We start from the raw sequence: 112,463 nt of genomic DNA, 5'->3' as shown, positions 1-112,463 counted from the left end.
CGCCCGCGGTGTCACCGTGGTGACCGGCCCCAGCGGCTGCGGAAAGTCGACCCTCCTCGACGCGCTGGCCGGGCTGCTCCCGCTCAGCGCCGGGACCGTGACCGCCGACGGAGCTCCGGTCGGCGGCCCCGAGTGGCAGCGGCAGGTGGCCTGGCTGCCGCAGCGGCCGCAGTTCGTGGCGGGCACGATCGCCGACAACCTGCGGCTCGGCCGCCCCGAGGCGACCACCGCTGCCGTGTGGCGGGCCCTGCGCCTCGTTGCCCTCGAGGAGCGGGTCCGGGCGCTGTCCCACGGTCTCGACACCACCCTCGGCGAGGACGGCACCACCCTCTCGGCGGGTGAGCGGGCCCGGCTCGCCCTGGCGCGGGTGGTGGTCGCCGACCGCCCCTGGGTGCTCCTCGACGAGCCCACGGCGCACCTCGACGACCTCACCGAGCAGGTCATCACCGACGCCCTGGTCGAGCTCGGCCGCCGGGGTGCGGTGGTCGTGGTCGCGCACCGGCCGGCGCTCGTCGACGTCGCCGACCACCGGTTGGAGCTGCCTGCGCCTCCGGCTCCGGACCCGGAGCTGCCGATCCCGCTCGCCCGTGCGACGGCTGAGGTGGAACCCGTCCCGGCCGCCGACGTCGTGCTGCCCCGGGCACGGTTCGCGGTCGGCACGCTGCTCTCCGCGCTGGCATCGGCCTGCGGCGTCGCGCTGACCGCCACGGCGGGCTGGCTGATCGTCCAGGCGTCGACCCACCCGGCCGTGCTCACGATGCTCGTCGCCATCGTCGGCGTGCGTACCTTCGGGCTCGGGCGCCCGGTCCTGCGCTACGCCGAACGCGTCCGATCCCACGACGCCGCGCTCCGGCTGCTCGCGCGCCGGCGGGTCGAGGTCTACGACGCCATCGTCCCGCTGACGCCCGGCCGGCTCGGCCGGCGTCGCGGCGACCTGCTCACCGCCGTCGTCGACGACGTCGACGGGGTGGTCGACCGCGAGCTCCGGGTCCGCATGCCGTGGCGCAGCGCTGCGATCGTCGGCGCGCTCGTCGCCGCCGTCGCCGCGCTGGTGCATCCGCAGGTCGCGCCGGTGATCGCGGCGGGCGCGCTCGCCGGCGGCGCCGGCGCATGGTGGCTCGCACGGCTCGGGGCGAGGTCTGCGGAGCAGAGAACGGTCTCGGCCCGGGCCGCGCTGTCCGCGCGCGTCGTCGAGGTGGCCCAGCTGGCTCGCGAGCTCCGCATGTGGCAGGCGGCCGACCGGGTCGTCGGGGAGGTGGCTCGGTGCAGCGACCGGCTCGGCGCGGCGGCGACCCGTGCCGCCGCCGGTGCGAGCGCGGCGCGCGCGTGGGTCCTGGCCGTTGCCGGAGCGACCATGGCCCTCGTGGCGGCGGTCGCCGCACCCGCGGTCGCGGACGGCACGTTGTCGGGGCCGATGATGGCGCTGCTCGTGCTCACTCCGCTGGCCCTGGCCGAGGTGGCGGCTCCGCTGGCCGAGTCCGGCGCCCTCTCGGTCCGGACCGACGCGGCCGCGGCACGACTGGCAACGCTCGAGCACACCGCGCCGGCCGTCCGCGACACGGTCGCCGCACCGGCGCCGACCACCCACGACGTGCTCGTCGACCGGGTCCGCGGCCAGTGGGGGCAGGACGCGCCTGTCACCACGGAGTGCTCACTGACGCTCGCCCCCGGCGAGCGGGTCGGGATGGTCGGCCCGTCGGGCTCGGGCAAGAGCACGGTCGCCGCCTTGCTCGTGCGGTTCCTCGACCCGGTGTCCGGGGTCGTGCGCCACGGGGAGGTCGACCTGCGCGACCTCGCCCTCGACGACGTCCGTCGCCTCACCGGCTACGTCGACGACGACCCGCACGTCTTCGCGACCACGCTGGCGGAGAACGTCCGGCTCGCCCGGCCGGGCGCCGGCGACCAGGAGGTCGCCACCGCCCTTGCACGGGCCGGGCTGGGGGGCTGGGTCGCCGCGCTTCCCGACGGCCTCGACACGTGGCTGGGCGACGGCCACGCCGGCCTGTCCGGCGGTGAGCGAGCCCGCCTGGCGATCGCGCGGTCGATCCTCGCCGACCAGCCGGTGCTCGTGCTGGACGAGCCGACCGCCCACCTCGACCACGCGACGGCGACCCAGCTGGCGCACCAGCTGCTGGAGGATCGGGGCACCCGGGCCGTCCTGTGGATCACGCACAGCGACGTCGGCCTGGACCTGGTCGACCGGGTCATCGACCTGGCGCCCGCACCCCTCGAGCTCGACGGCCGCGGCGGCCCCCGTCAGGGGACCCGACGCAGCTGACGGGGGGCGGTGCCGTCGGGCCCGACCGGCGTCGCGAGCCGGACCTTCGCGTCCACGGCGATGCAGCCGTCCGGGCGGACCATGACCGGGTTGAGGTCCAGCTCGGCCAGCTCGGGCACGTCGACCGCCAGTCGTCCGAGCGCGGTGACCAGCTCCGTCAGCCCCTCGAGGTCGCCGGCAGGAGCCCCGCGGAACCCCTTGAGGATCCGCGCGATCCGCAGCGACTCGATGGCACGCCGGGCCTCCGGCGCGGTCACCGGGGGAACGAGGAAGGCGCGGTCGTTCCAGACGTCGGTGGCCACGCCACCGGAGGCCACCATGACCAGCGGACCCATGGACGGGTCGCGGACGACGCCCAGCGCCACCTCGGTGCCGGAGACCATCGACTGGACCTGCACCTCCGGGGCGTGCCCGACCGCGGTCCGGAAGTCCCGGTAGGCGTCGCGCACCTGGCCGCGGGTCCGCAGACCGGTGCGCACCAGCCCGAGCTCGGTCTTGTGCACCACACCCGGGTCGGTGACCTTGACCGCCACGGGGAAGCCGGCCGCGACGGCACAGTCAACGGCCTGCGCGGCGGAGTGGGCGGAGCAGCCGAGCAGCGGGATGCCGTACGGCGAGAGCAGGTCGCTCGCCTCGGCGGCGCTGAGCCACCTGGTCCCGGCGGGGCCGAGCAGCTCCTGGGCGAGCCCGCGGAGCCGGACGACCTGCTCCGGCGGCGTGGGCTCGAGGACCGGTCGCTCCATGGCGAGCCAGTCGGCGTACCGGACCGCCCGGCCGAGCGCGCGAAGCGCCGAGGCGGTGGTGCGGTAGGTCGTGATGGGCGAGCCGGCGTGGTCGGGCGCCGGGATGCCCCCGAGCGGGACGGCGACCACCGGGACGTCCGGGTTCGCCGGGCGCACCCGCAGGAGCTCGGGCATGGTCGCGCTGCTGTCGGTCACCCCGGTCGCGACCGGGACGACGAGGACGGCGTCGACCTCGCCGGAGGTGAGGACGGTGCGCACGAGCTCCGCGAACTGCTCGGGTGGCACGCCGGCGCCGGCGTCGACGGGGTTCCCGGTCCCGGTGGTGCCCTGCACGAGCTCGCCCAGGCGCTGCCGCAGCTCGGGCGAGAACTCCGGGACGTCGAGCCCCTCGTCGGCCGCCGCGTCCGCGGCCAGGACGCCCATCCCGCCGGCGTTGGAGATGATCGCCAGCCGTCGTCCGCGCGGCAGTGGCTGCTGGGTGAGCAGCACCGCGGTGCGGGCGAGGTCCTCCGCGTCGCGGCACCCGATCACGCCGGCCTGCGAGAACAGTGCGTCCACGCCCACCGCGGGCGTGGCGGCCGCGGCGGTGTGCGACGCACCTGCCCGGCTGCCACCGGCCGACCGTCCGCCGACCACGGCCAGCAGCGGCTTGCGCAGCGCGAACCGGCGGGCGAAGCGGGCGAACTTGGCGGAGTTGCCGAACGACTCGAGGTAGAGCGCCGCCGCCTTGACGTCCGTGTCGTCGTACCACGCCGCGAGGAGGTCGTTGCTGGAGACGTCTGCCTTGTTGCCCAGCGAGACGAACGTGTGCACGCCCAGGCCCAGCTCCCGGGCCAGGTCGAGGAGCACGATCCCGACTCCACCGGACTGGCTGGCGACCGCGAGTCCCCCCGGCGGCGGTACGGCGTCGCTGAACGTCGCGTTGAGGCGGACGTCCGGCTGGTTGCACAGCAGGCCGAGACAGTTCGGCCCGACGAGCCGCACGTCGTGGGCGCGCGCCAGCGTGGCGAGCTCGTGCTGCATGCGCGCACCTTCCTCGCCGAGCTCGCCGAAGCCCGACGAGACCACCACGGCCGCGCGCGCACCAACCGCGACCGCGTCGCGGAAGACGTCGAGCGCGTGGGTGGCGGGCACGCAGATCACGACCAGGTCGAGACCTCCCGGGACCTCGGCCAGGGAACAGTACGTCGGGACGCCGGCCAGCTCCCCGGCACGCGGGTGGATGGCCGACACGGTGCCGGAGAAGCCGGATGCCACGATCGAGCGCAGCACGGTCGCCCCGATGCCCGTGCCGTCGGAGCGCACGCCCACGACCGCGACGGACGCGGGGTGGAGCAGCGGCGCCAGGGACCTCGCCTCGGCGTGGAACTCGCGGTCGTCGGCACGCCGCGCCGACTCCGCGGTCACACCCGTGCCGAGGGTGAGCACGACGGTGCCGAGGTCGAACGCGCGCTTGCGGGTGTAGCCGGCGTCGGAGAAGACGGTGAGCATCGCGTGGTTCTCGGTGAGGACGTCGGCCTCCAGGGCCGTGAAGCCGCGGGCGAGGGCCAGGGCCGCGACGTGCTCGAGCAGCAGCGTGCCGACGCCGAAGCCGCGCGCGTCGTCGGCGACCAGGAAGGCCACCTCGGCCCGGTCCGACGACATCGGCTCGGCGGTCACCAGCCCGATGAGCCGGCCGCGCCGCTCGGCCACCAGCGCCAGGGTCTCCGGGTCCGCCAGGACGTGGTCGACGTAGGCGTGCGCCGTCCGCCGGGCGGCCGAGAAGAAGCGCAGCCGGATCGCCTCGTCCGACACGTTCTCGTGCAACAGGTGCAGGGCCCGGCCGTCTGCGGGCCTCAGGGGACGGATCACCGCGATGGAACCGTCGGCGAGCAGGACGTCGGCGGGCGCTGGGAGGCTGGTCGTCGTGGTCACCGCGCCTGCCTCCGCGAGAACATCGTGGCCTCGAGGTCCCAACCGTCGCCAACGCACCGACCGGTCAGCTCTGTCCATGCGAGCCGGAGCTCGGTGCTGCGGTCACCCGCAGCCCAGGGCCGGGGGGCCGGGCGGCCGGGGACCTCGGGCACGGCGTGGACGACCTCGCCCAACCCTCGGGCCACCACGCTCCACCCCTGCCAGTAGGTCTCGTCCACCAGGTCCACCTGGAACGCGATGCGCTGACCATCGGCGTACCGGGCCACCAGCCCCTCGGGCCCGGTCCGCACCACGACGGTGTCGTCGCGGACGATGTAGTTGACCGGCACGGCCTCGGGCCCGTCCGGGGTCATCAGCACGACTCGGCCGAAGACCGCACGGCGCAGCAGCCGTTCGCACTGGGCGGTGTCGAGCTCTCGGAGCAGTGGCATGCACCCAGCGTCGAGCCGGCGCCCGGTCATCGGGAGGGCCATAGGTCCCGGCGGCCCGGGCCTGACGGCCGTGGGCGCCCCGAGCGCTGGTCGCGAGGCTGGGGGCATGACGAGGTTCGGCGTGCCTCCCGGCGCGATCGTGGTCGGTGTCGACGGCTCGGGTGACTCTGATCGTGGGGTGACGTGGGCGGCCGAACAGGCGTTGCGCGAGCGTCGGACGCTCGCACTCGTGCACAGCACGGACCGGAGCGTACTCGGTGAGATCCGGTGGCTGGACCGGCACAGCATGAACCCTCAGCAGCTCCGGACCGCGTTGCAGGAGCTCAGCCGCGCGACCCTCACCCATGCCGCCGAGCGGGCCGCCGCCCAGGTGCCCGGCGTCGAGGTCACCACGGCGCTGGTCGACCTGGACCCACGGGTCGCGCTGGAGCAGCTCTCGACCGAGGCCCATCTCGTCGTCGTCGGGTCGCGGGGCCGGGGACCGGTCGAGTCCGCCCTGCTCGGGTCGGTCAGCGCGTCGATGGCCCGCCACGCCCACTGCCCCGTGATCGTGTGCCGGCCGTCCGCCGGCCCGCTCCAGGGTGAGGCGAGGGTGGTCGTCGGTGCCGACGGAAGCCCCGCCTCGCGCCCCGTCCTCGAGTTCGCCTTCGCGCAGGCTTCGCTCCACGGCCTGCCCCTGACCGTGATGCACTGCTTCTGGGACGCCGTCATGGCGGCGGCCGGCCCAGGGGCCGTGCTGCCCGTCGACCGGTCCGACCTCTCCGACCTGAGGCTGCTGCTGGCGGAGTCGGTGGCCGGCCTGGCGGCGAAGTACCCCGATGTCCGGGTCAGCCAGGAGCTGGCTCGGGGCCTGGTGGACGACTGCCTGGCCGACCGGACACCCGACGCGGCGCTCCTGGTCGTCGGCCGTTCAGAGGTCCACGGCTGGACCCGGTTCGTCCACACCTCATGCGCGCTGGCGGTCCTCGAGCGCGCACACACGACGGTTGCCGTGGTGCCCGAGTCCACCTGAGAAAGGAACAGCCATGAACAACACGCCCACCAACGCCATCGTGGTCGCCGTCGGCCCCGACGGCCACGACGCCGCCGTCGCCTTCGCGGTCGCCGAAGCCCGCCGGACCGAGCGCCCGCTGCACGTCGTCCATGTGCTGGAGCGGCTGACGGCGTACTCCTTCGTGAGCCACGACGGGATCGTGGAAGCCGCGCGGGCCACCCTGGACGAGGCGACGGCGCAGGCCGAACGGCTGGCCGGGCAGGACGTCGAGGTGACCTCGGAGCTGGTGACCGACGGCTGGATCGTCGACGAGCTGGTCAAGCACACCGAGGGAGCCTCGCTCCTGGTCCTCGAGCATCGGGCGCTGACCCGGGCGAACGGCGCCTTCGGCGGATCGACCGTCCACAGCGTCGCGGGTCGCGCCCGGGTGCCGGTCATCTCGGTGCCGAAGGGATGGCTCGCCGACGGGCCCGTCAAGGGAGTGGTCACCGCCGCCGTCCAGGACGCGACCGAAGCCGCGGTGCTCCTCCGCGCCGGGTTCGTCGAGGCCGAGGCACGCCAAGCCCGGCTCGTCGTGCTGCACGCCTGGTGGCTGTCCTCGGGCTACGACGTCGTCGTGGTCGACGACGCCATGCGCGAGGAGTACGAGAAGGAGTTCCGCCAGGAGCTCGAGCCGGTCCTCGCTCCCCTGCGCGCGGAGCACCCGGGCGTGGATGTCGAGGTCATCGTCCGGCACGGGCCCCGGGTGGAGGCGGTGCTCGACGCAGGCGAGGTCTCCGACCTCCTGGTCCTCGCCCGGCGCCACCACCTGCTGCCGCTCGGCAGCCACCTCGGCCCGGTCGCGCGAGCCGCCCTGGGCCACTCCACCTCCCCGGTCCTGGTCACCCCCGAGGCCGGTGCCCCTGCCGCACAGCAGTACTCCGAGATCCTGGCGACGATCGGCCGGCGTCCTGAAGCCGCGAGCTGAGCCACCAGGAACATCACCCACCTCCTCGCGCCTCCCCACCGGCGTCGAGGACGAGCAGGCCCCGGACGCCCCCACGTCCGGGGCCTTCCTCTTGGGCGGCCGCGCGCGCAGAACGCCGCATCCCGGCTTTGCCGAGGTTCTCCGGCATCAGGTGCCGATTCCCCTCCGCAGACCCACTGACCGGCGCTGGTGGTGCCCACGCGGGCACGTGCGGATCCATCAGGCGAGCCCCTCCTGCACGCCCCGGATGAACGTCCCGACGACGGGGGACCTAGGTCTGGCCAGGTCGGGCTCCTCGGCCCTGCCGGCCGAGCACCCCCCGTCCATAGCGTGAATGTCATCCCGGAGAACTGGATCTCCGCCGCTAGAGAAGGAAGTGGAACATCATGCGCTCGGCATTCGACAAACTCATCTCCTGGACCGGCCTGGCCCTCTCCCTCACCCTGCTTGCCGCAGGCGGCCTGCTCCTGTGGGCGAACGTCTTCATCGGCAACCAGGTGCACGACCAGCTGTCCATGCAGGACATCACGATGCCCTCCGGCGAGGCGCTCTCCAGCCTGCCCGAGGCTGACCAGAAGGCTCTCGAGCCCTACGCCGGAAGCACCATGGACACCGGTGCCGAGGCCAAGGCCTACGCCGACCACTACATCCTCGTGCACATGAACGAGGCCAGCGACAACCAGACCTACTCCGAGGTCAGCGGCCAGTACCTCGCGCTGTCCGACGAGGAGAAGGCCAGCGCCGAAGGCCAGGCCCTCGGCCAGCTGCGTCAGACGCTGTTCATGGGCAACACCCTCCGTGGCCTGCTTCTCTACGGCTACGCGTTCGCCACGATCGGCACCATCGCCGGCATCGCCTCGATCGTCGCCTTCGGCGCCGGTGCGATCCTGCTGGTGCTCGTCGCGCTCGGGTTCTGGCACGCTCGCCGGGTCGAGCACACTGCCGAGCGCACCGCCCCGGTGGGGGTGCCCCAGCACGCCTGACCGCGACGTCAAGAACCTCCCGGGAGCCCAGGGGCTCCCGGGAGGTTCCACGTCTGTCTCCAGGCACCCAGATCCGATCCGACGCATCTGCGTCCCGATCCTGCGTTTGTGCTGGTGGACGCATCCCAGTCGCCGGCGACGCCGTCGAGGTGGACGGGGCAGTTCTCGAGGTCACCGACATGGTGGGGCCGAGGATCACCCCACTCGCCCTCCACCCCGTGGCGAAGCCCGGATGAGCCGGACTTCGAACCTGCGTGGGCCACCCTCCGGCTCGTCAGGATCGGATCAGAGACCCGCACCTACGGTCCCCGCATGGCCAGCCGCACCGCGCCGCCTCAGCGTCGGGCAGCCGGCCGTGCGCCCGGTCCACGCTACGAGCGCGTCTGGACCACGACAGCGGTCGTCACCGCAGCGGCGTGGATCGCGATCGCGGTCCTGCAGACGCCCTGGGCGCCACTGTTCGCCCTGGCCACCGCACTCGGCGCCTACGGCGGGGTGCTGTTCGTCCGCGCTCCCCTCGCCACCGGGCGCGGCCGGCGCCAGTACGCCGCCGCGGCGCTCGCTGTCGCGGGGGTGGTCCTGGTGATGGCGGGGGTCCGGCAGCACTTCCTTCTCGGGCTGACGGTGTTCTCGTGGCTCGCCGGCTCGTCTCCGCAGGTGATCCGCTGGGTCGCCGGCGACTAGCCTCCGAACGCGCGGCGAGGCCTCGTCAACCGGCCTCGCAGTGGGTCCGGAAGGTGGCGAAGACGTCGTGGAGGGGCGTCGTCCCCGGGACGCGTCCGGTCTCCCGGAACCACTCCACGCCCAGGACTCGCCGCTGGACCGGGCGAGGCAGGTGCAGCAGCAGCGCCAGCGTCCGCACCTCGTCGTCGCTCGCGGCCTGGCTGACGTGGGCCCGGAGGGCTCGCAGCTTCTCGTCGAGGTGCGGCCGCACGTCGACCCGGTGAGTCAGCTCGTGCCGGGGTGTGAAGGCGCTGCGCAGGTCGGGCAGCCGCGGCACCGGCAGGACCACGGCCGCACGACGCAGAAGCCGGGTGGCACGGAGCAGCAGCTCGCGATCCACGGTTGCCTCGAGCACGACCGGCGTCTCGGCCATCCGGGCGGCGATCGTCCCGACCTGGTGGACCTGGACGTGGTCGGGGTGGCCGTAGCCCCCTGCGGCGTCGTAGGTCGTGAGGACGTCGGCGCGCTCCTCGACCAGGATCGCGGCCAGCTCGAGGGCCACGACCTGGGGATCGAGGCTGGCGAACGTGCCCGGCTGCACGGGCGGCTCGCCGGCGACGGACCCCGAGTCCGCGTGACCGAGCAGCACGACCCGGGCCGCTCCGATGGCCGCGGCGGATGCCGCGAGCTCGTGCTCCCGGCGCCGGCCCAGCTCGGCCGCGGTGGGCCTGCCGGCGGCCAGACCGGCCTCCCCGGAGGTGGCCACCACGATGACGACCCGGTGTCCGTCGGCGGCGGCGCCGGCGAGCGTGCCCGCGGTGAGCAGCGCCTCGTCGTCGGGGTGCGCGTGGAAGGACACCACCGTGAACGCCCTCTCGTCGCTCATCCGACCAGCACCCTGCGCGTCGCGAGCCTCGCGCCGACCGGGGACGGTGCAGCGGCCGCAAGGACGTACAGCTCAGCGGTGCGCTCCAGCGCCTGGTCCCACCCGAACCTCGGCAGCACGGCTCGGTTGTGCAGGGCGATCTCCGTGCGGAGCGCCGGGTCGCCGAGGAGGGTGAGCAGCTGGTCCGCCATGCCCCGGTCGTCGTCGCCGAGCAGCCCGTCGGTTCCGTGCTCGATGAACGTCGCCACGCCGGAGCGCGCGCTCGCGACGACCGGAACGCCGCTGGCGCGGGCCTCCAGGGCAGCGATGCCGAAGGACTCTCGATGAGCCGGCGCCAGGAAGACCGAGGCGTGCGCGAGCTCCCGCCGGATCTCGGTGCGCTCGAGCGCGCCGGTGAGCCGCACCCGGTCGGTGAGCCCGTGGCGACGCAGGTAGCGCTGCACGCGACCTCGTTCGGGTCCGTCCCCGACGATGGTGGCGGTCAGCTCGGTCCGGGCGGCCACTCCCTCCAAGGTGCGGACCAGCGGCAGCGCCCGCTTCACCCCGGTCAGCCGCATGACGCTGAGCACGTGGGGCGGCTCCGGGTCCGTGCGCTCGCCGAACGGGGTCCAGCGGTCGAGGTCGACCGCGTTCGGCACGATCTGGACGGGAACGCCCAGGACGGCTCGGACCGGTTCGGCGGCTCGCTCGCTGACCGCCGACCAGGTCACGTCCCACCGGCGCATCCCGCACACGTCACGAGCCAGCTCGGGCAGCCGGCCCACGTGCGTCCACAGCGAGTGGACCGTCACTGCCGTGGGGATGCCGACCCGCGCGGCACGGCTGGCCGTGGCCAGGGCGAACGGCGACACGATCGAGACGTGGGCGTGCACCACGTCCGGAGCCTCATGGAGCAGCCACCCATGCCGGTGGTGGTCGATCCGGCGTACGACGTCGCCGGCCGCATCGGCGGACGCAGTGCGAGCGGCCACGGCGACGTCGTGGCCGGTGGCCTGCTGCCTCGCCGCGAGGTCATGGACGTGCAGCTCGATCCCGCCGATGGTCGGGAGGTAGCTGTCGGTGACGTGCAGGATCTTCACGCCGCCACTCGCTGCCGCCAGGTCCAGCCGGCCAGGAGCAGCCCGCCGACGGGGATCTCGAGCCCGAACGTGAGGGCTCTGTAGAGGAGCGTCCCGGCCGCCACGCCGGCCGGGTCCGCCCCCGGAGCCAGCAGGAGCGCTCCCGCGAGGCCGACCTCGACCAGGCCCAGCCCGCCCGGCGTGAGCCCGGCCAGGGTCGTCAGCCGCTCCACGCAGAAGCCGATCAGCACGAACGGCAGTGCTACTCCGGCACCGGTGACGCTCAGACAGGTTGCGAGGAGGGCGAAGAGCAGCAGCAGGTACGCCGCCATGCCGATGCTCAGCCGCTGCCACGCGGAGCGGACCACACCGGCGACGTGTGCCCGCAGCCGTTCGGCACGGTCCCCGAGCCGCCCCAGGACGCTGGGGCGGGCGATCACCGCCGACGCGAGCGCGCCGACCAGCGGCAGCGCGATGACCGCTCCGACCAGGAGGTGGCGGAGCCCGGCCGAGACCGGTAGGCCGAGCACCAGCAGCGGCACCACGAGCACCGGCAGCAGCAGCTTGGAGACCACGTCCCAGAGGTTGGTGACGACCGTGTACGACGCGAAGGCTCCCGGTGTGAAGCCCCACCGCCGGGTCATCCGGTAGTTCAGCGCGACCCCGGCGACCCCACCCAGCGGCAGGACGTTCGCCACGGCGCTCCCCGTGAGGCTGAGCAGCAGCGCCCGGCCGTGGCTCAGCCCGGGGAGGGCGGCGGTGAGCGTGACCGTGTGTGCGACCAGGCCGGCGAGCCACAGGACGAGCAGACCGGTCAGCGCGACCGACGGTACCGAGACGACGATGGCCGACACCGACCGCCACGGAGCGCCGGAGACGATCGGGAGGATCACGAGCAGCAGCCCGGCACCAGCCACGACACCGCACACGTAGGTCGCCCAGCGGACCGGACGGGCGCGCTGCCATCGGACCGGAGCGTCGCCGACCGGTCCCGCGGTCGGCGGAAGGGCGAGGTCGAGCGTCACGCTGTGCAGCGTCGTGTCCGGTTCCTGATCGCAACCTGACGAACCCGCGGCGCCGACCGCCGGCTGTCAGGTACTGATCAGGTTGCGGCCCGGACGCTGGGGTGTGGTCGCCCGCCGCCTCTGGATCATCACCGGCTGCTTCGCCGCCGTGGCGCTGCTGCGGTCGTGGCGGGTCGGGATCCCCGTGAAGGACCCTGGCGGAGCCTTCTTCCTGACGAGGGTCGCGCTGACCGCCGGCCTGTTCGCGGTCTTCGCACTGATCGAGGCGTTCGTGCGCACGCCGCGCGGCGAACGGACCCTGCGGACCCTGTGGGCGACCCATCGGCGCCGCTGGCCGGCCGGCCGGCTGGCCGCGGCGTGGTCCTGCCTGCTGGCCTACCACGTCGTCTACCTCACCTACCACAACCTCAAGTCCTGGGACGTGCTGAACGCACCCAGGGACCATGACCTGACCGCGGTCGACCGCTGGCTGTTCCTGGGTCACTCCCCCGCGGTGCTGCTCCACGACCTGCTGGGGCAGGGCGCCGCGGCCTACGTCCTGCTGGCGATCTACGAGGCGTTCCCGACCCTGGTGGTGCTGGTGGTCGCCGGCAGCGTCTTCACCCCTCGCCTGCGGGACGGAGCCACCGTCCTGGCCTCGCTCATCTGGGTCTGGATCCTCGGCACCGTGTCCTACTACGCCGTCCCCTCGCTCGGGCCCTTCCACGACCGGCCGCAGGACTTCGCCGGACTCCCGCACACGAAGGCGACCACCACCCAGGCCGTCTACCTGGCCCAACGGGACCACCTGCTGGCCCATCCCCACGCAGCCGACGCGTTCGCCCAGGTCTCGGCGTTCGCGAGCCTGCACATCGCCGTGACCACGGTGATCATGCTCATGGCGGCACACCTCGGTCACCGGCGGACCGCCCGCGTCCTGGGTGTCTACCTCGCCCTGGTCTGCGTGGCCACGGTCTACCTGGGCTGGCACTTCGTCGTGGACGATGTCGCCGGGCTGGTCATCGGCTGGGCCGCCGTCCGGCTCGGGATCTTGACCACGAGGTCGAGGCCCGGTCGCGACCGGGCGGCTCACCGGCGCGGCATGGTCACCACGAAGGCAGCGCCGTCGGCGCCCGGGGCGAGCTCGATCTCGCCCCCGAACGAGCGTGCGACCCGCCTCGCGATCCCGAGACCGAGACCGGCTCCTCCGGTGCCGTAGGTGGCGCCCGGTTCGAACAGGCTCCCCCGCAACGGCTCGGCCACACCGGCACCGTCGTCGGCCACCACGAGCTCGACGTGGTCGGGGGCGTCGCGTGCCGTGAAGGTGATCCGGTGGTCGGCGTGGCGCACCGCGTTGTCGATCAGGGGCGCCACCGCCCGGACGACGAGGTCGCGCGGAGCGGCGATGCGTGCCGTGGACGTCGCGGTCCGGTCGTCGACCGACAGCCGGCCGTCGAGCGGTCCGGAAAGGCTCGTCATCACCTCCGCGACCGTGCAGGTCTGCTCCTGCCCGGCGACCGCCCCTTCCCGCGCGATGTCCAGGAGGGTGCGGATGACCGCGCTCATCTCTCGAGCCGCCACGGCGATCTCCTCGAAGTCCTCGCGGTCCTCGGGGTCCTTCACCCCGCGCATGAGCGCCAGCCCCGCCGAGCCCTGGATGCCCGTCAACGGCGTGCGCAGCTCGTGCGCGAGCTCGGCGGTGAGGCGCTGCTCTGTGCGGATCGCGGAGGCGACCCGGTCGAGCAGCTGGTCGAGGGTGTTGCCGAGGGAGGAGAGCTCGTCGCTGGGCGGGCCGAGCGCGAAGCGGTGCGTCAGGTCGTGCTCGCTCCACTCGGTGGCGCGTTGTGCCATCTGGGCGACGGGCTCGAGCGCCTTGCGCGTCACCCGGAGTGCGACGAGCGCGGTGATGGCGACCACCAGGACGCCGATGGCGATGGTCGCGAGCAGTGCGTAGAACTCCGAGCGTTCGTAAGGGCCCGTCTCCTGGCTGACCACGATGACGCCGCTGTCGCCGCTGGGCGTCGTGAAGGGGACACCGATGAGGCGCTCGTCGTCGCGAGGCCCGCTGACGGTGCGCCGTACGTCCGTGGTCGACAGGTCCTCCGCCCGCGCACGCACCTCGTGCTCGACCGACCCGGCGATCAGGTCGCCGCTGCCGTCGAAGATCTCGATCCCGGGCTCGAGCGCGTCCCGCGGGACGCTCAGCCGGTCGGCGGACGCCTGCTCGATGACCGCGATCATCGCGTCCGCGCGGTCGTTGAGCACCGTGCCGATGTCGCGCTGCGCCGTGCGGGCGAGCAGCACCTGGATGCCGACCCCGACGAGCAGCATCGCGATGCTCATCACCGCCACCGTGGAGAGCACGATCTTGCCGCGGAACGACCGCGGCCCGAGCCGGAAGGTCCTCACCTCAGGGTGTAGCCCACGCCGCGCACGGTGACGAGCTCCTGGGGAGCGTCGACGTCCCTCAGCTTCCTGCGGATCCGCCGGATGTAGGAGTCGATCGAGTTCTCGCTGACCTGACCGCCACTGGGCCAGGCCGCGGAGGCGATGGCCCGGCGGCGGACGACCTGCCCCGGACGCGAGGTGATCGCGGCGAGCATCCGGAACTCGGTCGGGGTGAGCATCACCTCACGGTTGTCGAAAGACATGGAGTGCCGGGCCGGGTCGAGCGACAGCTCGGTCCGGTCACTCGACGTGCTCGGGGGTCCCCGGCGCGCGAGCACCTCGACCCGCGCGACCAGCTCCAGGGGGTCGAACGGCTTGGGCAGGTAGTCCTCGGCGCCGGCGCTGAAGCCCGCGAGCTTGTCGTGGACGGCGCCGAGCGCGGTCAGGAACATCACCGGAGCCAGCTGGCCGTTGGACTGGAGCGCCTGGCAGACATCGCGCCCGTCGGCATCGGGCAGACCGATGTCCAGCACGATCGCGTCGAGCGTGTCGTCGGTGCCGAACAGACGGACGGCTTCGCCCCCGTTGTGGGCGACCACGACCTCGTGCCCGGCGAGCTGCATCGACTTGATCGCCACGCGCCGGATGGCTGGATCGTCCTCGCACAGACCGATGCGGGCCATGGTGACCACCTCGTCGTTGCTCGGTTGCGGCCGATGTGGGACCACGGTGCTCGCGCGAACCTGACCCGGACCTGACGAACCTGACGAGCCGCCGTCGATCAGCGGTCGGACCGGCGTGCGGGCGCCCTCAGGACGGGCAGGGGGTGCCGCGCGGCAGGGCGTACGGCGCCGCGATGCTGTAGGTCCCGGGCTGCGTCACGTGGAGGCGCACCCACGGGATGCGTCGCGACTTCGTCGCGGGGACCTGGCCCAGGCAGGAGCCCGCCAGCTCGGTGTCGGGGACGCGGCGTCCCTTGTCATCGACGATGCTCAGCCAGGGCGACCAGGCGATGCGCAGCACGGTCGACCCGGCGGTCGGCATGTGGACGGTGAGCCCGGCGGCGTTCCAGCCGACGAGGGTGGCCGGTGCTGCGGTCATCGGCGCCGGGTCGGTGACCGCGTAGAGGGTCCAGATGCGGTCGGACCAGATGCGGGTCAGGAACGGGAGCCCGGCGCGGACGAGCTGCGACTCGCGCAGCCCGGCGTAGTCGGCCGTCGAGGCCGGGAGGACGACGAACCGCACCGCCCATGACCGCAGCCAGCGCTCGTACTGGTGGGCCGTGAAGGGCTTCTCGGTGCGGTAGAAGATCGGGTTGCGCGCCACGTCGGCCTGGCGGTTCCACCCGCGCGCGAGGTTGACGTACGGCGCGAGCGCGCTCGCCTCCAGGTGGCTCGTGCTCGGCACGACCTCGACCCGTCCGAGGTCTGCGTTGCGGGCGTCCAGCTGCGCCACCAGGGCCTGGACGTGCCCGTCGAGGGTGGCCGCGGACGCCGAGCCCCGGATGTCCTGACCGGCGATGAACACCTGCCAGCCCGTTGCGATCACGATCGCGAGACCGAGCAACACCCGCCCTGCGGGACGCCCGAGCCGCTGGGCGGCGGTCGACGTCCACCACCTCCCCGACGCCGCCGCGACGAGGACGACTCCGCCGAAGAGCAGGGACATCCGTGAGACGTTGGTCCCGATGGGCGTGGGCACGATCCAGACCACCAGGACCGCGGCGGCGTAGACGGCGCAGCAGATCCGGGCGAGCCGCCACGCCCGAGGGAGCAGCGCCCACCCGGCGCCGGCGAGGACCAGCGGCAGCAGCGCCGTGCTCCAGGAGAACGGCTGCACGCCGAAGAACGGGAAGACCACCGCGGTGACGGCGATGACGACGACCGGGGCCACGCCGAGGGCGAGCGATGCCGGGCGCCGCCCGCGCAGCCACAGCGCAGCCGCCACCAGCCCGAGGAAGAGCCCGGCCACCGGGCTCGACGCCGTCGCGAGCGCCGCCAGCAGGAGGGCCAACGCCCCCCGGACCCGCCGCACCCGAGGACCGGAGCCGAGCCGGTCGGGCCATGCGAGCACCACGGCGACGGCCGCGAGCCCGAAGACGATGCCCAGGCCGAAGGTCACCCGGCCGGAGATCGCGTTGCCGGTCAGCGCGATGGCGGCGTAGACCCCCGCCCAGCCGGGCTGGGTGACGGCAGGGACCCGGCCGAGCATCAGCGTCACCAGCGCCGCGGAGAGCGTGCCGACGACGAGCATCGTGAGCCGGACGCCCAGCAGCCCCATCACGTACGGCGAGATCAGGCTGTACGACGCTGGGTGCATCCCGCCGTACCACGCGAAGTCGTAGGCGCTGGTCGGGTGGGCGGCGACGAAGTCGGTCCAGGCGTCCTGGGCCGCCAGGTCACCACCGGTCCCGGCCAGGAACCTGATCCACAGCAGGTGCAGCACGAGCGCGCAGCCCGTGGCCAGGAGCACGGTCCGCGCACTCGCCCCCGAGGCGAGCGGTGGAGTCCGGCGGTCCACGGCGTGCACGGAGCGGCCCTCCTGCTCGAGAACGGACTCCACCTGTTGTCGCACCCTGCACCTGATCACGACATGACGGGCAGCAGACCCAGCACGGTCATGCCACACGACTGGGTCGTCCTCGACTCTAGATGACTAATTCCAAGGGATCGTGCAAGCGAGCGGCGCTCAGCGCCGCGCTGGCAAGGCGCGGCCGCGATGTCGTACTTGGTCGTCCAACGAGCGTCCGCAACGCCGCCAGCGTGGATGCTGAGCGTCGCGTAGCGTGCGAGCCCTTGGAATTAGTCATCTAGGCCACGCCCTGGCCTCGGCCGGACCGGTCAGCCCGAGGACTCGCATCGGGACTCCTCACCTCGATCCTCCTCCGCACCGACCGGTACCCGGGGGCACCAGGAACGGCCCCGCGAAGCGATGCGTCCGGACGTCGCTTCGCGGGGCCGCCTGGGTTTGGCCGCTCCTCGTACCCGTTCATGGGCCCAGCGGCCGAGGTCTCGCACCGGTGAGTGCCGGTGGGAGTTGGAGGCGGAGACCATGCCGCCAGATACATGGCCGGGACTCAGTCGAAGCGAACCCTGCGGGCTGGCACCACGGCCTGGCGGTACTGCCGCTGCAGCCGCGCCAGCGTCTCGTCGTGCAGGCGCCACTCGACCGAGGCAGTGGCGTCGTCGACGAGCACGACGCGCAGGTCACGGGCGTAGGCGTCGGTGGCCGTCGCGGCGATGCACGACTCGGTCGAGACACCGGCGAGGACGAGCCGGTCCACTCCCCTCTCGCGCAGCCGGCTCTCCAGCGGAGTGTCGTAGAAGGCGCTGTCCCGGGTCTTGACGATGCAGAGGTCGGGCTCCAGCAGCCCGTCCAGCCGGCGGGCGCCCTCGGTGCCCTCGATCGCCATGCCCTGGTCGTCGTCGAGCATGTTCAGCGCCCACGTGCTCCTGTCGCGGGCGTGCACGGTCTGGGCCTCCACCACGAGTGCACCGGCAGCGCGGGCGGCGCGGACCAGCAGGTTGCTGGCGGCGAGGACGTCGGCCTTGCAGCGCGCGAGCTCCGCGTCGGCGAAGTAGTCGTTCTGGAGGTCGATGACCAGCAGAGCCGTGGTCATACGCCCGCCGCCTTCAGCTCCTGCAGCCTCACCGGGTCGACGCGGATGACACCTGCCTCCCAGTCGAGCTCGTCGAGGTCTGCCAGATCTACGTACACCGAGTGCCGGTGCAGCCACCGGACCACCGTGCGCACCAGCCAGGGCCCCATGTCGGGACGGCGGTCGTAGCCGAAGTAGGAGCCCGGGCGCCCCTTCCCGACGACCAACCCGACCACCTTGATCCGCTCGCCGGGGTCGGACGTCTCGCGCTCCAGGCGGACGTCGAGCGGCCGTCCGAGCCTGACGCCGTCGAGGTCCTGCACCGTCATCTGAAGCAGCTGGTTCAGGCGGCGGCTGCGCTCCCCCCGCCGGACCAGCAGTCCCTCACGGCCAACCGTGAGCTTGACCGCGCTGTCCAGGTGGTCCACGAGCTCGAGGTCGATGCGGTAAGGGTCGTCACGATCGGCCATGGTGGTGCCGAGTCGGCGCCAGTAGTCGTGCAGGACCCGGCCGACCCGGCCGTCGCCGTAGCGCGGCGCCAGTGCCGCTGCCCCGACCAGGAGGCCGCTGACTCCGAGCACGCCGTCCGCGAACACGGTGAGCTCGAGGTCGTCGACCTTGCACACCATCAGGTCCTCGGCGTCCACCACCTGCCGGTCGAGCAGGTGCAGCACGGCGTCCAGGGTGCCGGTCAACCGGTCGGGCTCGCTCGTCGTCCCAGCCACGTCACGCTCCCATCCGGGTGATGATCATGAGCGGGATGGCGGCCAGCGCCGCCACGCCGATGAGGACGAGGTAGACCGAGCCGAGTGTGTTGGCCAGCCGGCCGTTCGCGTAGGCGCCCATGTAGTCGGGGTCGTTGGCGACCACCAGGATCGGGAAGTAGGTGAGCGGCAGCGCGACCGCCGAGAAGACGACGGAGAACTCCGTGACGAGGATCGGATCGACCTTGGTGAGCAGGATCGCGGTCCCGGCCAGCGTCGCGAGGAGCAGCACGACGTGGAACCGGGCCGCGACATCGGTTCGCACGTACTTGCCCCACTGCCACCCTTGGTATTGGGCGATGCTGTAGCCGACCGACAGCCCGCACTCGCACGCCGCCCCGAGCGTGGCGGCCACGAAGCCGATGAGGGCGACGGCCAGCCCGATCTTGCCCAGAGCCACCGCGACAGGAAGGCCGACCTGGCCCAAGGTGTCGACGCTGGCGTCCATCGGCCCGAAGACCAGGGCCGCGCAGGCGGCGATGGAGAGCGACAGCATCCCCCCGAGCGGGAAGCCCACCAGTACGTTGAGCCGCATGGTGCGCAGGTCCTTGGTCGTCCAGCGTTCCTCCACCCCTCCGGACGAGAAGAAGAAGACCTCGTACGGCGTCAGGGCGGCCCCGAACAGGGCGACTGCGTAGTAGGCCCACGTGCGCCACTGCTCGTCGCCGGGCTTGTCGACCACCGCCATGCGATGGAACAGGTCCCCCCAGTCCGGGCCGAGCTGCCACAGAGCAACACCGAAGACGACGAGCCCGAGTCCGAACAGGCCGAGGACGTTCTCCATCACCGAGAACCGCGCCCGCCACAGGATCAGCCAGATGACGAAACCGACGAACGGGACCAGCAACAGGTAGTTGACCGACGAGACGAGCTGGAGGGACAGCGCCACACCGCCGATCTCGGCGGCGAAGGTGAGCAGCGTGACCGCCATCGAGGCCACCAGGTTCGCCATGCCCATCCGCGGTCCCAGCCGCTCGCGCACGATGTCGAAGGTGGCCCGGTGGCTCACCGCGGCGACCCGTCCGGACATCTCGGCGAAGACGCAGATGCCGATGACCCCGACGACGGTGATCCATCCGAGCGCCAAGCCGAATCTGGCCCCCACCTGGGCGTTGGTGACCAGGTCGCCGATGTCGACGAAGCCGCCGATGGCGGTGAGGATGCCGAGCGCCACCGCGAAGAGCTGCTTCACCGACTCACCCCGCGGCCGCCGGCGGGTGCTCGAGGTCGTCCTCGAGCTTCTTCAGCGCCTGGGCCGCGGCCTCCAGCCGGTCCGCCAGCGCTTCGTAGCGGTCGCTCTCCCGGTCCACCACGGCGATGCGAGCGGTCGACACCAGGCTGCCCGCCTCGTCGATCTGGCTGGTGACCGCCTGATAGCGCTTCTGCTCGGCGCGCGGAGGCTGCCGCGTGCCGATGGCGTCGCCGGCCTTGCCGACGCCCCTCTCGGCATCGACCAGCACGGTCTGCAGGTAGCGGTCGAAGACGCGGCCGCGCCGGTTCTCCCGCAGCGCCAGCTCGGCGGTCTGCACCGACGAGGAGGCGTCCGACACCGCCCGCTGCGCGTCGATCCGCCACGAGTCCCCGTCCGGCGTACCGGGTGCGCACCCCGCAGCCGCCGAGGCGATTGCCACGAGCCCGGCGGCGGCCGCGACGTGCCGCCACCGGCGCGGACCCGTCACCTCGCTACTTCTTGGCGGCGGCCTTGCCGCCCTTGCTCCCGGCCTTCTTCTTCTGCGCCGTCGTGCCGCCCTGGCTGCTGTCGCCACCCTTCCCGCTCTGCTTGCCGCCCTTCTTCGAGGCGTCCGGGGAGTTGGCGATCCTTGCGGCGCGCTGCTTGGACATGCCCTTGTCCTTCAGCGCTTCGTACTGCTTCTCGTTCTTGACGTTCGCCGACTTGCTGGGCATGGCAAAACCTCCTCAGGGGTGGCGGTACGCGCGTGCTCCTACGAGATCACCGCGTCGATGGTCTTCTTGAGAGCGCTCGGCTGGGACGGCTTGCGCGGTGCGCGCTCCTTGGCGAGGAGCAGGTTCGCGCCCAGCTCCTTGAGCCGGTTGCGCCCGAGGCCCTCGCGGACCTTCGGGAACCACTCCTGCTCCTCCTCCTCGATGTGGTGACGCACGTTCTCGATCAGGACCATGGTCTTGGCACGGAACCGCTCGTCCTCGGGACTCATGGCGGCCAGCTCCATCACCAGGACGTCGGCGACGTGGTGCTCCTCGTAGGACTCGAGCACGTCGTCCTCGAGGTCCGGCAGCAGCTCACGCACCCTCGGGTACATCACCTCGTTCTCGATGTAGGTGTGCACGGTGAGCAGCTCGATGATCCGGTCGACGAGCCGTCCTTGCTCCTTGTGCGCGTCCTCGCCCGACCTCTCGAACTCACGGAACAGGCGCAGGACCTCTTTGTGGTCCTGCTTGAGCAGGACGATGGCGTCGGTGGACCCGTTCGTGTTCTTCGTGGTGGTGGCCACGGCAATCCCTCCCGATGTCGCGCATGGTTGCTCAGGAGGGGTACCCACTACGGGCGGTCTGCAGGCGGACCCAAAGGATGAGGTCGACGAGTCGGCTCCCGAGACCTACCGGGTCGCGGCGTCAGGACTATCCGTCGCGAACCCGTGCCGGATAGCCCAGCCGACGGCGTTCGCCCGGTTCTCGACGCCGATCTTGCGGTAGGCGGTGCGGATGTAGGTCTTCACCGAGTTGATGCTGAGGAAGCACGTCTCGGCGATCTCCTGGTTGGACATGCCCCGGGCGATCAGGGAGACGACCTCGAGCTCGCGAGGGCTGAGTCCGAGATCGGCCCCGAGCCGGCTCGCCCTGACCGCCGAGTCGGCGGAGCCGACGATCGGGTTGGGGCCGGTGTCGCCCTCCTGCCAGTCGGTCCCGGCGGAGGCGACGGCGGCCAGCAGCTCCTCCCCGTCGGCCCCGATCGAGAAGAACCCGTCCGCGCCCGCATCCAAGGCCTTCCCCAGGAGATCGGGCCGGAGGTCGCGGCCGACGGCCAGCACCTTCGCGGTGGTCATCTCGACGAGGTAGCCCAGGGCCCTGGTGTCACCCTCCAGCAGGGCCATGACGTCGTAGAGGACCACGTCGGGATCCGGGTGCTCCGGGCGGGTGGGCAGCGGCACCACCCGCACGACATCGGGACGCCTGGCCAGGATCGAGACCAGTCCCTGACGAACGATCTCCTGTGGGCTGTAGACAGCAACGCGGAGGAGCGGGCCGGCCATCTACAGACTCCTTCCTCGCGGGCCGACGGGAGTGCGTTCCCACATGCATATCCACCAGCTCAGATCTGATCAAGACCTGACACGGACCCGGCTTTGCCGAGGATCTCCGGCACCAGGTGCCGATTTCCCTCCGCAAACCCACCGATGCGGCCCCAGTCGGCTGACCCGGGGTCACGCACAGATCGGCGGCCGCCTGCCGGCCCATGGCCGCGCCGCCTCGAGCTGGCCGGCGAGCCGGAACAGCCCGGCCTCGTCGCCGTAGCCGCCGAGGAAGTGCACGCCGATCGGGAGACCGTCGGCGTTCCACCACAGCGGCACCGACATCGCAGGGTGCCCGGTGAGGTTGGCGACCACGCCGGCGTACGCCACGGTGGCGCCGCCGGCCTCGAGGGCGCGCAGCGGTTCGTCGTCGGTCGAGGTGATCTCCCCGATCCGCGCGGGCGGAGCGGACATGGTCGGTGTCAGCCAGGCGTCGTAGCCGCCCAGCCAGGCGGCCACGCCACGGCTGAACCGCTGGCACTCCTCGACGGCCAGGAGGTAGTCGGCGGCACTCACCTGCCGGCCGAGCTCCCAGTACGCGCGGGTGAGCGGCTCGAGCTCGCCGTCGGCTGGTGGGCGGCCGAGCCGACGGGTCCAGTAGGCGACGATCCAGGCGGTCGCGGTGTTGAAGACGGTGCCGATGGCCGACCCGACGTCGGGACCGAGACCCGGCAGCTCGGCCTCGACGACGTCGTGGCCGAGACCGGTCAGCAGCTGTACGGCGTCGTCGAGCGCCGCGACGCAGTCCGGGTGCGCGGGATCATCGTCGAACCGGCGGGTGCTGAAGCCGATCCGGAGCCGGCCGGGATCGGCGCCGACCTCGCTGAGGAACGGCCGGCTCGGGGCCGGGACGGAGTAGGGGTCGCCCAGCGCCGGACCCGAGACGGCGTCGAGCAGGGCTGCGCTGTCGCGGACGCTCATGGTGAGGGCGTGCTCGATCGCCCAGCCGCTGACGGCGTCGCCGTACTCTGGGGCAAGCGGCACCCGAGCGCGGGTCGGCTTGAGGCCGAAGACCCCACAGGCGGACGCCGGGTAGCGCAGCGATCCGCCGAGGTCGTTGCCGTGGGCCGCCGGGACCATCCGCGAGGCGACCGCGGCGGCCGACCCACCACTCGAGCCGCTCGTCGAGCGGTCGGGGTCCCACGGGTTCCTCGTGGGGCCGTGGAGCAGCGGCTCGCACGTCGGCACCATGCCGAACTCCGGCGAGTTGGTCTTCCCGAGCACCACGACACCAGCGCGGCGCAGGCGACGGACCAGCTCGGAGTCGTAGTGCGACACCACCCCGCGCAGGTAGCGCGACCCCTCGCTGAACGGCACTCCCTCCATCTCGGTGATGAGGTCCTTGAGCAGGTAGGGGACGCCGGCCAGCGGTGCGTCGGTCCGGACCTCCCGCGCCGCGGCACGGGCCTGGTCGTAGACCGGCGCCACCACCGCGTTCAGCCTCGGGTTGAGCTCCTCGATCCGCTCGATCGCCCACTCGGTGAGCTCCACGGCCGAGACTTCGCCGACACGCACCAGTGCCGCCTGCGCCACCGCATCCAGGGCGGTGACGTCCCGGTCGGCCATGCCGCTCAGCGCCTGAGGTCGCGGAAGGCGTCGAGCAGGGTCGACCGGGCCTCCGGCGAGAGGGTCTCGACCGGGACGGTGCCGAGCAGCTCGAGGGTCTCGCGCATCTGCGCGATGTAGCGGGTGCAGGGGTCACACACGGAGAGGTGCTTGCGCACGCGACGCCGGTCGCGCCAGCCGAGCCTGCCCTCGAGGTAGTCGGTGACGAGCTCGACCATCTCCTGACACGTCAGCGCGGCCATCTCAGCTCCCCTCCAGGTACGCCGCCAGTCCGGCGCGGACGGCGGTGCGGGCACGGTGGAGCAGTACCCGCTGGTTGCCCTGCGAGATCTCCAGCATCTCGCAGACCTCCTCAGCGGTGTGGCCGAGCACGTCGCGCAGTGTCAGCACGATGCGCTGCCGGTCGGGCAGCGTGTCGATCGCCGACTGCAGCTCGCCACGGACCTCGCCGGCCAGGACCGATCCTTCAACGGCCAGCTCGTCCGGCCACGCTGCGGGGGCGGCTCGCCAGCCGCCGGGGTGTGGCTCGCCCTCGGCCTGGAAGAGCGCCGGGTCCAGGCTCGGTCCCGAGTCCTCGCCGGCCACGGTGCTCCACGGCAGGGTCTTGTGCTCCTTCACCCCGCGGGTCTTCGCGGTGTTGACCAGGATCCGGAACACCCACGTCCGGAGCAAGGACCGCCCCTCGAACCGGTCCAGCCCCTTGATCACCGCGAGCCAGGTCTCCTGCACGACCTCCTCCGCGGAGGCTTCGGTCGAGACGAACCCGCGGGCGACTGTCAGCATGGGTCGCGACCAGTCGCTGACCAGCCGCGTGAACGCGGCCTCGTCACCCGCACGCAGCGACGCGAGCAGCTCGCTCTCGTCTCCCGCCACGCGGGAAGAGTAGCGATCATGAGCGGTACTCCGGGTTCTCGAAGTCGAACCGGGTGCCCGCGTTCCACTCCGAGCGCTGGTTGCCGTAGCCCGGCACTCCCCCGGCGTCCTTCAGCATCGTGCCCAGGTGCATCAGGTTCCAGGTCATGAACGTCGTGTTCCGGTTGGTGAAGTCGTTCTCGGGGCCGCCGCTGCCGGGGTCGAGGTACGACGGGCCGGGGCCGGCCTCGCCGATCCACCCGGCATCGGCGTTCGGCGGGATGGTGTAGCCGATGTGCTGGAGGGAGTACAGGACGTTCTGTGCGCAGTGCTTGACGCCGTCCTCGTTGCCGGTGATCAGGCAGCCGGCCACCCGGCCGTAGAAGAGGTACTGCCCCTTCTCGTTGAGCTCACCGGAAAGGGAGTACATCCTCTCGATCAGCTGCTTGGTGATGCTCGAGTTGTCGCCCAACCAGATGGGCCCGGCCACGACCAGGATGTCGCTGGCCAGGATCCCGGGGTAGAGGTCCGGCCACTCGTCGGTCTCCCAGCCGTGCTCGCGCATGTCGGGGTAGACGCCGATGGCCACGTCGTGGTCGACCAGCCGGATCTCGCTCACCTCCACGCCGTGCTTGCGCATGATGGCGGCGCTGGCGTCGACGAGCCCCTGGGTGTGGCTGCGCTCCGGGCTGCGCTTGAGCGTGCAGTTGACGAAGGTGGCCTTCAGGCCGGTGAAGTCGTGGTCCATCGGGATGCTCCTGTCGGGCGGTTCGGTCAGATGAGCTCGGCGTCCTGCTCCACGCAGAGCAGGGCCGGTCCGTCGGCGGCGAACAGCTCGGCCATCGCGGCGTCGAGCTGGTCGCGATGGGTGATGCGGATCCCGCGGGCGCCGCACAGCTCGGCGTAGGCCGCCCAGTCGGGGTTGGTCAGCGAGGTGTGCCAGACCGGGTAGTCGGCGGCCAGCTGCTCCTTGCTGATCTTCCCGAGCGCGCTGTTGTTGAGCAGCACGTGCTTGACGGGGATGCCGTGGTGGACGGCGGTGGTCAGCTCCATGGCGTACTGGCCGAATCCGCCGTCGCCGGTCACGGCCACCACCGGCCGGCTCGGGGCGGCGGCCCACGCACCCATCGCGGCCGGGTAGCCGAAGCCGATCGAGCCGAGGTAGCCCGACATCAGCACCGGCTGGCCCTTGGACTCGAGGTAGCGCCCCAGCGAGTAGGCGTGGTTGCCGACGTCGACGGCCACCACGGCCTCCACCGGCAGGTGCTCGGACAGGGCGGCGAAGACGGCGGCCGCGGAGACCCCTCGCCCCCTGTCGTCGGCAGCACGGCGAGCCTTCTCGGTGCGCCAGATCTCCCAGCGCCGAGCCACGTCGTCACGCTGGTCCTCCGCCTTGGTGCCCGCCGCCCGGATCGCCTCGGCCAGAGCCGGGACGACGACGGCGGCGTCCCCGAGCAGGTCGGCGGTCACGGCGTCGAAGCGACCGATCGCGGTCGGAGTGTCGTCGATCTGCACGATGCGCTGCCAGGGCGCGATGCCGGTGTGGCTGGAGAACGACGCGCCGACCACCAGGAGCAGGTCTGCCTCATTCATCAGCCAGCTCGCCACCGGAGTGCCGCTGCGTCCGAGCACGCCGGCGCCGAGCGGGTGCGTGTCGGGCACCAGCCCCTTGGCCTTGAACGTGGTCAGCACGGGCGCGCCGAGCTGCTCGGCCAGCGCCACCACCTCCTCCCGCGCTCCGCGGGCGCCGTGGCCGGCGACGATGACCGGGCGACGGGCGCCCGCGACCAGCTCGGTCGCGCGGGCCAGCGCGTCTGGGTCCGGCCCGACCGGGCGCCGCGAGTAGCGGCCGTCGGGCGACCCGGCCACGGCGTCGGATGGAAGGGCCTGCACCTCGTCGGGCAGGACGAGGTGGGCGACCCCCCGCCCGTCCCGCGCGTGCTTGACCGCGAGTGCGGCCAGCTCGGCGTGGTCGCTGCCCGCGTGCACGGTGGTCGTCGAGATCGCGACGTCGCGGAAGACGGCGCCGAGGTCGAGGTCCTGGAACGCACCGCGCCCGAGCACCTTGGACGGCACCTGGCCGGAGATCGCCACCACCGGGGCGCCGTCCAGCTTGGCGTCGTACAGGCCGGTCAGGAGGTTGGTGGAGCCGGGGCCTGCGATCGCGAAGCAGGCGGCGGGGCGGCCGGTCAGCTTCCCGTAGGCGCTGGCGGCGAAGGCCGCCGCCCCCTCGTGGCGGATGCCGACGAAGCGGAGCTCGCCACGCTCCTCGGCCCGGCGCAGCGCGTCCGCGAAGCCGAGGTTGGAGTGACCGACCATCCCGAACACGGTGTCGACGCCGTGCGCGACCAGGGTCTCGACGATCACGTCGGCGACCGTCCGGCCGACCTCGAGCCGCTCCGGGAGGCGGACCCGGACGCCGTCGCGGCCCTCCTCAACCTCGTACGCCGGCACCCGGTCGTCGAGGTGCTCGGCCAGCGCACCGGGCGGGGCGCCGGTCACCGGGTCGTAGTCGTAGCCGTGCCACGGGCAGCGCAGCAGTCCCTGCTCGATCGACCCCTCCCCCAGCGGTCCGCCCTGGTGGGGGCAGTGGTTCTCCAGCGCGCCCAGCCGCCCTCCGCACCGGGTCAGTGCGATGGACCGCCCGTCGACCGTCACGCTCCGGACGCGCCCCTCCTCGGGGACGTCGTGCGGGTCCACGTCGTGCCAGGACTCGGTTGCGGTGGTCATGGAACGCTCCTTGCGACGATCGAGACCGATGCCGCATCAGTGCCGTGCACGTCCCGGGGCGTTACAGGCGGCCGGACGGGACACCTGCGCCGGCCTCAGCCTGGAGCCGCCGTAACGCCGACGCCGGAGCGGAGACGGAGGTGCGTGGACCTCACCCGCACCCGCACCCGCACCACCCTGCACGCCGTGGCCGAGCTGTTGCTCGCCGGCCCGCAGTACGCCGCCAGTGGCACCATCCGGCTCCGCGTGCTGCCCGCCGGCATCGGCACCGTGGCCGCGCCCGACCTGCGGCTGGAGGGCACCGAGCTCACCGGACCGGGCGGTCGGCACCCGCTGACGGGGACCTATGCCGAGGCCGCCGCGGCGATCGGCGTCGAGCCGCGCAGCCTCGGCGACGTCTACCGCGACAGCGTGGCCGTGCGCGCCGGCGACGCGATCGACGTCGACACCGACCGGCTCGCCGCGCTCCTGGACGCGCTGGCGCGAGGAGCCGCGGCCCTGCGCGCGTTCGCACCGCCGCAGGAGCCGGTGCTGTGGCCCGAGCACCTCGACGTCGGCATCAGCCTGGACGAGGTCAACTACGGCGTCTCTCCGGGCGACGCGTCGCTGCCGGAGCCGTACGCGTACGTCGGCCCGTGGACCGCTCGCCAGGGACGGTTCTGGAACCAGCCGTTCGGCGCGGCCCGGCCGCTCGCGGCCCTCGGGGACGTCGACGCGATCGCCGACTTCTTCGGCGAGGGAGCCGGGCGCGCGGCGGTCGACCCGCCTCGCGACGTCGCGTCGTCGTAACGCCGGCGGGCGCGGGCAGACCGAACACCATGAGGACAGTCCTGCCCACGACCGCCGACTTCCCCGCCATTGCCGACCTGCGCGACGAGGTGCAGCCGGTGCCCCGACGGCTCCGAGGAGTCGTCGCCGGAGTCACCGTCTTCGACACCGTCGAGGCTGTCTATGCGTGGGACACACCCAAGTACCCGCACTACCTGGTGCCCCTGGCGGACGTGGCCCGCGGACACCTCGTCGACGAGGGTCGCGACCAGAGGCTGCGCCGCGGCGACGTCCGGGTCCACGGACTCCGGGTCGGCGACACCACGATCCCGTCCGCCGCGCGGCTCTACGACGCGGGCTCGGGACCGGTCACCGACCTCGTCCGCTTCGACTGGGACGCCCTCGAGTGGTTCGAGGAGGACGAGCAGGTCTTCGGGCACCCGCGCAACCCCTACACCCGCGTCGACGCGCTGCGCTCCAGCCGTCACGTCCGGGTCGAGCTCGGCGACGTCCTGCTGGCCGAGTCACGCTCGCCGGTCCTGGTCTTCGAGACCGGCCTGCCCACGCGCTACTACCTCGACCGCAGCGACCTCGACCTCCGGTTCCTGCGGCGCACGGACACCAGGACGGTGTGTCCGTACAAGGGCGAGACGAGCGACTACTGGACCGCCGAGGTCCCCGGCCGGGTCGAGGTCGACGTGGCGTGGTCCTACCGCCAGCCGTTCGCGGCCCTGGCCCCGATCGCCGGGCTGGTCGCCTTCTACGACGACCGGGTCGACCTCACCGTCGACGGCGTCCCCGCTCGAGCCCGGGGTGGACGCCTCGGGGAGCTGACCGCTCACGGCGTACGCCGCCTGCGCTCGCCGGCCACGACGACGCAGGCAACCGTCAGGGCTGCCAGCACCAGCCACCCGATGACGTAGTGCCGGTCCAGGAGCGAGGGGTTGTGCGTCTGGGCCCCGAACGACCCGAGCACCGGGATCGCCAGCAGGGTCACCGACCCCAGGACGACGAGCCCGACTGCCGCGGGCGCACGGTGGGACACCGGCAGCAGGCGCGCGAGCCCGGCGACGACCACCAGCGTGAGCGGTGCGAGCACGAAGTCGTGCAGCACGACGCCGGCGACCAGCCACTTCGCAGCACCGACCAGCTGGGCGCGGTCCTGCCGCGACACCAGGAGCCAGGCGCCGTAGAGACCGAGCAGGACGCCGAGCGTGCCGATGAGCGTCCGACCCCTCATGTCAGCACCTCCAGCCGGGTGACCCACTTGGTCTGCAGCACGCCGGGCCGGTTCGGCGCGATGATCCGGGCCGGGTAGCCGTGGTCGATCGCCAGCGGCTCGCCGTTGAGAGCCAGGGCGAGCGTGGTGCGGTGGTCGGCGGCGAAGTTGCCGGGCAGCGTGGAGTGGCGGAACGCCCCGCGCTCCTGCAACGAGGTGACGACGACGTCCGACCCGGCCGGGGCGTCCACCAGGTCGAGCAGGGTCCGCAGCCGCACACCGGTCCACGTGCCGCTCGCCGACCATCCCTCCACGCACGCGATGGGCAGCTTCTCGGTCTGCTGGTCCATGCCGAGCAGCTGCTCCCGCGACAGCGAGACCGACCGGTCGCCGTGCACCACCTCGAGCCGGTACGCCGCGCTGGTGGCGGACGACGTGACGCCGGCGGCGAAGGCCGACTTGGTCACCGGCAGGTCCTGTGGGCCGCCGCCGGAGTGCGGCGCGAGGACCGAGGCCCTGCGCAGGAAGGGCACGGTGTTGCCGGCGACCGCCAGCACCGCGACGCCGGTGGCCACCCAGGTGGCACGGAGGAGGCCACGCCGGGACAGGGCGGCGGGCCGGGTCGCCGACGGCCGGTCGTAGGTCGTGGCATCGACGTCCGACCCCAGAGCGCCGCGGATGATCGGCAGCTTCACCGCCACGTGGACGAGGAGCGAGCCGATGGCCACCCAGGCCAGCGCGTAGTGGGTCGGCCGGAACGAGAAGTCCCACGGGTACCACTCGGTCACGTTGGCCAGGCCGGAGGCGAGCTGGAAGATCGCCGAGGCCACCAGGACCCCGATCGACGCGCGCTCCAACACCTCGAGGGTGAGCCGGCGCACGTCGCCGGGCGGTCGCTGGAACAGCTTGGGGTAGACCGTCCAGAGCTTCACGAGGAGCAGCGGCACGCACGCCGTGCCGGTGACGACGTGCAGCCCCTGGGTCACCCGGTAGCCCCACGACGGGCTGGTCGGGAACGGGACCGGCTGGTCGACGTTCTGCGCGTAGTGGCTGATCAGCCCGGTCACGAACGCGATGCCGAAGCAGATGCCCAGCACCAGCCCGACCCGCGCCGCCACCGCGGCGCTGCGCAGCCGCGTCGTGAAGGAGGCGTCGCTGGGCGGGGAGGGAGCGCGCACCACGTTCAGTCCTCGCAGGCCGCTCATCGTTACGGGTGCAGCACCGCGCACCAGCGGCCGTGCGACCGGTGCAGGTCGACGCGGGCGAAGCCCGCGGCGGCAGCCACCTCGTCGATGTCGTCGATCCCGAGGAGCGCCCAACGGAACGGCCGGCTGCGGGTCTCGCCGCACTCGAGCACGGCCCACTCCGTGGCGCTCGGCACTCCCGGCGGCTGGAGCTCGACCACGGCCCGACCCTCCGGGTCGAGCAGCTCGCGGGTGCGGGCGAGGAGCACCTCGGGGTCGCCCCCGATGCCGACGTTGCCGTCCGCGAGCAGTGCGGTCTGCCACCGACCCTCTCCCGGCAGCCGCTGGAAGACGTCCCGGCACAACGCGTCCACCCCTCGGTCGCGCGTCTGCCCGACCGCCTCGTGGACGACGTCGATGCCGAGCACGAGGTGACCCGCGGCCGCCAGGGCTTCGGTCAGCCGGCCGGGGCCGCAGCCGATGTCGAGGGTGCGGCCGACGCAGTGCGCGATGAGCGCGAGGTCGGTGACGTCGGCGTCGCGACGCCACTCGTGGACCGGCAGCCCCACCGGGTCGGGAGCGATCCCGACGACGGAGCAGGGCAGCCCCCGCAGGGCTCGGGTGAAGAGCTCGGTGAACGGGCGGTCCCCGTCCCGGTCCGGCAGGCTCTCGCGGAGGCTCACGACGCCTCGCGCAGGATCGTCCAGGCGGCCGCGAACCGGCTCCGCGGCGAGAGCCGGGCCACGACCTCCGCGTCGTCGACGGTGTCGACGTCACGGAGCCGAGGTGCCTCGCCCACGCTCAGGCCGATCGCCTCCAGGGCGCGGACCGTCTCGTCGCCGGTGGTGGGCGTCGACATGGGCACGCCGACCAGCGCCGTCGCGCACCGCGGCTCGCGCAGGGCCAGCACCCACCAGCCGCCGTCCTCCGCCGGTCCCAGCACCGCGTCGTACGACGAGAGCCCCGCGGCCACCTCGTGCAGCAGTGACGGGCGGATCTGAGGCGTGTCCATGCCGACCTGCACGACGGGTCCGGGGACGCGGGCGTGTGCGCGAGCCAGCCGCTCCGCGAGGCCGGTGCCCTGCTGCGGGTGCACGGTCCAGCCGGACAGCGCCCGGCGCAGGGACGGGCCGCCCTCCGCCCGGGCGAGGTCTCCGTCCAGCGCGACGTGCCGGGGCCACCCGGTGCCCACGCCGGTCGCCAGCGTGTCGTGCAGCGACGCCGCGGCGAGCACCGCCGCCTGCTCCATCCCGACCACCGCCCCGAGCCGGGTCTTGACCAGGCCGGGCTCGGGCGCCTTGGCCATCACCAGGAGCGACGGGCTCACGAGAGGACCCGGGCGAAGTCGAGCGCGGTCCGGACCGTGCCGAGGAGCGACCCGGACACCTTCGAGCGCGTTCCCGCGGTCCGAGGCCGGTAGCTGACGTCGTGCTCGCTGAACCGCCACCCCGCAGCGACGGCTCGCTGCAGCAGCTCGACCGGGTAGCCGAACCGGCGGTCCCGCACGTCCAGGGCCAGCAGGTCGGCGCGACGGCACACCCGCATGGCGGCGATGTCGTGGGTCGGCAGGCCGATTCGACGACGCAGCCAGGTCACGATCAGCGCGTTGCCGAGCCGCGCGTGCCACGGCCACGAGCCCCGACCGGACGGACGCCGGCGGCCGACCGCGAGGTCCGTCCGGCCGGCACGCACGTCGTCCACCAGCGGCAGGAGCTCGGCCGGGTCGAAGGACCCGTCACCGTCCATGAACGCCACCAGGTCGGCGGTCGCGGCGTCGAGACCGGCCTGCACGGCGGCGCCGTACCCCGGCTGCGCCTCCCGCACCACGGTGGCCCCCAACCGCGCCGCGAGCGCGCCACTGCCGTCGCGGGAGCCGTTGTCGACGACGATGACGCGGAAGCCGGCCGGCACCGCCGGCAGGAGCGCGGCCAGGGCGGGTGCCTCGTCGCGGCAGGGCAGCACGAGGTCGCAGGCGATATCCCCGCTGGTGTCCATGGGTCCTCCGGTGTCCGTGGATGCCCTGCGGAAGCGCTGCGCCGCAGGGTGATCGGCTCGTCTCTACGCTCGGTCCCGTGACCGAGGCGGCGAGCTCACCCGCGCGGGCGCGGGTGTCCGCCGCGGCGTGGCTCGGCCTGTTCGCGGTGCTGGTCCTCCTTCTCCTGGGGTTCGGTCTGCCGCACTGGATGGACTGGTGGGTCGCTCCCCGCGCCCCACGCAACTCGTCTCCACACGAGGCCCCTCCGTTACACGGCCTTTGGCGGCCGAACCTGTTCGGGCCCGGGACGGTGCCGTCGATCGCGCTCGCCCTGCTGGGCTGGCGGTACGCCGCCGGCCTCGCCGAGCGACTGCCGTGGCGACACCTGCTGAGCGCGTCGTACGCCACCTCGCTGGCCTGGCTGCTCTCGCTCGCGCTCGTCGACGGGACCACGGGGATCTCGCGGGTGCTGGGCAACCCGACCGAGTACCTCCGCTCGGCCCGCGCCGTCGGCAGCGTCCACCACCTCATCGAGACCTACGCCGACCGGATCCCCTACGGCGCACCCGACAGCTGGCCCACCTCGCCCGCCGGCCATCCGCCGGGGATGCTGCTGTTCTTCGTCGTCCTGGACCGGCTCGGGCTGGGGGGCGACCTCGCGGCCGGGCTGGTCGTCACCTGCGTCGGCGCCACGACCGCGGTCGCCGTCCTGGTCACGCTCCGTGCGCTCGACGCCGAGGACTGGGCGCGGCGAGCGGCTCCGTTCGTCGTGCTGACCCCGGCCGCGGTCTTCATGGCGGTCTCGGCAGACGCGGTGATCGGCGCGGTGGTCGCGTGGGGGCTCGCCTGCCTCGCCGTGGCCGCGCATCGCTCGCTCTGGTGGTCGGTGCCGGCCGGGCTGCTGCTCGGCTACGCGGTGCTGATGTCCTACGGCATGCCGCTGACGGGCCTGGTGGCGCTGGGCGTCCTCGTGGCCGCCCGCAGCTGGCGGCCGCTCCCCGTCGCGGCGGGGTCGGCGCTGGCCGTCGTGCTCGCGTTCGCGGTGTCGGGTTTCGCGTGGTGGGAGGCCTACCCGGTCCTGAGGGAGCGCTACTGGGACGGCATCGCCCAGGACCGTCCCCAGTCCTACTGGTGGTGGGGCGACCTGGCAGCGTTCAGCCTCGCCGCCGGCCCACTCGTGCTGCCCGGCCTCCTCGCGGGCTGCGCGACCGCGGCATCGGCCGCGTCGCGCACCAGCGCCCGGGTGGTGCTGCTGCTCTCCGGCACGACCGCGCTGGCCGTGGCCCTCGCAGACGCCTCGGGGATGAGCAAGGCCGAGGTGGAGCGGATCTGGCTGCCGTTCGTCCCCTGGCTGACGCTCTCGGTCGTGCTGCTGCCGCCCGGCTGGCGCCGGTGGGGCCTCGGCCTCCAGCTCCTCACCGCGCTCGTCGTCCAGCACGCCTTCTACACGAGCTGGTGACGCGCGGCCCGTACGCCGGACCGTCAGGTGCGCAGTGGCGCGTGCGCGAACGCCGGGAGCCCCTCCTCGGGCAGGACCTCGGCCCGGAACCCCAGCTCCCGGGCCGCGAGCTCCGCAGACGCGACGACGTGCCGGACGTCGCCCGGGCGGAACTCGCCGGTGACCTCCGGGTCCACCCCGGCGCCGGCGCCGCGGGCGACGAGACCGGCCACCTCGAGGATCGTCACCGGGCGCCCCGAGGCGACGTTGTACGCCGCGAAGCGGCCGGCCGGCTCCTCGACCACCGCCCGGAGGGCGGCGAGGTTGGCGCGGGCCACGTCGTCGACGTGCACGAAGTCGCGTGCCTGCCCGCCGTCCTCGAACACCCGTGGCGGCTCGCCGCGCTCCAGGGACGAGCGGAACATCGCCGCCACGCCGGAGTACGGCGTGTCCCTGGGCATCCCGGGTCCGTAGACGTTGTGGTAGCGCAGCGCCACCGCCGCGGCGCCGGCCTGCCGGACCCAGGCGGAGGTGTAGTGCTCCTGCGCGACCTTGCTGGCGGCGTAGGACGAGCGCGGGTCGAGCCGCGCCGCCTCCTCGACCGGCGCCCAGTCGAGCGGGTCCCCACAGACGGGACAGTGGTTCTCGAAGTCACCCGCCTCGAGCGCGGCCACCGACCGCGGCGACGTCGGCTGGTCACCATGCCGGTCGCAGCGGTAGCGGCCCTCGCCGTACACGACCATCGACGAGGCCAGGACCAGCCGGTGGACGCCGGCCTCGTGCATGGCGGCGAGGAGCGCGGCGGTGCCGAGGTCGTTGTGCCCGGCGTAGTCGGGCAGGTCCCCGACCCGGACGCCCGCGCCGACGACGGCCGCCTGGTGGCAGACCGCGTCCGCCCCGGACAGCAGCCCGGTCCACGAACCGGCGTCGCGCACGTCGAGCCGATGCGTGCCCTTCGGCGGGCTCGTGGCGCCGTGGGCCATCGGCAGCATCAGGTCCACCCGCACCACCTCGTGCCCGCCGGCCTCGAGCAGGTCGCCGATCGCGGTGCCGATGAAGCCGGCCGAGCCGGTGAGCAGGACCTTCACCCGGCCAGCGTGCCCGACCACCGGTGACACTGGGCAGGTGCCCGTCCTCGGATCGCTCGCGCCGGCCCGCCGGCGGTTCGTGGCCGGGCTGCTCGTGCTGGCCCTCGCGGCGGCGGCCGCGGTGGTGGCCGCCGTCGTCGTGAGCCGGAAGGGCGACGAGGTCACCCCGGTGGCCCAGGACCGGCCGGGCCCGGTCCTGCTCGTGCCCGGCTACGGCGGCTCGACCACCGCGCTGCAGGTGCTGGCCGACGCGCTGTCCGAGGAGGGTCGCGAGGCGCACGTCGTCGCGCCGTCGGGCTCGGGCACCCAGGACCTCCGCGAGCAGGCGGCCGGCCTCGGCCGGGCTGTCGACGCCGCTCTCGACGGCTCGGGCGCGGCGTCGGTGGACCTGGTGGGCTACTCGGCGGGCGGGGTGGTGGTCCGCTACTACGTGGCGGAGCTGGGTGGCGGCTCGAAGGTGAGGCGGGTGGTCACCCTGGCCGCCCCGCACCACGGCACGGCGCTGGCCGCACTCGCCGGGTCCCTCGGATCGACGGCCTGCCCGGAGGCCTGCGCGCAGCTCGCCCCGGACTCCGACCTGCTGCGCGGGCTCAACGCCGGCGACGAGACCCCGGCCGGCCCGGTCTGGGTGGCCATCTGGACCGAGGACGACAAGACGGTGGTGCCACCCGACTCGGGGTCCCTCGAGGGCGCGCTGGACCTCTCGGTCCAGTCGATCTGCCCCGAGTCGTCCGTCGGTCACGCGGACGTGCCGCGGGACCCCACGGTGATCGCGATGGTCGAGGCGGTGCTCGACACCCACCGAGTGGTCGCGCCCGGTGCCGAGGTCTGTGCCGGTCCGGAGGTCAGTCGGTGACGTCCTTGGTCATGAAGTTCGCCCAGCCGGCGCCGAGGAAGACCACGACGTAGACCAGCTGGAGCAGCACCCCACGCACCACGTCGCGCCACAGGATCGGGTCCCGGAACAGGTCGACGAACGCCAGCCAGTAGCGGGTGGGCAGGTACGGCTGGAGCACGTCGGCCGCGTCCAGGGTCAACAGCAGGGTCGAGGCGACGAGCACCGCGAGCGTGCCGAGGGCGGCGCCGAGCGGCGACTGCGTCACCGTCGAGAGGAAGAGCGCGATCGCGGCCACGCCGAGCATGCACAGCATCCCGTAGGCGAGCGCCAGCAGCGTGCGGAGGACGAGCTCCTGCGTGGACAGCGACGATCCCGAGACGCTGGTGGCCGGCCCGGTGGCGGTCACGCGCTCGCTGCCGAGCAGGAGCACCCCGAGCACGTACGCCGTCGCGGCCACCACGACGACGGTGAGGACCACGAAGGTCATGACCGAGACCAGCTTCGCCACCAGCAGCCGGGTCCGGCCGACCGGCCGGACCAGCATGTAGCGCAGGGTTCCCTGCTGCGCCTCCCCGGCGATCGCCTCCCCGGCGGTGACCGCGACCGCGATCGGGAGGAACAGCGGGAGCACGATGCCCATCGCCGCCAGCGGGAAGAGCGTGCCGTCGGTCAGCACCGCGGACAGGAACGCCGGCCCGGTGCCCGGCCGTGGGCCGATGTCGGTCACGGCCAGCAGCACGGCGACCAGGCTGGGCAGCGCGTCGATGAGGGCGATCGTCACCCAGGTCCGGTGGCTGCGGACCAGCTTGACCAGCTCGACGCCGATCACTTCTCCAGCGCCTCCGCCTGCTGGGCGGCTGCGGCCGGCTCGGTGCCGAACCGGTCCGCGCTCGCCGTGGCCGCGGCCAGCACGACGTCCTCGAGGTGCCGCCGCTCGGCGGCGAGCATCACCACCCGGACACCCGCAGCGACCAGCCGCGCGTTGAGCGCGGCCGGGTCGTCGTACCGCACGAAGAGGGTGTCGCCGTCCTGGTGCTCGACCACGCCGTCGAGGAGCTGTCGCACCACGGCGACGTCCGGGGTGCGGACCTCGACCCGGCCGGTCGGGCGGCGCAGCGCGACCAGCTCGTCCTGGAGCACGAGCCGGCCACGGTCGAGCACGCCGACCCTGGTGCACAGCTGCTCCACCTCGGCCAGCAGGTGGCTGGAGAGGAAGACGGTCGTGCCCCCGGCGTTGAGGTCGAGGAGGAGCTGCCGGATCTCGTGGATGCCCTGCGGATCCAGCCCGTTGGTCGGTTCGTCCAGCACCAGCAGCGGTGGCCGGCGGAGCAGGGCCGCGGCCAGCCCGAGCCGCTGTCGCATGCCGAGCGAGTAGGCCTGCACCGGCCGCTCGTCGACCCCGCCGAGCCCCACGTGCTCGAGCGCCTCGGCGATCCGCACCTTCCGCGTGGACCGGTCGGTGCGCCGCCCCATGGCGTCGAACAGTGCGAGGTTGCGCCGGCCGGACAGGTGCGGGTACGCCGCGGGGCCCTCGACGAGCGCCCCGACCTGCGGCAGCACGCTCCGGGCGGCGCGCGGCATCTCCTCACCGAGCACCTCGGCGCGTCCCGACGTCGCGAGCACCAGCCCCAGCAGGATCCGGACCGTCGTCGTCTTGCCGGAGCCGTTGGCACCGAGGAACCCGTAGACGTCACCCTCGCGCACGTCGAGGTCGAGCCCGTCCACGGCGAGGATTCGGCCGAACCGCTTGGTCAGCCCTTCGGTCCGGATGACGCTGGTCATCGGCGGTCCCCGGTGTAGGTGAACCCCGCCAGGACGTCGTCCGCCGCCCGGACCAGGGCGGCGCGGTCGAGCGTGCCGGCCAGGAGGAACCCGCCGTCCCCGGGGTCACCGGTGAGGATGACGCCGAGCGGCCCCAGCGTGACCAGGGTGCGGTGGGCGAGGTGCTCGACCCCCCGCGTGACCTCGAGCTGGTCGCGAAGCGCGTCCGCCTCGCGGTCGCGCAGCGGGATCGCGATCACCTCGGTCAGCCCCTGGCCGTAGACCCCCACGGCGCCCTCGGAGGACGCGGCCTTCGCCAGTCCGGCGACCGAGTCGGGCGGCCGGATCGGCGCGTACTGGTTGGCCGCGTCGGCGATGTGCAGCACGTCGTCGAACCGCACGTCGGTCGTGGCGGTCGGGGTGAACCCGACGTCGGCCGCGTCGGGCCGGTGGCCGGAGAAGTCGACGAACGCACTCCTGAAAGCCGGAGCGTCGCCGGCGGCGTACACCTCGACCCGGAGGGGCACGCCGGTCCCCGGATCGGCCCAGATGTCGACATGGTCGATGCTCGACTGGTCCGAGGACGGCACCACCCGGAGCCCGGGCGCACTCCTGCCGGCCACCCGGCGGGAGGGGATCCGGCTCACGTCGTCGTCCGTCACGCCGCGCAGCAGCCTCCTCGCGAGCACCGGCGGCACCAGGTCGGCGGTCCGGGGGAGCCGGATGCCCGGGTCGCGGCTGACCGTCGCCCGTGCGTGCTCGTAGTCCCACTCGGTCGTGAGCCCTTCGTCGTGGACGAGGTCGGTCTCGCCCGACACGAGCAGCTGGTCCACGCGCCAGTGGTCACTGTCGCGCCACCACGCCCGCATCCGCGTCCTTCCGCCCAACAGGGATCCGAGGTCACTGAACCGGTCGGCGTCCGGCAGCTCCAGCGACCCCTCGGTCTCGACGTACCCGGACCAGCCCCGGTCGTCGGAGCCGCGGACCTGGGCCAGCAGGGTCGCGGCGCGTACGTCGCTGGGCGCTGCCGGCCACGCGCGCACGACGACGGGGGCCGCGACCAGCAGCAGGATGCCAGCCACGACCAGACCCCAGCGGCGGAACCGCGTCATCTCCTGACGGTACGTCGCAGCCGGGGTCACGGTTCACCGGTCGCGGACCAGCACCGCTCGTGCGTACAGCAGCTCGAACCCCGCGCGCTGGACGTTCTCCTGCGACTTCGATCCCGGTTGGGTCGTGACCACCGCGACCTCGTGCCCCGCGGCCGCCGCGTCGCGCAGCCGGTGGTCCAGTAGCGCCGACTGGACGCCACGGCGCCGGTGCGCGGGCAGCGTCGCCGCGCCGCCCAGCTGCGCGACTCGGCCCGCCGGTCGCCAGGTGCCACCGCCGGCCGGCACGCCGTTCAGCCGGGCGAGGAAGGGGCGCTCGCCCGCCGCGAGCAGCTGCCGCTCGGCGTGCTCGACGACCTGTCGCGGGAACTCCTCGTGGGCCGCGAGCCCCTGCTCGTCGGCGTGCGCCGAGCCCTCGACCACGACGGCCAGCCACTTCTCCCGGTCCGTGGCCGGCTCGACGCTCACACCGTCCGGCAGCGGTCGGTAGGTGTCGCCCGGCCGGAGGCCCCGTCCGAGCACGTTCTCGAACGACACGAGCCGGTAGCCACGATCGACGAGCATCGTCCCCAGCTCGTGCCCGGCGAGGGTGGACAGCTCGACCGACACAGGAACACCCACCGTGGCACAGGCGCCTTCGACCTCCTCGAGCTCGCCCGGGCTCACCGGCGCGAAGCCCAGACCGGCCACCTTGGTGAACGGCGAGTCCACCCCGGCGTACGTCGCGAAGCCGCCACCCAGCCGCAGCGCGAAGGCACCCGGCTCCGTGGCCCGTGCCGCGCCCGCGCAGGCGGCCATCAGCTCGGCCTCGGCGTGCTCGATCTCGGCCGCGAGGTCGACGCCGCAGAACAGCCCGCCCATCAGAGGTCCATCGCGAACCAGACGGCGTCGCGCAGCGGGATGCCGTCGATCTCGACGGGCTCGGGGTAGCCGGTCTCGGGCGTGAACGCGTCCGGGACCACCCGCTCCATCCGGAACCCACAGCGCTGGTAGAACCGCAGGTTCCCGATGTCCGCGGTGGCGGTGGCGAGGACGACCCTCCTCGCGCCGTCCGCTCGCGCCTCGCTGACGGCCCGGTCCAGCAGGCGACGGCCGATCCCCTCACCGCGCCGGTGCTCGGCCACCGCCGTGTTCAGGACCTCCCATCGCGAGCCGTCGGTGTCGGCCTGCAGGTGGCCGACGACCGCCGAGTCCTCGCCCCGCGCGACCCAGACCCGCCCGCGGGCGAGGTAGCCGACCAGGTTGGTCTCGGAGTCCTCGGCCAGCCGGAACGACCACAACAGGTCGCCCCGGTCGCCGTCGTAGGCCTCGATCGTGACGTCAGCGCTCACCGCGAGCAGTCATCGCGAGGCACGGGATCGTTACAGCTCAGTCGGCCTCCCAGTAGCGGCCCGGCCGGTAGGGGTCACGCTCCACCGTCGTCACCGGGCGGCGGACCGTCACGTAGACCTTGTGCAGGGCTCCGTCGGCGTCGCGCTCCATCCGCGGGACGCGGAAGTCGGTGTACGTCGTGGTGTAGGCGTTGCGCGAGTTGCGGCTGCTGTCCCACTCGAAGTCGAAGTTCTTCAGGTACCTCTGCACGACCGTGCGGCCGTGGACCGTGAACCAGATCTCGTCGTTGGCGGTGCTGAGGCTGGCCCAGTTCGACGAGCCGGTCAGCACCATGTCGGTGTTCGGGTGGCCGTTGTAGGTGCCCTGGATGACGAAGTACTTCTGGTGGCTGTAGAAGTCGAGGATCAGGTCGTCCTCGCCGTCGTGGTTGAGGTCGAAGTTGTCGTCGGGGTGGTAGTCCAGCCCGGTCGACCGCAGCGGGATCCGGCCGCGCGCCGTGGAGGCGCCGAGGATCTGCTTGGTGTGGTATCCGATCAGTCCGTAGTCGACGCGGAAGTCGCACCCCTCGGCGTACTTCTGCCGGATCGCGGAGGCGAGGTAGTCGCCCCGCTTGCCACGCATCGTGTGCATCGCCAGCGCGAGGTGGGTGCGGGTGGAGCCGCCGCTCCCGTCGGGCGTCAGGCACTGGATCTTGTGGAGCATGTCCAGCACCAGGTCGTTGCTCGGGCCGGACACCTTCGGGAACGCCCACGTCGTGTACTTGTCGACCGAGTCGTCGCAGCCGGTGCCGGGCGGCTCGCCGCAGAAGAACCTCGCCGGCTGGCGCCGGCTGTAGTCGTGCTTCATGTCCTTGAACAGGTTCACGAACTGCTTGAAGAGGATCTCCTTGCCGGACACGAAGTAGAGGTCGTTCCACTGGTGCAGGTCGGCGTTCATCGTCAGGTTGTCCGAGCCCACCGCGAGGATGTCCTTGGACCGGCCGGCCTGCGTGAACGTGTAGAACTTCGAGTGCAGGTTGTTGTACTGGTTGGCCTTGCCGCGGCAGCTCTCCTTGCACTTGTAGATGAAGCTCTTCGCGTATCGGTCGGTCCCGATCGCCGCGCGGACGACCTTCATCGCGTGCGTGTCCTGGTGGTCGTTGAGCAGCATCTGGACGTGTACGCCACGGTGGTAGGCCGCCACGATCGCGTGCGCGACCGGGAGCCGGTCGAAGGAGTAGACCGCGATCCGGATGAACGACCCCTTCCGGGCGTGCTGGATCGTGTCGATGATCCGGCCCTCGATCCTGAAGTGGTCGGCCTTGACGTGAGGGTCGTTGAAGAACGGCCCCTTGTACGCCTTCCACCGGTGCGCCGACCTGGTGTCTGCGACGGCCGCAGTGGTGGCCGGAGCGGGCATTCCGACGTACGCCACCACTGCGACGCAGACGGCGGAGGCCAGCATCGCCAACCGCCTGAAGGACACGGATGAACCTAGGTCGGCCAGGCTGCAGCGCACCTGACCGTACGGATGTCGGGGCCGGGTCAGCCCGCGGCCACCAGCTGCCCTGCCGACCTGATGGTGGCGGTCATCGTCATGCCCGGCCGGGGCTCGTAGCTCACCGTCTCGCCGACCCGGGCGCCGACGATGGCGCGGCCGAGCGGGCTCGAGGGAGTGACGGTGTCGACACCGGCCAAGGCCTGCTCCACCGGCCCGACGAGGTAGGTCTCGTCACCGTCGCCAAGATCGAGGGTGACGACGTCGCCGACCGACACGACACCCTCGGTGTGCGGGCGGTGTCGCCGCTCGTCGACCTCGAGCTCGAGCGCGGCGATCCGCTCGTCGAGGAGCTGGAGCCGGATGCTGGCCTCGACGTTGGTGGCGCGGTCGGCCAGGTCGCCGGTGGGCGGGATCAGCGCGTCGGCCAGCACGACGGCTCGCTCGGCGCGCAGCTCGTCGAGCCGGCTGGAGAGAAGGGTGAGGCTGTCGGTGTTGACGGGGACGGTCACGGCATGGCCTCCTGCGCGACGGTGGTGCGGCAAATGATGGTGACCTGTAGTTGCCAGCGGAACCCTGGTCCAAACCCCTTCGGCCCGGTGCGGCTCGGTCAGGGCCGGAACACGATCTTGACGGCCCCGTCCTGCTTCTTCTGGAAGGTCTCGTAGGCCTGCGGAGCGTCGTCGAGCGGAAGGTGGTGGGTCGCGAACCCCTCGACACCGAGGACGTCCTCGTCCTGGTCCAGCAGCGTGAGGATGTCGTCGGTCCACGCCCGGACGTTGGCCTGGCCCATCCGCAGCTGCAGCTGCTTGTCGAACAGCTGCATCATCGGCAGCGGGTCGGCGGCGCCGCCGTACACGCCCACGATCGAGACCGTGCCGCCGCGGCGGACGGCCTCGAACGCCGTGATCAGCGCCTCGAGCCGGTCGGTGCCGGCCTTCATCATCAGCGGCTCGGCGAGCCGGTCCGGGAGCAGGCCGACCACCTTCTGCACCGCCTTGATCCCACCGGAGCCGTGCGCCTCCATGCCGACCGCCTCGATGACGGCGTCGGCGCCGCGGCCGTCGGTCCTGTCGCGGACGACCTCGGCGACGCCCGCGGCATCGAGACCGGTCACGTCGAAGGCCTCCGCGCCACGGCCGGCCACCCGCTGCAGCCGCTCCTGGACGAGGTCGGCGACCAGGGTGCGGTGGCCGCGGTGCATGGCGATCCGGGCCGCCATGTCGCCGATCGGCCCGGCACCGAGTACCAGCACGGTGCCGCCGTCCGGGATGTCGGCGTACTCAACCGCCTGCCAGGCGGTCGGGAGCACGTCGCTGAGGAAGAGGTAGCGGTCGTCGACCGGACCGTTGGGCACCTTGACCGCGCCGTAGTCGGCGTGCGGCACCCGGAGGTACTCCGCCTGGCCACCCGGCACCTGGCCGTAGAGCTTGCTGTAGCCGAGCAGGCTCGCGCCGGTGCCGAACTCGCGGTTCTGCGTGGTCTCACACTGGCTCTGCAGCCGGTGCTCGCACATCCAGCAGTGGCCGCAGGAGACGTTGAACGGGACGACCACGCGGTCCCCGACGTCGAGGTGGTGGATGCCCTGCCCGACCTCCTCGACCACGCCCATCGGCTCGTGGCCGACGATGTCGCCCGGCTCCATGAACGGCGCCAGGACCTCGTAGAGGTGCAGGTCGGAGCCGCACAGCCCGGTCGACGTCACCCGGATGACGATGTCGGTGTCCTCCTCGACCTTCGGGTCCGGCACGTGCTCGACCCGGATGTCCTTGGTGCCCTGCCAGGTGACTGCTCGCATGACTGGCCGGTGACCGCCGGGTCGCGCGCCGAAGCCCACCCCGACAGGTGAAAACCGGCCTGGTGACGGACCGTGGATGCCCGCGCGCCTCCCGGATCGCGTCACAACGGATTTGCCCACATCCTTGGCTCCTGGTGACGAATTTGCGGCTCTTGTGCCGCATCCGTGGGTGGGCGGGTGGGCGGCCGCGCGCGTAGCACGCCGCACATCCGGTGGACCCGGGCTTTGCCGAGGTTCTCCGGCACCAGGTGCCGATCTGCCTCCGCAAACCCACCGACGGGGGCTGGTGGCGATCCGGTAGGCGCGCGGGCACCCACGGATCCGTCAGAAGAGTCAAAGACCGCCCCACACGCTCAGCGGACCCGGTGGCGCGCCGCGTCCCGGGCTCGGACGGTGAGCCCGTGCCCGGGCGCGCTCGGTGCCAGCAGCCGGCCGCCGTGCGGCTCCGCCCACCCGTCGAACAGGCTGCGCTCGACGCGCACGTGGTCGTGGAAGTACTCCACGTGCCGCAGCCGCGGGGTGACGGCAGCGACGGGCAGGGAGAGGTACGGCGCACAGTGGCCGGACAGGTCGGTGCCGGCCAGCGCCGGGTCGGCGGCGATCCGCCGCCACTCGGTGTAGCCGCCGCACCGGGTCACGTCGAGCTGCAAGCAGTCGACGTGCGGGGCCAGGTGGACGGCGTAGGCGAGGTCGGAGCCGTACTCCCCTGCGGCGACGTCGGCGCGGACCGAGCTCCGGACGGCGTCGAGCCCGTCGTGGTCGTCGGAGCTCACCGGCTCTTCGAACCAGCTCACGCCGAGGTCGTCGAGGCGGGTCCCCACCTCGCACGCCTGGTCCCGGCCGTAGCCGCCGTTGGCGTCGACGAAGACCTCGACAGGCTCTGACGTAGATTCGTCGGCGAGCCGGCGGACCTGTGCGGTCCGGGCCAGGTCGCGCTCGACCCGGCTCCCCCACGACTCACCGATCTTGATCTTCACCTTGTCGAAGCCGGCCTCCAGCCAGCCCGCGACCTGCGCGTCCAGCCGGTCGTGGTCGTAGGACGTGAAGCCGCCGCTGCCGTAGAGCTCGACCGACGCCGGCGTGGCCCCCCACAGCTCCGGGAGCGACTGCTCCAGCAGCCTGCCCGCGAGGTCCCACAGCGCGATGTCGACCGCGGACAGCGCCATGCCCACCAGCCCTGGCCGTCCGGCGTTGCGAACCGCCCGCACCATCGCCGACCAGGCGGCCTCCACGTCCAGTGCGCAGCGGCCCGTCACGGCCGGGCCGAGCAGGTCCTCCACCACCACGGCCGCGGCGGAGGGCGCGTAGGTCCAGCCGATACCGGTGCGCCCGGCACCGTCGACCTCAACCAGGACCAGCGTGGTGCTGTCCCACTCCAGGGTGCCGTCCGCCTCCGGCACGTCTGTCGGGATCTCGTACGCCGATGGGCGCACCCCGGAGACGACCGGGCCGTCGCTCACGAGTCGTCGCTGGAGAACAGCTCCTGCGCCTTGGTCTTGATCCCCTCCCGGATGACACCCCACCGGCTGGTGTCGCCCTTGATGAGCGCCTGCGCCGTCGCCTTCATCTGCGCGAGGTCCGCGTGCGGGGGGATCGGCGGCACGTCGGGGTCGCAGTGGATGTCCAGGACGTAGGGGCGGTCGGCGGTGAGCGCCGTCTTCCACGCTCCGGCCAGCTCGTCCGGGTCGGTGATGGTGAGCGCGCCGAGCCCCACCGAGGCGGCGAACCCGGCGTACGACACGTCGGGCAGCGCCTGCGACTCCACGAACTTCGGCGTCCCGCCCATCGCCCGCAGCTCCCAGGTCACCTGGTTGAGGTCGTTGTTGTGCAGCACGGCCACCACGAGCCGCGGGTCGCTCCACTCCGACCAGTAGCGGGCGACGGTGATCAGCTCGGCCAACCCGTTCATCTGCATGGCCCCGTCGCCCTCGAAGGCGATCGCCGGGCGGTCGGGGTGGGCGAACTTGGCGCCGATGGCGTAGGGCACCGCGGGTCCCATCGTGGCGAGCGTGCCCGACAGGGTGCCGCGCATCGCACCCCGCATCCGGACCTGGCGGGCGTACCAGTTCGCCGCCGACCCGCTGTCCGCGGCGATCATCGCGTCGTGCGGCGCCTCGACCGAGAACTCGCTGAAGATCCGCATCGGGTTGACCGGGGCGGCCGACACGCGCGCCTCGCGCTCCATCGTGTCCCACCAGCGCTCGACGTCCGCGATGATCTTCTCCTGCCAGGAGCGGTCCTCCTTGCGCTCGAGGAGAGGGATCAGCTCGCGCAGGGTGGCCGCGGCGTCGCCCACGAGGTTGACCTCGTAGGGGTAGCGCATCCCGATCATGGTGCCGTCGATGTCGATCTGGACCGCGCGCGCCTGGTCGAGCTCCGGCATGAACTGCGTGTACGGGAAGTTGGACCCGACGGTCAGCAGGGTGTCGCAGCCCCGCATCATCTCGTAGCTCGGCCGGGTGCCGAGCAGCCCGATCGAGCCGGTCACCCAGGGCAGCTCGTCGCTCAGCACGTCCTTGCCGAGCAGCGCCTTGGCCACGCCGGCGCCGAGCAGGTCGGCCACCTGTCGCAGCTCGGCCTCGGCGCCACGGGCGCCCTGGCCGACGAGGACGGCGACCCTGGAGCCGGCGTTCAGGAGCTCGGCCGCCCGGGCCACGGCGTCAGCAGCGCCCGCGCTACGCGGCCAGGTCATGCCCAGGCTCGAGGGCACCATCTTGAACGCGTGCGTGGGCGCGGAGTAGTCCAGCTCCTGGACGTCGTTGGGGATGATCAGCGCGGTCGGAGCGTGCCGGGTCATCGCGATCCGCATCGCCCTGTCCACAACGTTGGGCAGCTGCTCGGGCACGGTCACCATCTGCACGTAGTCGCTGGCGACGTCCTTGAACAGGCTGAGCAGGTCCACCTCCTGCTGGTAGTTGCCGCCCATCGCGGTCCGGTTGGTCTGGCCCACGATGGCCACGACCGGGACATGGTCGAGCTTGGCGTCGTAGAGACCGTTGAGGAGGTGGATCGCCCCCGGTCCGGAGGTGGCCATGCAGACGCCGGGGCGATCGCCGAACTTCGCGAACCCGACCGCCTCGAAGGCGCTCATCTCCTCGTGCCGACTCTGGATGAACCGCGGCTGGTCTCCGGCCCGGGAGAACGCGCCGAGGATCCCGTTGATCCCGTCGCCGGGGTAGCCGAAGACCTGCTCGACCCCCCATTCCCTCAACCTGGACAGCAGCTGGTCGGCAACGGTGGTCATCGGGTGCTCCTTTCGGGTGGACGTCCTGCGGATGGCGGGAGGTGCGCGGCGAGCAGCTCCGCGAGGTGGCGGCCCTCGTGCCCCCCGCTGTCGAGCTGGTGGATCTGGGTGCGGCACGAGAAACCGTCCGCCAGCACGACGGTGCCCTCCTCGGCGGCACGCAGGCGGGGCAGGAGCACCTGCTCGGCACAGGCCTCGCTCACCTCGCCGTGGCCGGCGGTGAAGCCGAAGTTGCCGGCCAGCCCGCAGCAGCCGGAGTCGAGTCGCTCGACCCCGGCCCCGGCGCTCGCCAGCAGCTCGCGGTCGGCGTCCCAGCCGAGGACGGCGTGCTGGTGGCAGTGCACCTGGGCCAGCCCGCGGGTGCCGTCGAGGCGGGGTGGGTCCCAGCCGTCGGTGTGCCGGGTGAGCAGCTCGGCCAGCGTCACGGTGTGGTCCTTGAGCCGGTCGACGTCGAGGTCGCCGGAGAACAGCTCCTTGGCGTCGGCCCGCAGCACCGACGTGCAGCTGGGCTCGAGACCGACGACCAGCCCACCGTGGCGGACGTGGGGTGCGAGGGCGTCGACGGTGCGCCGCAGCCTCCGCTTCGCCACGTCGAGCTGGCCGGTGGAGATCCAGGTGAGCCCGCAGCAGAGCGGCTCTGTCGGCAGCTCGACCTCCCAGCCGGCTGCCTCCAGGACCTCGACCGCCGCGCGGCCGACGTGCGGGTGGAAGTAGTTGGTGAACGTGTCGGGGAAGAGCAGCACCCGCCCCTGCGTCGCCGGCCACCCCTTGACCGGCGTGCGGCGCCTCCACCACGACCGGAGCGTGGGGCTGGCGAGCTCGGGCGGGTCCCGGTCCTCGAGGCCCGCCAGCCGGGAGCCCAGCCTCCGCACCGGCGTGACGCGCGCCAGGCCGTTGACCACGCGGGCGGCGCCCAGCAGGTCGACGGCCCGGGCGGCCGCCGGCAGCCAGCCGGTCACGTAGTCGGCGCGCGGGCGCAGCCGGTGCCGGTAGTGCTGGGCGAGGAACTCGGCCTTGTAGGTCGCCATGTCGACGTTGGCCGGGCAGTCGGACTTGCAGCCCTTGCAGGCCAGGCACAGGTCGAGTGCCTCGAGCACGTCCTGCGAGCGCCACCCGTCCTTGATCGGCCCGTCGCCGTGCCCGTCGAGCATCTCGAACAGCAGCCGGGCCCGGCCGCGGGTGGAGTGCCGCTCGTCGCCGGTCGCCTGGTACGACGGACACATCACCTGGCCGGCGTCGTGCCCGTGCTGCCGGCACTTCCCGACCCCGACGCACCGGTTGGCCGCCTCGGCGAAGGAGTGGCCGTCCTCGGGGAAGTCGAAGTGCAGCGGGAGCGGCTGCCGAGGTGCCCAGTCGCCGCCGAGGCGGAGGTGCTCGTCCAGCGCGGCCGGTGCGACGACCTTGCCGGGGTTCATCAGGTGGTCGGGGTCGAAGGCGGCCTTGACCTCCTCGAAGAGCCGGACCACCTCGTCGCCGAACATCCGCCGCAGCAGCTCGCCGCGGCTCTGCCCGTCGCCGTGCTCACCGGACAGGGACCCGCCGTAGGAGGCCACGAGGTCGGCCGCGCGCTCCATGAACCGCCGGTAGGTCCCGACACCCTCCGTGGAGTAGAGGTCGAACGGGATCCGGGTGTGCACGCAGCCCTGGCCGAAGTGGCCGTAGAGGGCAGGCCCGGTGTCGGTGACGTAGCCGAACTCGGCGTACAGCCCGCGCAGGTCGCGCAGGTAGTCGCCGAGCCGCTCGACCGGGACGGCGGAGTCCTCCCAGCCCTCGAACGTGTCGGGTTTGTGGGGCACGTGGGCGGTGGCACCGAGCCCGGCCTCGCGGACCGCCCAGAGCTCGTCCTCGTGCCTGGGGTCGTCGAGGAAGGCCACGGTGGGGTCGTGCTCGCTGTCGCCGATCGCGGTGAGCATCCGGTGGGCCCGGTCGTCGGCCTCGTCGGCGTCCTCGCCGCCGAACTGGACCATGAGGAAGCCGGTGCCGTCGGGGAGCTCGTCGAGGGCGTCGTGGTTCATGCCCTTGAGCTGCTCGTCGCGGATGAGGTACCTGTCCAGCCCCTCGAGCGCGATCGGCTCGTGCTCGACGATGGCGGGCACGGCGTCCGCGGCGGTGCAGACGTCGGGGAACCCCAGCACCACCAGCGTCCGGGCCCTGACCACGGGGACCAGCTCGAGCTCGGCCCGCAGGACGGTGACGAGCGTCGCCTCGCTGCCGACCAGGAAGCCGGCCACGTCGAAGCCGTGCTCGGGCAGCAGCGAGTCGAGGTTGTAGCCGGAGACGCGGCGCGGGATGTCCGGGTAGCGCTGCCGGATCAGGTCGGCGTGGTCGTCGCGGAGCCGGCGCAGGATCCGGTGCAGCTCGGCCACCCGGTCGCCACGCGCCGCCACCTCGGCGTACTCGTCGTCGTCCAGCTGGCGCGCGGTGAACCGGGTGCCGTCGTGCAGCAGGACCTCGAGCGAGACGACGTTGTCGACGACCTTCCCGGTGCGCTGGGCGGTGGCCCCGCAGGAGTTGTTGCCGATCATCCCGCCGAGCGTGCAGTTGGGATGGGTGGCCGGCTCCGGCCCGAACCGCAGGCCGGCGGGTTCGAGCTGCGCGTTGAGCGAGTCGAGCACGATGCCCGGCTCCACCACGCAGCGGCGCCGCTCGACGTCGACCGACACCAGGCGGTGGCAGTGCCGGGAGAGGTCGATGACCACGGCCTCGTTGGTGCACTGCCCGGCCAGGCTGGTGCCGCCCCCACGGGACACGACCGGGAGGCCGTGCCCGTGGCAGACCGCAACCGCCTCGACAACCGCCTCTACGGTGCGCGGCTGGACCACGGCGATCGGCACCTGCCGGAAGTTCGACGCGTCGGTGGAGTACGCCGCGCGGGTGCCGGCGTCGAAGCAGACCTCGCCGTCCACGCGGGAGCGGAGCTCGCGCTCGGCGCGTGCGAGGGACTGGTCGAGGAGGAGCGTCGTCACCGCAGCGGCTCGCGGAGGTCGGCCGCGGCGAAACCGAGCGCGACGGCACCGCTGGTCAGCGCGAGCCGACGGTGGCCGGGGAACGTCAAGGCGACGCCCAGCATCGAGGCGGCGTGCGCGACATCGACCGCGCCGTCCAGCCACGGCAGCCGGCGCCGCCGTAGGAGCAGGCCGGCAGCGGACTGGGCGACGTACCGGGCGCCGAGGACCCGCGTCGCGAGCCGCGGCCCGGTGCCGTCGTCGTTGCCGACGAGGTGCAGGACGTCCAGCGGGCGGGCGAGGGCCCAGGCGCCGACACCCAGCCGGGCCAGGTCGACGGGGCGGGGCGTCATCCGATGAACCCCCGCTCGTGGGCCCGGTCGTCGAAGGCGCCGTGCGCACCGAAGTCGCGACCCTCGCGGCCGTCGGCAGGCGTCCACAGGTTCTCGGGCTGGTCGGGGTCACGCGGCTGCGAGGTCTGCTGCGAGGAGAAGCCGGTCCGGGCGAGGTAGCGGTCGAGCAGCCCGCCGGCGAACCGGTTGGCCACGATCGTGCCGGCGGTGCTGAGCCCGACCCAGCGGGCCCGCCGCCCGGGGTGGTCGATCGCGCGGAGCACGCCGCGGGCGGCGACCTCGGGCTGGTAGATCGGCGGGACCGGCTGGGCCTGGTGCGGGAGCCGGTTCAGCACCCAGGAGAACTGCGGCGTGTTCACCGCCGGCATCTCGACGATGGTGACCTTGATCCGGCTGCCGTCGTGCATCAGCTCGGTGCGCAGTGACTCGTGGAACCCCTCCAGCGCGTGCTTGGCACCGCAGTAGGCCGACTGCAGCGGGATGCCGCGATGGCCGAGAGCCGAGCCGACCTGGACGATCACCCCGCGGTCGCGGCGCCGCATCCGGCGCAGCGCGGCTCGGGTGCCGTTGACGTAGCCGTGGTAGGTCACATCGGTGACCCGGCGGAACTCGTCGGGCTCGATGTCCTCGAAGCGGGCGAAGACCGACGTGAACGCCACGTTGACCCAGACGCCGATCGGACCGAGCTCCTCCTCGATCCGGTCGGCAGCGGCCTCGACCGCCTCGTGGTCGGCCACGTCGACTGGCACGACGAGCGGCCGGCCGCCCGCCTGCTCGACCTCGCGGGCGGCCGCGACGAGACCGGTCTCACCACGGGCCAGCAGCGCGACCCGCTCACCGCGTCGACCCAGCTCGCGGGCCGTGGCACGGCCGATGCCGCCCGAGGCGCCGGTCACCACGACCGAGTGGGGAGTTCGATTCATGCACGTCCGGTGACCGGACAGGGGGATGACAAAACCTGTGCCTGTGCGCAAACATTGCCACAACGCAAGCATCTGCGAAGGGAGGACCGGTGCCGCAGCACGGACGGCGTGGTCTCCTCCGGGCGCGGCCAGTCGTCGGGGGGCGGCTGGCCGTCGCGGGGCTGGCAGTCGGGGGACTGGCCGGCGCCGGATCTCGCGCGCTTGCCACCGCCGGACGTTCTGTTGCCCGATACTGACCGTCATGCCGACAACCAACAAGGACATCGAGGAGCTGGCCGCGGCGTTCGTGACCGCGAGCCGTGCCCTGGTCGGCATCGCCATCCGCTCGGTGGAGGCGGCGCCCGTCCCGGTCACCATTCCGCAGCATCGCGTGCTGGTCCTGCTGGCCGCCAACGGTCCGCAGGCCATCGGCACCCTCGCCCAGCAGCTGGGGGTCAACCCCTCCAACGCCACCCGCGTGTGTGACCGGCTGCAACGGCTCGACCTGGTCCGGCGGTCCAGGTCGGACTCCGACGGGCGCGCGGTGCACGTCACGATCACTGCCGCGGGGCGGCGGCTGGTCGACGCGGTCACCGAGCACCGCCGCCGCGAGGTCGCTGCGGTCCTCCGCGAGCTCTCCCCCGACCAGGTCGAGGCGGTGGTCGAGGCGCTGACCGCGTTCTCCCGCGCGGCCCACGAGCGCGCCGAGGCGGAGTGGCCCGACGCCAGCTGGTGACGGGGCGCGGCGCCCGGTGGGTACCCGTCTCGCATGCGCTTCGGATACTTCCTGTCCTGTGAGGAGTACTCCCCCGCCGAGCTGATCGAGCAGGCGGTCGCCGCGGAGAAGGCCGGCTTCGACGGGATCTGGATCAGCGACCACTTCCACCCCTGGAACGACGAGCAGGGTGAGAGCCCGTTCGTCTGGGGCATGATCGGCGCGCTGTCCCAGGCCTGCTCGCTGCCCGTGACCACGGCGGTGACGTGCCCGACCACCCGGGTCCACCCCGCGATCGTCGCCCAGGCGGCCGCGACCGCCGCGGTCCAGCTGCAGGGGAAGTTCGTGCTCGGGGTCGGCACCGGCGAGGCCCTCAACGAGCACGTCCTCGGCGACGCGTGGCCCTCGGAGGACATCCGCCTCGAGATGCTCGAGGAGGCGGTGGAGCTCATGCGCCGGCTCTGGTCCGGTGAGGTGGTGACGGTCCGGGGCGAACACTACGACCTCGACACCGCCCGGATCTACACCCTGCCCGACGAGCCGGTCCCGGTGTACGTCTCGGCGTTCGGCCCCAAGGCCCTCGAGGTGGCCGCCCGGATCGGCGACGGGTTCATCAACACCTCCGACGACGCCGACACGGTCCGGGAGTTCAAGGAGAAGTCGGGCGGCAAGCCCTGCCAGGGCGGGGTCAAGGTCGCCTGGGCCGACTCGAAGGACGAGGGCATCGACCACGCCCACCGGCTCTGGGCCAACTCCGGGCTGCCCGGCGAGCTGTCCCAGGTCCTACCCAGCCCGAAGCACTTCGAGCAGGCCGCGCAGCTGGTCACCCGCGAGTCGACCGCCGAGAGCATCGTGGCCGGCAACGACCTCGACGCGCACGTCGAGCAGATGCGGAGCTATGTCGACGCGGGCTATGACGAGGTCTACGTCGCCAACATGGGCCCCCACTACCTCGCGATGATCGAGGCGTACGGACGCGACGTCCTGCCCCAGCTGCGTGGGTGAGGGTTGGCCGGGTCTTCGTTCGTCGCTCCGTCAGCGGGCCGGCGGACGGCGGGCCGACCGGGGTGCGACAAACGCAGACCCAGCCCCAACCCCCCAAACTCGCCCCAGCCGAATACCCGGCGGCCGCCGGGTTACCCCCTCCTCATGAGCACCACGACGCGAGTGATGCGGGCGACGCCCGAGCAGATCTGGGACGTGCTGGCCGACGGCTGGCTCTACCCCCTCTGGGTGGTGGGGGCGACACGGATGCGGGAGGTCGACGACGGGTGGCCGGCGCCGGGCACCCGGCTGCACCACTCGGTCGGTACCTGGCCGCTGACCCTGGACGACCGCACCGAGGTCGAGGAGAGCGTGCCCGGTGCGCGGCTGAAGCTGAACGCACACGCCTGGCCCGCCGGCCGGGCCGACGTCGCGATCACGCTTCGCCCCAAGGGCGCCGATACTGAGGTCGTGATGGAGGAGCAGGCCGTCTCAGGGCCGGGGGCACTGGTGCCGCGCGTGGCCCAGGACCCGTTGCTGACCTGGCGCAACGTGGAGAGCCTGCGCCGGCTCGCCTTCCTCGTCGAACGGCGCGCCACCCGGGCCGCGTGAGCCCGTGAACCGCAGGTGAGGTCCGACTACGACGCCGTCGTCATCGGGGCCGGCCCCAACGGACTGGTGGCGGCGAACCTGTTGGCCGACCATGGCTGGTCGGTGCTCGTGCTCGAGGCGCAGCCCGCGATCGGCGGTGCGGTGGCCAGCGCCGAGGACGTGCAGCCCGGCTTCGTGCACGACACGTTCAGCGCCTTCTACCCGCTCGCGGCCGCCTCGCCCACCGTCCGGTCGCTGGGGCTGGAGGAGCACGGGCTCACGTGGCGGCACGCCCCGGCGGTTCTGGGCCACCCCTTCACCGACGGGAGTTGGGCCCTCCTGCACCGCGACCGCGAGGTGACCGCGCGGCTCGCCGACGCCCAGCACCCCGGCGACGGCGCGGCCTGGCTCGAGCTCTGCGCCCAGTGGGACACGATCGGCGACCAGCTCCTGGGTGCGTTGCTGCGACCGTTCCCTCCGGTCCGGCCGGCGCTGTCCCTGCTGGCCCGGCTGCGCCGGGTCGGGGGGCTGGCGTTCGTCCGCGACCTGCTCACTCCGGCCGCCGAGCTCGGCCGCAACCGCTTCGCGGGCGTCGGCCCGGGGATCCTGCTCGCCGGCAACGCCGGGCACGCCGACATCCCCCTCGACGCCCCCGGCTCGGGGCTGCTCGGGCTGCTGATGACCATGCTCGGCCAGACCGTGGGCTACCCGGTGCCGCAGGGCGGTGCGGGCCGGCTCGCCGACGCCCTCGGCAGGCGGTTCACCGATCGCGGAGGCGAGCTCCGCTGCGACGCGGAGGTGATCGGGATCGACGTGGCCGGGGGCCGCGCCACCGGCGTCCGGACGTCGACCCGACGGGTCCGGGCCCGGCGTGCCGTGGTCGCCGACGTCGTGGCGCCCCACCTGTTCGGCCGGCTGCTGCACCCGGACGACGTACCCCCTCGGGTGGCCCGCGGCATGGAGCGGTTCGAGATGGACCCGGGCACCGTGAAGGTCGACTGGGCGCTCAACGCGCCGATCCCCTGGCTGACCGAGCCGGCCCACGCTCCGGGCACGGTCCACGTCGCCGACTCGATCGGCCAGATGCAGGAGGCGCTGGGCCAGGTGCAGGCGGGTGCCGTCCCGGCGGCGCCGTTCATGCTCGCCGGGCAGATGACCACGACCGATCCGACGCGCTCGCCCGCGGGAACCGAGTCGTTCTGGGCATACACCCATGTCCCCCAGGAGACGCGGACCGACGCCGGCGGGGGTGACGTGCGAGGGATCTGGGACCACGACGACTGCGAGCGGTTCGCCGATCGGATGCAGGCCCGGATCGAGCGGCTGGCTCCGGGCTTCGGCAGCACCGTCCTGGCCCGCCGGGTGCTGGGCCCGCGCGAGCTCGAGGCTCGCAACGCGAACCTGGTCGGCGGTGCCGTCGGCGGTGGCACCTCGCAGCTGCACCAGGAGCTGGTCTTCCGCCCGGTCCCAGGGCTCGGCCGTGCCGAGACGGGCATCGGCGGCCTCTACCTCGGCTCGGCCTCCGCGCACCCGGGCGGCGGTGTCCACGGAGCCGCCGGGAGCAATGCCGCGCGGGCCGCGGTGCTGCACGATCGGCTCCGGCTGCGCCGCCCCTGACCCCGTCGCGCGGTCAGGCCGGCAGCCGGACGAGGGCCCCGGCGTGCGGCGGCACCCGCAGCACCCGGTGGTGGCTGTCCACCCCGGACGCGGTCTCGAAGAGCACCTCGACGTCGCCCAGCTCGGCGGCCATCGGCTGGTCCCCGAAGTTGACGAGCACCAGCAGCCGTCCTCGCTGCATCGTGAAGAACCGCGCGGCCTCGTCGGCCCGGCAGGCCACGCCCGCGAAGGACGGGTCGGTGAGCTGCGGGAACTCGCGCCGGAGCCGGGCCAGGTCCCGGTAGAACGCGAGCATCCGCTGGCCGCGGCGCGACTCGAGCTCCGACCAGTCCAGCTTCGACCGCTCGAAGGTCGCCGGGTCCTGGGGGTCGGGCACGGCGTCGCGGTCCCAGCCGTGCCGGGCGAACTCCTCGATCCGGCCCTCGGCGGTGGCGCGGCCCAGCTCCTCCTCCGGGTGGGAGGTGAAGAACTGGAACGGCGTGGACGCCGCCCACTCCTCCCCCTGGAACAGCATCGGCGTGAACGGCGCGCACAGGGTGACCATGGCGGCGCAGGCCAGCTGGTCCTCGTCGAGCGACTCGGTGATCCGGTCGCCCGTGGCCCGGTTGCCGACCTGGTCGTGGTTCTGGCTGGCCACGACCAGCCGCCAGGCCGGCATCGCCCGGGTATCGACGGGGACACCGTGGTCGCGGCCACGGAACGACGAGTAGGTCCCGTCGTGGAAGAAGCCGCGCTCGCACACCTTGGCCAGCGCCCCGAGCGGCTCGAAGTCCGCGTAGTAGCCGTGTGTCTCGCCGGTGAGGGCGACGTGCAGGGCGTGGTGGAAGTCGTCGCTCCACTGCGCATCGAGCCCGAAGCCGCCCGCCTCCCGCGGCGTCACCAGGACCGGGTCGTTGAGGTCGGACTCGGCGACGAGGACGAGCGGGCGACGCAGGTGTGCCGACAGCGCGGCCACCTCCACCGCGAGCTCCTCCAGCAGGTGCGGCTTCGAGCCGTCCTCGAGGGCGTGCACCGCGTCCAGCCGCAGACCGTCCACGTGGTAGTCCGCCAGCCACATCAGCGCGTTGTCGAGGATGTAGCGACGGACCTCGGCCGCGCCGTCGCCGTCGAGGTTGACCAGGTCGCCCCAGGTGTTCGCGCCCTCCTTGAGGTAGGGCCCGAACTCGGGCAGGTAGTTCCCCGACGGGCCGAGGTGGTTGTAGACCACGTCCTGGATCACGCCCAGGCCCGCCGCGTGGCAGCCGTCGACGAACCGCTGGTAGCCCTCCGGTCCGCCGTACGGCTCGTGCACGGCGTACCAGAGCACCCCGTCGTAGCCCCAGTTATGGGTGCCGTTGACGGCGTTGACCGGCATCAGCTCCACGAAGTCCACCCCGATGCTGCGCAGGTGGTCGAGGCGGGTCAGCGCGGCGTCGAAGGTGCCCTCCGGGGTGAACGTGCCGACGTGTAGCTCATAGATCATCGAGCCGGCGAGCTGGCGGCCGGTCCACGCGTCGTCGGTCCACGTGAAGCGGGACGCGTCGTAGGTTCGCGAGCGCTGGTGGACGCCCGCCGGCTGACGCCGCGACCGCGGGTCGGGTCGCGATGTGTCCGAGTCGTCGATCAGGTAGCCGTAGTCGGTCTCCTCCCGAGAGAGCGCCAGGTCGTGGTCCGCCGGCGTCCACCAGTCGTCATCGCCACGGACCATGTCGAGGATCGCATCGCCCACGGACAGTCGCATCCGGGAGGCACGCGGCGCCCAGACGTCGAACGGGCCGCGCTGTGGAGAGCTCACGAGAGGTCCTCCGGGACGAGCACGACGGCAGGCTGGTCACCGAGCAGGTCAGCCACCCGGCGGCTGCTCCCGTCGGTCAGGGCCAGCGTCGTGTCGCCCCAGCCGCCCTTCCGGGCCAGCCCCAGCGGCAGCCTGGTCACCACCGTGACCGCGCCGCCGCGGTCGAAGGCGAGCACGTGCTCGGCCGCCTCGCCGTCGGCACTCAACGGTGCGTAGGACGTGAACAGCTCGGGCCGGTCCCGCCGCAGCCGCAGCGCCCGCGCGGTCAGCGCCTGCTTGGGGTTGTCACCCCTGGCCAGGCTCGCCTCGGCCTCGTCGAAGTCCACCGGACGCCGGTTGTCGGGGTCGACCAGGCTCAGGTCGCCGAGCTCGCTGCCCTGGTAGACGTCCGGCACCCCGGGCAGCGTCAGCGACAGCAGCTTGGCGGAGAGCGAGTTGCTGCGGCCCGGCCCCTCGACGAGCCCCACGACCTCGGCGATGGTCCTGCCGACCGCCTCGTCGTCGTACGCCGCGTCGACCGCGGCGTGCACCGCGCGCTCGTAGTCCTCGTCCGGGTCGGTCCATGTCGTGTGGTCGCCCGCCTCACGCATCGCCTTCTCGGCGTAGGCGTGCAGCCGCTCGCGGGAGATGGGCCAGGCCCCGACGGCGGCCTGCCACAGGAGGTTCCCGAAGACCGGGTCGGGCAGTGGTGCCTGCCGGAGGAAGAGCTCCAGCGCCGCCGCCCACGGCGACGGCACCTCGGCCAGCACCGCGAGCCGGGCCCGCACGTCCTCGCTGCGCTTGGTGTCGTGGGTCGACAGTGCGGTCATCGCGTCCGGCCACCCGGCCTGCCGGCGCACCATCGCCTCGTGGAACTCCTCGACCGAGAGGGAGAAGACGCCGGGGTCGCCGCCGACCTCGTTGAGCGAGGTGAGCCGGGAGTGCCGGTAGAAGGCGCAGTCCTCCACGCCCTTGGCCATGACCATCCCGCTGGTCTGCTGGAACCGCAGAGCCGCGGGCTGGGCCGGGTCCGACAGGACCGGCTCCAGTGCGTCCAGCCCCACCAGCAGGTCGGGCCGGCGGGCCCGCGCCGTCGCGAAGGCGAGCACCAGGTGCTCGACCCCCAACGGCAGGTAGGAGCGATAGACCGGGAAGCAGGCCAGCAGCTCCGCCACCGCGTCGCGCACGAGGTCGTCGGGGAGGCCGTCCGGCGGCAGCTCCCGGACGATCCGGCGCACCTCCGCCTGGAGCGACCCGTCGGCCACGGACCGCTTGGTGTCGTGGCTCAGCGCGGCGAAGTCGACCGAACCCGACACGTCGTCGAGCTCGGCCTCGCCGCCGGGGTCGGTGAGCACCCGGTCGACCAGGGCGAGGACGTCGTAGCCGGTGGTGCCGGCGGTGGCCCAGGTCGAGGGCAGCGACTCGCCCGGCTCCAGGATCTTCTCGACCACGACGTAGGACCCGTCGGTCAGCTTGGCCAGCCGGTCGAGGTAGTCGCCCGGGTCGCGCAGCCCGTCCGGGTGGTCGACCCGCAGCCCGTCGACCAGGCCGACCTCGAACCAGCGCCGGATCTCCCCATGCGAGTCCTCGAAGACCTCCGGGTCCTCCACCCGCAGCCCGGCAAGCGTCGTGACGGTGAAGAACCGCCGGTAGTTCAGCTCGCTGTCGCCGCGCCGCCACGACACGAGCTCGTAGTGCTGTGCCGCGAGGTCGGTCGAGCCGGGCGCCATCGGCAGCCGCAGGTCGTGGTAGACGACCGCGCGCTCCTCGGGAAGGACCTCGACCGAGCCCTCGTCGCCGTCGCCGACCACGGGCAGCAGCAGGCGACCGCCGCCGGCCTCCCAGTCGATGTCGAAGTACGACGCGAACCGCGAGCCGGGCCCGTGCTCGAGGACGTCCCACCACCACGTGGCCGGTCGCGGGTTCGCCACCCCGACGTGGTTGGGGACGATGTCGACCAGGACTCCCATGTCCAGGCCGTGGGCCACCGACGCGAGCGCCTCGAGGCCGGAGGACCCGCCCCGCTCCGGGTCCTCCCGGGTATGCACCGCCACGTCGTAGCCGTGGTCGCTGCCGGCCTCCGCCGCCAGCAGCGGCGAGAGGTAGACCCAGTCGACGCCGAGCTCGTGCAGGTACGGCAGCCGCCGTGCGGCCTCGAACAGGTCGAAGTCCGAGGTCAGCTGGAGCCGGTAGGTGCTCCGGGGGACGCGGCGAGGGTTCACGTCGAGCCTGTACCCGCCTTCACCGCACTCGGATCGTGACGCCGGCCTCCGCGGGGACGAGCTCGCCGATCACGGGGTGGCCGGGCAGCTCGCCGGCGACCAGCAGGCCACCGGAGGTCTGCGCATCGGCCAGCAGCACCAGCTCGTCCTCGTCGACCCCGGAGTCGACGTGCGGGCGCACCCAGTCGAGGTTGCGGCGGCTGCCGCCGGGCACGTACCCCTCGGCGTACGACTCCCTGGCGGCGGGCAGGTAGGGCACCGCCGAGGAGTCGACCACGGCGGTCACGCCGCTGGCCCGGCACAGCTTGTGCAGGTGACCGAGGAGGCCGAAGCCGGTCACGTCGGTCGCGCAGGTGACGCCGGCGGCCAGCGCGGCCCGCGAGGCGTCGCGGTTCAGCGCGGTCATCGACTCGATCGCCTCGGGGAACACCTCGCCGGTGGCCTTGTGCCGGTTGTTGAGCACGCCCACGCCGAGCGGCTTGGTGAGCGTGAGCGGCACGCCCGGCCGGCCAGTGTCGTTGCGCAGCAGGCGGCCGGGGTCAGCCACCCCGGTGACCGCCAGGCCGTACTTCGGCTCGGGGTCGTCGATGCTGTGCCCTCCGGCCAGGTGGCAGCCTGCCGCCGCGGCCACCGTGGCTCCGCCCCGGAGCACCTCGGCCGCCACGTCGAAGGGGATCCGGTCGCGCGGCCACCCCAGCAGGTTGACGGCGACGAGTGGCTCGCCGCCCATCGCGTAGACGTCGCTGAGCGCGTTGGCCGCCGCGATCCGGCCCCAGTCGAAGGGGTCGTCCACCACCGGCGTGAAGAAGTCGGTCGTCAGCACGACGGCGCGGTCACCGTCGACGCGCACCACGGCGGCGTCGTCGCCGGTCTCGACGCCGACCAGCAGGTCCGGCCCGGAGGCCGGCAAGAGGTCGCCGAGCACCCGCTCCAGCTCTCCGGGAGGGACCTTGCAGGCACAACCACCTCCCGCGGCGTACTGGGTGAGGCGAAGCTGCGCGACGTCGGGCGAGGAGGTCACGTGGTCATCTTGGCCGACGCATCCTGACGCTGCCTGAGCCGTTCACGCTGCGGCACGACGGTGTACTTCGGGTCGCGCGCGGAGGCGAGCCCCGCCTCGAAGATCCCGAACCGGGTCGTGACCGACGCGGCGACGTAGGTCGCCCCGGCCAGCGCGGACAGCACGCGCGAACGGCGGCCGCCCAGGACGGTCGCGACGCTGGCCAGGGTGGTGGCAGACCTGGCGACCCGCATCAGCCGGCCGGGTCGGCCGGTCTCATACGGCTCGGCCGCGAGGCCGCGCTGCCGCAGGATCGACTCCGCGGCGACGATCTCGACCGCGGCCCCCATCAGGGCCAGCCGGCGCGCCGGCCCGGCCTGGTCGATCGGCACCAGCAGCATCGCCACGCCACCGGCCGCCTGCGCGCCGGACCCGCCGAAGACGAACGGCAGCTCGCGGTGCGCCTCGTGCCAGGCCGGCACCACCGTGTTGCCGAGCAGGGCCGCTGTGTACGTCGCGAGCGCCGGCCCGAACGCGGCGGCGCCGACGCCGGCCAGCCGGCCCAGCCGCGGGAACCATCCGGTGAGCTTCGAGCCGAAGGCGATGATCGCGAGCGGCGAGAACGGCGCCAGGATGAACGACCCGACCGAGAGCGGCGAGGTCGGCTTGAACACGCGCAGCATGTTGAGGAACCTCTCGGGCCGGCCCAGGTCGTGGACGAGGAAGACGGTGCCGAGCCCGGCGCCGCTCGCGGCGGCGCCCCGCGCCACCGTCTCCAGCCTCGGCAGGTCGCGCAGGGACGCCCCTTCGGCCAGCACCGCAGAGGCACCGGCCAGACCGCCGAGGAACAGGTAGAGCGGGACGTCCGGGGTCTTCCACGTCGGGGTCTTGATGATCTGGCGCCCGTAGTAGGACTCGAAATCCACCTGGGGGACCATCGCGGCCTCGCCGCGCCCGCTCGCTGCCCCGCTCACGGACGCCGCCTCCCGAGGAACGACGCGACACCGATCCCGGCCACCGTCGCCGCGGCGTACCCGACGTGCTTCCAGACCGAGGCGAGCGACCGGGTCGGGACGACGGGGTCGGGCGGCAGGCCGTAGACCTCGGGTTCGTCGAGGAGCAGGAAGAAGGCGCCGTCGCCGCCGACGCCGTCGTCGGGGTCCGCGCCGTAGAGCCGGGCCACGTCGACGCCCTGGTCCTCGAGCTCCTGCAGCCGGTTCGCGGCGCGCAGGCGCAGCTCGCTGACCTCGCCGAACTGGATCGACTCGGTCGGGCACGCCTGCGCGCACGCAGGGGTCTGCCCCTCCTTGAGCCGGTCGTAGCAGAGCGTGCACTTGAACGCGCGGCCGTCGCCCTCGCGCAGGTCGATCACGCCGTAGGGGCACGCCGCGACGCAGTAGCCGCAGCCGTTGCAGACGTCGGGCTGGACCACGACGGTGCCGAACTCGGTGCGGAACAGTGCACCGGTCGGGCAGACGTCGAGGCAGCCGGCGTGGGTGCAGTGCTTGCACACGTCGGACGACATCAGCCAGCGCATCGCGCCGTCCCCGGACTCGGCCGCGGTGTCCTCGCGGGCGGGCGGACCGACCCCGGGCATCCCCAGGTCCGTGACCGGTGGTCCCTGAGGAGGTCGGTCTGCGACCGTCTCGAAGGGTTTCTCGACGAACGCGACGTGCCGCCAGGTGCTGGCCCCGAGCGCACCGGTGTTGTCGTAGGACATCCCGGTCAACAGGTAGCCGTCGTCCGGGACCTCGTTCCACTCCTTGCACGCGACCTCGCAGGCCTTGCAGCCGATGCAGACCGAGGTGTCGGTGAAGAAGCCCATCCGCGGCGGGTGCTCGTCGTAGCCGGCGTCGCCGGTCACGTCGTCGAGCCGACCCCACAGCCGGCCCTCGGAGAAGATGTCGGAGAAGAGGCTCATCGGTCCGCGCCTCCGTCCTCGGGGTGCGCGAGGTCGATGCCCGAGCGGCGGCGGTAGCCCTCGACGTACGCCATCAGCGCGGCGCCGCGCGGCCGGCGCCCGGGCCGGATGTCGCAGGTGCCGACCTTGTCCTGGATGTAGACGTTGGGGTCCATGGTGATGTTGACCAGGTCGTTGGGCGAGTCGCCCTGGGTGATGCCGTTGCGGCCCCAGTGGTAGGGCAGTCCCACCTGCTCCACCCAGCGGTCCCCGAGCCGCAACGAGCGGAGCCGGTCGGTGACGAGCACCCGGGCCTCGATCGCGGTCCGGTTGGTGACGATGGTGGCCCAGCCGAGGTGCTCGAGGCCTCTCTCCGCTGCCAGCCGGGGCGACACCTCGCAGAACGGCTCCGGCTGCAGCTCGGTGAGGTAGGGCAGGGTCCGGCTCATCGCGCCGGCGGTGTGGTGCTCGGTGAGCCGGTAGCTGGTGAACACATAGGGGAAGACCTCGCTCCAGCTCGGGTTGATCGCGTTCACGGGATGGTCGAGCTTGCGCCGACTCGGGTTGTTCTGCTGCCCGTAGAGCGGGTTGCGCACCGGCGACTCGGGCGGCTCGTAGTGCGTCGGCATCGGCCCGTCGGCCAACCCCACCGGCGCGAAGAGCCACGCCTTGCCGTCGGTCTGCATGATGAACGGGTCCTGGCCACCGATCGCGTCGGGTCCGTTGGCGCCGGGCTCGGGGACGAAGTCCGGCGCGCGGTCGGGGATGAAGTCCGGGACGTCGCGGCCGACCCAGCGGCCCTTGCCGTCGTCGGCGTCGGCGTCCCACCACACGTACTTCTTCCGCTCGCTCCACGGCGTCCCGTCGGGCGCCGCCGAGGCGCGGTTGTAGAGGATCCGCCGGTTCGCCGGCCACACCCAGCCCCATTCCGAGGCGACCACGTCCTGCTCCCAGTGCGGCGTCCGGTCCCGGGCGTGGTTGTGCTCGCCGGCGTAGACGCCGCAGTAGATCCAGCACCCGCAGGCCGTCGTACCGTCGGCCTTCAGATCGGTGTACGCCGACAACGCCGCGCCGTCCGGCCCGGTCCCGTTGATCTCGCGGAGCACCTGCTCACCGCTCGGCTCGCCCTGCTCGTCGTAGGGGTAGTCCCAGGCGAGGTCGAGCAGCGGGCGGTCCATCTCGTCGCTCGATCCGGCCAGCCTGGCCCGGATCCGGTTGCCCAGCTCGACGTAGAACCACAGCTCGCTGCGCGCGTCGCCCGGTGGCTCGACCGCCTTGTCGCGCCACTGCAGCATCCGCTGGGTCTGGGTGAAGGAGCCGGCCTTCTCGACGTGCGAGGCGGCGGGCAGGAAGAAGACCTCGGTGCCGATCTCCTCCGTGACCAGCTCGCCAGTCTCGATCTCGGGCCCGTCCTGCCAGAACGTCGCGGACTCGATCATCTGCAGGTCGCGGACGACCAGCCAGTCGAGGTTGGCGAGCCCCAGCCGCTGCATCTTGCCGTTGGCGGACCCGACGGCGGGGTTCTCGCCGACCAGGAAGTAGCCCTTGCAGCCACCCTCGATCTGGGACTTCACGGTGCTGTAGGTCGAGTGGTCGCCGGTGACGCGGGGCAGGTAGTCGAAGCAGAAGTCGTTGCCGGCGGTGGCCGCGTCGCCCCAGTAGGACTTCAGCAGGCTCACGGCGTAGGGGCGCACGTTGCCCCAGAAGCCGGCCGCGCCCTCGTCGGCCTCGACCCACTCGTCGAGGCTCTGGTGCGACGTCTGGGGCATCGGCAGGTAGCCGGGGAGGATGTTGAACAGGGTCGGGATGTCGGTCGACCCCTGGATGCTGGCGTGGCCGCGCAGGGCGAGGATGCCGCCACCGGGCCGGCCGATGTTGCCGAGCAGTGTCTGCAGGATCGCGGCAGCGCGGATCATCTGTGCCCCGGTGGTGTGGTGGGTCCAGCCGACGGCGTAGCAGAAGGCCGTGGTCCGCTCGCGGCCGCTGTTGCCGGTGAGCGCGTCGGCCACCCGGCGGAGCTGTTCCGGCTCGATGCCGCAGACCTCCTGCACGAGCTCCGGGGTGTAGCGGGCGAAGTGCCGCTTGAGGAGCTGGAAGACGCAGCGCGGGTGCTGGAGGGTCTCGTCGCGGCGCCCCTTCCAGAGCACCGGGGCGCCTCCGGAGCCGTGGCTCTCCGACCGGGCCGCCTGGTGCGACTTCTTGTGGCCCTCACCCGACGACTCGGAGGCCCGGTCCTCCTCGACCTCGCGCAGGTGCCGGCGGTCGTCCTCGGACAGCTCCTCGGGAGGCTCGTAGTGCCAGCTGAGCGGGTCGTAGTGGCCGGTCTCGGGGTCGAAGCCGGAGAAGAGTCCGTCGAGGTCCTCGGTGTCCTTGAACTCGCCGTCGATGATGTTGGCAGCATTGGTGTAGGCGACGACGTACTCGCGGAAGTCGAGGTCGTGCTGGAGCACGTGGTTGACCAGCCCGCCGAGCCAGGCGATGTCGGACCCGGCCCGGATCGGGACATGCACGTCGGCCAGCGCGGAGGTCCGGGTGAAGCGCGGGTCGACGTGGATCACCGTGGCACCGCGTCGCTTGGCCTCCACCACCCACTGGAAACCCACCGGGTGGGCCTCGGCCATGTTGGAGCCCTCGATCAGGATGCAGTCAGCGTTCTGCAGGTCCATCAGGTTGGTCGTTGCGCCACCACGGCCGAACGAGGTCCCCAGACCGGGGACCGTGGAGGAGTGTCATATCCGCGCCTGGTTCTCGATCTGGATCGCACCCATCGCCGTGTAGAGCTTCTTCATGAGGTAGTTCTCCTCGTTGTCGAGGGTCGCTCCTCCGAGGCTGGCGATGCCCATGGTCCGGCGGGTGCGGTGCCCCTCGGACTCCCACTGCCAGTAGTCCCTGCGGGTCTTGATGACCCGGTCCGCGATCATGTCCATCGCGGTGTCGAGGTCGAGGTCCTCCCAGTCGGTGCCGTATGGCCGCCGGTAGCGGACCTTGGTCACGCGGGTCTGCGAGGTGACCAGCTGCTTGCTGGCGCTTCCCTTCGGACACAGCCGCCCGCGCGAGATCGGGCTGGCCGGATTGCCCTCGATCTGGATGACCTTCTCGTCCTTGACGAAGACCTTCTGCGCGCACCCGACCGCGCAGAAGGGGCAGACCGAGTCGACGACCCGGTCGGCGGTGACGGTGCGCGGCTCGAGGGTCCTGCTGCGCTGCGACTGCACCGCACTGCCGCGGCCAAGGCGGTCCCGCCCGGTGACCTGCCGCACCAGCGGCCACCCCAGGAACTCCACCACGGGCCGTCGGTATCCACGCCATGGAAGACAAAACGGCTGCTCCGGCGCGACTTGCTGCACCGAACCTGCCACGATGGCTGAGGTTTGCGCGGGTGCCATCGCTGCGGAGGTCTCGACAGGCTCGACCAGCGGAGGTCGAGCGGGTGCCTACCCTGCGGAGGTCTCGACAGGCTCGACCAGCGGCGGCCCACCACGGTGGCTGAGGTGCGAGGCGCCCCAGCGCCGAGCCTCGAAGCCCGGTGACCCGGGGCCGGGACCTACGCGGGTGCTGCCCTGCGGAGGTCTCGACAAGCTCGACCAGCACGGTGGCTGAGGTGCGAGGCGCCCCAGCGCCGAGCCTCGAAGCCCGGTGACCCGGGGCCGGGACCTACGCGGGTGCCTACCCTGCGGAGGTCTCGACAGGCTCGACCAGCGACGGCCCACCACGGTGGCTGAGGTGCGAGGCGCCCCAGCGCCGAGCCTCGAAGCCCGGCGACCCGGCGCTGGGACTTGCCCGGGCGCCCACCCTGCGGAGGCTTCGAGGCTCGACCGTGAACGGCCTCATACCTCAGCCACCGGCGCCAGGCCGGATTTACTGACCGATCGGTCGGCTCTAGCGTGGAGGCATGACTCGACAGCTCGAGAGCTATGCCGCCGGACGTTGGTTCACCGCTACCGACGAGGGTCGCCCGCTGCTCGACGCGAGCACCGGCGAGGAGGTCGCGCGGATCAGCTCCACTGGCCTCGACCTCGGCGCGATGGTCCACCACGCCCGCACGGTCGGCGGCCCGGCGTTGCGCGAGCTCACCTTCCACGAGCGGGCGGGGCTGCTCAAGGCGATGGCGAAGGACCTGACCGAGCACAAGGACGTCTTCTACGACCTCTCCTACGCGACCGGGGCGACCACGCGCGACTCTGCGGTGGACATCGACGGCGGCATCGGGACCGTCTTCTCCATCGCCAGCAAGGGCACCCGCGAGATGCCCAACGACACCGTCTACCTCGACGGCGGCCCCGAGCGGCTCGGCCGGGGCGGCACGTTCCTGGGCCAGCACGTCTACACCTCGCGACCCGGTGTCGCGGTGCAGATCAACGCCTTCAACTTCCCGGTCTGGGGGATGCTGGAGAAGCTCGCCCCGGCGTTCCTGGCCGGCGTGCCGTCGATCGTGAAGCCGGCGGCCCAGACGGCCTACCTCACCCAGGCCGTCGTACGCCGGATCATCGAGTCCGGGCTCCTCCCCGAGGGGACGCTGCAGCTGCTCTGTGGCAGCCCGCAGGGGCTGCTCGACGAGCTGACCGTCCAGGACCAGGTCGCGTTCACCGGTTCCGCGCACACCGCCGGGCTGCTGCGCAACCACACCAACGTGCTGCACGGCGGCGTCGAGCTCAACGTCGAGGCCGACTCGCTCAACTGCTCGATCCTCGGCCCGGACGTCACCGCCGACGACCCGGAGCTCGACCTGTTCGTCAAGGGCGTGGTCACCGAGATGACGGTCAAGGCGGGCCAGAAGTGCACCGCGATCCGGCGCGTCATCGTGCCTCGCGACCGGCTCGACGCGGTTGCCGACGCCATCGTGGCCCGGCTCGAGAGGACCACCGTGGGCAACCCACGCTCCGACGAGGTGCGGATGGGTGCGCTGGTGAGCCTCGACCAGCGCGAGGAGGTGCGGAAGGCGATCCAGTCCCTGCGCGCCTCGGCCGAGGTCGTGTACGGCGACCCGGACCACGTCGACGTGGTCGACGCCGACGGCGAGCGCGGTGCCTTCATCTCGCCGGTCCTGCTCCAGGCGGCCGACGGCGCGGTCGAGCCGCACGACGTGGAGGCGTTCGGCCCGGTCAGCACCCTCATCGCCTACGACGATGTCGAGGACGCGGTCGCGCTGGCCGCGCAGGGCAAGGGCAGCCTGGCCGGCTCGGTGGTCACCCACGACCGTGACGTGGCCCGGCGGCTGGTGCTCGGGCTGGCGCCGTACCACGGCCGGATCCTCGTCCTCGACCGCGACGACGCGGCCGAGAACACCGGCCACGGCTCGCCGCTCCCAGTGCTCGTCCACGGCGGCCCCGGCCGGGCCGGCGGTGGCGAGGAGCTCGGCGGGGTGCGGGGCGTGCTGCACCACATGCAGCGAACCGCGATCCAGGGCTCACCCGACATGCTCACCGCGATCACCGGCCGGTGGACCACCGGCTCCGAGCGTCGTGACGACGGTGTGCACCCGTTCCGCAAGAGCCTGGCCGAGCTGCGCGTCGGCGACACCATCGCCTCCGCGCCGCGTCGGGTCTCGCTCGCCGACATCGACCACTTCGCGGAGTTCACCGGCGACACGTTCTACGCCCACACCGACCCCGAGGCGGCCGCCAAGAACCCGCTCTTCGGCGGCATCGTGGCCCACGGCTACCTGGTCGTCTCCCTGGCGGCCGGGCTGTTCGTCGACCCCGACCCGGGTCCGGTGCTCGCCAACTTCGGCGTCGACAACCTGCGCTTCCTGACCCCGGTCAAGGCCGACGACGCCATCGCGGTGACACTGACCGTCAAGCAGATCACCCCGCGCACCAGTGCCGACTACGGCGAGGTCCGCTGGGACGCCGTCGTCACCAACGAGGCCGGCGACCCGGTCGCCACCTACGACGTCCTCACCCTCGTCGCCAAGGAGTGGCCGCCACCAGCCTGAGGTTGTGGGGTTGGGTCTGGGTCTTCGTTCCGGCATCGTCAGCGGGACGGGGACGGGGAGGCTCCGGGGGACAGCCCCCGGACCCGGCCCGACCCGGTGCCACGAACGACGACCCGGACCCCAGCTAATCCAGCACGCCCGGGGCGGCGTCCTCGTCGTCGATCCAGTCGCTGCCGTCGTCGAAGAGGTCGCGCTCCTCGCCGTGGCGCTTCTTGTCCTTGCCGCCGCGGCCCGAGCCGGCTCCGGCGCCTGCGCCACGTCCGCCGGAGCGGCCACGGGAACCGCGGGTGCCGGCCGACCGGCTCCCGCTACGACCGCCGCTGCGGGTGGACATGCCGCCGGCGCCTGCACGGCCGCTGGCAGTGCCACCCCGGCCGAGGACCGAGCCGGCACCGACGCGTGAGGTGGCACCGATGCCACGGACACCACTGGCGGAGAGGCCACCCCGGATGCCGCTGGCACCGCCCATGGGCACCAGGCCGTTGATCCCGCCGCCGAGGCCGCCGGCCAGTCCGGCTGCCGCCGCCCCACCGAGCGCGCCTCCGGCCACCGCGCCGATCCCACCTATCGCCGAAGGTCCACCACCGATGCCGCCGGGGCCGGCGCCGGGCAGCGTCCCGCCGGGGAAGGTCCCGCCGGGCAGCGGCGTGGTCGGGTGGGGGCCCTGCGGAACGCCCGGCGTGCCCGGGGGCAGCTGGGTGTGCGTCGGCGGGTCCCACGGCGGCGGATCGACCACCGGCGGGTGGTCGATGCCGCCGGCGGGAGTGTCGTGGTTGCCGTGGCTGGACGGGTCGGTGACGTGTCCGGTCCCGACGGGGTGGTCCGGCACGTGGGTGGGGGTGTAGGGGGTGCCCGGCCGGATCGGGTTGTTGGTGCCGCCGCCACCGCCGGGCGGCGGGGGCGGCGTCTCGCCGTGGATCTTCGCGAACACCGCGGCCTGCGTCCGGTGGTTGTCCTGCAGCGCCGTGATCGCGTCCGCGGCGTCGCCCTCGCGGCTGTTGTAATTGTGCCAGAAGGTGTTGTTCTGCGTCTTCCAGTCCTTCTGGGCCTTGACGTCGTTGAGGTCCGGCGGCTGCTGGGGTGGCTGCTCCCCGGAGTGCTTCGAGAAGCCGCCGCTCGCCTTCTTGGCCTGGCGTACGGCGTGCGCCGCCGCGGTGAAGGCGCCAGCACCGTCGCGCATCTCGTCGGCGCGGTCGTTCATCTTCTTCGCTGACTTGGTGAACGCCTGGCTGGCGGCCTGGGCGGACTCGCCGCTGAACCGCTCGTCCTTGCCGATGTTCTGGGCCTTGGTGTCGAGCTCGGTGGCCAGCCGGCGCAGCAGCCCCTCACCGGTCTTCCACTGGGTGCTGGCACCGTCGAGGGAGGTGTCGTCCGCGCTGGCGATGTAGGACGCCAGGAGCTGCTGCTTGGGTCCGAGCATCGGTCAGCGATCCTCCGTGCTGCTGCCGGGCAGCGTGCACGCGCTGGGCGAGGCGAACGAGGGCGCCACGCACGCGTTGGCCTGGGCGGCCTTCTTCACGAGGTCGGCCTGGGCGACGTCGTCGACCTCGTGGACGTTCTTGTAGAGGTCGGTGACGACCTGCTCGTAGCCCACGAGCCCGGCGGCCATGTCGGTGATCGCCTTCGCGACGTGGGTGCGGGCCTTGGCGGCGTCGCTCGCGCACTGGAGGCTGGCGGGCGAGGTGCCGAACGCGTGAGAACCGGTTTGCTCCGGGGTCGAGTCCTGCAGCTCGCCGGCGCTCGAGGTGAGGAATTTCTTCAGGTCGCCGGCCAGCTCCTCGGAGATGCCGAGGGAGGGCAGCGCAGCCACCGCTCCTGCGGTGTCAAGAAGGACCATGTTCGTCGCTCCCGAGAGTTCGTGTGCCGGGTACGGGACTGCTACCCCGGCGCGGTCAAGACAAACCAAACGACGCGCAGATTCCATCACGGGTTCCCCTCAGCCGCACGTCGTCCGTCCCTTCCGGGCACCGCGCTACGGTGAACCGCGGTGGAACCGGGTCCCCTGCGTGCCCCGGCGCTGCCCGCGGACCAGGCCCTGATCAGGAGGACCACGTGACTCGGACACGCCGGTACGCCGTCGGCGCGGCCCCGGCCGCCGCACTCCTCTCCGCCGTGCTGCTCACCGGCGCGGCCGGCTGCGGCGGCTCCGACCCGGACCCGTCCGGCACGCCAACCGCTGGCACTTCGCCGGCCCCCACGAGCAGCCCCACGCAGCAGACCAGCCCGGCGGAGACCAGCCCGTCGGCCCCCTCGATCACCCCGGCGGCCGGGATCCAGCTCACCGAGGCGTCCTCGACGATCCGGGCGCCGCTCGGCTGGAAGCACATGGACGACCTCGTCGACTACGCCTCGGCGGCGACCGACCGGACCCACCGCAACTCGGTCAACCTGGTCGACAGCGGCGACATCAGCGGTGGCGCTCCGCTCGACGTCCAGGCCCAGAGCGCGCTGAAGAACCTGCCCGAGGGCGCTCGAGCCAGCCGGCTGCCCGACGTCCAGCTCGACGGCGTCGCCGCCTTCCACATCCACTACACGGTGCCGGGCGACCGTTCGGAGTACGACACCATCACCACGGTGCGCAACGATCGCAATGTCGGCCTCGACTTCATCCTCGACAAGAGGAACGCCGCCACCAACCCCGAGCTCATCGCATCGGTGCTGGCCACGTTCGCTTGGATCGCCTGATCTTCCCTCGACCCGCGCCCCGCTTGTAACTGACCGTCCGGGCATCTGGCATGCGGTTGTATCCGCATGGAAGAAGACCGAACAGTCAGTTACAAGCGACGGGGCCGGTCACCGAGGAGGGCGCTCGTCGACGATCCGGCGCATCTTGCCGACCGAACGCTCGATGCCGTCCGGGTCGACGACCTCGACGGCGACCGTGACGCCGATGCCGGCCTTGACCATGCGCTGGAGCTCGGCGCCGGCGGCAGCGCCGTCGTCGGGAGAGGCGTCGTCGCGACGTTCCACGCGCACCGACATCTCGTCGAGTGTCCCCGGCCGCCGCAGCACGCACTGGAAGTGCGGGGACAGCGCGGGCAGCGTCAGCAGCAGCTCCTCGATCTGGGTGGGGAAGAGATTGACCCCGCGCAGGATGATCATGTCGTCGGTGCGGCCGGTGACCTTCTCCATCCGGCGCATGGTCCGCGCGGTCCCCGGCAGCAACCGGGTCAGGTCGCGGGTCCGATAGCGGATCACCGGCATCGCCTGCTTGGTCAGCGAGGTGAACACCAGCTCGCCCTTCTCCCCGTCGGGCAGGACCTCACCGGTCACGGGGTCGACCACCTCAGGGTAGAAGTGGTCCTCCCAGACGTGGAGCCCGTCCTTGGTCTCCACGCACTCCTGGGCGACTCCGGGGCCGATCACCTCGGACAGGCCGTAGATGTCGACCGCCTCGATGCCGAGGATCTCCTCCATCTCCGCGCGCATCTGGTCGGTCCACGGCTCGGCCCCGAAGATCCCGATCTGCAGCGACGACTCCTTCGGGTCGAGCCCCTGGCGGCGCATCTCGTCGACGATCGCGAGCATGTACGACGGCGTCACCATGATGATCCGCGGCCCGAAGTCGGTGATCAGCCGGACCTGGCGCTCGGTCATCCCGCCCGAGACCGGCACCACGGTGCAGCCCAGCTTCTCCGCCCCGTAGTGCGCGCCGAGACCACCGGTGAACAGCCCGTAGCCGTAGGCGTTGTGCAGCACGTCCCCGGGACGTCCACCCGCTGCACGGATGCTGCGGGCCATCACCGTGGCCCACATGTCGACGTCCTCGGCGGTGTAGCCCACCACGGTGGGCTGGCCGGTCGTGCCGCTCGACGCGTGGATGCGCACCACCTGCTCGCGCGGCACCGCGAACATCCCGAACGGGTAGTTGTCCCGCAGGTCGGCCTTGCTCGTGAAGGGCAGCCGCGCCAGGTCCGAGAGATCGCGGATGTCGTCGGGGTGGATGCCCGCCGCGTCCCACGCCTTCCGGTAGTGCGGCACGTTCGCGTAGGTGTGCTGGAGAGTCGCCCCCAGGCGCTCGGTCTGCAGGGCCCGCAGCTCGTCCAGCGAGGCGGTCTCGATGGGTTCGAGCTCCTCGGTGTCCATGATGGGCAACCTACGCTCGGCCCATGGGCGCGCGCACGAGTCGACGTGGCCTGCTGCGCGGCGGTGCAGGGGCCTCGCTGCTGGCGCTGGCGGCGTGCAGCGGCGACGACTCCGCCACCCCCGGTCGGCGCTCCTCCGCTCCCCCGACCGGCTCCGCAACGCCACCTCCGACCACGACGGCTCCCTCCACGCCCGCGACCCCCACGACCGCTGCCCCATCGACCAGCACGGGCACCGCGGTCCGCCCGAGGATCGCCGACACCGTCGTGGACGGGATCCCGGTGCCGTGGGGCATCGCCTTCCTCCCCGACGGATCGGCGCTCGTCGGCGCACGCGACACCGGCGCCCTCTACGTCGTGAGCCAGGGGCGCAAGAAGGTCGTCGGGCACCTCGACGTACGGTCCCGGGTCGACGAGGGCGGCGAGACCGGGCTGCTCGGGCTGGCCCTGCACCCCGACTTCGCGACCAACGGCCTGCTCTACGCCTACCTGTCGACCGACGACGACAACCGTATCGTCCGGATGACCTACGACGGAGGCCTCGGCCGGCCCGAGCCGATCCTGACCGGCATCGCCACCTCGACCCACCACAACGGCGGCGGCCTGGTCTTCGGACCCGACGGGATGCTCTACGCCTCGACCGGGGACGCGGAGAACACCGCGAGTGCCCCGGACAAGCGGTCCCTCAACGGCAAGGTGCTCCGGCTGACCGACGCGGGCAAGCCGGGGCGCGGGAACCCGTTCGGCAACGAGGTGTGGACCTACGGCCACCGCAACGTCGAGGGCATCCGGTTCGACGAGCGGGGCCGCCTCTGGGCCTCGGAGTTCGGCGACAAGGGCGCCGACGAGCTCAACCTCCTCCGCCGCGGCAAGGACTACGGCTGGCCCTACGTCGAGGGCGCCGACGGCCCGGGTGGGTACGCCGACCCGCTGGCCCAGTGGCCGGTCGACGAGTGCTCCCCCAGCGGCATCGCCATCGCCGCCGGCCGGGCCTGGCTCGGCGCCCTCCAGGGTGAGTGCGTGTGGTCGGTCGTGCTCGACGGACCCGACCGCGGCAGGACCAGGCAGCACTTCGCCGGCGACCACGGCCGGCTCCGGTCCGTGGCGCTCGCCCCGGACGGATCACTGTGGGTGACCACGTCGAACCGCGACGGCCGCACCACCCCACGGCCCGGCGACGACCGGATCCTCCGGGTCACGCTGTGACCCAGCCGTTGGTCGACAAGGGCTCCTGACCCGGCCGAGCTCGACACGTCATCGGGCCGATACCGTTTCGGGCATGTTCGGTGCCCTCGGCCGTCTCGCATCTCGTCATCCGTGGTACGTCATCGCCGCGTGGGTCGTCTTCGCCGGCCTGGTCATCGCCCTCGCCCCGCCGTTCAAGGCCACCCAGGACCAGGCCGAGTTCCTGCCCGGCCACTACGAGTCGATCCGGGCCTTCAACCTGCAGGACAAGGCCTTCCCGCAGAGCAGCCAGGTCGGCGCGATCGTCGTCTTCGACCGCAAGGACGGCGGCAGGCTCACCGCCGACGACCAGGCCGAGATCACGCAGGTGGTCGACGGGCTGAGCGGCAACCTGGAGAAGGCGTTCACCGGCATCCAGGTGCAGCCCCCGTCTGAGAACGGTCTCGTGCAGCTCGCCGTGGTCGGGCTGTCCGACGACGTGACCGGCTACGACCAACCGTCGTTCGACGCGGTCAAGGCGCTGCGGGCCGACCTCGAGAAGGCCGTGACCGGAGACATCCGGTACGGCGTCACGGGCACCGTCGCCCAGGGCTACGACCAGCAGGAGTCCGGCAACAGGGCGCTGCTGATCGTCGGCCTCGCCACGGCGCTGCTCATCCTCGTGCTGCTGGCCATCATCTTCCGCAGCGTCCTGATCTGCCTGCTCCCGCTGCTGACGGTCGGCTTCATCCTGACTCCGGTGTCGACCGGGCTGATCGCCACCGCGAACAAGCTCTTCGACCTCAAGGCGAGCCAGGACATCGAGACGATCCTGGTCGTCGTCCTGTTCGGCATCGGCACCGACTACATCCTGTTCTTCCTCTTCCGATACCGCGAGCGGCTGCGGGAGGGCGAGGACAAGCGCGCGGCCGTCGCGCACGCGCTGGAGCGCGCGGGCGAGGCGATCGCCTCGGCGGGCGGCGCGGTGATCGTGGCCTTCATGGCGCTGGTCCTCAGCTCGCTGGGCATCTTCCGGTCGATCGGGCCGGCGCTGGCCATCGCCGTGGCGGTGACCCTGCTCGCGGCGCTGACCCTGATCCCCGCGCTCGCGTCCGTGCTCGGCCGCGCGCTGTTCTGGCCGTCGAAGAAGTACCTCGTCGAGCCCGAGGCCGCGCGGTTCGCCGCCGTCGGCCAGTCGCTCTCCCGGCACCCGGTCCGGTACGCCGGCATCTCGGGCGGCGTGCTTGCGCTGCTCGCGCTCGCGGCGTTCTCGTTCAACCCGTCGTTCGACCTCGGCGGCAGCAGCACCTCTGGCGACGTCGAGTCCGCGGTGGCGCTCCGGACCCTGGAGAAGGGCTTCCCACCAGGCGCCACCGACCCGACCACGGTGTTCCTGCGATCCACGGACGGCCAGCCGCTGAGCCAGGAGGACCTCACGGCCTACCAGGAAGCACTCGGTGACGCCGACGGCGTGGCCCAGGTCCTGCCCCCGAAGCCCAACGACGACGGGACAGTCGCCCAGTTCAACGTCTACCTCGAGAGCGACCCCGCGTCCGACGCCGCGATCGCCGCGGTCAAGGGCCCGATCCGCGACACGGCCCACGAGGCGGCGCCGGAGGGGACCGAGGCGCTGGTCGGCGGCACCACCTCGGTCTACGTCGACTTCCAGGCCGCGATGAACCGTGACTACGCGGTCGTCTTCCCGGTGGCCTTCTTCGTGATCATGCTGATCCTCGCGCTGCTGCTGAGGAGCCTGGTCGCGCCGTGGTACCTCATGGCCTCGGTCGCCCTCGGCTTCGGCGCCACCCTGGGTGCCACGGCCCTGGTCTTCCAGAACCTCAAGGGCGACGCGGGGCTGCTGTTCCTCTTGCCGATCTACGTCTACCTCTTCGTGGTGGCGCTGGGCACCGACTACAACATCTTGATGATCGCCCGGCTCCGCGAGGAGGCACGAGAAGGGCTGGAACCCAGACCGGCGGCAGCCGAGGCGGTCAAGCACGGCGGCCCGACCATCGCCGCCGCCGGCCTGATCCTGTCCGGGACCTTCGCCTCACTGATGCTGGCGGGCAACGCGTTCTTCCTGTCCATGGGCTTCGCCCTCGCGTTCGGGATCGCGGTGTCGGCGTTCGTCATGGCGATGTTCTTCACCCCGGCGCTGACGGCACTTATCGGCCACGCGGCCTGGTGGCCCGGCCACGGGGACGAGAAGAGACCCGAGCCCGAGCCGGTCGCCGCCGGCGCGGGCAGCGGTCACGAAGGGTAGGTCCGGCCGCTGCTCAGCGCTCGTCGGCGAACCGCACGGGGCCGCCGGGCACGTGGTCGTCCTGGGGGTCGAGGGTCTGTCCGGCCTCGTTCTCCAGGACCACCCGGACCTCCTCGCGCTGCTCGGTGCCGATGGGGAGCACGATCGTGAGGGCGTGGTTGTCGACCGGGTCGGCCACCGCCTCGAAGCCACCGCGCGAGAGGGCGACGAGGACGGCGGCGGGGTCCTGCCCGACCGGTACGTCGTAGCGGAGCGTGTGCCGCGCCGACGTCACCTCCTCGTGCCGCGCGGCCCGATCCTTCCCCAGCCGCGAGAGCAGGATGCCGCCGACGACCAGGGCGGCGACGACCAGGATGACCAACACGTAGGCAGCGCCCATGGAGACCTCCGGGTTCGACTGTCGCCCGACCGGTGCCCGATCGCCGACGGCCACACACCGCCCGTCGAAGCTGGCTCAGCCCCGGCCCCGCAGGCAGGTCGGCGGCGGGTGGTTCGCCAGCCGTTGCGGGGAGAGTGTCGACATCGTGAACGTCGTCCACTGCGGCTTGAGGTAGCGCGCCTTACCGATGCCGACGTCCCTTCCGCTGCACGCTACCGATACCCCGGGGGGCAACTGCAACACCCGAGCCGATGTCGGCGGATGGTGCGCCGTGTTCCCGAGGCTCCATGGGATGACCCGCTTGGTATGGCTCGACTCCGGACCCTCCGGGGAGCGAGCGATGCCTGGACGTCACCCGTGGAGATACGGGGTCCGTCTAGCCTGCCGTGTGTGCCGTGCGAGATCGCGGACTTCATCGAGCTGGTCCACCAGCTCGACGACGTCACCCAGCGCGACCGCGAGCGGTGGTCGGCCTTCGACGTGGGCCGCCGCACCTTCGGCTACCTCTGGCCGCGGACGTCCACCGTCGGACTGAAGCAGACGATCGCCGAGCAGCTCGCCCTGGTCGCCGAGCGGCCGGAGGTCTTCGAGGTGCAGTACACCTCCGGCGGTTTCGGCTGGGTCGTGGTCCGCCTCGACGGGGTCGATCGCGACGAGCTGGCCGAGCTCACCTTCGAGGCCTGGCGGCTGACGGCGCCCGCCGAGCTGGTCGCGGCCCGCGCCGACCGGCTCCCGGTCTGAGCGCCCTCGGTCGGTCAGCCGCCCTCGTGGGGCCGAGGTGACACCACCGGCTCCGGTTCGGGATCGCTTCGCTCAGCCTTGGGCCCGGGAAGCACGATGATCGCCGCGGCGAGCAGCATCAGGGCCACGACCCCGTCCAGCCAGTAGTGGTTGGCCGTCACCACGACCACCACCACCGTGATCGCCAGGTGAGCGGTCGCGACCCACGCAAGCCAGCGCGGCCCGGTGCGGTGGATGACGTAGGCGATGAGCGCCGCCCACCCGATGTGCAGGCTGGGCATGGCCGCGAACTGGTTGGCCATGGCACCGCTCGTCCCGGCGTAGGCGTTGGGACCGAAGGTCGACATCGTGTCGACGAACCCCCACTGGGGGAACATCCGCGGTGGCGCCAGGGGGTAGGCGATGTGCACGATCAGCGCCGCGCCGGTCAGCAGCGCGACCAGGTTGCGCGCCCAGTGGTACTGCTCGCGGGGCCGGAACAGGTAGCCCCAGACCAGGAAGGCGATCATGGCCGGGAAGTGCACCGAGAAGTAGTAGATGTTCGCCGCGTGCAGGAGTGCGTCCGAGGGAACCAGCGACTGCAACGTCGCCTCGGAGGGCAGGTGCAGGTTGTGCTCGAGGTGGTGGACCCGGAGGGCGTGGGCGTACGCCGACGCGGTCTCACCGCGCGAGAGCAGCCGCCCGTAGCGGTAGAACTCGAACATAGCGAGCACGAGGAGCAGTTCGAGGCCGGCCCGGAGGACGTGCGGCCCGACGGTCCGGACCGCGGCGATGCTGCGGGCCGAGCGGCGCACCGGAGTCGTGACCGGTGCCTGACCCGGGTGCAACGTCGTCATCGATCCTCCTCCTTGCCGGACCTTTTTCTACCCACTACAAGCCCCGTTCGTCACCCGGGATTCCCCCGAGCTCGCCCTGAACGGACCCCAACGCAAGTCATTGACCCCGTCAACCATCCCTTTGTGCAATGTTGACCTGCCGGGTTCCTGCCAGTCATCGCGTGCCAATGAAGACTTTTCTGCAGCATCGCGCACAATGCGCTCAGGGAGAGCGAACCTCGGGGGCCTTTCGCGCGTCATTTGATGTGCGGAGGGAGTCTCCGGTCGGAAAGGGTGCACGTGAAGAAAGTCCCGGTCATCGCTGCCGTCGTGTCGGCGGTCCTCGTCCTGACCATGGCCAGCCAGCCCACCTCCGCGGGCGCGACACCCGACGACCGGGCCGGCGGGTCGTCCGGCGCGACGTTCTCCTCGGCGTTGTCCCCCGCGTCGACCACGGACCGGGCTGACCGGCACGGACGCCACCGGAACAGGCCCGCGGCGGAGCCGGAGAAGGCCAAGGGGAAGGGCGGCGGGCGCTACCACGTGCCGACCGGTGCCTACTTCAACAACCCTCGCGGCAGCTGGACGGCCCGGATGAGGATCGAGCGCCAGGTCATGCGTGCGATCAAGGCGACCAAGAAGGGCGCGGTCATCAGGATCGCGCTCTACTCCTTCGACCGGATCCCGGTGGCCAGGGCGCTGATCGCCGCCAAGAAGCGCGGCGTGCACATCCAGATCCTGCTCAACGACCACCAGGACACCAGGGCCATGAAGATGCTGCGCGGCTACCTGGGGACCAACACCAAGAAGCGGGACTTCATCTACAAGTGCCATTCGGGCTGCCGGACCGACAACCGCAAGCGGTTCCTGCACACGAAGTTCTACACATTCACCAAGACCGGCGGGTCCAAGTGGGCGCTTTTCTTCGGCTCGCACAACCTGACCATGAACGCCATGCGGCACCAGTGGAACGACCTCTACCTGATGGACGGCGACAAGCCGCTGTTCAACCAGTACGTCGCGCTCTTCGACGACATGGCGAAGGACTACGAGAAGCAGCAGCCGCCGCTGCCCGACTTCTGCGGCATCCCGGCCAACGGCGTCTCGTGCGACGACGCCGTCGACTCCGGGACGACCGTCACCTTCCCGCGCTACCTCGGCCCGGGCAACGACCCGATCATCAAGATCCTCGACCGGGTGCAGTGCCTCACCACGCTGCCCAACGGCAGGCGGATCCGGACCAAGCTCGCGGTGAACATGCACACGATCCGCGGCCGTCGGGGCAACTACCTCGCCGACGCCTACCGGCGGAAGTTCGCCGAGGGCTGCAACGCCCGGTTCAGCTTCGGGCTGGTCGGCGCGATCACGAAGGGACACCTCGGCGCGAAGACGCCTCGCGGACGGCTGCCGCTGCGGTCCACGGGCTTCGACTACCACCCGGACAGCGACCCGGTGCCCAACCCGGACGGCAAGGTCGACCTCTCCCTCGACTACTACTCCCACCAGAAGTTCCTGATCATCGAGGGCAACTACGCGGGCAACCCGCACGCGCGGTTGGTGTTCACCGGCTCGGAGAACTGGGGCGCGCTCGGCGCCTACAACGACGAGATCCTGGTCAACGTGATCGGCAAGCAGGTCACCCGCCAGTACCTCAAGCAGTTCAACTTCGAATGGCGACCGGGCAACTCCCGCAACGCCTACACCACGACCTACACCCACTTCCGGGTGCCGGTCGTGCGGATGGGCCCGGACGGCGAGAAGGTCGTGACCTACCGGACCGGGACGCGCAAGCACGTGACCGTGGACCCGAGCCTGGTCTACCACCCGAACTGGAACTACGGGCCCTACTGGGAGGACGACTGACCCGGGGTTGATCAGGCGTTCCACTGGCGCAGCTTGTCGGGGTTGCGCACCGCCCAGATCCGGGTGATCCGGCCGTCGGCCACGTCGAAGGCGAAGACCGTGATCGTCTCGTCGTCCTGACGGGCCACGAGGCCGGGCTGCCCGTTGACGGCGCGCTCCTCGATCCGCAGGTCGGTGCTCCGCCGGGCCAGCGAGACCATGAACTCCGCGATGATCTCGGGCCCCTCGATCGGCGCGAGCGCGGCCGCGACCCGCCCACCGCCGTCGGCCACCGCGACGACGTCGGGGTCGAGGATGCCGAGCAGCGCCTCGATGTCCATGGCCTCCCACGCCTGCTTGAACTCGCGCACCACCTCGGCGCGTCGAGCGCTCGGCGCCGCGACCGGCCGGGTGTCCCGGACCTTCCGACGTGCAGTGGAGGCGAGCTGCCGGCAGGCCGCCGGCGTGCGGCCGACGATCTCGGCCACCTCGTCGAAGGGGTAGCGGAAGACGTCGTGGAGGAGGAAGGCGACGCGTTCGGCCGGGCTCATCGAGTCGAGCACCACCAGGAACGCCATGTCGATCGACTCATCGAGGGTGATCCGCTCGGCGGGGTCGACACCTGCGTCGGCGCTGGCCCACTCGGTGCGGTCCGGCACCGGCTCGGGAAGCCACTGCCCGACGTACCGCTCCCTGCGCGCACGCGCCGATCCGAGCTGGTCGAGACAGATCCGGCTGGTGACGGTCGTGAGCCAGGCAGTGGGGGTCTCGATCGCCTCCCGGGACTCGGGGGTGAGGGCGTACCACCGGATGTAGGCCTCCTGCACGGCGTCCTCGGCGTCGGCCACCGAGCCGAGGAGCCGGTAGGCGACGTTGATCAGCCGCCGGCGGTCCGCCTCCACGTCGTGAGTGGCGGTGTTGCTCGTCATCGTCCTCTGCTCCCTTCGCCGCTGGTCTCCCCATGAAGACGAGACAGGCGGCCGGTCTGTGAGGTGGCTCGCCTCACATCACATCCTGTGCCACTGCCTCGTCACCTGGTCGACCGAATAAATCTCGACGAACGGGAGACCCCCGATGGACGCACGACTCGACTTCATGGCGCACCAGTCGGTCTCGAAGCAGATCATGCGAGTGGCCGGCGCCAGCCACGTGCCGGACTCCGTCCTGCCGACCACCCTGCAGGAGCTCGTCCGGCTGCGCGCCAGCCAGATCAACGGCTGCGGCTTCTGCATCGACATGCACCTCAAGGAGGCCTTGCATGCCGGGGAGGACCAGCACCGGCTGAACCTCGTCGCCGGCTGGCGCGAGGCCACCTGCTTCACCGACGCCGAGAAGGCGGCGCTCGAGCTGACCGAGGCCGGCACCCGCATCACCGACCGCGGCCACGTCCCGGAGGACGTGTGGCTGAACGCTTCCAAGCACTTCGACGAGGAGCAGCTCGCGGCGCTGGTCTTCGTGATCGCGATGATCCAGTTCTACAACCGGCTCAACGTCATCACCCAGCAGCCGGCGGGGAACTACGAGGTCGGCCAGTACGCCGGCTGACCACCTGGAGGCCGGCCCCCCACCTCCCCCCAGGGGGCCGGTCCCATCAGCGCGCGCACGAAGCCACCGTGACGCCCGTCACCGCAACGTCATGGGCACCTGCGGCGCCTAAGGTGCTGACATGCCGGACCTCGCGCCCCGACAGCTGATCCTCACGCTGTACGGGCTCTACGCGCGCGACGAGCACAACTGGCTCTCGGTGGCGTCCGTCGTCCAGCTGCTGTCCGACCTGGACGCCGAGCCGGCCGGGGTCCGCTCGTCGATCTCCCGGCTCAAGCGCCGCGGAGTCCTGGAGTCGCTCAAGGTGGACGGCACGGCCGGCTACCGCCTGTCGGACTCCGCACTCGAGGTCCTGCGCGAGGGCGACACCCGGATCTTCAAGCACCAGCGTGCGCATCTCTCCGACGGCCTGGTGCTGGTGGTGTTCTCGATCCCGGAGACCGAGCGCGACCGCCGCCACCGGCTGCGCAGCACGCTGAGCGGAATGGGGTTCGGCACCGTCGCGCCGGGCGTCTGGGCGGCTCCGGGCACCATGGAGGAGGTCGCGGGCGAGACGATCGAGCGGATCGGGCTGCGGCAGTACGTCGACATCTTCCGGACTCGCGCGACGGACGCCGACGAGCTGCGCCCCCGGGTGGCCGAGTGGTGGGACCTGCCCGCCATCCAGCGCGAGTACGACGAGTTCGTCGCCACGTACCGCGACACGCCCGCACGCCTCAAGGGCTCCGGCGACCTGCCCCGGCAGGCGTTCTGCACCTACCTCCCCATGCTCACCGAGTGGCGGCGGCTGCCTTACCGCGACCCCGGGCTGCCGGCCGAGGTCCTGCCCGCGGACTGGGTCGGCCGGCGCGCGGCGGACCTGTTCACCGACCTCGACGCGCTGCTCCGGTCTCCGGCCCGCGAGCACGCGCTGCGGACCATCCACGCGTGAGCACGCTGCCCATGTCACTCGGTTGACGCTCGTCACACAGCAATGGGAGGTTCGAACCGTGGCGGATGAGGGCCGGGTCGCGCTGGTCACCGGGGCGGGACGCGGCATCGGCCGCGGCGTGGCGGCCCGGCTCAGCGCCGAGGGCCACGCCGTCGGGCTCGTGTCCCGGACCGAGGCCCAGCTGCACGAGACCGCCGCCCTGTGCAGCGGACCGACCCTGGTCCTGGCGCGCGACATCACGAGCACGTCGGCGGTGGACGAGGTGTTCGCCGCGGTCGAGCACGAGTGGGGGCCGGTCGACGTCCTGGTGGCCTGCGCCGGCGCAGGCGCCTCGGCGCCGCTGGCCGCGACCTCGGACGAGATGTGGGAGGAGATGCTCGCACTCAACCTCACCGCGCCGTTCCGGTGCATCCGCAGGGCGGTCCCGGCGATGGTCGACCGCGGCGGTGGCTCGATCGTGGTGGTCGCCTCGGTGGTCGCGAAGCGCGGCGAGCCCTACGTCGCGGCGTACACCGCGAGCAAGCACGGCGTCCTCGGTGTGGTGCGGTCCGCGGCCGCAGAACTGGCCACCAAGGGCGTGACGGTCAACGCGGTCTGCCCCGGGTACGTCGACACCCCGATGACCGACCACACCATCGAGGTCATCGCCGAGCGGACCGGGCGCACCCGCGACGAGGCCCGGCGCGAGCTGGAGCGCAAGCAACCCCACCAGCGGCTGGTCACGGTGGACGAGGTGGTGGCGGCCGTCTGGGCGTGCGTGTCGAACCCGGGGATCTCCGGCCAGGCCCTCGTCGTCGACGGAGGAGGACTCCAGTAGTGAGACTGGGCCCATGAGCCTGGAGTTCGTGAACCCGCCGGAGCTGGCGACGCCGCGTGGGTTCTCCCACGCGGTGGTCGGCCGCGGCCGTGTCGTCTTCCTCGCCGGCCAGACCGCGCTCGACGCCGACGGCCGGATCACCGGCGCCGGCGTGGTCGAGCAGTTCGAGCAGGCCCTCGGCAACCTCCTCGTCGCGCTGGCCGCGGCCGGCGGCTCGCCGGAGCAGCTCGCGGGCCTGACGATCTACATCGTCGACATGGACGACTACCGCGCCAACTCGCGCGCGATCGGCCAGGTCTGGAGACGGCTCGTGGGAGACACCTACCCGGCGACGGCCGGGATCGGCGTCACCCGGCTGTGGGACGCCGAGGCGCTGGTCGAGGTGCAGGGGTACGCCGTCCTGCCCGACTGACGACGCCTACTCGCCCTTCCACGCGGGCGGTCGTCCCTCGTTGAACGCCGCGTGGAACTCGGCGTGGTCGGCGGTGGTCATCAGGAGGGCCTGCGTCATCGCGTCGAGCTCGGTCGCGGACGAGAGCGACATGTCGAGCTCCCTGGTCAGCAGCGACTTGGTCTGCGCGAGGGCCAGCGTCGGGCCGGCGGCCAGCCGATCCGCCAGGGCGGACACCGCCTCGTCGAGGGCGTCGTCGTCGACGAGCTGGGACACCAGCCCGTAGCGGTCGGCGGTCTCGGCGTCGATGGTGTCGCCCAGCATCAGCAGGGAGGTGGCCCGGGAGAGCCCCACCACCCGCGGGAGCAGGTAGGCCGCCCCCATGTCGCCGCCGGACAGGCCGACCTTGGTGAACAGGAACGCGAACCGGCCCGCGCGGCCCACGACGCGGAAGTCCGCGGCGAGGGCGATCACCGCGCCGGCGCCGGCGGCGATGCCCTGCACCTTGACGATGATCGGGATCGGGCACTCGCGCATGGCCCGGATGACGTCCCCGGTCATCTTGGTGAACCTCATCAGGTCGCCGGCCCGCATGGTGATCAGCTCGCCGATGATCTCGTTGACGTCGCCGCCACCGCAGAAGCCCCGGCCCTCCCCCTGGATCACGAGGACCTTGACGTCCTCGTGGTGCGGCAGCTCCGCGAGGAGGTCACGGAGGTCGGCGTAGGACTCGAAGGTCAGCGGGTTGAGCTTCTCGGGCCGGTTGAGCGTGACCCGCGCGACGCCCTCCTCGATCGCGAGGTCGAAGTGGTCCCATCGCTCCGTCAGCGGCGCGGAGGCTCGGAATCGGTTCACGGCGTGGTCCTTTCGCGGAGCAGCTCGCGGGCGATGATCGAGAGCTGGACGTCGGTGGCGCCCTCGTAGATCCGCGGCGCCCGGACGTCGCGGTAGAGGTGCTCGAGCAGGTGGCCCCGCTCCAGGGCACGGGCACCGTGGAGCTGGACGCACTGGTCGACGATGGCCTGGGCCGACTCGGTGGCGAAGTACTTCGCCATCGCTGCCGACTTCGTGACCTCGCCCTGCGGGCTCCCGGCGTCGTACGCGCGGGCGGCGGCGTAGACCAGGTGCCGGGCGGCCTCCAGCCGGGTCGCCATCCGCGCGAGGTGGTGGGCGACGGCCTGCTGGTCGGCGAGGTGGCCGCCGTAGGCCTCCCGCGTCGCCACGTGGTCGATGGTGGCGTCGAGCGCGGCTCGGGCCATCCCCAGGGTGAAGGCCCCCACGCTCGGTCGGAACAGGTCGAGGGTGCGCATCGCGACCCGGAAGCCGCCGTCGACCTCCCCGAGCACGTCGTCCGGACCGACCCGCACGCCGTCGAAGCGCAGCCTGCCGATCGGATGGGGCGACAGGAGGTCGAGGTGCTCACCGGTGAGCCCGGCGGCGTCCCCGGGCACCGCGAACGCTGTGACGCCACGAGCCCGGGTGTCCGGCGTCGTGCGTGCGAAGACCGTGTAGACGTCGGCCTCTGGAGCGTTGGAGATCCACGCCTTCTCGCCGTGCAGGCGCCAGCCGTCACCGTCGGCCTCCGCGGCGAGGGCGAGCGCCGCGGCGTCCGAGCCGGCACCGGGCTCGGTGAGCGCGAAGGAGGCGACCACCTCACCGCTCACGACTCCCGGGATCCAGCGCCGGACAGTGTCGGGACGGCCCGACTGCAGGATGGGGTAGCTGCCCAGCCCCTGGAGGGCCAGTGCGGTCTCCGCCTCGGTGGAGAGCGCGGCGATGGTCTCGCGCAGCAGGCACAGCTGGGTGGCCGCCGCGTCCTCGGGTGCCGACTCCGGCGCGCCTCCGAAGAGCGCGCGGAGCAGCCCGAGCCGGCCCATCGCCCGCAGGAGGGGCCGGTTGACCCGCCCCTCGTCCCCCTGCTCGGCCAGGGGGAGTAGCTCGGTCACGGCCAGCTCGCGGGCCCAGGCGCAGAACTCTCGCTCGTCCTCGGGGAGGTTCACCGGTCCATGCTCTCCGATGGCCGCCAGCGCGCGTGCCTGGTGCCGGCCGGTCCGTGGCGGATCAGCTCCAGGCGCGGCTTCGGGCCGTCGGTGCGGCCGGTCTGCGGGCGACGCTGGCCGGCCTGCCACGGTAGGGGCCAGCGCACGCCGGGGCCGGTGTACTCCTGCTCGGCAGCCGCGTGGAGGGTCCAGCTCGGGTCGTAGAGGTGCACCCGGCCGAGCGCGCAGAGATCGGCGCGGCCGGCCAGCAGCAGGGAGTTGACGTCGTCGTAGGACGAGATCACGCCGACCGCGATCGTCGCGATGTCGACGGTGTTGCGGATCCGGTCGGCGTACGGCGTCTGGTAGGAGCGGCCGAACGCCGGCCGCTCGTCGGGGGTGACCTGGCCGGTCGACACGTCGATGGCCGCACAGCCGACGGCCTTGAACGCCTCTGCGATCAGCACCGCGTCGCCACCGGTGATCCCGTCGTCGACCCAGTCGGTGGCCGAGATCCGCACGGTCATCGGCTTGTGCGCCGGCCACACCTCCCGCATCGCGGTGAACACCTCGAGCGGGTAGCGCAGTCGCGCCGCGAGGTCGCCGCCGTAGCCGTCGGTGCGCCGGTTGGTGACCGGTGAGATGAAGGAGGAGAGCAGGTAGCCGTGGGCGCAGTGCAGCTCGAGCAGGTCGAAGCCGGCGTCGTCGGCGCGCCGGGCGGCGTCGACGAACTCCTGCTTGATCCGGGCGAGGTCCGCTGCGTCGAGCTCGCGGGGCACCTGGTTGACGCCCTCCCGGTAGGGCAGTGCAGAGGGGGCGACGACCTCCCAGTTGCCCTCGTCGAGGGGGAGGTCGATGCCCTCCCACATCAGCTTGGTGGAGCCCTTGCGCCCGGAGTGGCCCAGCTGGATGCCGATCTTCGCTGCGCTCTCGGCGTGCACGAAGTCGGTGACCCGGCGCCAGGCCTCGGCCCGGTCGTCGGACCAGATCCCGGTGCAGCCGGGGCTGATGCGCCCCTGGGCGGACACGCAGACCATCTCGGTCATCACCAGCCCGGCGCCACCGAGCGCCTTGCCGCCGAGGTGCACGAGGTGGAAGTCGTTGGCGTAGCCGTCCACGGCGCAGTACATGTCCATCGGCGAGACCACGACCCGGTTGACGAGCTCCAGCCCGCCGAGCGTGAAGGGCCGGAACATCGGCGGCACGTCGGCGCCGTCCTCCCTGGTGTCGCCGGTGTGCTCGCCGAACCACCTGTCGACCCGGGCCACGAACTCGGGGTCGCGGAGCTTGAGGTTCTCGTAGGTGACCCGACGGCTGCGGGTCATGATGTTGAACGCGAACTGCCACGGGTCCTGGTGGACGTACTGACCGAGGTTCTCGAACCACTCCAGGCTGGCCTGCGCGGCGCGCTGGGTGGAGAGGACCACGGCCTTGCGCTCGGTCTCGTAGGCCTCCAGGGCGCCGGTGAGGTCGTGGCCCTCGTGCAGGCACGCGGCCAGCGAGAGGGCGTCCTCCATCGCGAGCTTGGTGCCCGAGCCGATGGAGAAGTGGGCGGTGTGCGCGGCGTCGCCGAGCAGCACGACGTTGTCGTGCCGCCAGGTCTCGTTGCGGACCGTGCTGAAGCTGATCCACCTGGAGTTGTTGGCCATCACCTCGTGACCGTCGAGGACGTCGGCGAACAGCTCGGTCACCTTGGCGATCGACTTCTCGTCGGACTGGCCGGGGGCGAACTCCTGGGTGGCGAAGGCGTCGAAGCCGGCAGCCCGCCAGACCTCCTCGTTCATCTCGACGATGAACGTGCTCCCGTGGGCGTCGTAGGGGTAGCCGTGGACCTGCATCACGCCGTACGGCGTCTCGCGGATGTCGAACTTGAACGCGTCGAAGACCTTGCTGGTGCCCAGCCACATGTACTTGCAGCGGCGGACGTCGATGCTCGGCCCGAAGGTGTCGGCGTACCTCGCCCGGACGGTGGAGTTGAGGCCGTCGGCGGCCACCACCAGGTCGTGGGTCCGCGCGAGCTCGGCGACGTCGGGCGCCTCGGAGAGGAAGTGCAGCGTCACCCCGAGGTCGCGACAGCGCTCCTGGAGCAGCTCGAGCAGCCGTCGGCGGCTCATGGCTGCGAAGCCGTGGCCGCCGCTGGTGATGGTCTGTCCGCGGAAGGTCACGTCGATGTCGTCCCAGCGCGCGAACTCGCGCTCCATCCACTCGTGGACCAGCGGATCGGCGTGCTCGATGCCGCCGAGGGTCTCATCGGAGAACACGACACCGAAGCCGAAGGTGTCGTCGGCGGCGTTGCGCTCCCAGACAGTGACCTCGTGGCTGGGGTCGAGCTGCATGACCAGGGCCGAGAAGTAGAGCCCACCCGGGCCGCCGCCGATCACCGCGATGCGCACGCTGTGACCTCCCTCGTCCGAGATCCAGAAGATATTGCGCTTCTTGGATCTCCGTCAAACAAACGACACAAAGCTGGACATCAGCCAGGCACCGGGCCGGAGGCCACCGCCGACTCGACGCCGCCGAGCTCGCGCAACCGGAACCGCTGCAGCTTGCCCGTCGAGGTCTTGGGCAGCTGGTCGACGAAGACCACCCGCCGCGGGTACTTGTACGGCGCGATCGACTCCTTGACGAAGGCCTGCAGGGCCTGCGCCAGGTCGGGGTCGCCGGCCACGCCTGCCCGCGGGACCACGAACGCGGTGACGACCTGCCCGCGCGCCTCGTCGGGCAGCCCGACCACACCGCACTCCTGCACGTCGGGGTGGGACAGCAGGGCTTCCTCGACCTCGGGGCCGGCGATGTTGTAGCCCGAGGACACGATCATGTCGTCGCTGCGGGCGCGGTACCAGAAGTAGCCGTCGTCGTCCTGGACGAAGGTGTCGCCGGTGATGTTCCAGCCGTGCTGGACGTAGGCGGCCTGTCTCGGGTCGTTGAGGTAGCGGCAGCCGGTCGGGCCTTTGACGGCGAGCCGGCCGGGCTCGCCCGGCGGGAGCGGCCGGCCCTCCGGGTCGAGGACCGCGGCCCGGTAGCCCGGCACCGGCCGCCCGGTCGAGCCGGGCCTGATGTCCTCGTCGGAGGAGCCGACGAAGATGTGCAGCAGCTCGGTGGCCCCGATGCCGTCGATGAGGCGTACGCCGGTGGCGTCGTGGACGGCGTGCCACGTGGCGACCGGGAGGTGCTCGCCGGCGGAGACGGCACGCCGGAGCCGTGAGAGCTGGGCCGCCTTACCCGAGGTGAGCATGGCGCGGTAGGCGGTGGGCGCGGTGAAGCACACCGACACGCCATGTTCGGCGATGAGGTCGGCGAGCTGGTCCGGAGTCGCCTTCTCCACCAGCAGCGTGGCGGCGCCGACGCGCATGGGAAAGACCAGGAGGCCGCCCAGCCCGAAGGTGAAGGCCAGCGGCGGCGTACCGGTGAAGACGTCGTCGGCGGTGGGCTTGAGGACGTGGGCCGAGAACGTGTCGGCGATCGCCAGCAGGTCCCGATGGAAGTGCATGGTCGCCTTGGGGCGGCCGGTCGTCCCCGAGGTGAAGGCCAGCATCGCGACGTCGTCGGCGGAGGTCTCCACCGCATCGAACTCCGCCGGCTTGCTCGCCGCGGCCTCGGCCAGCGCGGTATCGGGCCCATAGGGGACGATGCGGTCGCCGACCATGCCGGAGGCGACGAGGTCGTCGAGCACCCGGCTGTCGCACAGCGCGAGGTCCACCGACGCGATCTCGCAGATGGTGGTCAGCTCGCCGGCCCGCAGCATCGGCATCGTCGTCACCGCAACCGCGCCGGCCTTCATCACCGCGAACCAGCACGCCGCCAGCCACTGGTTGTTCGGCCCCCGCATCAGGACCCGGTTGCCCGGCACGATCCCGTGGTCCTCGACCAGGACCCGCGCCAGCTGGTCGGAGAGCCGCTGCAGCTGCCCGTAGGACCAGGGCTCCGCGTCCGGCGCCAGCAGGCACGGACGATCCGGGCCCAGCCGCTGCGCCACCCGGTCGAGGAGCTCGACGCCGCAGTTGAGCCGCTGCGGGTAGTCGAGCTCGGGCAGCTCGAAGAGCAGCTCGGGCCAGGTGTCCGCGGGCGGCAGGTTGTCGCGGCAGAAGGTGTCGACGTGCGCGGACGGGGACAGTGTCGGCCCGGTCGTCGGCTGGCTCATCCGGTGCCCTCCCTCGCAGCCCGCCGCCCGTGCCGCGGCGGACGGTTCGAGGCTATGACCCTGTCGTTACGGCAGTCAACAGACCGTCATACATCGCTCTCGCGGGCAGCGACCTCGCCGCCGACGCCCCAGTTGTGCGCGGGCACCTCGTCGATGATCACCCACACGCCGGCTGCGGACTGACCGGGCCGTCCACAGACCTCGAGGAAGGTCTCGGTCAGGCGGCCGACCAGCTCGGCCTTCTGGCTCTCGTCCCGGCCGGGGAACATCGACACTCGGATCAACGGCACATCCCTCACCCTTCTCGCATCGAGGACGCGGCGCGGTCCTCGCGCACCGCGTGGTCTTCCCACTCGAGACGAGGTACGCCGCCCGCGTGTGACCAGCCGGCCGCCGGGGCACGAGCGGCTCACCCGGTCCGGGTGGCGGGGCGTCGACGATAGACCCCTACGCTCCTCGCATGCTGATCCTCGCCCTGATCCTGTTCGGGATGCTCATCGGTGCCGCCGCGCAGCTGATCCTCGGCCGGGAGGACGGCCGGATCAACTGGACCCTCGCCCTGCCCGCGGGGCTGGTCGGCTCCTTCGTGGGCGGGCTGCTCATCAGCCTGCTCGCCGGTGACGGCCTCGAGCTGCGCGCCAGCGGCATCATCGGTTCGATCGTGGGTGCGCTCCTGGTGACCGCCGGCTGGCGCTGGTGGTCGGGCCGGGCCCGCGCGAGCAGCTGACCGGCTCCCGGTCCGTCGCGCCGGGAGACGACGACAACCCCTGAACGGCGTCGATGCCGTTCGGGGCTGTTCGAGGGACAAGTCCTGCGCGCCCGTAGGGATTCGAACCCCAAACCTTCTGATCCGTAGTCAGATGCTCTATCCGTTGAGCTACGGGCGCCTGTCCGCCGGCGGCAACCTGGCACGCCGCAGGACTGCACGAGGATAGCCGACCCCTGCAGAGGGCTCCGAATCGCTGACCGCCGACGGCCCGAGCGGCTCCGGGCGCTGGCGCGACGGCAGTGTGACGCGCGCCATATGGCTTGGACCGATCCAATATGTACGGGCTCCGGACACCGGTAGCGTCGGCCTCCCGATGCGCCGCACACCGCGGCGAATCTTGGGTATTCGGGACGAGCCGCGACAACGACGCCGCGCCATCCGCCGACCATGTGTTGAGCTCGACAGAAGGACTCGCTTGAGATGACGGACGTTGAAGCAGCCCTCGACGACGCTGGGATCAAGAACCAGCAGGTGCGCGAGTACGTCGCCCACTGGGCCGCGATCACCCAGCCGGACCGGATCGAGGTCGTCAGCACCGCCGACGACGCCCGCCTCGTGCAGGAGTCCCTCGACGCCGGCGAGCTCCTGCCGGCCGGCGAGGGTCGCTACTACTCCCGCTCCTACGTCAAGGACACCGCGCGCTCCGAGGAGCGCACGATCGTCGCCACCAGCGACCCGAACGACAAGGGCGTCTACAACAACTGGCGCCCGGCCTCGGAGATGAAGGAGCTGTACAACACGCTGGTCGCCGGCCAGTCGCGCGGCAGGACGATGTACGTCATCCCCTATCTGATGGCACCGCCCGGATCGCCGCTGGAGCAGTTCGCCGCGGGGGTCCAGATCACCGACTGCCGCCCCGTCGTGCTGCACGTGATCCGCATGGCCCGGGTCGGCAAGGACCATGTCGACAACCTCGCCGACCAGAACTCCTTCGTGCGCGCGGTGCACGTGACCGGCGACCTGCCCAACCTCGGCCAGGGCACGCCGGACGACAAGCGCTACTTCATCACCGTCGCGGACGAGCGCACGATCCTCCACTTCGGCTCGTCGTACGGCGGCAACGCCCTGCTCGGCAAGATCGCCCACGGCCTGCGCCAGGCCATGTACGACGGCTGGAAGAACGGCTTCCTCGGCGAGCAGTTCATGCTGCTCGGGGTCGTCGATCACCAGACCGGCCGGCGCTACCACATCGCGGGCGGCTTCCCGAGCGCCTCGGGCAAGACCAACCTGGCGATGACCCTGCCGCCCGACGCCCTCGGCGACCGCTACCACGTCGAGTTCTACGGCGACGACATCGCCTGGCTGTGGGTGGACGAGGAGTCCGGCCGGGTGATGGCGTTCAACCCGGAGAACGGCGTCTTCGGCGTGGCCAAGGACACCAACGAGCTGACCAACCCCACGGCGCTGGACGCGATCCGCCCGGGCACCGGCACGATCTTCACCAACGTCGCGTACAACCCCACCACCCAGGAGGTCTGGTGGGAGGGCCGCACCTCCGAGCCGCCGGCCGACGTCACCGGCTGGCTGGACTGGAAGGGCCTGCCCATCGCCGACCGCACGGACGAGGAGAAGGACGACCCCTGGGCGCACCCCAACAGCCGGTTCACCACGACGCTGGCCAACGTCCCCAACGTCGCGGTCGACTACGAGAACCCCGGCGGGGTCCACGTGGACGCGGTCATCTTCGGCGGCCGCACGCGCGACCGCGAGCCGCTGATCCGCGCGATCACCGACCTGGCCGAGGGCGTCTACGACGGCCTGACCCTGGGCGCCGAGGCCACCTTCGCCGCTGAGGGCGTCGACGGCCAACTGCGCTACGACCCGATGTCCAACCGCCCGTTCATGTCCTACGGCGAGGGCGACTACGCCCAGCACTGGCTCGACGTGATCGGGGCCGCCGAGCACCAGCCGATCTTCGCCCACGTCAACTGGTTCCAGCGCGACCCCGAGGACGGCCACTTCCGCTGGCCGGGCTACCGCGAGAACCTGCGGGCGCTGCTGTGGCTGGCGCAGCTCAAGAACGGCGAGGTCACCGGCCGGCAGACCCCGGTCGGCATCGTGCCGAAGGCCGAGGAGCTCAACCTCGACGGACTGGAGATCAGCGAGGAGGACCTCGAGGCGATCCTCACCATCGACGTGGACCGCTGGCGCCAGGAGATGGGCTTCCGAGAGAAGCACCTCGAGCAGTTCGACCGGCTGCCCGAGGTCATCTGGGACGCGCACCGGCGCGTGGCCAAGGCCCTGGACGAGGAGTGACCTCCGGGCCCGGCACCAGCCGGGCCCGAACGGTCCTGAGACAAGCAGAGTGGCACCGGCCCCTGGGGGTCGGTGCCGACTGCTGTTGGCTGCCAGGATGCCCGGCGCCGGGGGTGCATGTGGGGGGCTCCCGGCGCCAGGCCATTTCCTGACGAAGTCTCGCGCGCGGTGGGGGGCCTGTGCTTGGAGACAGGGTCGCCGCGAGGCTGCGTTGCCAACCATACGGCAACTTCTGGCAACTGTCTCCTTCGGTCCATACCACTTGGGCATGCCTCAAGGGGCCGGGTCCCCTCTCCCGGCCCTGCGGACCCCTTGTTCAGCTAGTTACGTCAGCAGCACCAGGACGGGCCGACCTTGGACACGTGGTGGTGGTTGATGACCTTCGCGTCTGCCGAGGTCTGGCTCAGGCCGAGCACGCTCAGGACAGCAACCAGGCCCGCGACCGTCAGGCGAACGGACTTGCTCCTCATGTGGACTCCTCGCGTCAGGACGGTGGGTGGTTCCCACCGCATGAGTCAGCGCAAGCAAATCGCGTCACACCCGCCCCACGCGTCCCCAAAATGAAGTAGTTGCCCACTTCGGCGGAAAAATCCGGCAAGATGTGCCCATGTCGCCTGAGCTCGCGCACCAGCTCACCGCACTGGACCCCGCGGTACTGGGCGCTCGCATCAGGGCGGCGCGCGTCGCAGCCGGTCTCACCCAGCCCGAGCTGGCCGGCCCGGACGCCTCCGTCGGATTCGTGTCCCGCATCGAGAGTGGACAGCGGCGGCCCAACGTCGAGCTGCTCGGCATCCTCGCCGCGCGGCTCGGCGTCACGGTCGAGTTCCTGGTGCTCGGGGACGGCTGGGAGGACGCCCAGCGGCTCGAGCTCCTTCTCGACCATGCGGACCTCTCGCTCGCCGGCGGGGAGGCGGACAACGCGCTCAGGCTGGCTCGCGAGGCGCTCGGCTCCCCCGGGTTGGACACCGTTCCCGGGGGCACGATCCGAGCCCGCTACGCCGAGGCTGCCGCGCTGGACGCCCTCGGTGACCCCACCGCCGTAGGCGCCCTGCAGCAGCTCCTCAACGACGCGCCCGAGGTCGGCACGCGGCTCAAGGTCGCGACCGCCCTGTGCCGCATCTGGCGGGAGCAGGGGCAGTTCGAGCGGGCCATCGCGGTCGCCCAGCGGCTCGTCGACGAGCAGCCGCCCGACGTCCTCGGGAGCGAGGAAGGCATCCGGCTCTCGGTCACGCTGGCGGCAGCCCTGTTCATGTCGGGGCGTGCGGCCGAGGCCGCGGAGCTGTGCGACCGGGCCATCGCCGAGTCCGAGCGGCTCAGCTCGCCGGTGGCTCGCGCCTCGGCCTACTGGAACGCGAGCGCCATCCGCGCCGAGGCGGGCGACGTCGCAGGCGCCCTGCCGCTGGCCAAGCGTGCGCTGCACCTGCTGGAGAACACCGAGCGGGTCCGCGACGTCGGACGGCTCCGGATCCAGCTGAGCTCGATCATGCTCCGCGCCGACCCGCCGAGGCTCGAGGACGCCAAGGAGCAGATCCGGATGGCCGACCTGGAGCTCGACTGGAGCGAGGCCTCGCCCGTCGACCGGGCCCGCAACGGGCTGGTCCGCGCGCAGGCGCTGCTCCTCGAGGGGCAGGCGGAAGAGGCCCAGCAGCACGCCCTCCAGGTGCTCGCCGACGCCGACGAAGAGCTCCCGCTGGTCAGCGTGGACGCACTCGTGCTGCTCGGCCAGGTCGCGTGGAGCATCGGGGACCACGAGGACGCCAAGGCCTGGTACCGCCGCGCGATCGTGACGCTGACGGGCGCGGGCGCCGATCGCGAGGCCGCTCAGGTCTGGTTCGAGATCGGGACGCTCGCCGCCCAGGCCGGGCTGGTCGCCGAGTCGGCAGACGCCTTCCACCGGGCCGCTGCCTCCGCAGGCCTCACCTCGCGTCTCCCCGTGGTCACCCCGCCTGCCTCGGCGCCGCGCACCACTCCGGAGCAGGTGCCGGCCGGACGCGTCCCGGTGATCGGTACGCCGCCGGAGGGCTCCCCCCGGACGACTCCGTCGCAGTCGCCCAGCAGCCTCTCCTGAGGAGCCTCACGGGCCACACGGGCCTCACGACGCGACGCCCGTGTGGGATCATCGGCGTTGCACAAAGTTGCGGCCGTCGAGGGGTGGTGAGCCATGCCGAGCTACGGGCCCGACGAGCGCGCCGTGTTCGAGGACGACGCCACCAAGCTCTATGAGGAGATCTGCCAGCGGGGCGGGATCCCGGCCAACGACTACCGCATCGCCGAGGACGGCGAGCTGCGCAAGGCCTTCGACCTCCTGGTCGAGATGGGGCTGCTCACCTTCAACCGCGAGCAGGACCAGTGGGAGCCCGAGGACCCCACCAGCGTCCAGAGCCGGATCGTCTCGCCGCTGAGCCAGGAGGCCGCCAAGCTGCTCTCCGAGAGCTCGCAGTGGAACTCCGCCTTCACCAACCTGGCCCAGAGCTGGCGACGGGCCCCGCAGTCCTCGGCGCGCGGCCCGTTCACCTACCTGCGCAACCTCGACCTGATCAACAGCGTCCTCGACCAGCTGGTGGCCGAGTGCGAGGAGGAGATCTTCACCGCGCAGCCCGAGGCGGGCCGCAACGCCCGCCAGCTGGCCCGAGCCGCGCTCCGCGACATCGAGCTGCTCGAGCGCGGCGCCACCATGCGCACGCTCTACCAGCACAGTGCCCGGCGCAGCTCGGTGACGCACAAGTACGTCGCGGCCGTCACCGCCCGCGGCGCCGAGGTGCGCACCCTCGATGAGTTCTTCAACCGGATGATCGTGGTCGACCGCCGGGTCGCGGTGATCCCGAACCGCGACGAGCCCGGTGTGGCGGTGATCGTGCGCGAGCCCGCGGTGGTCGCGTTCCTCGTCGACGTCTTCGAGCGGTCCTGGGAGCGCGGCCGTCCCTTCACCAACCGCGAGACGTCGCTGCTGAAGGACATCGCCGCCGAGCAGCGGGCGATGACCATGCGGATGCTGATCGAGGGCCACAGCGACCCGGTGAGCGCCAAGCGGCTGGGGGTCAGCCCGCGCACCTACGCCGGCTACGTCGCCGACCTGAAGGCCGACTACGACGCGGACACGCGCTTCCAGCTCGGCTACACGATGGGCCGGATGGGCATCTCGGGCCAGGAGGAGATCGAGGGCGAGCCGGCGGAGTGAGGCAGGCCCGGGTCCCGCTCACCCCGCCGGCGCCTTCTCGGGCGTTCCGTGTGCACCCGAGAAATGTCACGAGGGCAGCGACCCTGCGGTCACTGCCCTCGTGTGGTTGAGACGGGCCTGGGGGGTAGGCGCTGGGACCGGACAAGTGGGGGGAAAGTCGGGTCCCCGTCTCAAGACTGGGTATCGGTCAGGTCAGCCCCACTGGGTGTCCAACGCTGAGCGGCTGACCGAGTGCGCCGCTGCCTGCGACGGCGCCGCCGTGGCGCCAAGGAGGCCGGCGGACACTGCCACCGCACCGATGACGACGGCAATCCTGCGCACGATCTTCTTCATGGTCTCCCCACTTCGGTCTCTTGCTGGGCCCACGGAACGGCCCCACTCCGGTAGTCTGTCTGCAGGGTCAGGCAAGGCGTGAGTCCACGGCTGCCTCACAAATCTGCATTGCAAAAACATGCAGTTCGTTGATACTTGACCCACGCGCCGTAGCGTCATGCCCACCTTGGGGTCGTGAGCGCTTCTGGGGCTGCTGGGACCCCAGTGACGACGCCAGGAGCCCGGATCGAGGGCGGGCGCTGCAGCAAGTCCCGTCGCGACCACTGCACCTTCTGGCCCTCGGAAGCGGCTCCGTCGGGCACGCGGACGCGAGCAACGCGTCCAGGTGGCCCGGTACGGCCGCCGACACGCCCGACGTGACAACTTTTTCGCCACTTTCCCACCCTGAGCCGGAATGCGCGACGGCTCCCGGACCGTGGCCGGGAGCCGTCGGGTCGCAGTGACGACCTCTGCGGAGGCGGCGGGATTTGAACCCGCGATGGGCTGTTGACCCAAACCCGCTTAGCAGGCGGGCGCCATAGACCGGACTAGGCGACGCCTCCGCCGAGGAGGGTACAAGCAGCCCGCGGCTCCTGCGTAATTGTCCGCAAGAGTCCACGGCCAGGAGGCTGCTCCTAGAGCGGATGCAGACCGTGGCCTTGCTGCAGCCGCGCCTGGACCTCGCGGACGAGCTGCTCCTTGTCGACGTCGAGGACCCCGACCGGGATCGTCGTGGTCCGACCGTCACTCAGCCGCAGCTCCAGGCAGGCCACGTCCCGCCGGTACGACGTCACGGCGTCATCCACCGCGCTCCAGCGGGCCTCGGTGACGCCGGCGCCCCGCACCAGCCGCACCCGATAGCCGTCGTCGGTGCAGCGCAGCACCCACGCCCTGCTGCGCAGCCACCACCCGGACGCGACCCCTGCGACAACGCCGAGGAGGACGACCACGACCAGCACGTCGAGGGAGAGGCCGGCGATCGCGACGACCGCCGTACCGACGAACACCACGACGGCCAGCCCGACCAGCACCAGCCCCAGCAACCTGGCTACGAACGCAGGCGCCAGCCGGTAGACGGTGGGTTCGGTCGAGGGCACGAACTGATTGAACCGGGAACGGTCTCAGCGCCCAAACCGGGACTTGTGAGTACCAGTGAGCTCGGTCACACTCGAAGACCCCGGCCTAGGAGGCCGCCGATGCCCACCGTTCCGCCCGCCCTCCCCGGCGCCCTCAAGGCGCTCGATGCCGCCCTCGACTCCCCCCGCAAGCCCGGCATCCCGCTGGGGAACTGGCGGTGGCTGGTTCGGCAGCGGATGGGCGGTGTGCGTGACGCGCTGGTCGGCGAGGCTGCCGGGTCTGACGACGGGTGGCTCGCCGCGCGCGGTGGGTCTGCGTTCCGGGAGCGCAACGCGCTGCTGTCCCGGCTCAGCATCCTCGGGCCGCAGATCCTGGAGACCCCGGATGTCGAGGCCACCCGGATCGAGCTCAAGCGGCTCGTCGTCGACATCCAGCGGCACGTGCAGCGGATCAACGACCTGGTCTACGACGAGGTGGAGCTGGAGCTCGGCGGCTCGGAGTAGGTCGCTCTCAACTGCAGGCGTGGCAGAGGGGGTGGCAGAGGGGGCGGGATTCGAACCCGCGGCTGACATCTCTGCCAGCGACCGCTTTCAAGGCGGTTCCGATCGGCCACTCCGGCACCCCTCCGTGCGCTCCGGTGGACCGGCGCACCCGACGATCCTAGGACTCAGTCGTCCAGGACCAGCTCGAGCATCACCTCGCCGTCCTGGACCACGTCGGCCGGCGCGATCTTCACCGCACGCACCGTGCCGTCGGCCTCGGCGATGACCGGGATCTCCATCTTCATCGACTCCAGGACGACGACCACGTCGCCCGCCGAGACCTGGTCTCCTGGCGCGACCGAGACGCTCAGCACATTGGCCACCATCTCCGCCACGACCTCGGACACCCGTTCGCGGACCATGCGAGAGAACCTAGTGGGCACCGCCGGTGCCCGCCCCGCTGGCTAGTAGGGAGCATCTAGAGCAGCGCAGCGGTGCGCGGGGGCTCGGGGCGGACCGCCGCGGCCTCCTCGAGCCGGCGGCCGCCCTGGCCGCGGGAGCCGGTGAGCGCGAGGTCGGTGCGGATCACGACGTAGCCGATGACCAGGCCGACGACGAGGGCGTAGAGGACCGAGAGGCCGCACTCGAGCAGCGAGATCGCCGGGTTCACCAGTGCGTTGGCCACCGGCGCCGTCGCGGCGACGCCGAACGCGCACAGCCACCACCCCTGCCGGCGCCGGGCGCGCATGTGGCAGCCCCAGGCGAGCGCGGGTACGCCGAGGACGGCCTCGATCGGGCGCGGGAAGGCGCCGAGGTGGTCCCGGCTCCACCGAACCCCGCCGAGCAGGTGGTCGACGAGGTCCTGCGAACCGTAGCGGCGCAGCATCTCGGCGTACAGCAGGGTGACCGCGAGCAGGACCCCGCAGATCGCCACCACCACCAGGCCGCGGCGTCCGAGCCCGTGCAGGCCGGCCCCGAGCCGGTAGACGACGCCGAAGGCGCCCAGCATCGCCAGGCCGAGGGTGACGTACTCGAACCGCACGACCGACACCACGGGGTCGAAGCCGATCGTGGCCATCGCCCCGATGGCCGCGATGACCACCGCGACCACGCACTCCCGGGCGGCGCGGGAGAACCGCACCGCCGGAGTGGTCGCCATCACCCCGAGCACCGCCGAGACCACACAGGTCATGACCGCGGCTCCGGTGCACAGGTAGTCCTGGTCGAGCAGCAGGACGAGCAACCCCAGCACCAGCGCCAGGCCGCCGAAGATGACCGGGCGGCCTCCGGTGCGAGCCGCGAGTGCCCAGGAGTATGCCGTGACGACGGCGACCGCTCCGGCACCGTCGAGCCAGTCCGGACCTCGCGGGATCATCGCCGCCACCAGGGCCGCGAGCCCGCCGGCCACGACCAGGACCCAGAGCGCGACGAGCAGCCTGCTCTGGACCGGCTCCCGGTCGGGCACGGAGACCGTCAGCTCGGGTCCGGCGGCTGCCCCCGTGGGGCCGGGGACGACCTCCTCGCGCATCGGCTCGGGGTCGGGCGCGGGGTCGGGCCCGGGGTCGGGCCCGGGGTCGGGCGCCGGCCGAGCGGCGGTCGTGACGACCACCGGCTCGCGGTCGAGCGACCGGACCCGCTCGTGGCGCGTCGCGCGTCGTCGAGGGGCGGTCCGTGGCACGACAGAACAGATTACAGAGAGGGGGTGAGGCGCGCGGCTACAACCGTCGGTTGGCGAGCGAGGGGTTGGTCACGCGGGCCTCCTCCAGGACGCCGCGGTCGAGGGTGGCGCGCAGCACGTCCGGGCCGTCGCCGGCCCCTGCCAGCACGTCTCCGCGCGGGTCGATGACCATCGAGTGGCCGGTGTAGCGGGGTCCGGGCTGGCCGGCGGCGACGACGAACACCGTGTTCTCGATGGCCCGGGCGCGGACCAGGGTGCGCCAGTGCTCGACCTTGCGCGGCCCGGCCACCCAGGCCGACGGCACCACGAGCACCTCCGACCCCTGGTCGACCAGGGCCCGCCCGAGCTCGGGGAAGCGGAGGTCGTAGCAGGTCATCAGCCCGACCCGGAAGCCCGCGATGTCGACCACCACGGGGGTCAGCGGGCCGGCGTGTAGGGAGCCGGACTCCTGGTAGCCGAAGGAGTCGTAGAGGTGGATCTTGCGGTACGACGCCGTGGTGGCGCCCCGGACCAGCAGAGTGTTGTAGGGACGGGCCGGATCCTCGGAGGTCTCGAACATCCCCGCGACCACGGTCGTGTTGTGCTCGGCCGCCACCTTCGCGAGCTCGGTCCCGAACGGGCCGTCCTGGGGCTCGGCGAACGGGCTGACGTCTGACCCGGCCTCCCCGAAGTCCCGGGCGAACGCCTCGGGAAGTACCACCAGGTCGCTGTCCGAGGGCACCAGCTCACGCAGCCGCGCGCGGTTGGCGGCCGGGTCGAGCCCCGACGCCTCCTGGACCACCGTGACCGAGAGCATGGTCACCAGTGTCCCGCGCCGCCGGCCACCGGCCACACTTGACCCGTGTCCACGCCCGGGTCGTTCACCGCGGTCGTCCTCGCCGGCGGTGGCGCGGTCCGGCTCGACGGCGCCGACAAGGCCTCGCTCGAGCTGCACGGACGCACGCTCCTCACCTGGGCGCTGGACGCCGTGATCGACGCCGCCGAGGTCGTCGTCGTCGGTGACCCGGTGCCGACGCAGCGACCGGTGACCTTCACCCGCGAGGACCCGCGCGGGGGCGGCCCGGCCGCGGCCCTGCTCACCGGCAGGGACGCACTCCTCGACCCGCGCGGCACCGTCGTGGTGCTGGCCTGCGACATGCCCTTCCTCACCGCGCGCACCTTCCGGCGGCTGCGCTCCGCGATGGAGGGCCACGACGGCGCGGTGCTCGTCGGGCCGGACGGCCGACGGCAGCTGGCGATGGTGCTCGACGTCGCGCGGCTGGACGGCGTACGACCCGGGCTGGAGGAGCAGCACAACCTGGCCCTGCACCGGCTGCTCGCGCCGCTCGACCTGGCCGAGGTCGCCGCCGAGGGTCAAGAGCACCGCGACGTGGACACCTGGGCCGATGTCCGGGACCTCACCCGGTGAGGTGGGGTGGTCGAGACAAGGAACTTGCGAGACGCCGATCTGCGCGGAAGTCTGAACCCGTGAACCTCCACGACTGGATCGACGAGCTGAGCGACGTCCTCGATCTCGAGGACGTGGAGGTCGACGAGGGACTGCTGGCCGACCTCACCAAGTGCGCTGCCGAGAACGTCGAGCGACTGGCGGCGCCCGTCACTGCCTACCTCCTCGGTTATGCCGCCGCCGCCCAGGACGCCGACCCGGACGAGGTCGAGCGGCTCGCCGCCCGCGCCCAGGAGCTGGCGGAGGGCTGGGACCGTCCGGCCGACGCCCGCGACCCCGATGACGTGGACGACCCGATCCCGGACGACCGTTCCGTCGACCACACCGGCGACCTCTACATCGACGACCGGGCCGACGAGCTCGTCGACGAAGAGGTCTAGGCCCCCGTGCGGGCCGTCCTCGCCGACGGGGCGGGCGGGCCCGAGGTCCTCGCCGTGCGGGAGCTGCCGGACCCGGAGCCCGGCAGCGGCGAGGTTCTGCTCGAGGTGGCGGCCGCCGGCCTGAACCGGGCGGACCTGCTCCAGCGGCAGGGCTTCTACCCGCCGCCGCCCGGTGCGTCCGACGTGCTGGGCATGGAGTGCAGCGGGACCGTCACCGCGGTCGGCGCCGACGTCGAGGGCTGGTCCGTCGGTGACCAGGGGTGTGCGCTGCTCTCAGCCGGTGCCTACGCCACCCACGTGACGGTGCCCGCCGGGCAGCTGATGCCGGTGCCCGAGGGCGTCGACCTGGTGGCCGCCGCGGCGCTGCCCGAGGTGGCGGCCACGGTGTGGTCGAACCTGTTCATGCTGGCTGCGCTGCGGCCGGACGAGGTGCTGCTGGTGCACGGCGGCGCCGGTGGGATCGGGAGCTTCGCCATCCAGCTCGCGACCGAGCTCGGGGCGCGGGTGGTGACCACGGCCGGCACGGCGGAGAAGCGGGACTTCTGTCGCACGCTCGGTGCGGAGGTGGCGATCGACTACCACGAGGAGGACTTCGTCGAGGTGGTCGAGGAGCACACCGGCGGCGCCGGCGCCGACGTGATCCTCGACAACATGGGCGCGGCCTACCTCGAGCGCAACGTCGCGGCCCTCGCCACCGAGGGGCGGCTCGTGATCATCGGCCTGCAGGGCGGCACTCGTGGCGAGCTCGACCTCAACGTCCTCATGCGCAAGCGCGGGGCGATCATCAGCACCACCCTGCGAGCGAGGCCGCCGGAGGAGAAGGCGGCGATCTGCGCCTCGGTGGTCGAGCACGTCTGGCCGCTCGTGGCCGAGCGTCGGGTCCGCGAGATCGTGGACACCACGGTCCCGCTCGACGACGTACGCCGGGCGCACGAGCTCATGGAGTCCGGGACGCACACCGGGAAGATCCTGCTGGTCATGCGCTGAGGCCGCGAGGTGTCCCCGACATGGCGCCGGATACCGTGGCGCTATGACCGAGCAGCAGGAATCCGGGTCCCGGAAGCCGCAGGAGCGTCAGGTCGTGATCGTCGGTCCCGACGGACAGCCGCTGGGGGCGGTGCCCGAGTCGGCGCTGGTCGAGCAGGCGTCCGGCGAGGACGAGGAGCCCGAGCGGTCGATCACCGACCAGGTCGAGCAGCCGGCCAAGGTGATGCGGATCGGGAGCATGATCCGCCAGCTTCTCGAGGAGGTGAAGTCCGCCCCGCTCGACGAGGCCAGCCGCAACCGGCTCAAGGAGATCCACAAGGCCTCCGTCCACGAGCTCGAGGCCGGGCTGTCTCCAGACCTGGTCGAGGAGCTCGAGCGGCTGGCCCTGCCGTTCTCCGACGACGCGACGCCGTCCGACGCGGAGCTTCGGATCGCCCAGGCCCAACTGGTCGGCTGGCTGGAGGGGCTCTTCCACGGGATCCAGACCGCGATCTACGCCCAGCAGATGGCCGCGCGGGCGCAGTTCGAGCAGATGCGGCGCGGGCTACCGGTCGGCTCCAGCCAGCCACAGCAGCCGGCCGAGCAGCAGCCGCCTCAGCCGGGTGACTCCGGCGGGATGTACCTCTAGCCCGTCAGGGCGTACGCCGGCTGACCCCGCGCACGACCAGCAACCCGAGCAGTCCGATCAGGACCAGCGCGCCGCCGGGCGCGGCGAGCCGGGAGAACGACTGCGGCTCGCCGGCTCCCACCGGGGTGAACTGCGCCGGCTCGGGTGGCGGCTGGCTCGTGGGCTTCCCCTCGCCCAGCAGCCGCACCACCTGCGCGGTCACGGTGTCGTTGTTGACGCGGGTGCCGCTCATGCCTCCGGCCACCCAGGGTTCGCCGGTGCCGGTGACGAAGAACATGTACTCCGTGCCCACGGTCAGGGCCCCGAGGCTGCAGGCCACCTTGTTGCGGTCGGTCTGCACGGTGACCGTCTCGGTGTCGATCTTGCCCTGGTAGACGAGGTCCACCGTCACGGTGTGGTCGTAGATCGCGCCCGGCACGCCGTCGGTGCGCGCGCCGCGCTGGACGTCGTCGACGGTGCCGCTGAACACAGCCATGGCCGCCTTCGTGCTGTCCCTGACCGTCACCGGGGGACACGCGGGTGCCCGCTTGGCGGGCTTGGCGGCGTGCGCGGGCAGGCCTGCCCCGAGCACCGCGAGCGAGGTGATCGCGATCCCCACCAACGTGGTCAGGAGGCGTCGGAGCACCCGGCCATGAGAGCAGATCACAAGTCGAAGATGCCAGTCAGGGCAAGTGCCACGCCGTCCTCGTCGTTGCTCGCCGTCACGTGGTCGGCGACGGCGAGCACCTGCGGGTCGGCGTTGGCGACGGCGTACGACGTCCCCGCCCACTCGAGCAGGGCGAGGTCGTTGGGCATGTCGCCGAAGGCGACGACGTCTGCCGCGGCGATCCCGAGGCGGTCGCACACCCGGGCCAGCGCGGCGGCCTTCGTCACCCCCGCGGCGCTGATCTCGACCAGCCCCGCGGTGGACCAGGTGGGCGTGGCCGTGTCGCCGACCGCGGCGACCACGCCGGCGCGGAGCTCGGCCGGGGAGGAGCCGGGCGCCTTGACGAGGACCTTGACCGCAGGACCGGTGAGCACCTCCTCCGGTGTGCCGGACGGGCTGCCGTCCGGGACGTGGTGTGGCTCGTCGTAGGCGGGCTCCCGGGCGAAGCCCGACACCATCTCGAAGGCGAACACCGCGTTGGGGAGCTGCTCGCGGATCGCCGCGACGAGCGCGAGCCCCGCCTCGACCTCGATCCCCTCGAGCTCGTGGATCCGGGCCTCGGCGACGTCGTAGACGATCGCGCCGTTGGAGACGACTCCGATGCCGTGCCGCCCCACGACCGGCCAGAGATCGGTCATCCAGCGCAGCGGCCGGGCGGTGACGACGACGAGGGGCACCCCGGCCGCGTCCAGGCGGTCGAGTACCGCGCGGGTGCGCTCCGACAGCTCCCCGCGACTGTCGAGCAGCGTCCCGTCGAGGTCGGTGGCCACGAGCTTGGGAGTCACCGGAGCGGCCGCACCATCACCAGCTCGCCGTGCTCGTTGCTCCCGCGGAGCTCGGTGAAGCCGCACCTGGCCAGCACCCGGATGCTGGCCTGGTTGTCGGGGCTGACACTCGCGCGCAGCCGGGCGCCTGCTGTCTCGGCGGCGCGCGCCATCGCCTGCAGGGCCTCGGTGGCGTAGCCGACGCCACGGGCGTCCTCGACCAGGCCGTAGCCGACCTCGACCTCGGGGGTGCCGTCGGAGGCCGGCTCGGGTGGTCCGAAGAACCCGATGGACCCGACCACGACGTCTGCGCGGCTGATCGACCGGGGTGCCCACGGGTCGCCCTCGCGCCAGAGCGACGCCGCCAAGGTGTCTTCCTCGCGCGGAAACTGCAGGTGCCAGTCCGGACGGCGCTCGCCGGCGCGGATCGCGGCCACGTCCGCGGCCCTCCAGAGCGGCAGCCGCAGTCGCTCCGTCTCGACGACGTCCGGCAGGGCTGCCATCAGAAGTACCTCGCCAGCTCGGTGGCGGCGCCGTCGTCGCCGACCGTGCCGGTGACCGCGTCGGCGACGTCCTGGACCGGCTGGACCGCCTGTCCCATGGCCACCCCCCGGCCGGCCCACTGCAGCATCTCGATGTCGTTGCGTCCGTCGCCGATGGCCAGCACGTCGGCCGCGTCGACGCCGAGCTGCTCGGCGACGTAGGCGAGGCCGGACGCCTTGGAGACACCCACGGGGGCCAGGTCCAGCCAGGCGGTCCAGCCGACGACGTAGTCGGTCCCGTGCAGGCCGAGCTCCTTGGCGAGCGCCACGAAGTCCTCGGCCGTCGCCTCGGGGTCGCGGATGATCACCCGGCTGACCGGCGCCGAGACCAGGTCGTCGACCTCGGTGAGGATCATCTCGCCCGACAGCTCCCCGAACGGGAACTCCTTGGTGACCCGGTAGCCGACGCCGCGCTCCTCGACCGCCACCAGTGCGTTGGGGTGGCGCTCGAGGACCGCGGCCACGGCGGGGGCGGCGTCGAAGGTCTCCTCGCGGACCACCTCGAGAGGTGGGTAGCGGAAGACCACCGCACCGTTGCTGGCGACCACCCACAGCGGCTCGCCGTCGAGGTAGAGCCCCAGCCGGTCGGCCACCGTCGTCATGCCGTGGGGCGAGCGCCCGCTGGCGAGCACGATGTGACACCCGGCGTCGCGGGCGCGGCGTACGGCGTCACCGACGGCGGGCGCGATCTCCTCGTGGGTCGTGCCGGCGCCTTCGACCCACTTCAGCAATGTCCCGTCGATGTCCAGGGCGACCAGCTTGGGTGCCCAGCCGTCGCTACTCATGTACCGGCTTGAGGACCTCGATGCCGCCCATGTAGGGACGCAGCGCCTGCGGCAGCGTGACCGAGCCGTCGGCGTTCTGGTGGGTCTCGAGGATGGCCACGATCGTGCGCGTCATCGCGCAGAGCGTGCCGTTGAGCGTGGCAACCGGCCGGGTGCCGTCGGGGAACCGCCCCCTGATGTCGAGGCGGCGGCTCTGGAACTCGGTGCAGTTGGAGGTGGAGGTGAGCTCGCGGTAGCGGCCCTGGGTGGGGATCCAGGCCTCGCAGTCGAACTTGCGGGCCGCCGACAGCCCGAGGTCGCCGGCAGCCACGTCGATGACGCGATAGGCGAGGTCGAGCTTGTCGAGGAACTCCTTCTCCCACTCCAGCAGCCGCCGGTGCTCGGCGTCGGAGTCCTCGGTCGTGGTGAACACGAACATCTCCACCTTGTCGAACCAGTGCACCCGGATGATCCCGCGGGTGTCCTTGCCGTGCGAGCCGGCCTCCTTGCGGAAGCACGGGCTGAACGCGGCGTAGCGCAGCGGCAGCGCCGAGGCATCGAGGATCTCGTCGGAGTGGTAGGCCGCCATCGGCACCTCCGACGTACCGACGAGGTAGAGGTCCTCGCCCTCGATCCGGTAGACGTCGTCGGCGGCCTGGCCGAGGAAGCCGGTGCCCTCCATCGCGCGCGGTCGCACCAGGGACGGCGCGATGACCTGGGTGAAGCCGGCGTCCCGGGCCTGGTCCATGGCCAGGTTGACCAGGGCCAGCTCGAGCTGTGCGCCCACGCCGGTGAGGAAGTAGAAGCGTGAGCCCGACACCTTGGCGCCGCGCTCGATGTCGATGGCGCCGAGGATCCGGCCCAGCTCGACGTGGTCACGGGGCTCGAACCCCTCGGCGGTGAAGTCGCGCGGTGTGCCGATGGTCTCGAGCACGACGAAGTCGTCCTCACCACCGGCGGGCGCCTGGTCGTGGGCCACGTTGGGGATGGCCATCATCGCGGCCTGCCAGGCGGCCTCGGCCTCGCCCTGCGTGGCCTCGGCGGCCTTCACCTCGGCCGAGAGCGCCTTGGTGCGCTCGAGCAGCTGCTGCTTCTCCTCGCCCTGGGCCTGGGGGATCTGCTTGCTGAGGGCCTTCTGCTCCGCACGTCTGGTCTCGAAGTCCGCGATCGCCTGCCGGCGCCGCTCGTCGGCCGCCAGCGCCTCGTCGACCACTGCGTCGGACAGCCCGCGCTTGGCCTGGGCGGCGCGGACGCGGTCGGGCTGCTCTCGCAGGATGCGGGGGTCGATCATCTCGCGGCGTCCCCGCGGAGACGTGCGCCGGGTGCGCGCAGCGCCTCGTCCGGCACGGTTTCGTGGGGGTGGTTCACGATTGAAAGGCTAACGTTCGGGCTTGCGTCGCCCGCATCCAGATTCCACAGGAGGACCAGGTGCTCGACCGGTCGCGTCAGGTCCTCCTCGGGTGGGCGACGCTGTCCTTCCTGCTCTTCGCCCTGGTGACGGCCGCCGTCGTCGAGGGCTGGGGGCCGGTCGCGCGGTTCGACGAGCGGGGGTCGCCCGCCGCGAAGTGGGCCGTGGACTCCGACTGGCTGATCCATCCGCTGCGGGTCGTCGAGGTCGTCTTCGCGACGCCCGGCATGACGATCATGACCGTGGTCGTCACGCTCCTGATGCTGTTGCGCGGCCACCGCCGGGCCGCGGCCTTCACCGCCGGCGTGATGGTCGTGACCACGGCGACGTACACGCTGATCAAGGCGCTGGTCGGCCGGTCCCGGCCGGACTGGCAGCTCGATGATGCTCTGCTCTCGTCGAAGTCGTTCCCGTCCGGACACGCGTCCGCGGTCACCGCGCTGGGCGGGATCCTCATCGTCCTCGTGGTGATGCTGGTCCGGCGCGGCAGCGTGCGCCGGCTGCTCTACGTGCTGATCGGGCTGATGGTGGTGGTCGTCTGCCTCGACCGGGTGCTGCTCGGCCGGCACTTCCCCTCCGACGTCGTCGGCGGCTTCCTGCTGGGGATGGGGATGGTGGCGCTCGGGCTGGCGGTCTACAGCCCACTGCCCCGCAGCCACGCGGAGCAGCTGCCCGTGCTCCCGTCGGCGCTGCCCTCGCAGCCCAACCTGGCCGTCGTACTCAACCCCTCGAAGCTGGAGGACGTCGGCGAGTTCCGCCACATCGTGACCACGATGGCCACCGAGGCGGGCTGGCCGACACCGTCGTGGCTCTACACGACCGTCGAGGACCCCGGGACCGGTATGGCCGAGGCGGCCGCGGTGGCCGGCGCCGACCTGGTCCTCGTGTGCGGCGGCGACGGCACAGTGCGCGAGGTGTGCGCCGAGCTGGCCGGCACCGGTATCCCGATCGGCATCATCCCGGCCGGGACCGGCAACCTGCTGGCCCGCAACCTCGACATCCCGCTCTTCCTGCGCGCCGCGATCGACGTCGCGCTCACCGGGCAGGACCGGGCCATCGACATGGTGCGGGTCAGCGGCGACGCGATCCCGGACGGCACGCACTTCATGGTCATGGCCGGCATGGGCTTCGACGCGGCGATCATGGAAGGCGTCAACGAGGACATCAAGGCCAAGGTCGGCTGGATCGCCTACGTGCTCTCGGCGCTGAAGTCGCTGATGTTCCCAGCGGTGCGCGCCGAGATCTCGGTGGACGGGGGCGAGTTCACCTCGCACCGGGCCCGCACGATCGTGGTCGGCAACGTCGGCTACCTCCAGGCCGGCATGCCGCTGCTGCCCGACGCAGCCATCGACGACGGCCTGATCGACCTCGTCCTGCTGCACCCGCGGCGGTTCCTCTCGTGGATCCCGCTGGCCTTCCGGGTCCTGGCCAAGCGGCCGCGCACCGACGAGCTGGTCAACAGGATGACCGGTCGCACCATCGTCGTCCGAGCCAGTGCCGACACCCCCCGCCAGCTCGACGGCGACTCGATCGGTCCTGGCCGCGAGCTCCACATGGAGTGCATCCACGGCCGGGTGCTCGTCCGAGTCCCGCGATAGTCGCTGGCCCGGTGCCGGGATAGTCCCAGACGTTCCCAACCATCCCCACGCGGCGAGCGCGTCGGGAAGGTCTGGGACTATCCCTCGATGGACCACACGACGGTGCAGCGCTGGCTCGACCGGTACGTCGAGGCGTGGCGCAGCTATGAGCCCGGGTCGATCGGCGAGCTGTTCAGCGACGACGTCGAGTACCGCTACCACCCCTACGACGACCCGGTCGTGGGGCGCGAGGCCGTCGTGCGGTCCTGGCTCGGTGAGAGCTCCGAGCCCGGGGCCTCCACCCGCGACGCCCCGGGCACCTTCGAGGCGTCGTACGCGCCCGTCGCGGTGGACGGCGACTGGGCGGTCGCCACCGGCACCTCGTCGTACCGCGACGAGCCCGGCGGACCGTTCACGAACGTCTTCCACAACTGTTTCGTCCTCCGGTTCGACCAGGACGGTCGCTGCCGGGAGTTCACCGAGTTCTACATGCGGCAGCCGCAGTAGCCCCGCCGGGCCGACGGTGGCGGTCAGTGGCCGCCGGGTGCCTCCGGTCCTTGCTGGACGAAGTCGCGCTGGCGGATCAGGACGAAGCAGCAGGCGGCCGAGACGAACGCCACCACGATGGCGATGACGGTGATGATGTTGAGCGCGTCGACGAAGGCCGAGGAAGCGACCTGCGCCAGCTGCTCGCGTACGCCGGGAGGGGCCGCCTTGATCACGACGTCGGCCTGCCCGCCGGTCACCGCCGCGGCGATCGCGTCGGACCTGTCGGCCGCAGGTGTGCCGGCGAGGCCGTCGCGGATGCCGTCGGCGACCTGGTGGCTGAACACCGTGCCCAGCACCGCGATGCCGGTGGCGATGCCGACCTGCCGGAGCGTGGAGTTGATGCCCGAAGCCATGCCCGAGCGCTCCACCGGGACGACGCCCACCGCTGTCGAGGCCAGCGGCGTGTTGATCATGCCGATGCCGAGGCCGCTGACGATCAGGCCCGGGATCAGGTGTGTCCACGACGAGCTGACCTCGATGCCGTGGATGAGGACCAGCCCCACCCCGAGCACGACGAAGCCGGGGGCGATGAGCCACTTGGCCGGCACCACCGAGGTGAGCCGTCCCGCGATCGCCGCCGCGACGAACGCCGCACCGGACAGGAAGAGGAACCGGACGCCGGCGCCCACCGCGGAGTAGCCGAGCTGGTTCTGGACGTAGATCACCAGGTAGGTCAGCAGTGAGAAGACCGAGGCAGAGACTCCGAACGCCGCGATCAGGCCACCGGTGAACGTCGGCTTGCGGAGCAGGCCGAGGTCGAACATCGGGTGCTCCTGCACGACCTGGCTGATGAGGAAGAGCACCAGGAGCACGGCGGCGGCCACGAGGCAGAACACGACGCGACCGTCGCTCCACTCGGTCTGGCCGGCCCGGATCAGGCCGTAGACCAGGGAGCCGAGGGCGAGGCTGAAGGTGACGAAGCCGATCCAGTCCGGGCGGCCCGCCCGCGGGTCGTGCGACTCGCGGACCCGGGTGACGGCGATCGCGATGGCGAACAGGCAGATCGGGACGTTGACGAAGAAGATCCACCGCCATGAGATGCCGCTGGTGAGCACGCCGCCCAGCACCGGGCCGACGGCGACGGCCACGCCGGTCGTGGCACCGAAGGCACCGAACGCGACCCCGCGGTCGCGACCGTGGTACGCCGAGGCGATCAGCGCCAGCGCGGTGGCGAACATCGCCGCGCCGCCGATGCCCTGGAAGGCACGGGAGGCCTGGAGGAAGAAGATGTCCTGGGCCGCCCCGCAGGCGATCGAGCCGACGAGGAAGAGCGAGGTGCCGATGATGAACATCAACCGGCGGCCGTAGAGGTCGGCCAGCGACCCGGCGGTGAGCAGCAGCGCAGCGAGGCTCAGCGCGTAGGCGTCGATCACCCACTGCAGGTCGGAGAGGCTGGCGTCGAGGTCGAGCTGGATGTCGACCAGCGCGACGTTCACGATCGTGATGTCGAGCAGCAGGATGAAGACACCCAGGCAGACCGCGACCAGCGTCCACCACTTGGGGTCGCGGGCCGCCGGCGGAGCGTCGGCGGCGGTGGTCGTGGTGGCGGCGGTCGGCTCGGTCATGGAGCGTCCCTCTCCCGGCCTTTCGTCAATGGCCGAATCATCAAGAACCTAACGATTACCCTGTGTACGATACTCGCGTGCGGGAGTCCGTCAAGGACTTAATCGTCAAGGGGTGAACGTCTATTGGGCTTGGAGGAGGCCAGCGACAGCCGTGAGCTGGTGGCCGGGCTGGAGGACCAGCCGGGGCACCTGCTGTGGCGCGCCGCCGCCCGGGTGACGCTCAGCCTCGGTGCGGTCCTTCCGGCCGGGATGGACATCCACGCGTACGCCGCCCTGCTGGCCCTGGCCGGCGGCGCGCCGCGGAGCCAGCAGTCGCTGGCCGACACCATCGACGTCAGCCGCACGACCATGGCGAAGGTGGCCGCCGGGCTGGCCGAGGAGGGACTGGTCGAGCGGGTGCGCAACCCGGCGGACCGGCGCTCGTACTCCCTGACCCGGACCGCCGAGGGCGCCGCCGCGGCCCGGCACTGGCGGCGGCACGCCGAGGACCTCGAGGACGCCCTGACGCCCGGCTTCTCGCTCGCTGAGCGTGAGGAGCTGCGCCAGCTGCTGCTCGGCACGCTCGACGGCGAGCTCGCCCACGACACCCCCGAACCGCTGCTCGAGAGCCTCGGCTTCCTCATCACCCGTGCCCACCTGCGGATGCATCGCGGCTTCTCCGAGGCGCTGGCACCGCTGCAGATCGTCCCCGCGCACTTCGGCCTGCTCACCACCCTTGCCACGCTGGGCGCGGTGTCCCAGGCCGAGATCGGTCGCCGGCTCGGCATCAGCGGAGCGAGCGTCGTGCAGATGGTCGACGACCTCGAGGCCAAGGGCCTGGTCGAGCGGAGGCGGCTCGAGTGGGACCGGCGCACCCAGCTCGTGCACCCGACGCCCGCTGCCGGTGAGGTGCTCGACCGTGCCGGTCAGCTCGCCACGCAGACTCTTGCCGAGCGCCTGGGTGCGCTCGACAGCAGGCAGACCAAGCGGCTGGTCGTCCTGCTGCAGCGGTTCGTCACCGGCGAGTGAGCACCATCCGCCACAGCGGGTTGACCCGGCCCTCGGGCAGCAGCTCGTCGAGCGACTCGAGCTCGACGCCGTCACCGGCCACTGCCCCCATCTCGGCCCGCGTGAGCGTCCACGGCGGCTCCGTGGAACGCGGCTGGTCGTCGCGGCGCACGACCTGGACGACCAGGGCGGTCCCGCCCGGGGCGAGCAGCCCGCGCACGCCGGCCACGGCCTGCTCCCGCAGCGAGGGGTGCAGCGCCTGCAGGGTGAAGATCTCGACGACGAGGTCGAAGGCCCCGGCCAGGTCGGCCGAGTCCCCGGTCAGGTCGAGCAGGTTCCCCTCGCGGTAGTCGACGCTCGAGTCGGGGTAGCGCTCGCGGACCGCCGCGACCGCCGCCGGTGAGATGTCGAACGCCGTCGTCCGCCACCCGTTCCTGGCCAGGAACTCCGAGTCGGCGCCCAGCCCGCAGCCCACGACGACCGCCCGGCGCCCCTCGCCCGGCTCTGTCGCCCAGCCCGCGAGCACCGGGTTGGGGTCGGTGTGGTCCCACGGCAGCGGGACCTCTCCGCGGCCGGCGGCCGACCACAGCTCGTCGTACCAGCGCGTGGGCTCGCCCTCGGCGACCGCCCGGACGCCCAGCTCGTCGGCGAGGTCGTCCCACGCCCGCCCGCCGGTCATGGCTTCGCGGACGCCACTGCGTCCTGCTCCTCGGGAGACATCGGTTGCTCGGACCTCCAGTCGACGATGCTCTTGGCGTAGCTGCGGGCCTCGCTGCGGCCGTGGATCGCGGTCAGCACGACGCCGTTGCCGTCGTCGTCGACCAGCGCCAGCGACCACGACTGCCGGCCACCTACGTCGCCGAACGCGTCGTAGCGGACCAGCCCGAGGTGGCGCAGCGCGCCCTTGGCCTCGGCCCGCAGCGCGGCGACCTCCTGGCGCAGGCCGACGACGTCCTCGGGCACGGCGTCGACATCGCCGCGGGGCGCCGGCGTACGGCGCAGGACGACGGCCGCGATCGCCAGCGCGGCGAGGGCGACCACGAGACTGAGCACGACCAGGAAGGTCATGTCGTCCAAACTACGATGCTCCGGTGACCGAAGCCCCGCGCCGCGTCGAGAGGATCGCCTACCAGGGCGAGCCCGGCGCCAACTCCCACCAGGTGTGCCGCGAGCACTACCCGGACCTGGAGGCGGTGCCCTGCGCGTCGTTCGAGGACGTCTTCGCCGCGGTCGAGGGCGGCGAGGCCGACCTGGCGATGATCCCGATCGACAACTCGATCGCCGGGCGGGTGGCGGACATCCACCACTTCCTGCCCGACTCGGGGCTGCACATCATCGCCGAGCACTTCCTGCGGATCCGCTTCGAGCTGCTCGGGATCCCCGGGGCCAGGCTCGACCAGATCCGCACCGTGCACAGCCACGTCCACGCGCTCGGCCAGTGCCGCAAGGTCATCCGCGCCCACAACCTCACCCCGGTGATCTCCGGCGACACCGCCGGGGCCGCCCGCGAGATCGTCGAGGCCGGCGACCCCACCCAGGCGGCGATCTCGCCGCCGCTGGCCGCGGAGATCTACGGCCTCGAGGTGCTGGCCGAGGACGTCGAGGACGAGGAGCACAACACCACCCGGTTCGTGGTCCTGGGCCGAGAGCTGGTCGAGGCTGCGCCCGGCAACGGCCCCGTCGTGACGTCGTTCATCTTCAACGTCCGCAACCTGCCCGCCGCGCTCTACAAGGCGCTCGGCGGCTTCGCCACCAACGGCGTCAACATGACCAAGCTCGAGAGCTACATGGTCGGCGGGGAGTTCACCGCGACCCAGTTCCTGGCCGAGGTCGACGGCCACCCGGCCGACGTCGGCGTCGCGAACGCGCTCGAGGAGCTGAGGTTCTTCACGACCGACGTGAAGATCCTCGGCGTCTACCCCGCCGACCCGTTCCGCGAGGACCACGCCTGAAACCACCCTCGGCCTGGTGCCGGCCGACCACCCGTAGGAGTCTGCTGAACAAGGGCGTGGATGCCTGCGTCGCGAGAGTCGTGCGATGGCAAGGCGTCCGTCCCGAAGGCAGGCTGGGCGCCTTTCGAGGGGCGGCAACACAGCCAGCGTGCGGCTATCGCGGCGCAGGCGCCGCGCGATTGTTCAG

106 protein-coding genes, 3 tRNA genes and 1 pseudogene are annotated in these 112,463 nt (G+C 72.1%); 37 read left to right on the top strand and 73 right to left on the bottom strand.

What is annotated here, in order from left to right:
- The coding region (cydC, locus tag VFV89_RS07505; RefSeq protein ID WP_329705297.1) for a thiol reductant ABC exporter subunit CydC at positions 1-2,278 on the top strand (2,278 nt) is incomplete at its 5' end.
- Here the strand turns inward: cydC and VFV89_RS07500 are convergent.
- Together VFV89_RS07500 and VFV89_RS07495 are read right to left on the bottom strand one after the other, a co-directional pair.
- Positions 2,257-4,935, bottom strand: a complete 2,679-nt coding sequence (locus VFV89_RS07500; protein ID WP_329705296.1) for a GNAT family N-acetyltransferase — start codon at positions 4,933-4,935, stop codon at positions 2,257-2,259. The two genes, cydC and VFV89_RS07500, sit on opposite strands and share 22 nt — an antisense overlap.
- Entirely contained in the window at positions 4,932-5,366 is a 435-nt protein-coding gene (locus tag VFV89_RS07495; protein ID WP_329705295.1) for a pyridoxamine 5'-phosphate oxidase family protein, read from the bottom strand. The genes VFV89_RS07500 and VFV89_RS07495 overlap by 4 nt, the downstream gene beginning before the upstream one ends.
- Before the next feature lie 106 nt (positions 5,367-5,472).
- Here VFV89_RS07495 and VFV89_RS07490 point away from each other — a divergent pair, with 106 nt between their 5' ends.
- From VFV89_RS07490 to VFV89_RS07475, 4 genes are all read left to right on the top strand, one after another.
- The gene (locus VFV89_RS07490) at positions 5,473-6,378 is read left to right on the top strand and encodes a universal stress protein (protein ID WP_329705294.1); all 906 of its coding nucleotides are present in this window, start codon (positions 5,473-5,475) and stop codon (positions 6,376-6,378) included.
- A 13-nt stretch (positions 6,379-6,391) separates the two neighbouring features.
- On the top strand, positions 6,392-7,327 hold the full coding sequence (locus tag VFV89_RS07485; RefSeq protein WP_329705293.1) for a universal stress protein: 936 nt from the start codon (positions 6,392-6,394) through the stop codon (positions 7,325-7,327).
- Positions 7,328-7,713: 386 nt separating this feature from the next.
- Positions 7,714-8,310, top strand: coding sequence for a hypothetical protein (locus VFV89_RS07480; protein WP_329705292.1), 597 nt, complete (start codon positions 7,714-7,716; stop codon positions 8,308-8,310).
- Positions 8,311-8,622: 312 nt separating this feature from the next.
- Positions 8,623-8,994 (top strand): hypothetical protein, encoded by a 372-nt coding sequence (locus VFV89_RS07475; protein ID WP_329705291.1) that lies wholly within the window; start codon positions 8,623-8,625, stop codon positions 8,992-8,994.
- Between the two features lie 25 nt (positions 8,995-9,019).
- Here the strand turns inward: VFV89_RS07475 and VFV89_RS07470 are convergent, their stop codons facing one another.
- The 3 genes from VFV89_RS07470 to VFV89_RS07460 are packed head-to-tail and all read right to left on the bottom strand — an operon-like array spanning position 9,020 to position 11,942.
- A complete protein-coding gene (locus tag VFV89_RS07470; RefSeq protein ID WP_329705290.1) occupies positions 9,020-9,859 on the bottom strand; it encodes a PIG-L deacetylase family protein in 840 nt (279 codons plus the stop codon).
- Complete coding sequence (locus tag VFV89_RS07465; RefSeq protein ID WP_329705289.1) at positions 9,856-10,938, bottom strand: glycosyltransferase family 4 protein; 1,083 nt, start codon at positions 10,936-10,938, stop codon at positions 9,856-9,858. The genes VFV89_RS07470 and VFV89_RS07465 overlap by 4 nt, the downstream gene beginning before the upstream one ends.
- Positions 10,935-11,942 (bottom strand): lysylphosphatidylglycerol synthase domain-containing protein, encoded by a 1,008-nt coding sequence (locus VFV89_RS07460; protein ID WP_329705288.1) that lies wholly within the window; start codon positions 11,940-11,942, stop codon positions 10,935-10,937. The genes VFV89_RS07465 and VFV89_RS07460 overlap by 4 nt, the downstream gene beginning before the upstream one ends.
- Before the next feature lie 103 nt (positions 11,943-12,045).
- Here VFV89_RS07460 and VFV89_RS07455 point away from each other — a divergent pair, with 103 nt between their 5' ends.
- The gene (locus VFV89_RS07455) at positions 12,046-13,140 is read left to right on the top strand and encodes a phosphatase PAP2 family protein (protein WP_329705287.1); all 1,095 of its coding nucleotides are present in this window, start codon (positions 12,046-12,048) and stop codon (positions 13,138-13,140) included.
- Here the strand turns inward: VFV89_RS07455 and VFV89_RS07450 are convergent.
- From VFV89_RS07450 to VFV89_RS07380, 15 genes and pseudogenes are all read right to left on the bottom strand, one after another.
- Positions 13,077-13,772 (bottom strand): annotated as a pseudogene (locus tag VFV89_RS07450) (sensor histidine kinase); the annotation flags it as partial. The gene VFV89_RS07455 and the pseudogene VFV89_RS07450 overlap by 64 nt on opposite strands.
- Before the next feature lie 554 nt (positions 13,773-14,326).
- The gene (locus VFV89_RS07445; protein WP_329705286.1) at positions 14,327-14,992 is read right to left on the bottom strand and encodes a response regulator transcription factor; all 666 of its coding nucleotides are present in this window, start codon (positions 14,990-14,992) and stop codon (positions 14,327-14,329) included.
- A 127-nt stretch (positions 14,993-15,119) separates the two neighbouring features.
- Positions 15,120-16,871: an MFS transporter gene (locus tag VFV89_RS07440; protein ID WP_329705285.1), complete on the bottom strand. Its 1,752-nt coding sequence runs from the start codon at positions 16,869-16,871 to the stop codon at positions 15,120-15,122.
- 514 nt (positions 16,872-17,385) lie between these two features.
- Positions 17,386-17,928 (bottom strand): isochorismatase family cysteine hydrolase, encoded by a 543-nt coding sequence (locus VFV89_RS07435; RefSeq protein WP_329705284.1) that lies wholly within the window; start codon positions 17,926-17,928, stop codon positions 17,386-17,388.
- A complete protein-coding gene (locus VFV89_RS07430; RefSeq protein ID WP_329705283.1) occupies positions 17,925-18,632 on the bottom strand; it encodes a hypothetical protein in 708 nt (235 codons plus the stop codon). Before VFV89_RS07430 ends, VFV89_RS07435 begins: the two co-directional genes overlap by 4 nt.
- Before the next feature lies 1 nt (position 18,633).
- A complete protein-coding gene (locus tag VFV89_RS07425) occupies positions 18,634-19,863 on the bottom strand; it encodes an NRAMP family divalent metal transporter (protein ID WP_329705282.1) in 1,230 nt (409 codons plus the stop codon).
- 4 nt (positions 19,864-19,867) lie between these two features.
- Positions 19,868-20,350: a hypothetical protein gene (locus VFV89_RS07420; RefSeq protein WP_329705281.1), complete on the bottom strand. Its 483-nt coding sequence runs from the start codon at positions 20,348-20,350 to the stop codon at positions 19,868-19,870.
- Between the two features lie 4 nt (positions 20,351-20,354).
- A complete protein-coding gene (locus tag VFV89_RS07415) occupies positions 20,355-20,576 on the bottom strand; it encodes a DUF7218 family protein (protein WP_329705280.1) in 222 nt (73 codons plus the stop codon).
- A 38-nt stretch (positions 20,577-20,614) separates the two neighbouring features.
- Positions 20,615-21,142: a hemerythrin domain-containing protein gene (locus VFV89_RS07410; RefSeq protein WP_329705279.1), complete on the bottom strand. Its 528-nt coding sequence runs from the start codon at positions 21,140-21,142 to the stop codon at positions 20,615-20,617.
- A gap of 105 nt (positions 21,143-21,247) precedes the next feature.
- A complete protein-coding gene (locus tag VFV89_RS07405) occupies positions 21,248-21,901 on the bottom strand; it encodes a response regulator transcription factor (protein WP_329705278.1) in 654 nt (217 codons plus the stop codon).
- Positions 21,902-22,072: 171 nt separating this feature from the next.
- The gene (locus tag VFV89_RS07400) at positions 22,073-23,506 is read right to left on the bottom strand and encodes an amidase (protein WP_329705277.1); all 1,434 of its coding nucleotides are present in this window, start codon (positions 23,504-23,506) and stop codon (positions 22,073-22,075) included.
- 5 nt (positions 23,507-23,511) lie between these two features.
- Complete coding sequence (locus VFV89_RS07395) at positions 23,512-23,748, bottom strand: zf-HC2 domain-containing protein (protein ID WP_329705276.1); 237 nt, start codon at positions 23,746-23,748, stop codon at positions 23,512-23,514.
- Position 23,749: 1 nt separating this feature from the next.
- Complete coding sequence (locus tag VFV89_RS07390; RefSeq protein ID WP_329705275.1) at positions 23,750-24,379, bottom strand: RNA polymerase sigma factor; 630 nt, start codon at positions 24,377-24,379, stop codon at positions 23,750-23,752.
- 16 nt (positions 24,380-24,395) lie between these two features.
- Positions 24,396-25,106: a flavodoxin family protein gene (locus VFV89_RS07385; RefSeq protein WP_329705274.1), complete on the bottom strand. Its 711-nt coding sequence runs from the start codon at positions 25,104-25,106 to the stop codon at positions 24,396-24,398.
- Between the two features lie 26 nt (positions 25,107-25,132).
- Positions 25,133-27,088, bottom strand: coding sequence for a thiamine pyrophosphate-binding protein (locus VFV89_RS07380; RefSeq protein ID WP_329705273.1), 1,956 nt, complete (start codon positions 27,086-27,088; stop codon positions 25,133-25,135).
- 144 nt (positions 27,089-27,232) lie between these two features.
- Between VFV89_RS07380 and VFV89_RS07375 the strand changes: the two genes are divergently transcribed.
- Positions 27,233-27,877, top strand: a complete 645-nt coding sequence (locus tag VFV89_RS07375; protein WP_329705272.1) for a hypothetical protein — start codon at positions 27,233-27,235, stop codon at positions 27,875-27,877.
- A 29-nt stretch (positions 27,878-27,906) separates the two neighbouring features.
- Positions 27,907-28,779, top strand: coding sequence for a DUF427 domain-containing protein (locus VFV89_RS07370; RefSeq protein WP_329705271.1), 873 nt, complete (start codon positions 27,907-27,909; stop codon positions 28,777-28,779).
- On the opposite strand, the gene VFV89_RS07365 is transcribed toward VFV89_RS07370, so the two are convergent.
- Genes VFV89_RS07365 through VFV89_RS07345 form a run of 5 tightly spaced genes read right to left on the bottom strand, consistent with a single transcriptional unit; the run spans position 28,695 to position 32,254 of the window.
- Positions 28,695-29,096 carry a hypothetical protein gene (locus tag VFV89_RS07365; protein ID WP_329705270.1) on the bottom strand — a complete coding sequence of 134 codons (402 nt, stop codon included), beginning with the start codon at positions 29,094-29,096 and terminating at the stop codon, positions 28,695-28,697. The two genes, VFV89_RS07370 and VFV89_RS07365, sit on opposite strands and share 85 nt — an antisense overlap.
- Positions 29,093-30,253, bottom strand: coding sequence for a molybdopterin-dependent oxidoreductase (locus tag VFV89_RS07360; RefSeq protein WP_329705269.1), 1,161 nt, complete (start codon positions 30,251-30,253; stop codon positions 29,093-29,095). The genes VFV89_RS07365 and VFV89_RS07360 overlap by 4 nt, the downstream gene beginning before the upstream one ends.
- 29 nt (positions 30,254-30,282) lie before the next feature.
- Complete coding sequence (locus tag VFV89_RS07355; RefSeq protein WP_329705268.1) at positions 30,283-30,942, bottom strand: class I SAM-dependent methyltransferase; 660 nt, start codon at positions 30,940-30,942, stop codon at positions 30,283-30,285.
- A complete protein-coding gene (locus VFV89_RS07350) occupies positions 30,939-31,586 on the bottom strand; it encodes a TIGR04282 family arsenosugar biosynthesis glycosyltransferase (RefSeq protein ID WP_329705267.1) in 648 nt (215 codons plus the stop codon). Before VFV89_RS07350 ends, VFV89_RS07355 begins: the two co-directional genes overlap by 4 nt.
- Positions 31,583-32,254: a glycosyltransferase family 2 protein gene (locus VFV89_RS07345; protein WP_329705266.1), complete on the bottom strand. Its 672-nt coding sequence runs from the start codon at positions 32,252-32,254 to the stop codon at positions 31,583-31,585. The genes VFV89_RS07350 and VFV89_RS07345 overlap by 4 nt, the downstream gene beginning before the upstream one ends.
- A 77-nt stretch (positions 32,255-32,331) precedes the next feature.
- Here VFV89_RS07345 and VFV89_RS07340 point away from each other — a divergent pair, with 77 nt between their 5' ends.
- On the top strand, positions 32,332-33,693 hold the full coding sequence (locus tag VFV89_RS07340; RefSeq protein WP_329705265.1) for a glycosyltransferase family 87 protein: 1,362 nt from the start codon (positions 32,332-32,334) through the stop codon (positions 33,691-33,693).
- Positions 33,694-33,716: 23 nt separating this feature from the next.
- Here VFV89_RS07340 and VFV89_RS07335 read toward each other — a convergent pair whose 3' ends face one another.
- A complete protein-coding gene (locus tag VFV89_RS07335) occupies positions 33,717-34,760 on the bottom strand; it encodes an NAD-dependent epimerase/dehydratase family protein (protein WP_329705264.1) in 1,044 nt (347 codons plus the stop codon).
- Positions 34,761-34,797: 37 nt separating this feature from the next.
- Here VFV89_RS07335 and VFV89_RS07330 point away from each other — a divergent pair, with 37 nt between their 5' ends.
- Positions 34,798-35,616, top strand: a complete 819-nt coding sequence (locus VFV89_RS07330) for an esterase/lipase family protein (RefSeq protein ID WP_329705263.1) — start codon at positions 34,798-34,800, stop codon at positions 35,614-35,616.
- Here VFV89_RS07330 and VFV89_RS07325 read toward each other — a convergent pair.
- From VFV89_RS07325 to VFV89_RS07265, 13 genes are all read right to left on the bottom strand, one after another.
- Positions 35,606-36,427 (bottom strand): ABC transporter permease, encoded by an 822-nt coding sequence (locus VFV89_RS07325; protein WP_329705262.1) that lies wholly within the window; start codon positions 36,425-36,427, stop codon positions 35,606-35,608. The two genes, VFV89_RS07330 and VFV89_RS07325, sit on opposite strands and share 11 nt — an antisense overlap.
- Positions 36,424-37,380 carry an ABC transporter ATP-binding protein gene (locus VFV89_RS07320; RefSeq protein ID WP_329705261.1) on the bottom strand — a complete coding sequence of 319 codons (957 nt, stop codon included), beginning with the start codon at positions 37,378-37,380 and terminating at the stop codon, positions 36,424-36,426. The genes VFV89_RS07325 and VFV89_RS07320 overlap by 4 nt, the downstream gene beginning before the upstream one ends.
- On the bottom strand, positions 37,377-38,471 hold the full coding sequence (locus tag VFV89_RS07315) for a hypothetical protein (protein WP_329705260.1): 1,095 nt from the start codon (positions 38,469-38,471) through the stop codon (positions 37,377-37,379). Before VFV89_RS07315 ends, VFV89_RS07320 begins: the two co-directional genes overlap by 4 nt.
- A gap of 33 nt (positions 38,472-38,504) precedes the next feature.
- On the bottom strand, positions 38,505-39,329 hold the full coding sequence (locus VFV89_RS07310) for a GNAT family N-acetyltransferase (protein WP_329705259.1): 825 nt from the start codon (positions 39,327-39,329) through the stop codon (positions 38,505-38,507).
- Complete coding sequence (locus VFV89_RS07305; RefSeq protein ID WP_329705258.1) at positions 39,329-39,799, bottom strand: GNAT family N-acetyltransferase; 471 nt, start codon at positions 39,797-39,799, stop codon at positions 39,329-39,331. The genes VFV89_RS07310 and VFV89_RS07305 overlap by 1 nt, the downstream gene beginning before the upstream one ends.
- Before the next feature lie 37 nt (positions 39,800-39,836).
- Complete coding sequence (locus VFV89_RS07300; protein ID WP_329705257.1) at positions 39,837-41,264, bottom strand: phospholipase D-like domain-containing protein; 1,428 nt, start codon at positions 41,262-41,264, stop codon at positions 39,837-39,839.
- 59 nt (positions 41,265-41,323) lie between these two features.
- Complete coding sequence (locus VFV89_RS07295) at positions 41,324-41,788, bottom strand: GreA/GreB family elongation factor (RefSeq protein ID WP_329705256.1); 465 nt, start codon at positions 41,786-41,788, stop codon at positions 41,324-41,326.
- Positions 41,789-41,886: 98 nt separating this feature from the next.
- Entirely contained in the window at positions 41,887-43,074 is a 1,188-nt protein-coding gene (locus tag VFV89_RS07290; protein WP_329705255.1) for an alcohol dehydrogenase catalytic domain-containing protein, read from the bottom strand.
- Positions 43,075-43,427: 353 nt separating this feature from the next.
- Positions 43,428-44,534: an enolase C-terminal domain-like protein gene (locus tag VFV89_RS07285; protein WP_329705254.1), complete on the bottom strand. Its 1,107-nt coding sequence runs from the start codon at positions 44,532-44,534 to the stop codon at positions 43,428-43,430.
- The gene (locus VFV89_RS07280) at positions 44,531-46,318 is read right to left on the bottom strand and encodes a thiamine pyrophosphate-requiring protein (protein ID WP_329705253.1); all 1,788 of its coding nucleotides are present in this window, start codon (positions 46,316-46,318) and stop codon (positions 44,531-44,533) included. Before VFV89_RS07280 ends, VFV89_RS07285 begins: the two co-directional genes overlap by 4 nt.
- A complete protein-coding gene (locus VFV89_RS07275) occupies positions 46,315-49,284 on the bottom strand; it encodes an FAD-binding and (Fe-S)-binding domain-containing protein (protein WP_329705252.1) in 2,970 nt (989 codons plus the stop codon). Before VFV89_RS07275 ends, VFV89_RS07280 begins: the two co-directional genes overlap by 4 nt.
- On the bottom strand, positions 49,281-49,616 hold the full coding sequence (locus tag VFV89_RS07270; protein ID WP_329705251.1) for a hypothetical protein: 336 nt from the start codon (positions 49,614-49,616) through the stop codon (positions 49,281-49,283). Before VFV89_RS07270 ends, VFV89_RS07275 begins: the two co-directional genes overlap by 4 nt.
- Positions 49,613-50,539, bottom strand: a complete 927-nt coding sequence (locus VFV89_RS07265) for an SDR family oxidoreductase (protein ID WP_329705250.1) — start codon at positions 50,537-50,539, stop codon at positions 49,613-49,615. Before VFV89_RS07265 ends, VFV89_RS07270 begins: the two co-directional genes overlap by 4 nt.
- A 241-nt stretch (positions 50,540-50,780) precedes the next feature.
- Between VFV89_RS07265 and VFV89_RS07260 the strand changes: the two genes are divergently transcribed.
- From VFV89_RS07260 to VFV89_RS07245, 4 genes are all read left to right on the top strand, one after another.
- Positions 50,781-51,254, top strand: a complete 474-nt coding sequence (locus VFV89_RS07260; RefSeq protein WP_329705249.1) for a MarR family transcriptional regulator — start codon at positions 50,781-50,783, stop codon at positions 51,252-51,254.
- Between the two features lie 33 nt (positions 51,255-51,287).
- Positions 51,288-52,238, top strand: coding sequence for a TIGR03557 family F420-dependent LLM class oxidoreductase (locus VFV89_RS07255; RefSeq protein WP_329705248.1), 951 nt, complete (start codon positions 51,288-51,290; stop codon positions 52,236-52,238).
- 144 nt (positions 52,239-52,382) lie between these two features.
- Positions 52,383-52,829 carry an SRPBCC family protein gene (locus tag VFV89_RS07250; protein WP_329705247.1) on the top strand — a complete coding sequence of 149 codons (447 nt, stop codon included), beginning with the start codon at positions 52,383-52,385 and terminating at the stop codon, positions 52,827-52,829.
- Between the two features lie 15 nt (positions 52,830-52,844).
- Positions 52,845-54,425, top strand: coding sequence for an NAD(P)/FAD-dependent oxidoreductase (locus VFV89_RS07245; RefSeq protein WP_329705246.1), 1,581 nt, complete (start codon positions 52,845-52,847; stop codon positions 54,423-54,425).
- Between the two features lie 13 nt (positions 54,426-54,438).
- Here the strand turns inward: VFV89_RS07245 and treZ are convergent, their stop codons facing one another.
- The 6 genes from treZ to fdh are packed head-to-tail and all read right to left on the bottom strand — an operon-like array spanning position 54,439 to position 64,587.
- Complete coding sequence (gene treZ / locus VFV89_RS07240; protein WP_329705245.1) at positions 54,439-56,199, bottom strand: malto-oligosyltrehalose trehalohydrolase; 1,761 nt, start codon at positions 56,197-56,199, stop codon at positions 54,439-54,441.
- Positions 56,196-58,400, bottom strand: a complete 2,205-nt coding sequence (treY, locus tag VFV89_RS07235) for a malto-oligosyltrehalose synthase (protein WP_329705244.1) — start codon at positions 58,398-58,400, stop codon at positions 56,196-56,198. The genes treZ and treY overlap by 4 nt, the downstream gene beginning before the upstream one ends.
- 19 nt (positions 58,401-58,419) lie before the next feature.
- Positions 58,420-59,421: a selenide, water dikinase SelD gene (gene selD / locus VFV89_RS07230; protein WP_329705243.1), complete on the bottom strand. Its 1,002-nt coding sequence runs from the start codon at positions 59,419-59,421 to the stop codon at positions 58,420-58,422.
- The gene (gene nrfD, locus VFV89_RS07225) at positions 59,418-60,374 is read right to left on the bottom strand and encodes an NrfD/PsrC family molybdoenzyme membrane anchor subunit (protein ID WP_329705242.1); all 957 of its coding nucleotides are present in this window, start codon (positions 60,372-60,374) and stop codon (positions 59,418-59,420) included. Before nrfD ends, selD begins: the two co-directional genes overlap by 4 nt.
- Complete coding sequence (locus VFV89_RS07220) at positions 60,371-61,321, bottom strand: 4Fe-4S dicluster domain-containing protein (RefSeq protein WP_329705241.1); 951 nt, start codon at positions 61,319-61,321, stop codon at positions 60,371-60,373. Before VFV89_RS07220 ends, nrfD begins: the two co-directional genes overlap by 4 nt.
- Positions 61,318-64,587: a formate dehydrogenase gene (fdh, locus tag VFV89_RS07215; RefSeq protein WP_329705240.1), complete on the bottom strand. Its 3,270-nt coding sequence runs from the start codon at positions 64,585-64,587 to the stop codon at positions 61,318-61,320. Before fdh ends, VFV89_RS07220 begins: the two co-directional genes overlap by 4 nt.
- Positions 64,588-65,192: 605 nt before the next feature.
- On the opposite strand from fdh, the gene paaZ reads away from it, so the two are divergent.
- The gene (gene paaZ / locus VFV89_RS07210) at positions 65,193-67,235 is read left to right on the top strand and encodes a phenylacetic acid degradation bifunctional protein PaaZ (RefSeq protein WP_329705239.1); all 2,043 of its coding nucleotides are present in this window, start codon (positions 65,193-65,195) and stop codon (positions 67,233-67,235) included.
- A gap of 124 nt (positions 67,236-67,359) precedes the next feature.
- Here paaZ and VFV89_RS07205 read toward each other — a convergent pair whose 3' ends face one another.
- Both VFV89_RS07205 and VFV89_RS07200 read right to left on the bottom strand, forming a co-directional pair.
- Positions 67,360-68,655 carry a hypothetical protein gene (locus VFV89_RS07205; RefSeq protein WP_329705238.1) on the bottom strand — a complete coding sequence of 432 codons (1,296 nt, stop codon included), beginning with the start codon at positions 68,653-68,655 and terminating at the stop codon, positions 67,360-67,362.
- Between the two features lie 3 nt (positions 68,656-68,658).
- The gene (locus VFV89_RS07200) at positions 68,659-69,045 is read right to left on the bottom strand and encodes a hypothetical protein (protein WP_329705237.1); all 387 of its coding nucleotides are present in this window, start codon (positions 69,043-69,045) and stop codon (positions 68,659-68,661) included.
- 242 nt (positions 69,046-69,287) lie between these two features.
- On the opposite strand from VFV89_RS07200, the gene VFV89_RS07195 reads away from it, so the two are divergent.
- A complete protein-coding gene (locus tag VFV89_RS07195; protein WP_329705236.1) occupies positions 69,288-69,920 on the top strand; it encodes a hypothetical protein in 633 nt (210 codons plus the stop codon).
- Between the two features lie 108 nt (positions 69,921-70,028).
- Here VFV89_RS07195 and paaK read toward each other — a convergent pair whose 3' ends face one another.
- Positions 70,029-71,321: a phenylacetate--CoA ligase PaaK gene (gene paaK, locus VFV89_RS07190; RefSeq protein ID WP_329705235.1), complete on the bottom strand. Its 1,293-nt coding sequence runs from the start codon at positions 71,319-71,321 to the stop codon at positions 70,029-70,031.
- Between the two features lie 23 nt (positions 71,322-71,344).
- Here paaK and VFV89_RS07185 point away from each other — a divergent pair, with 23 nt between their 5' ends.
- Together VFV89_RS07185 and VFV89_RS07180 are read left to right on the top strand one after the other, a co-directional pair.
- Positions 71,345-72,526, top strand: a complete 1,182-nt coding sequence (locus VFV89_RS07185) for a PQQ-dependent sugar dehydrogenase (RefSeq protein WP_329705234.1) — start codon at positions 71,345-71,347, stop codon at positions 72,524-72,526.
- 73 nt (positions 72,527-72,599) lie between these two features.
- Entirely contained in the window at positions 72,600-74,747 is a 2,148-nt protein-coding gene (locus tag VFV89_RS07180) for an MMPL family transporter (protein WP_329705233.1), read from the top strand.
- A 13-nt stretch (positions 74,748-74,760) separates the two neighbouring features.
- On the opposite strand, the gene VFV89_RS07175 is transcribed toward VFV89_RS07180, so the two are convergent.
- Positions 74,761-75,126 (bottom strand): hypothetical protein, encoded by a 366-nt coding sequence (locus tag VFV89_RS07175; protein ID WP_329705232.1) that lies wholly within the window; start codon positions 75,124-75,126, stop codon positions 74,761-74,763.
- A 390-nt stretch (positions 75,127-75,516) separates the two neighbouring features.
- On the opposite strand from VFV89_RS07175, the gene VFV89_RS07170 reads away from it, so the two are divergent.
- Positions 75,517-75,867: an MmcQ/YjbR family DNA-binding protein gene (locus VFV89_RS07170; protein ID WP_329705231.1), complete on the top strand. Its 351-nt coding sequence runs from the start codon at positions 75,517-75,519 to the stop codon at positions 75,865-75,867.
- A gap of 14 nt (positions 75,868-75,881) precedes the next feature.
- Here the strand turns inward: VFV89_RS07170 and VFV89_RS07165 are convergent, their stop codons facing one another.
- Positions 75,882-76,703, bottom strand: coding sequence for a phosphatase PAP2 family protein (locus VFV89_RS07165; protein ID WP_329705230.1), 822 nt, complete (start codon positions 76,701-76,703; stop codon positions 75,882-75,884).
- 279 nt (positions 76,704-76,982) lie between these two features.
- Between VFV89_RS07165 and VFV89_RS07160 the strand changes: the two genes are divergently transcribed.
- Positions 76,983-78,545 carry a phospholipase D-like domain-containing protein gene (locus tag VFV89_RS07160; RefSeq protein WP_329705229.1) on the top strand — a complete coding sequence of 521 codons (1,563 nt, stop codon included), beginning with the start codon at positions 76,983-76,985 and terminating at the stop codon, positions 78,543-78,545.
- An 11-nt stretch (positions 78,546-78,556) separates the two neighbouring features.
- On the opposite strand, the gene sigJ is transcribed toward VFV89_RS07160, so the two are convergent.
- Positions 78,557-79,453 (bottom strand): RNA polymerase sigma factor SigJ, encoded by an 897-nt coding sequence (gene sigJ, locus VFV89_RS07155; protein WP_329705228.1) that lies wholly within the window; start codon positions 79,451-79,453, stop codon positions 78,557-78,559.
- Positions 79,454-79,598: 145 nt separating this feature from the next.
- Here sigJ and VFV89_RS07150 point away from each other — a divergent pair, with 145 nt between their 5' ends.
- The 4 genes from VFV89_RS07150 to VFV89_RS07135 all read left to right on the top strand — a co-directional run bounded on the left by VFV89_RS07150 (position 79,599) and on the right by VFV89_RS07135 (position 82,229).
- Positions 79,599-80,069 (top strand): carboxymuconolactone decarboxylase family protein, encoded by a 471-nt coding sequence (locus VFV89_RS07150; protein ID WP_329705227.1) that lies wholly within the window; start codon positions 79,599-79,601, stop codon positions 80,067-80,069.
- 121 nt (positions 80,070-80,190) lie between these two features.
- Positions 80,191-81,000, top strand: coding sequence for a PaaX family transcriptional regulator C-terminal domain-containing protein (locus VFV89_RS07145; protein ID WP_329705226.1), 810 nt, complete (start codon positions 80,191-80,193; stop codon positions 80,998-81,000).
- 58 nt (positions 81,001-81,058) lie between these two features.
- Positions 81,059-81,817: an SDR family oxidoreductase gene (locus VFV89_RS07140; RefSeq protein WP_329705225.1), complete on the top strand. Its 759-nt coding sequence runs from the start codon at positions 81,059-81,061 to the stop codon at positions 81,815-81,817.
- Positions 81,818-81,830: 13 nt separating this feature from the next.
- Positions 81,831-82,229: a RidA family protein gene (locus VFV89_RS07135; protein WP_329705224.1), complete on the top strand. Its 399-nt coding sequence runs from the start codon at positions 81,831-81,833 to the stop codon at positions 82,227-82,229.
- A 6-nt stretch (positions 82,230-82,235) separates the two neighbouring features.
- Here VFV89_RS07135 and VFV89_RS07130 read toward each other — a convergent pair whose 3' ends face one another.
- From VFV89_RS07130 to VFV89_RS07110, 5 genes are all read right to left on the bottom strand, one after another.
- Positions 82,236-83,063 (bottom strand): enoyl-CoA hydratase family protein, encoded by an 828-nt coding sequence (locus VFV89_RS07130; protein ID WP_329705223.1) that lies wholly within the window; start codon positions 83,061-83,063, stop codon positions 82,236-82,238.
- Positions 83,060-84,208, bottom strand: coding sequence for an acyl-CoA dehydrogenase family protein (locus VFV89_RS07125; RefSeq protein WP_329705222.1), 1,149 nt, complete (start codon positions 84,206-84,208; stop codon positions 83,060-83,062). The genes VFV89_RS07130 and VFV89_RS07125 overlap by 4 nt, the downstream gene beginning before the upstream one ends.
- A complete protein-coding gene (locus VFV89_RS07120) occupies positions 84,205-86,580 on the bottom strand; it encodes a bifunctional salicylyl-CoA 5-hydroxylase/oxidoreductase (protein ID WP_329705221.1) in 2,376 nt (791 codons plus the stop codon). Before VFV89_RS07120 ends, VFV89_RS07125 begins: the two co-directional genes overlap by 4 nt.
- 80 nt (positions 86,581-86,660) lie before the next feature.
- Complete coding sequence (locus VFV89_RS07115; RefSeq protein WP_329705220.1) at positions 86,661-88,328, bottom strand: AMP-binding protein; 1,668 nt, start codon at positions 88,326-88,328, stop codon at positions 86,661-86,663.
- An 86-nt stretch (positions 88,329-88,414) separates the two neighbouring features.
- The gene (locus VFV89_RS07110; protein WP_329705219.1) at positions 88,415-88,681 is read right to left on the bottom strand and encodes a 4-oxalocrotonate tautomerase family protein; all 267 of its coding nucleotides are present in this window, start codon (positions 88,679-88,681) and stop codon (positions 88,415-88,417) included.
- A gap of 107 nt (positions 88,682-88,788) precedes the next feature.
- On the opposite strand from VFV89_RS07110, the gene VFV89_RS07105 reads away from it, so the two are divergent.
- Positions 88,789-89,055 (top strand): GlsB/YeaQ/YmgE family stress response membrane protein, encoded by a 267-nt coding sequence (locus VFV89_RS07105; protein WP_329705218.1) that lies wholly within the window; start codon positions 88,789-88,791, stop codon positions 89,053-89,055.
- Positions 89,056-89,142: 87 nt separating this feature from the next.
- Here VFV89_RS07105 and VFV89_RS07100 read toward each other — a convergent pair.
- A tRNA-Arg gene (locus VFV89_RS07100) sits at positions 89,143-89,215 on the bottom strand.
- Positions 89,216-89,517: 302 nt separating this feature from the next.
- On the opposite strand from VFV89_RS07100, the gene VFV89_RS07095 reads away from it, so the two are divergent.
- Positions 89,518-91,353 (top strand): phosphoenolpyruvate carboxykinase (GTP), encoded by a 1,836-nt coding sequence (locus VFV89_RS07095; protein WP_329705217.1) that lies wholly within the window; start codon positions 89,518-89,520, stop codon positions 91,351-91,353.
- A 329-nt stretch (positions 91,354-91,682) separates the two neighbouring features.
- Here VFV89_RS07095 and VFV89_RS07090 read toward each other — a convergent pair whose 3' ends face one another.
- Positions 91,683-91,823 carry a hypothetical protein gene (locus VFV89_RS07090; protein WP_329705216.1) on the bottom strand — a complete coding sequence of 47 codons (141 nt, stop codon included), beginning with the start codon at positions 91,821-91,823 and terminating at the stop codon, positions 91,683-91,685.
- 137 nt (positions 91,824-91,960) lie between these two features.
- Here VFV89_RS07090 and VFV89_RS07085 point away from each other — a divergent pair, with 137 nt between their 5' ends.
- Both VFV89_RS07085 and VFV89_RS07080 read left to right on the top strand, forming a co-directional pair.
- Positions 91,961-93,421 (top strand): helix-turn-helix domain-containing protein, encoded by a 1,461-nt coding sequence (locus VFV89_RS07085; RefSeq protein WP_329705215.1) that lies wholly within the window; start codon positions 91,961-91,963, stop codon positions 93,419-93,421.
- Positions 93,422-93,514: 93 nt separating this feature from the next.
- Positions 93,515-94,531, top strand: coding sequence for a LuxR family transcriptional regulator (locus VFV89_RS07080; protein ID WP_329705214.1), 1,017 nt, complete (start codon positions 93,515-93,517; stop codon positions 94,529-94,531).
- Positions 94,532-94,723: 192 nt separating this feature from the next.
- Here the strand turns inward: VFV89_RS07080 and VFV89_RS07075 are convergent, their stop codons facing one another.
- The 3 genes from VFV89_RS07075 to VFV89_RS07065 all read right to left on the bottom strand — a co-directional run bounded on the left by VFV89_RS07075 (position 94,724) and on the right by VFV89_RS07065 (position 95,940).
- A complete protein-coding gene (locus tag VFV89_RS07075) occupies positions 94,724-94,864 on the bottom strand; it encodes a hypothetical protein (RefSeq protein WP_329705213.1) in 141 nt (46 codons plus the stop codon).
- A gap of 452 nt (positions 94,865-95,316) precedes the next feature.
- A tRNA-Ser gene (locus VFV89_RS07070) sits at positions 95,317-95,406 on the bottom strand.
- A 72-nt stretch (positions 95,407-95,478) separates the two neighbouring features.
- Entirely contained in the window at positions 95,479-95,940 is a 462-nt protein-coding gene (locus VFV89_RS07065) for a hypothetical protein (RefSeq protein ID WP_329705212.1), read from the bottom strand.
- Positions 95,941-96,039: 99 nt separating this feature from the next.
- Between VFV89_RS07065 and VFV89_RS07060 the strand changes: the two genes are divergently transcribed.
- Positions 96,040-96,423: a hypothetical protein gene (locus tag VFV89_RS07060; RefSeq protein WP_329705211.1), complete on the top strand. Its 384-nt coding sequence runs from the start codon at positions 96,040-96,042 to the stop codon at positions 96,421-96,423.
- A 32-nt stretch (positions 96,424-96,455) separates the two neighbouring features.
- On the opposite strand, the gene VFV89_RS07055 is transcribed toward VFV89_RS07060, so the two are convergent.
- From VFV89_RS07055 to VFV89_RS07040, 4 genes are all read right to left on the bottom strand, one after another.
- Positions 96,456-96,547: transfer RNA gene (locus VFV89_RS07055), tRNA-Ser, on the bottom strand.
- Positions 96,548-96,587: 40 nt separating this feature from the next.
- Positions 96,588-96,824: a biotin/lipoyl-binding carrier protein gene (locus tag VFV89_RS07050; protein WP_329705210.1), complete on the bottom strand. Its 237-nt coding sequence runs from the start codon at positions 96,822-96,824 to the stop codon at positions 96,588-96,590.
- A gap of 56 nt (positions 96,825-96,880) precedes the next feature.
- Positions 96,881-98,080 carry a hypothetical protein gene (locus VFV89_RS07045; protein ID WP_329705209.1) on the bottom strand — a complete coding sequence of 400 codons (1,200 nt, stop codon included), beginning with the start codon at positions 98,078-98,080 and terminating at the stop codon, positions 96,881-96,883.
- Positions 98,081-98,117: 37 nt separating this feature from the next.
- Positions 98,118-98,876, bottom strand: a complete 759-nt coding sequence (locus tag VFV89_RS07040; protein ID WP_329705208.1) for a carbon-nitrogen hydrolase family protein — start codon at positions 98,874-98,876, stop codon at positions 98,118-98,120.
- Between the two features lie 45 nt (positions 98,877-98,921).
- Here VFV89_RS07040 and mobA point away from each other — a divergent pair, with 45 nt between their 5' ends.
- The 4 genes from mobA to VFV89_RS07020 are packed head-to-tail and all read left to right on the top strand — an operon-like array spanning position 98,922 to position 101,522.
- A complete protein-coding gene (mobA, locus tag VFV89_RS07035) occupies positions 98,922-99,488 on the top strand; it encodes a molybdenum cofactor guanylyltransferase (protein ID WP_329705207.1) in 567 nt (188 codons plus the stop codon).
- Positions 99,489-99,547: 59 nt separating this feature from the next.
- Entirely contained in the window at positions 99,548-99,907 is a 360-nt protein-coding gene (locus VFV89_RS07030; protein WP_329705206.1) for a DUF6457 domain-containing protein, read from the top strand.
- 6 nt (positions 99,908-99,913) lie between these two features.
- A complete protein-coding gene (locus VFV89_RS07025; protein WP_329705205.1) occupies positions 99,914-100,894 on the top strand; it encodes an NAD(P)H-quinone oxidoreductase in 981 nt (326 codons plus the stop codon).
- Positions 100,895-100,937: 43 nt separating this feature from the next.
- Positions 100,938-101,522, top strand: coding sequence for a bacterial proteasome activator family protein (locus VFV89_RS07020; RefSeq protein WP_329705204.1), 585 nt, complete (start codon positions 100,938-100,940; stop codon positions 101,520-101,522).
- Between the two features lie 4 nt (positions 101,523-101,526).
- On the opposite strand, the gene VFV89_RS07015 is transcribed toward VFV89_RS07020, so the two are convergent.
- From VFV89_RS07015 to serS, 5 genes are read right to left on the bottom strand one after another with little or no spacing between them, the layout of a single operon-like run.
- Entirely contained in the window at positions 101,527-102,147 is a 621-nt protein-coding gene (locus tag VFV89_RS07015) for a hypothetical protein (RefSeq protein WP_329705203.1), read from the bottom strand.
- Positions 102,148-102,164: 17 nt separating this feature from the next.
- Positions 102,165-102,953: a Cof-type HAD-IIB family hydrolase gene (locus VFV89_RS07010; RefSeq protein WP_329705202.1), complete on the bottom strand. Its 789-nt coding sequence runs from the start codon at positions 102,951-102,953 to the stop codon at positions 102,165-102,167.
- Positions 102,950-103,435 carry a GNAT family protein gene (locus VFV89_RS07005; protein WP_329705201.1) on the bottom strand — a complete coding sequence of 162 codons (486 nt, stop codon included), beginning with the start codon at positions 103,433-103,435 and terminating at the stop codon, positions 102,950-102,952. Before VFV89_RS07005 ends, VFV89_RS07010 begins: the two co-directional genes overlap by 4 nt.
- On the bottom strand, positions 103,435-104,259 hold the full coding sequence (locus VFV89_RS07000) for an HAD family hydrolase (protein ID WP_329705200.1): 825 nt from the start codon (positions 104,257-104,259) through the stop codon (positions 103,435-103,437). The genes VFV89_RS07005 and VFV89_RS07000 overlap by 1 nt, the downstream gene beginning before the upstream one ends.
- On the bottom strand, positions 104,252-105,529 hold the full coding sequence (gene serS / locus VFV89_RS06995; protein WP_329705199.1) for a serine--tRNA ligase: 1,278 nt from the start codon (positions 105,527-105,529) through the stop codon (positions 104,252-104,254). The genes VFV89_RS07000 and serS overlap by 8 nt, the downstream gene beginning before the upstream one ends.
- A gap of 137 nt (positions 105,530-105,666) precedes the next feature.
- Between serS and VFV89_RS06990 the strand changes: the two genes are divergently transcribed.
- The gene (locus tag VFV89_RS06990; RefSeq protein ID WP_329705198.1) at positions 105,667-107,244 is read left to right on the top strand and encodes a diacylglycerol kinase family protein; all 1,578 of its coding nucleotides are present in this window, start codon (positions 105,667-105,669) and stop codon (positions 107,242-107,244) included.
- Between the two features lie 87 nt (positions 107,245-107,331).
- Positions 107,332-107,730, top strand: coding sequence for a nuclear transport factor 2 family protein (locus tag VFV89_RS06985; RefSeq protein WP_329705197.1), 399 nt, complete (start codon positions 107,332-107,334; stop codon positions 107,728-107,730).
- Between the two features lie 23 nt (positions 107,731-107,753).
- Here VFV89_RS06985 and VFV89_RS06980 read toward each other — a convergent pair whose 3' ends face one another.
- Positions 107,754-109,337: an MFS transporter gene (locus VFV89_RS06980; protein ID WP_329705196.1), complete on the bottom strand. Its 1,584-nt coding sequence runs from the start codon at positions 109,335-109,337 to the stop codon at positions 107,754-107,756.
- Positions 109,338-109,466: 129 nt separating this feature from the next.
- Here VFV89_RS06980 and VFV89_RS06975 point away from each other — a divergent pair, with 129 nt between their 5' ends.
- Positions 109,467-110,345, top strand: coding sequence for a MarR family winged helix-turn-helix transcriptional regulator (locus tag VFV89_RS06975; protein ID WP_329705195.1), 879 nt, complete (start codon positions 109,467-109,469; stop codon positions 110,343-110,345).
- On the opposite strand, the gene VFV89_RS06970 is transcribed toward VFV89_RS06975, so the two are convergent.
- Together VFV89_RS06970 and VFV89_RS06965 are read right to left on the bottom strand one after the other, a co-directional pair.
- Positions 110,332-111,003, bottom strand: coding sequence for a class I SAM-dependent methyltransferase (locus VFV89_RS06970; RefSeq protein ID WP_329705194.1), 672 nt, complete (start codon positions 111,001-111,003; stop codon positions 110,332-110,334). The genes VFV89_RS06975 and VFV89_RS06970 overlap by 14 nt on opposite strands.
- On the bottom strand, positions 111,000-111,392 hold the full coding sequence (locus VFV89_RS06965; protein WP_329705193.1) for a DUF4446 family protein: 393 nt from the start codon (positions 111,390-111,392) through the stop codon (positions 111,000-111,002). Before VFV89_RS06965 ends, VFV89_RS06970 begins: the two co-directional genes overlap by 4 nt.
- Positions 111,393-111,415: 23 nt before the next feature.
- On the opposite strand from VFV89_RS06965, the gene VFV89_RS06960 reads away from it, so the two are divergent.
- Positions 111,416-112,276, top strand: coding sequence for a prephenate dehydratase (locus VFV89_RS06960; protein ID WP_329705192.1), 861 nt, complete (start codon positions 111,416-111,418; stop codon positions 112,274-112,276).
- Positions 112,277-112,463 lie beyond the last annotated feature (187 nt).

Source organism: Nocardioides sp. (assembly GCF_036274455.1).
Taxonomy (GTDB): Bacteria; Actinomycetota; Actinomycetes; order Propionibacteriales; family Nocardioidaceae; genus Nocardioides.
This window is presented reverse-complemented; position numbering and strand designations above follow the sequence as displayed.

Coding starts and splice junctions, on each gene's coding strand:
- VFV89_RS07495 (WP_329705295.1), bottom strand. CDS start 5,366: ATGCCACTGCTCCGAGAGCTCGACACCGCCCAGTGCGAACGGCTGCTG.
- VFV89_RS07490 (WP_329705294.1), top strand. CDS start 5,473: ATGACGAGGTTCGGCGTGCCTCCCGGCGCGATCGTGGTCGGTGTCGAC.
- VFV89_RS07485 (WP_329705293.1), top strand. CDS start 6,392: ATGAACAACACGCCCACCAACGCCATCGTGGTCGCCGTCGGCCCCGAC.
- VFV89_RS07480 (WP_329705292.1), top strand. CDS start 7,714: ATGCGCTCGGCATTCGACAAACTCATCTCCTGGACCGGCCTGGCCCTC.
- VFV89_RS07475 (WP_329705291.1), top strand. CDS start 8,623: ATGGCCAGCCGCACCGCGCCGCCTCAGCGTCGGGCAGCCGGCCGTGCG.
- VFV89_RS07470 (WP_329705290.1), bottom strand. CDS start 9,859: ATGAGCGACGAGAGGGCGTTCACGGTGGTGTCCTTCCACGCGCACCCC.
- VFV89_RS07445 (WP_329705286.1), bottom strand. CDS start 14,992: ATGGCCCGCATCGGTCTGTGCGAGGACGATCCAGCCATCCGGCGCGTG.
- VFV89_RS07435 (WP_329705284.1), bottom strand. CDS start 17,928: ATGACCACGGCTCTGCTGGTCATCGACCTCCAGAACGACTACTTCGCC.
- VFV89_RS07415 (WP_329705280.1), bottom strand. CDS start 20,576: ATGCCCAGCAAGTCGGCGAACGTCAAGAACGAGAAGCAGTACGAAGCG.
- VFV89_RS07405 (WP_329705278.1), bottom strand. CDS start 21,901: ATGGCCGGCCCGCTCCTCCGCGTTGCTGTCTACAGCCCACAGGAGATC.
- VFV89_RS07400 (WP_329705277.1), bottom strand. CDS start 23,506: ATGGCCGACCGGGACGTCACCGCCCTGGATGCGGTGGCGCAGGCGGCA.
- VFV89_RS07395 (WP_329705276.1), bottom strand. CDS start 23,748: ATGGCCGCGCTGACGTGTCAGGAGATGGTCGAGCTCGTCACCGACTAC.
- VFV89_RS07385 (WP_329705274.1), bottom strand. CDS start 25,106: ATGGACCACGACTTCACCGGCCTGAAGGCCACCTTCGTCAACTGCACG.
- VFV89_RS07380 (WP_329705273.1), bottom strand. CDS start 27,088: ATGACCACCGCAACCGAGTCCTGGCACGACGTGGACCCGCACGACGTC.
- VFV89_RS07370 (WP_329705271.1), top strand. CDS start 27,907: ATGAGGACAGTCCTGCCCACGACCGCCGACTTCCCCGCCATTGCCGAC.
- VFV89_RS07365 (WP_329705270.1), bottom strand. CDS start 29,096: ATGAGGGGTCGGACGCTCATCGGCACGCTCGGCGTCCTGCTCGGTCTC.
- VFV89_RS07345 (WP_329705266.1), bottom strand. CDS start 32,254: ATGGACACCAGCGGGGATATCGCCTGCGACCTCGTGCTGCCCTGCCGC.
- VFV89_RS07320 (WP_329705261.1), bottom strand. CDS start 37,380: ATGACCAGCGTCATCCGGACCGAAGGGCTGACCAAGCGGTTCGGCCGA.
- VFV89_RS07315 (WP_329705260.1), bottom strand. CDS start 38,471: ATGACGCGGTTCCGCCGCTGGGGTCTGGTCGTGGCTGGCATCCTGCTG.
- VFV89_RS07310 (WP_329705259.1), bottom strand. CDS start 39,329: ATGGGCGGGCTGTTCTGCGGCGTCGACCTCGCGGCCGAGATCGAGCAC.
- VFV89_RS07290 (WP_329705255.1), bottom strand. CDS start 43,074: ATGCGAGCAGTCACCTGGCAGGGCACCAAGGACATCCGGGTCGAGCAC.
- VFV89_RS07280 (WP_329705253.1), bottom strand. CDS start 46,318: ATGACCACCGTTGCCGACCAGCTGCTGTCCAGGTTGAGGGAATGGGGG.
- VFV89_RS07270 (WP_329705251.1), bottom strand. CDS start 49,616: ATGACGCCCCGCCCCGTCGACCTGGCCCGGCTGGGTGTCGGCGCCTGG.
- VFV89_RS07265 (WP_329705250.1), bottom strand. CDS start 50,539: ATGAATCGAACTCCCCACTCGGTCGTGGTGACCGGCGCCTCGGGCGGC.
- VFV89_RS07260 (WP_329705249.1), top strand. CDS start 50,781: ATGCCGACAACCAACAAGGACATCGAGGAGCTGGCCGCGGCGTTCGTG.
- VFV89_RS07255 (WP_329705248.1), top strand. CDS start 51,288: ATGCGCTTCGGATACTTCCTGTCCTGTGAGGAGTACTCCCCCGCCGAG.
- VFV89_RS07250 (WP_329705247.1), top strand. CDS start 52,383: ATGAGCACCACGACGCGAGTGATGCGGGCGACGCCCGAGCAGATCTGG.
- VFV89_RS07220 (WP_329705241.1), bottom strand. CDS start 61,321: ATGAGCCTCTTCTCCGACATCTTCTCCGAGGGCCGGCTGTGGGGTCGG.
- paaZ (WP_329705239.1), top strand. CDS start 65,193: ATGACTCGACAGCTCGAGAGCTATGCCGCCGGACGTTGGTTCACCGCT.
- VFV89_RS07205 (WP_329705238.1), bottom strand. CDS start 68,655: ATGCTCGGACCCAAGCAGCAGCTCCTGGCGTCCTACATCGCCAGCGCG.
- paaK (WP_329705235.1), bottom strand. CDS start 71,321: ATGGACACCGAGGAGCTCGAACCCATCGAGACCGCCTCGCTGGACGAG.
- VFV89_RS07185 (WP_329705234.1), top strand. CDS start 71,345: ATGGGCGCGCGCACGAGTCGACGTGGCCTGCTGCGCGGCGGTGCAGGG.
- VFV89_RS07180 (WP_329705233.1), top strand. CDS start 72,600: ATGTTCGGTGCCCTCGGCCGTCTCGCATCTCGTCATCCGTGGTACGTC.
- VFV89_RS07175 (WP_329705232.1), bottom strand. CDS start 75,126: ATGGGCGCTGCCTACGTGTTGGTCATCCTGGTCGTCGCCGCCCTGGTC.
- VFV89_RS07165 (WP_329705230.1), bottom strand. CDS start 76,703: ATGACGACGTTGCACCCGGGTCAGGCACCGGTCACGACTCCGGTGCGC.
- sigJ (WP_329705228.1), bottom strand. CDS start 79,453: ATGACGAGCAACACCGCCACTCACGACGTGGAGGCGGACCGCCGGCGG.
- VFV89_RS07150 (WP_329705227.1), top strand. CDS start 79,599: ATGGACGCACGACTCGACTTCATGGCGCACCAGTCGGTCTCGAAGCAG.
- VFV89_RS07145 (WP_329705226.1), top strand. CDS start 80,191: ATGCCGGACCTCGCGCCCCGACAGCTGATCCTCACGCTGTACGGGCTC.
- VFV89_RS07135 (WP_329705224.1), top strand. CDS start 81,831: ATGAGCCTGGAGTTCGTGAACCCGCCGGAGCTGGCGACGCCGCGTGGG.
- VFV89_RS07115 (WP_329705220.1), bottom strand. CDS start 88,328: ATGAGCCAGCCGACGACCGGGCCGACACTGTCCCCGTCCGCGCACGTC.
- VFV89_RS07105 (WP_329705218.1), top strand. CDS start 88,789: ATGCTGATCCTCGCCCTGATCCTGTTCGGGATGCTCATCGGTGCCGCC.
- VFV89_RS07095 (WP_329705217.1), top strand. CDS start 89,518: ATGACGGACGTTGAAGCAGCCCTCGACGACGCTGGGATCAAGAACCAG.
- VFV89_RS07090 (WP_329705216.1), bottom strand. CDS start 91,823: ATGAGGAGCAAGTCCGTTCGCCTGACGGTCGCGGGCCTGGTTGCTGTC.
- VFV89_RS07085 (WP_329705215.1), top strand. CDS start 91,961: ATGTCGCCTGAGCTCGCGCACCAGCTCACCGCACTGGACCCCGCGGTA.
- VFV89_RS07080 (WP_329705214.1), top strand. CDS start 93,515: ATGCCGAGCTACGGGCCCGACGAGCGCGCCGTGTTCGAGGACGACGCC.
- VFV89_RS07075 (WP_329705213.1), bottom strand. CDS start 94,864: ATGAAGAAGATCGTGCGCAGGATTGCCGTCGTCATCGGTGCGGTGGCA.
- VFV89_RS07060 (WP_329705211.1), top strand. CDS start 96,040: ATGCCCACCGTTCCGCCCGCCCTCCCCGGCGCCCTCAAGGCGCTCGAT.
- VFV89_RS07050 (WP_329705210.1), bottom strand. CDS start 96,824: ATGGTCCGCGAACGGGTGTCCGAGGTCGTGGCGGAGATGGTGGCCAAT.
- VFV89_RS07040 (WP_329705208.1), bottom strand. CDS start 98,876: ATGCTCTCGGTCACGGTGGTCCAGGAGGCGTCGGGGCTCGACCCGGCC.
- VFV89_RS07020 (WP_329705204.1), top strand. CDS start 100,938: ATGACCGAGCAGCAGGAATCCGGGTCCCGGAAGCCGCAGGAGCGTCAG.
- VFV89_RS07005 (WP_329705201.1), bottom strand. CDS start 103,435: ATGGCAGCCCTGCCGGACGTCGTCGAGACGGAGCGACTGCGGCTGCCG.
- VFV89_RS07000 (WP_329705200.1), bottom strand. CDS start 104,259: ATGAGTAGCGACGGCTGGGCACCCAAGCTGGTCGCCCTGGACATCGAC.
- serS (WP_329705199.1), bottom strand. CDS start 105,529: ATGATCGACCCCCGCATCCTGCGAGAGCAGCCCGACCGCGTCCGCGCC.
- VFV89_RS06985 (WP_329705197.1), top strand. CDS start 107,332: ATGGACCACACGACGGTGCAGCGCTGGCTCGACCGGTACGTCGAGGCG.
- VFV89_RS06980 (WP_329705196.1), bottom strand. CDS start 109,337: ATGACCGAGCCGACCGCCGCCACCACGACCACCGCCGCCGACGCTCCG.
- VFV89_RS06970 (WP_329705194.1), bottom strand. CDS start 111,003: ATGACCGGCGGGCGGGCGTGGGACGACCTCGCCGACGAGCTGGGCGTC.
- VFV89_RS06965 (WP_329705193.1), bottom strand. CDS start 111,392: ATGACCTTCCTGGTCGTGCTCAGTCTCGTGGTCGCCCTCGCCGCGCTG.